The organism is Halobacteria archaeon AArc-dxtr1 (assembly GCA_025517425.1).
Classification (GTDB): domain Archaea; phylum Halobacteriota; class Halobacteria; order Halobacteriales; family Natrialbaceae; genus Halostagnicola.
In genome coordinates, this window is record JAOPJY010000001.1 from 448570 (window position 1) to 563912 (window position 115343).

The following is a 115343-nucleotide window of genomic DNA, read 5'->3' on the forward strand; positions in this document are numbered from 1 at the left end:
GGAAAAACAGCGAAGCGTGGCGCGGGTTCTTCGACACGAAGAACAAGTACCACGACAAGTCGGATACGTCGGTCACGGAACACCCTAAGCCCCCAGGATTCCGTGGCAACGAGGACGATGGGCGGCGACTCAAAGGCGTCATTCGCAACACGTCGTACACCGTCGAATGGGGCGACTGCTCTCGACTGGAGATCTTGGTCGGGAGCGAACTGAAAGACCGATACGACCACACCGGGCGGCTCCGCCTGGAGATCGCCGGAGAACCAAACTGGCCCGACTACGAGAAGCAGGGCCGGTTGGACCTGTGGTACGACGACACTGATAGCACCTTCCGAGCTTCGCAACCCGTGACTGTTTCTGATGATGCACGGGACACTCCACTGGCCTCAGAGAAGGCCGCTCTGGACCTTGGTGCGAACAATCTCGTTGCCTGTACCACCAAGACCGGCGAACAATACCTATACGAGGGCCGCGGGTTGTTTCAACGATTCCGTGAGACGACGCGAGAAATATCCCGGTTGCAGTCCAAACTACGGGAAGGCCGATACAGTAGCCAACGCATTCGGAGACTGTACCGGAAACGGACACGTCGCCGCGACCACGCACAAGAAGCACTGTGTCGTGACCTGCTCGAACGACTCTACGAGAACGGCGTGGACACGGTGTATGTCGGTGGCTTGACCGATGTACTCGAAACGCACTGGTCGGTCGAAACGAACGCCAAGACACACAACTTCTGGGCGTTCAAGCAGTTCATCGAGCGACTGGCGTGTACCGCTGAAGAATATGGTATCTCGGTCGAGGTGCGGTCGGAAGCGTGGACGAGCCAAGAGTGTCCGCAGTGCGGGTCGAAAGACCGGACTACACGGCACCAGGACACGCTTACCTGCCCGTGTGGATTCGAGGGGTACGCTGACCTCACGGCGTCAAAGACGTTCTTAGAGCGGCAGACAGAACAGGCAGTCAGGCCGATGGCACGGCCCGTGCGGTTCGAGTGGGACGACCACGACTGGTCGGAGTCACCACGCTCTCACCGTCCCAAAGAACAGCGCACAGACCCGAGTACCGTCCACCGTGACGGGAATGTTGCCTCCGGGGAATCGTAGACCGGCTGAGACTCCCACGTCGGAGAGGAAACCGCGCCGTTTACGGCGCGGAGGATGTCATTTGACGTCCGCGAGCTCGTCGACCTCCGTCTGGAGATTCGATACCTGCCGGGCGATCTCGTCGTTCGCGTCCGCGATCCGCTCGGCTTCCGCCGCCACGTCGTTTGCGAGTTTCGTCGCCTGCTCGGCCTGGGCGGCGATCTCTTCGGTGCTCGCGGCCTGTTCGTCGGTCGCGTCGGCGACCTCGCTAACGCCCGTCGAGGCGTCGGCGATCGCGTCGGCGACCTCCTCGAAGGCGTCGACGGCTTCCTCGACCAGCGTCGATCCGGTGTCGATGCGCTCGACCATCGCTGACAGGCGCTCGACGGACTCGTCGGTGTTCTCCTGGATATCGTCGACCAGCCCTTCGATCTCGTCGGCGTTCTCCTGAGTCTCTTCGGCCAGCTGCTTGACCTCGTCGGCGACGACGGCGAAGCCGCCGCCGGACTCGTTGGCGCGGGCGGCCTCGATCGAGGCGTTCAGTGCTAAGATGTTCGTCTGGTCGGCGATGTTGTTGATGACCTCGACGATGCCGTCGATCTCGTTGACCCGATCCTGGAGCTCGTAGACGTCGTCGGCGACGTCCTCGGCCGAGTCCGTCACCTCGACGATGACCTCCTTTGCGTCCTCGGCGGACACCTGCCCCTCCTCGGAGAGCGTCGCCGCCTGCGAGCTCGTCGTCTCGACCTCACTCGTGGTGGCGGCGATCTCCTCGATCGCCGAGTTCATGCTCGTCACACCGTCTAAGACGACCTCCATCGTCGAGGCCTGCTGGTTGGCTTGCTCGGTGACAGACCGCGACATCTCTGCGACCCCGCTTGTCGCGTCGTCGACGTCGCTGACCGTCTCGTTGACCTCCGAGGTAACGTTCTGGAGGTTTCTGTCCCGCTCTATCCGGCCGAACGCGGCTTCCATGTTCGACGCGAGTATCTTCGCGAGGTCGTCTTTGAACAGCACTCGGTCGAACGAGCCGATCTCGATCAACGCGTGTTCGCCGACGGGGATGATGATGTGAGAGGTAAGTGGACGGTCAACCGGCAGATCCGACGGGTCGATGTCCTCCTGGACTTTCGTCTCGATAGCAGACTGCTGGCTGACGAAGCGCTCCCACTGGACGTCGCCGGGCCCGGCGACGACGGCATCGAGCTGCCGGACGCTGCTGTTGTCCGCGACCGCACGCGACCAGTCGAACAACTCGAGTTGGTCGCCAGCATCGTTGGGCAGCCACACCGTACAGTACTCCTGCTCGATCACGTCCGCCGAGGTCCGGGTCGCAATCGTCGCGACTTCGTCGACGGACTCGACGCGCATGAGCTCCTGGATCGCCTGGTGGATGCCGACCAGCTTGTCGGTGTGCAAGCGGTTGGTGATGTCCTCGGCGATGCCGACGGTCGCGTCCTGTTCCGTAATCTCCGTCTCGAACGGACTCTTGACCGTTCGAAGAACACGTTCCTCGCCGTCCGGTCCGGTGATCCGTTCCTGTGGAATGACCTTCGGCTCGCCGGTGTCCATGACCTCGATGTCGTCGGCGCGAAACTGCTCTTCTTCGATGTCGGCTTGCTCGCCCGAGCCGCGGATGTCCTCCATGACTAACTCGTAGTCGGTCGTCCCGCGGATCTCATCCGGCGTCAGCTCGTAGGCCTCCCGGGACTGTTTCTCGTTCGAGAGGATGTACTCTCCGTCCCGGTTTTTGATCCAGACCCAGTGCTCGACGGCATCCAGAATCTGTTGGACCTCTTCGTAGCTGAAGGTGTACTCCCGTGGATGTGTCGTATGCGTCGATAGAACTGCAGAATCGGTCTCCGTGCTATCCTCTTTCGAGATCGGCTGTTCGTTGCTCATATGTTACTGGTACGTGTTCCTACCCACTCGTCTAACTCCCGTCCCATTGGTCGTCGTCTGTGGCAGCTTGTCATCACGTGACACTATGCGGACCTATCGCCTCTCCTCACTATAAAAGTACCTGTACTGTCGGTTTCGATCACATGTCTCTCACCGACGGCGACGTTATCGCTGTCCGACACCGGGGTCAGACGAGCGCTGTGGCTCGCTCGCTGCGTTCCTCTGGTCGAACTCGGCGAGAATCTCGTCGACGAGCTCGAGTTGTGTCTGGTTCTCGTTGATAATTCGGTCACCTTTTTCCGAGATCGTCTGCGCTTTCGCCATCGTGCTGTCGGTCATGCTCGCGACCTCCTCCGTGCTTACGGCCTGATCGTCGGTCGCCGTCGCGACCTCTGCGGTCCCCGAATTCGCCTCTCGGACCGACTCCTCGATTCGCTCTAGATTCTCGACAGTTTCCTCGACGAGTGCGGCACCGTCGGTGATCTCGTCGGTTGCGCGCTCTAGACTGTCGACAGTCTCTCTGGTATCTCGCTGGATCTGCTCGACGAGCTCTTCGATGTCCGAGGCGCGCTCCTGGGACTGCTCGGCGAGCGATTTTACCTCGTCGGCGACGACAGCAAAGCCGTCGCCGGCTTCGTCGGCGTGAGCCGCCTCGATGGAGGCGTTTATCGCGAGCAGGTTCGTCTGGTCGGCGATCTCGTTTATCACCTCGACGAACTCGTCGATTCGCTCGATTCGGTCACGAAGCCGGTCGACGTCAGCGGACACCTCGTCGGCTGCGTGCTCGACGCTGTCCATCTTCTCGATGGCGTTCTCTGCGGCGTCGACGGTGTCACTGGCGATCTCTTCGGCGTGGTTCGTCGTCGCGCTCACCTCCTCGGCGTTCGACGCGATCTCCTCGACCGTCGCAGAGAGATTCGACACCTCGCCGGTCACCTCGGACATCGACTCCGTCTGCTCGTCGGCGAGCGAGCCGATCTCTTCGGAGAGTTCGCTCGCCGTCTCGGAGGCGTCTCGGAGCTCGCCGGCCGTCTCTCGGACGTTCTCGGCGGTGCGCTCTTGTCGTTCGAGTTCGGTCTCGATTCCGGAGTACGAGTGGATGTACGTATCCATTGCGACCTGCTGGTCGATGTTCGTCAGCTTCAACACGGAGACCATCCGCTCCATCGCCTCGTCGACGGCTGCATTCGCTTCGGAGACGGGGACGTGCGCCTCCTCCGTCCCCGGCTGTGAGTCCGCGCTACCAGCCGTGTCCGGACCCGACGTCGAGGCGTCCTCGAGCCGTGTTTTCGCCGCCTCGCCGATCATCGAGGCGATCTGTTCGTAGTAGATTGCGTAGGCACCGAGGTAGAACTTCGGCCCCATGTCGAGCATGTCGTGGACTTTGCCGACCCGGGCCTGTCTATCGAAGTACTCCTGTCCGTACTCACCGCGCCCGAGGCTCGTCAGATACTGGCGCTGGGAGCGTTTGAGCGCTCTAATCGACTTCGAGGACGAATCGAGAATCGCCGCAGACTCCGGGTGTGATTCGAGGTGCTTGTAGAACTCGTCGACTGCGTCGTCGGCGATCGCTTCGAACTCGTCGTCGAGTGCCGTCAGGCGGGCGACGTCCTCGCGGCCCAGCCGCGTAAACGCCTTTCGCCACTCGATCTCGGCTCGGTCGATGCCGATCTCGTCTGAGAGTTCGCTTCCGTCTACCGTCTGCCGGCTCCGGTCTGTGATCTTGTACTCGCCCGAGGAAGTCATTAGCTGTGAATGACCGTTCTCGGTACATAAATTGTGCCGATACCATGGTCCTCACCACCGTCGGAGCCGACTCTCCGATGTTGTTCCGTGTTCACGCAGCCCCTACTTTGCGAAGAAATCGGCCGGATCCGCGCGTGTTTCGTTCGTCCGGTCCAGAGAGATTCCCTGGAGCGCCGCCTCGAGTTCCTCGCGGTGTGGGAGCGCAAGAAGCTGGCATTCGAGTACCTGGTCGCCGTCGGTTTCGATCGTCGAATCGAGCACGAACGCGTCGGTCTGAGTCCGCCCGAGATCCGCAATTAGCGGACTCACGATCGATGCGCCCATGTCGGCGACAAACGTCGGCGGTGAGTGGGAAATCGACGTCTCCAAGACGTTCGCCCAGCCGTCGATGAATCCGCTCGTAATGAGATTACACAGCTCTTCGAGCGCGCTTTGCTCTCTGTCGTCCCACGGCTCGCTTTCGACCGGGAGTAACGCGTCGACGCTCGTCCGGGCGGACGCTCGATCGAAGAGGATCGCGAGGTAGCCACTCGGCGTCCCGTGGAACGCGACGACGGAGCCAATCCGGTGTTCGTTGCCGACTGCGGCGGGAATATCTGTGACCGGCATGAACCGCAGCCGGTTTACCGCTACCGTCGTCTCGATACCGGTCATCGCGGTTACGTTCTCGGCGGCTCGCGATGCGCCGCGCTCGGTCATCTCGGTGAATCCCGACAGTCTCTCGAGTGGAACGCCCTCATCGGTCGGGCTCTCTAGCAGTTCGTCAACCGACTCGATTCGGGGGAACAACAGCATGCGAAACGTGACGTTCCGGCCGACGGCTTCGACGCGGCTCTCGAAGACGAGGCGATACGCATCTCCATCCGCAGCGTCCGTCGGGAGTACGTCCGTCCCCGTCCCCTCGATGTACTCCGGTGGCGACACCTCGACTTTCGTCTCGAGGTGATCCGCCCAGCCACCGATAAACCCGTTTAGCATGATGTTCCCGGTTTCGGTGATCGCGCTCTCGGCCATCGATGGGTCGTCGCCAGGGACGAGCTCGTTCGTAATCGTTTCTCGACTCTCAGCGTCGAACGCCAGGACGGTCTCTCCGGCCAGAAGCGGCCGTAGCGATGCACTGACCCCCGCAAGATCCTGATCGCCGTAGGCGTGGCGCAGATCCGACGGCGTCATCAACGCTACTGTCGTCACTTCGACCCGCGTCTCGATGTCGACGAGCGCCGCAAGCGCGTCCGCTGCGGACTCCGCCCCCTCGCGTGCGAGATCGTTGTAGGTCTTCAGCGAGTGTATATCTATTTCCATGTCCCTCGGTTTGGCGGTGTGTCCCTCACCATCTCCAGTATCGTCCCATCCACGCTCGTGTTCGTGTCGACAGTTCCCCTGTTAGGGTGATTCGCGTGTTCATCTCAGTCTCCATCCCCCAGCCCACGTCCGAGCCCGTCCCAGACGCTCGCGAGGTTCTGTCCGAGCCCCTCTCGATCGGTCGATTCGATCTGTAACTCATCGCCGTCGAACCGGATCGTCAGCTCTCGGACACTGCGCTGGTAACGCGTCCGTTCGCGGTTTGCATCGCCAATCTCCGTCTCTGCCTCTTCCAGTAACCCCGTCTCGTGTAGCGTCTGGACGCGGCGATAGCTCGTCGTCGTCGGTATCTCGAGCGTTTCGCTGAGCTCCTGGGTGGAGATCGGCTGTTGAGCTTTTCGAAGGATGTCGGGACTGTACTTCTCTCCCAGTCCTTCGAGGAGCTCCGTCGGATCCATACCTCCCGTTCAAAGTGAAATCACTAAACGATATTGTCTATAACTTGACTTTCAGGAACGGAAGTCTTTCTAGACCACTGAGTGGTTTCAGACAGCAGTTCAGCGACCGAGCAGTTCACCCACACTCACAGCGTTTCGACGTCTAAAATCATCACGGCATCACCCTCGCCGAGAATAACGGCACCACTGATGCCGTCGACCCGACTCAGTGAGCCCTGGAACGGCTTGATCACCACTTCTTCCTGGCGGTTGATGTTGTTACACCGTAACGCGATCTTCCGAATGTCGTCTTTGATACGGACGACCAGATCGTCCTCGCTTGGCTGTGTGTTCGGGACGTCGAGCGTCTCTCCTAAGTCGAGAACCGGATACGTCTGGTTCTCGTGGCTGAGGATCGTCGAGCCGTCGATCGACTGGATGTTGAGTTCCTCAAGCGCCGAAATCTCTTCGATGTTCTTGATCGGAATGCCGTACGTCTCCTGGCCGATCTCGACGAACAGCACCTTCACGATCGCGACGCTGACCGGGACTCTGACCTCGATCGCGGTCCCCTCGCCGGGTTCGCTTTCGACGGTGACGGAGCCATCGACGCTCTGGACGACCCGGTTGACGACGTCCATTCCGACCCCGCGGCCGCTGATGTCGGTGACCTCCTCGTTGGTCGAGAAGCCGGGGTGGAAGATCAGCTCGTAAATCTCCGATTGCTCCATCACCTGGAGCTCTTCGGGCGTTTTGATGTCCTTCTCGATCGCTTTCTGTCGAAGCGAGCGTTCGTCTAAGCCCTTCCCGTCGTCCTCGATCCTGAGGACGACCGTGTCTCGCTCGTGGGTCGCACGGAGCTCGATCTGTCCCTTTCTGGGCTTGCCCGCTTGCTCTCTGAGTTCCGGATCTTCGATCCCGTGGTCGATCGCGTTTCGCAGGAGATGGACCAGCGGATCACGCATCTCGTTTAGGATCGATCGATCCATCTCGATATCGACGCCGGACATCTCGAAGTTGATCTCTTTGCCCTGCTCCTGGGCGAGGTCTCGGACGAGCCGCGGAAAATGGCCAACGATCGTCCGCAGCGGAATGAGGCGCATCTCGAGGACCGAGTCCTGAATGCGGGAGGTGATCTTATCGTGATCGTCGAGTTTCTTTTCGACGTCCGAGGCGCCGAGCTCCTCGATGAGCTTCCGGAGTTTGATCCGACTCGTCACCATCTCCTCGACCTGGTTGTACAGCTCGTCGACGGTCGTGACGTCGACCCGGATCGACTCGATCTCGGTGTCGTGGCGGTCGATGATCGACGAGGTGTCGTCTTCGTCGGCTTCCCCCTCCGAACCGTCCCCGTCTTCCGACAGCCCCGCGTGAACGGACGCTGTAACGTCATCGACCGCGAGGGACTCGAGATATCGGTGATCGCCGAACGCAGCTTCGAGCGTGTCCACGTCCGTCCCGTTCTCGCCGCCGACGTACAGCTCGAACCCGGTGTCGAACGCTCCGGATTCGATATCGGAGATCGGCGGCGAGCCCGTGAAGATCTCACACTCGTCTTGAATGTCGCCGATGATGAACATCGCGTCGACGAGTTTCGAGTCGGCGTCGCCGATTTCGATGGCCAGCCGGTAGACGCCGGCTGCATCGGCAGCGCCGGTCCCCGCAAGTGTCTCGAGGGGGAGCTCCGAGAGGTCGACATCGGCCGACTCCGCTGCGTCGACGTTCGGGGTGACTCCCGCCCCGTCGTTCGTCTCGATCTCGTCTCGCAGCTTTGTGACGATGGGGCCCGGATCGGCGTCAATCTCGCCCTCGTCGGCGAGCTGTGTCACCATATCCTCGAGTTCGTCGACCGCTTCGAACAGTAGGTTCATCCGGTCGTTCGTGATCGCCATCGAGCCCTCCCGGACCTCGTCTAACAGATCCTCGAGTGCGTGGGCCAGGTTTGCCGGCTCCTCGTGGCCCATCGCACCGAAGTTCCCCTTCAAGTTGTGGCTGACCCGAAAGACAGCGTCGATCGCGTCCGCGTCGTCCGGGTTCTCTTCGAGTGCGAGCAAGGAGTTGTTTAACTCCAGTAGATCCTCCTGACTTTCGCGAATGAACGTATCAAAAACGGAACTCATGGCTGGAGTATGCGACGAACACCAGTTATATTTATTGGTCGGTTGATCGAGGGGTCTATGTAGAAGGCGTCTCCGTCGGCCGCTTCTCGGCCACCCAACACTGGCGTCGGTCGTCTCCTCAGTGCTCGTCTTTCCGATAAATTCGCAGCCGACTGTCGTGTTCTGCGAACATCGGTTTCAGCGCCGGCGGAATCGTCTCCGCTTTCCCGATCACGAGATAGCCGTCGGAGTCCATCGACCGGGCGATCGTCCGAAGCATCGACTCCTTGTACTCCTCGTCGATGTAAATGAACAGATTCCGACAGAATACGAGATCGAACCCCGACTTCGGACGGTCGTTGATCAGGTCGTGGCGCTCGAAGTCGACAGTTCGGCGCACGGCGTCGTCGATCTGAAACGAGTTGTCCTCGATCGAGACGTACTCCTCGTAGCCGTCTAAGAACGCGAGTTCGTCGCCGATGTTGCGCGTCTTCGAACTTTGGTACCGCCCTTCTCGTGCAGTTTCGAGCGCCGGTTCACTGATGTCGGTCCCGAGAATGCGAACCGAGGACTCGTCGATCTCGGGGTCGACGTGTGAGAGCAGCGCAGTCGAGTACGGTTCCCGGCCGTCCGCACAGGCCGCACTCCAGACGTTGACCCGGTACTGCTCGGTCGAGAGCGTCCGCAGAACCGAGCGCACTTCTTCCCAGACGTCCGGGTTTCTGAAGAATCCGGTGACGTTGATGCTCATCGAATCGAGCAGCGCTTCCTGCTCGCCGGGGTCCTCCTGTAACAACTGTAGATACGCGTCGTGCGTGTCCGCGTCCGTTCGACGCATTCGCGAGGAGACCCGCCGGTCGAGATACCTGTCGTTGTAGTGACTCGTCGCGAACGAGAGGTCGTCCTCGACGTACGTGAGGAGCGCGTCGAACGCGTCACCGGTCATACCCTCTGTATGAAGATTCGCTATTTAACGACTGTGATGACGACTTCTCGGTGGACGACCGGCTCTCGACGTGCCAGCCACGACACATTCTGTAGTACGACTATCATAAATTCGTGACTAATTGACCCGACGGGTGGTCGCGCTGCCTATCAGGTGCCGCCTACTGGCGCTGCTTCGATCGGAACCGGCTGGAAATCTGAAATTGATCAATCAGCGAGAACGTTACCACTTCGCTGTCGAAAATTGACGATAGGCACCCTAAGACGCCCATTTCCACTGTTGAAAACTCACGAATAAATTTAATACCAATCCATAACCACATCCACATACCCGATACGGGTAGCGTACACAATGTTTACAAACGATTCAGATGGCGAACGAGGCCAGGTGGGTATCGGTACCCTCATCGTGTTCATCGCGATGGTCCTGGTCGCCGCAATCGCCGCAGGCGTGCTGATCAACACGGCTGGCTTCCTGCAGACGCAGGCGGAAGCCACCGGTGAGGAGAGTACAGAGCAAGTGAGTGACCGGTTGAGCATCGTGAGTGCGTCAGGTGATGTATCAGACGATGATGCAGTCGAAACATTATATTTCACCGTTGCAACGGCACCGGGCTCCGATCCAATTGATTTGGAGCAAACTACCTTGCAACTCATCGGTACTGAGGGAGAGGAGACCTTCACTCTCGAGGATGATCAAATAGATGATGTCCAAGGAATGGAGGGTAACGTGCTTGTAACAACCAGTGATCGAGCTGAAGTAGAGCTTGATCTTGGTGATGAGGGTGATGATGTCTACCCTGCACTCGAGGAGGACGCTCGAGTGACGGCTATCTTCACCACTGATGCTGGTGCATCCACGGAATACGAAATCCGTGCCCCAAGTACGTTCATTGACGATACAGAGAGGTTCTAACAATGTTCACAAAAGAAACTGACGACGGCCGCGGTCAGGTGGGTATCGGTACCCTCATCGTGTTCATCGCGATGGTGCTGGTCGCCGCAATCGCTGCAGGTGTGCTGATCAACACCGCCGGCTTCCTCCAGTCACAGGCTGAAGCGACTGGTGAGGAGAGTACGGAACTCGTTTCCGAACGTATCGATGTTAGTGGTGCCGTCGGTATTGTCGGAGATACCGATAACGAACTAGATTCAATTAATGTCTCCGTTAGCGGTGCTCCTGGCTCTGATGATATCGACCTCAACGAGACGATTATTCAAGCCGTTGGGCCAGAAGGGCAGGATAATCTGAATCTAGCCGAGAGCGTCGATAGCGATCCTGGTGACAGTGAGGTGGAAGAGGGGGCGATTGCTACTGCTTCTGACCTTGGTGATGGGTATTTCGGAGTCATGAATGAAGACGGTGAATGGGTCGCTTCAGATAGCGCCGTTCTCGATTCGACCAACGGCGACTTCACGATAATCCTCAACCCCGCGGCGGATCCATTCGGTGATGGGGCTGGTGATGCGTTCGGTGAAGGTCAAGAGGCAACCCTCGACATTGTCTCACCTGCTTCCGCAACGACCCAGGTCGAACTGCGCGCGCCTGATCTCTTCGGTGACGAAGGCGAAGCAGTCCGTCTCTAACCAACCTAGCACCCACTAGGTCCTTTCCGTTATTTTTAGCCCCTAGCGACAGCTTCCGTTGAATCCTCGGTTGTAGCTACCAGCCCACCGAACCCAGCGCTTAGACCGATTAGCTGAACAATTCACCTCAACCGACAGTCAATATTATTTTACGTACCCAGTCGATTCGACCTGGTATGGACGCGAGTGACCTCCTTCGGGGGCTGGGAGAGACCTACAGCCCGCAGATCCTCCAGGAGGCAGACGAACCCGTGTCCGCACAGGAGTTGAGCGAGCGCCTCGACGTTCCGGTGACGACGACCTACCGGCGGGTGAGCACGCTGACGGAGATCGGTTTGTTAGAGGAGGTCGACGCCCAGGTCGGCGAGTCGAACTACGAGCGGACGATGTACCGGCGGACAGTCGACGAAATCGTCGTCCGGTTCGAGGGCACCGAAATGACGGTCGATCATACAGCACGCAGCGACGAACCGGAACCACTCGCACGGGTGTGGAGCGATCTCCGGCGTGGGTTCAGTGGCGACGACTGACCGTCCCGAGGCGGCGGTTGGCTACGCTGGTTACGGAAAATAGCTGGCTATGGAAATCGAGCTATAGTAATCGCAATCGTCGCACGCGCGGTGTGCTACGTTAGCTTTCGTCGTCCGCGACGTCGCCCGATTCCTCATCGATAGTGAGGTTGTCATCCAGAGCTTCGTCGCTGTCCTCGGGGTAGATTTTACTGTCGACTATCTCGTTCCAGACGTCGAGTTCGGACGCCTCGCCCGCGAGATCCTCCTCGGCCCACTGGCTGTTGATTCCCCACCCTTCGACCTGTCCGTCGTACCGGTCGAGAACCTCCGTATAGACGTGGTTGACCGGCGAACCACGGTCGACGAGGCCGTCGCGGAAGATCAGGTAGATCAGCGCGATTTCGTCGTCCGACTCCTCTCTGTCCTCGGCCTGGGACTCGTAGAAGAGGATGTAATCATCGTCGCCCGTATCGTGATAGAGTTCGTCGACGACGATGTCGTTGTCCTCTAACATGTAGTAGAACTCCTCCGGCGAGCCGTCGGGATCGTCGCCCGGTTCCTCTTTTTCGGTGATCTCGACGCGGTCGCCGCCGACGAACGGAATCGAACCCGCACAGCCGGCAAGCGACGCAAGCGAGAGACTGCCGGCCGCTGTGAGGGCCGTTCGTCGGTCGATCGTCACTGCCTCAGACGGGGAGCAAGTACGCTGAAGTGTATCGTCGTCGCCCATTCGTCTCAGGATCGCTGTTAGTCCAATAAAAGTCCACCGGCCGATCTGAACAGTACATGTTACCAGACAGTCAATACCATTTAGTCATCCCGCGATAGACGGCAGGTATGGGCTTCCCGCTGGCCGTGTAGCCCCCTGGTCTCACAACGCATGCAACTCATCGAACTCCTGTACGTCGTCTTTAGCGGAACGCTGATACTCTCGGGGCTGGCGATGGCTGGCCTCGCTATTCGGGCCTACGTCGAGACGAGACGCCAGTCGATGATCTTCCTCTCAGTTGGATTTTCCTTGATCGTCGCCGCTGCAGGTGCGACGACGATCAGTGCGTTTCTGACCGAATTCGAGGATCCGCGGCTGTTGCTTACGGTCAACTACTGTATCATGACCCTCGGATTCCTCTCCGTAATCGTCAGTCTCACACAGGACTGACCGACGAGGGCACGCGTGACAGAAGGCCAATGACAGGAGAACAGGTGACCGATCCGGGCCCGATCCCGGTCGGCGTTGCCGAGTACGCCGTTGCGGTTGGGGAGCGCCCGCTTCGGACGACCGGCGTCGGATCGTGTGGCGTCGTCGTCGTCCACGACGAGACGTCGCTGGTCAGCGGACTGCTCCACTTTATGCTCCCCGAAGCCGACGCACGGACCGACGACGACGCGAAGTTCGCAGATACCGGCATTGCGGCGCTGCTCTCTACGTTCGAAGCGAATGGCGGTGATCTCGCTACGGCCTGGGCGAAGCTTACCGGTGGAGCGACGATGGTCCAATTCGAGAGCTTCGATACACCAATTGGTGAGCAGAATATCGGTGCCGCAGAGGAGGTGCTTTCCGACCGCAATCTCCCGCTTCGTGGCGCCGACACTGGCGGTGACGCCGGTCGGAAGGTTACGTTCTATCCGTCTTCCGGCGAGCTCCGAATCAAGCGTGCAACCGGCACCGTCCGCCGGATCTGACCGGTTCCCGACCCAGGGACCTTTTTCCGTCGGAAAACCGACCAAAATAGATTAGTATCACGGGATTTGATATGCGGGTGTGATACTTCGCGACCCCCCGTCGCGAACCACGGAGTCTGCAATAGTCATGAACAACACGCGATACACCACCCACGAATCCACTGCCGCTCCTTCTGAGCACTGATCACGATGATCTCTCAGATCAAAAACATGCTCGGGAACGGTAGTGACGGAGATAATGGCGGAGCGGATGGCGGGTCGATGGACGACGACCCGCTCATGGGAGACGATCTCATGGATGACGGACTGATGAGCGACGAGCTCGGCGGTGGCGGCGACGAGCTCTCGTTCGGGGAGGAGGGCTCTGACGGGGGATCAGAGGGGGTTCCGGCCGAGCTGGAGGCTCGGGTGAGCGAGATCGAAAACGAGGTCGGATCACTCTCGTCGACGGTCAACACGGTCCAGAGTGAGAACGAGAACATCGCTGACTCGCTCGACGATATCGAGGAGAACATCAGGAAACTCCTGGAGGTGTACGAGATGGTCACCCAGGGAGTGAATCCGTTTATCGAGGACGATTCGCTGACGAATATGTTCGCCGAAGGGGAGGCTGCTCGACAGGCACCTGGAGAGGGTGAACACTTCGGTGGAGAATCGCTTTTCGACGGCGTCGACGATGACGCGGAGATGATGGACGACGACATCGCCGATGTGGAGGCAGACGAGTTCCTCGACGATAGCTTCGAAGACGACGACCCGCTCATGGGAGACGATCTTGCGGGCGATGACTTCGGGGATGACCTCGAAGACGACGGGTTTGGAGACGACCTCGAAGACGACGGGTTTGGAGACGACCTCGAAGACGACGGCTCGGATGAGAGTGGTGGCGACGAGGGACTCTCCTTTGACGATCTCAAAGAGGAGTACGACTCGGGCGATGCCTCCTGGGCCGGAGACGACGGTTCGGAACCCGGCGATTCGGAGCCCGGCAGTTCGGAGCTTGACGGCATAGAAAGCGATCCCGTGTCGGAACAGCCCGTTGTGGACGACGGCCTCGAAGCTGACGACACCTCCGAGGAGCCATCGGCCGTCGCGGACGATGACGATGCTACCAGCGAGGGCGAGGCAGTTGACGGCATCGATAGTCGCCCATACCTGGTATCGGTCCCCTCCGGATACGATGTGGAGTTCGTCGTGATGGAGTGGCTCGACTACCTGACCGACGAGGTCGGATTGAACGGTGCCGCACAGACCCTTCGGTTCTACGAGTCGATCGACTGGATCAGCGAGCCTGCCGAAGCCCATTTGCAAACGATGCTCAACGGGTTCAACGGCGGCCCGGATCTCGATAATCCACGTCCAAACTCTTCGCTTGGCGTCGAACACAGCCGGAGTCTCTGGTGGATTTCACAGATTACCGAGCCCGAACGGAAGTCAGGCGCGTTCGAGGAGTGGCTTCGCGAGGCAGATGTCGACCTTCCGTCGGTGGCTGGCCGCGATCTGTCGATCGATGTCGAGCCGGTCGAGGACACGACCGAGGCGGACGGAGACGACGCGCCGTCGGCGTCTGCCGGTGATGGTGATGAGTCTGAGCGGACGCTGAAGATCTACGGTGACGATTCTGAGGGTGACTCGAAGCGAGATGTGGGATCCGGCGACACACCCATGCAGCCGCCCACAGAGGCTGACCCTGGGACTGCGACCGGCAACGAGCGCATGAACTGGGTCGGTGACGATGTCGAGACCGTAACGGAAGCTGACGATACAGGTGGAACGACACTGTACTCGACCAAGTCGAGCAGACTCATGTCGCCGACGACCGAGACGTCCGGTCTCTCCCAGGGTGTGGTTACCGGCGGCGGTCGCGTCGTCTGGATCGGTCGGTACGAACCCGAAACCGGTGAGTGTGAGTTCGATCTCGATGAGGGAGCCAAACCGTCAGACGATACAGAGTACGTGTTCCACGTTGTCAACAAGAATTCGTCGACTCGCGTAGATCCACATGGTTCAGCTCAATAATATCAAGTCGATTGGGTTAGAGGGCCGTGACCGGTTGAACAAGGAACTCGGAGGTGGAATTCCGAAAGGAAGCATCATCCTGCTTGAAGGAGATTACGGGGCTGGGAAAAGTGCCATCTCTCAGCGGTTTGCGTACGGACTCTGTGAGACGGGTCAGTCCGTTACGTTCCTCTCGACCGAACTGGACGTGAAGGGATTTATCAGCCAGATGCACTCGTTGAATTACGGCGTCGAAGAGCACCTGCTGTTCGAGAATCTCCTGTTCATTTACGGCGATCTCGACAGCGGCGGCGTGCTCTCTGCACCCGACGAGGAGGAGTCGCGCAAGGATCTGCTAAATAAGTTGATGGACGAGGAGACGCTGTGGACCGCTGACGTCATTATTCTCGATACGTTCGACGCGATTTTACGAAACGATCCGAAGTTCGAGGCCCTGGTCAGACAGAACGACGAACGACAGGCTGCCCTCGAGATCATTTCGTTCCTCCGAGACATCATCTCGCAGGGAAAAATCGTTATCCTCACCGTCGACCCATCGACGGTCGGCTCCGAAGCGATCGGCCCCTTCCGGTCGATCGCAGACGTCTACGTCGAACTCGAGATGATCGAGGTCGGAAACGACATTCGTCGTCAGCTGTTTATCAAGCGGTTTGCAGGAATGGGCGAACAGGTCGGAGACCGAATCGGGTTCTCGGTTCGATCGGGAACGGGTATCGTGATCGAGAACCGGAGCGTGGCCTGATGGGTATATGACTGAACACGGGACGCGTGATCCCTCTCCGGAACTTCGCGAGATCGCAGCGCGGCGCCCCCACCTGCGGGAACACTTGAAGAGTTTCAAGCAGATCACCGGCGAGTTTCCGATGCTCGTCGACGAGCCGACGTCAGACCACGAGACGAACTATCCGAACGTCATCTACCCGGTCGGCGGGCCAATCTACAGTCACGTCTACGGCGACGTCGGATCGAAAATGCAGTACTTCGCGATCGAACCCACACTCTCGAGTGCAGAACGACAGGTGTTCGACAGGGTTCGGGACTCGATTTTACGACAGAGCACGTCGACGAAGGCGCCACAGCAAGAAGCCGAGTACGGCGACCGGATCGAAGAGTTGTTACAGACGTCGACCTCGATCAAAGGTCCCCAGGGTGGGACGCTCATAGAGCAGTTGCGCAGCCGCCTGGATCCGAACTCGGAGATGCCCCAGAACGGCGGCATTTTGCAGCAGCTCAAGAGCCGGTTTCATCCCGGGATCCACGAAGTGTCTCCCGAAACGTATCAGAACATCCGATACCGGCTGAACCGCGATATCGTCGGTCTGGGGCCACTGGAGTCGGTGATGCGTGATCCGGCGAACGAGGACATTCACGTCATCGGCCCCAACGAGTGTTACGTCGACCACAGCGTCTTTGGAATGGTCGAGACCAGCGTGTCGTTTGGCTCGCACGAGCAGTTCGAACGCTGGCTCAGTAACATCGGCGAACGGATCGGGAATCCGATGACCGACGCCGAACCGATCATCGACTCGACGCTTCCCGACGGCTCGCGTCTGAACGTCATCTACAGCGACGACGTCAGTATCAAGGGGCCGAGTCTGACCATTCGCCAGGGCGACGAGGTACCACTGTCGATCACCCAGATTACGAACTGGGGAACGCTGTCTCCCGAGCTCGCCGCCTACCTCTGGCTGTGCCTGGAGAACGAACAGACGGTGTTCGTCGTCGGCGAGACCGCGTCCGGGAAGACGACGACGCTGAACAGCATGATGACGTTCATCCCTCGCGACTCGAAGATCTACACGGCAGAGGACACCGCGGAGGTCCTTCCGCCACACGATACGTGGCAGCAGCTGCTTACCCGTGAGAGTCACAGCGAAGACAGCGCAGACGTCGACCTGTTTAATCTCGTCGAGGCGGCGCTGCGATCACGGCCAGAGTACATCGTCGTTGGTGAGGTTCGTGGTGAGGAGGGGCGGATGGCCTTCCAGGCCGCCCAGACGGGCCACCCCGTGTTGCTCACCTTCCACGCGAGTGATATCGTCTCGATGATTCAGCGATTTACCGGTGACCCCATCAACATTCCGGAGACGTTCATGGACAACGCTGACGTCGCGCTGTTCCAGAACCGGGTCAAACAGGGCGACGACGTGTTGCGACGCGTCACCAGCGTTCAAGAGATCGAGGGCTACTCCTCGGAGATGGACGGCGTCGTGACCCGACAGGTGTTCTACTGGGATCCCGTCGAAGACGAGATCGTCTTCCAGGGGCGAAACAACTCCTACGTCTTAGAAGAACAGATCGCGACGCTGCTCGGATACGCCGATACCCGTGACATCTACGACGATCTGGACTTCCGTGCCAAGATCATCCAGCGGATGATCCAGGAGAACTTACTCGAGTATCACGAGGTCAACGAGGCAATCGAGCGCTTCCAGCGCGACGGCGTCGAGGGGCTTCCGTTCCACGTCAGACGCGAGACAGATAGCCGCTTCAGTACGTCGGCAACGGTCTAACCGCTGAGAACCACTCCGGTGGCGTTCTCTACTCTCTGAGAAACACTCCGGTGGCGCTCGTTACTCGCTCGCCTGCGAGTGGATCAGCCGCTCGATTGCGGCGGGGATCTCCTCGACAGGGAGGACTTCCTCGACGGCACCTGTCTCGATTGCTGCCTTTGGCATGCCAAAGATTCTGGACGTAGCCTCGTCCTGAGCGATCGTCCGACCGCCAGCCTCAGCGATCGATTGGATGCCGATCGCACCGTCTTTCCCCATCCCGGTGAGGACGACGCCGATCAGCAGGTCGTCGATGCAGGCGGCGGCGCTTCGCATCGTCGCGTCGACGGCCGGCCGGACGTTGTTCAGTTTCGGCGCCGTAGAGAGATCGACCGTAATCCGCCCGTTCCGGTATCCGACCACCTCGAGGTGGTATCCGCCCTTTGCAAGGACGCCGTCGCCGGCGGTGATCGTCTGATTCGACGCGGCCTCACGAAACTGCAGGGGTGTCGCCGAGTCCAGCCGTCTGGCGAAGGATTCAGTCAGTGCGTCGGTCATATGCTGGACGACGATGACACGGACGTTGAGCGCCGGCGAGAGGTTCTTGAGCAGGGTCTGTACGGTGTCCGGACCGCCGGTCGAAGAGCCGATCACGACGGTCGCTGGTGCAGTTGACTCACGTTCGCCCGCTGGCTGTGTGCCAGGAGCGTCGGACGTGGGTCTCGATTCGTCGGCGTCACGATCGATACTCGCCGCCTGTCCGGGCTCTGACTGGGACGCGCCGGCGATTCGGTCGGCGATTTCGTCGGCGCGTTCCCACATCGAAACGGTCGTCTCTTTTCCGCCTGGTTTGCGGATGATATCGACGACGCCTCGCTCCATCAACTCGAGTGCCTCGGCTTCTTCTTCGTGGACGTGAGCGCTGATGACGACGATGGGAACTGGATGGTTGTCCATGATCTCGTCGATCGCCCACCGACCGCCCTGTCCGGGCATCGAGATATCCATCGTGAGCACGTCTACGTCGGTTTCGGTAACCAGCTCAATTGCCGACTCGCCGTCGCTCGCTTCGCCGACGACGGTGTGTCCTCGCTCCTCGAGTATCTTCGTCAAAATGCTCCGCATGAACGCGGAGTCGTCGACGATCCCGACGTTGACCGACTGGGTGCGAGATGCCATCCGTTAGGAGTACTCTTTCAGCGACTCGGTCAGGGAATCGAAATCGACCAACGGCACAGTCATCTCGTCGTCGGCACGGTAGCCGTGGACGATTCCTTCGAGATAATTCTCGTCGATGGTAAGCAGATCCATCTCCGAGATGTCGTGGATCGACGTGATATCCTCGTCGGTAACTGTCTCGACGTGACTGATATCGTCGACTCGAATTCCGAGGCGGTGCTCGTCCTCGCGCTCGTTTTGAACGATGATGTACTCGCCGCCTTCCCGCGGAGCGCTGGCGCCACTATCCGAGAGGTTGACGATCACCTTTGGGTTCAGTACTGCGATGATCTTTCCGCGCATGTCGGTTACGCCGTCGATCGGCTGCGGTGACCGTGGGTACCGCGTTAACCCGGGCAACTCCTCGACTGAACTGACGCTCTCGATCGATCCCGCAAACAGCTCGTCGTTTAGTTCGAAGTAGAGCAACTTCCGCTCCTCGACGTCGGCAGCGACGTCGTTGTCGCCGATTACAAAGCTGCTCTCGTTTTTGGTCACGGCCATTCGTTCGCCTCGCTCTGTGCTGGCACCTCCGGTGAACGCTCCCTCGACTGTGCCAGTCGCCTCCGAGGAGCCCCCCCTGTTGCCAGATTGGCTCGGCGTCGCTGTCATCGACTGAAATTCGTACTGTTTTTCTGCAGGACTGCCAGCGCCATCGGACTCGTCTGCTGGATTTCGCTCGGTCCCGGCTCCGGTCGATGGTGTTGACTGGTCTGTTTGGCCAGACGTCGACTCGCCGGTCTGGCCGGACATCGACTCGTCTGTTTGGCCTGATGTCGACTCAGCCGGTGGCATGGCCGACGTCGGTTCGGAGTTGACCGGTTGGTTGTCACTGTTCCCGGAGCCATCCGCACCATCTTCGGTAGTGCCGACATCTGAATGTGTTCCTCCGGACTGCTCTTCGGGGGACCGCTGTTGTCCATGTTCGGCCGATTGGTCGCCGTCGGGTTCGGGGTCCGCACTCTCGTCCGTTTGATCGTCGTCGGCCGATGCTGTCGGCGAAACGCCGAGCTTCTCGGCCTTCTTCCGATCACTCTCTGAGAGTTTCTCGCGTGCACGGCCACCCACGTCTGAGAGCTGGTCTTCGAACTCGTCGTCTGGGTCGGAATCGTTTGCAGTCATTGTGCTGACTCGTTACTCACTGTTTGCTCGCTGCTGGCGGATCGTTTCTACCGTCATTGCTGTCGGTGTCTCGATACCGGCGTCGAACGTCGGCGGCTCGGTTTGCTCGACGACCAGTTGGACGAATTCGTCGTACACGTCGAGCTGGTCGTTGGCGAGCGCGTCGTCGTATCCGTAGATCGACTGCTGATGTTTTTTCGCACGGGAGAACGCGGCGCGGTGGTCCGTTACGACCCCCTTCTCTCCGAAGGTGTCCTCGAACCAGTCGACGATCTGTCTGTTTTCCGTCGTCAACTTCGTCGAGTTGACCGTCATGAGGAAGGCGAGGTAGTCTATCTCCAGATCGTGTACCAGCTCGAGGACTTCGTACTGATCGAACAGGAGGTCGATGGAGTGGGGCATCTCCGTCTCGGGAATCATCGGGACGACCACGTTCTCGCCGGCCGTGATGGCGTTTTTCGTGTACGGCGAGAAATCCGGCGGGCAGTCACAGACGACGTAGTGGTACGCCCGGTCGAGGTTCTCGAGTACCTGTCCGAGCCTGATCGCACCGCCGTCGGCCGTATCGAGTGGCGTTCTGTTGCCGTTGTACGACTGGTTCGCAGGAATCAGATCGAACTCCGGGTGATCGGCCTCGATCAGCTCGTCGATCCGATCCCACTGTCGCGGGTCGAGTAACACCTCGTCGAGCGAGCGTGCGTCGAGATCGAAGTACTGCTCGCGCTTGCCCAGATTCGCCGTCAACGTCCCCTGAGGGTCCAAATCAACGAGCAAGACATCGAATCCCCTGGCTGCGAGTCCACCGGCCAGATTCATCGCCGTAAACGTCTTTCCGGTCCCACCCTTCTGTAATGAGACGGCGATCACTTCCGGAGTCGGTTTCACGGTTGACATGGTCTCATCCCTCGGTCGATTGGTACGTCACAGTGAAATACCATAATCCTTCGTCATTGCACACCGGTGTCGGACGCCATTTCGCCTGCCACCTCCTCCATCTCGGCACCGAGGTCGGGTGCCTGATCCGGCGTGGCGATCCACGCGATATACTGGAGACTTTGCTTGTGTTCGGCGACGGTAAGCGGCGACCGTCCGTCACCACTCACCTTGCCGACTCGCTGCTGGGCGGTTCCGAACCCGTCGAGCATGGAGTGGAGATACTCGGATGCCTCCTCGGAAATCCAGCCGACTGATTCGTAGTACGCGATCGTACGGGCAGCTCCCTGGACACCGCTTTTTTCGACGAGAAACTGCAGCCACTCGAGTGTCACCAGTTCCACGTCGTCACGAGCGCGGTGGGTCACGAGGTACGGCGGCTCGCCGAACTCCCCGTTGAGGGGGCCGTCGGACTCGGAGGGGCGTTCGTGACTGTCGACGCCCGGATCGTGCTCGGGTTCGTCGTCTTCGCTGGCCGCCGATTCGTCGAACGCCAGCTCGAACCCGTCGTCGGTTCCGGCCGAATCGTCATGATCATCGTCTTTGTCATCAGTTCCGGCCGAACCGTCGTGTTCGTCGTCGGCATCGGCGCTCCCGTCTCCGAGATCCGCTTCGAACTCCTCGGATAGCGCCTCGTCCGCCTCGAATTCGTCGTTCTCGGCATCTTCAGCCAGTGCGTCGCCGAACTCGTCATCGTCGTCTTCCTCGTCTTCGAACTCGTCGTCGAGGAACTCGTCTGCATCGGCGGCGGCAAGCTCGTCGTCAACGTCGGGTCCCTGTTGTGCGCCGAACGCCCCCTCCCCAGTATCGAAGGCGTTACCCAGCTCTTGGTCACCGACGAACGGATTGATCCCGCGGGTGACGATCTCGTAGAGGTCGACGAGCTTCTCGACGTTTTTGTCGACCGTTTCGACTCTGTTGCTGATCTGTTCGTTCTCTCCTCTGAAGATCTCGACGCGGTTCTGGAGCGTGTCTACCTCTTCTTCGACATCGTCCAACCGATACGAGAGCTCGGTTGCACCGGTGTTTCCACCACCGGTCAACATCTCGTCTTCACCCAACAGGTCGTCGTCTCCACCACCCAACAGGTCGTCATCCGATCCACCGTCGCTTAACAGCGGACCGCTGGTGTCAGACTCGCCGACCCCCTCGTCCCTCGAGTCGGTCCCAAGATCGCCGAACACGTCGGTGTCGCTACCGCTATCACCGAACAGGTCACCCTCTTCCTCCCCGTCGTCGTGTTTGTCGGCCTGTTCCTCGCGCTTGCCGAATACGTTTGGTAGGTCAACCATTATCTATCACTCGCTGACGTAGAAGTCGAGCACAGCCTCGTTTCCGTTAACGATGACGAGCACCTCGGTATCGTGTTGAATATCCAGTGAATCAGTAGCAGCGGTTACTTCGACGATTTCGTCGGGCCCCCAGACGTCGCTGTCGGTGTATACCGTTTCTACTTCCAGATCGTCGTTCGGGATGTACGTTCCATCGACAACGACGTCTACCTGCATTGGATCGCTAAGCAAGCTCGCTGACCCCGTGTTCTGGACGAGAACCGTCACGTTCGAACTCTCCTCGTCGTAAATGGCGTCACTCTGGCCCGGGTCGCTGATGATCGCAATATCGGTTTCGATCTCTTCTACGACACCGGATCCTCGCGTTTCGATCGCCTCGTTGACCTGGCCCACTTCGACGATGAGGATTCCCGCGACACTTCCTGCAACAACGATACTCGCAACGAACAACACGAGGTGAGATAGCGACTCCCCGGACATTATGACTCCTCCGTCTGGCCATCGACCGATGTTGCGTCGGTAATCGCCCCTTCCGTCGTGACTGCTACCCGTTCCGGAGCGGTGTCAAGTTCCGCTTCGAACTTGAGGGTCGTCCCAGGTGGCCAGATGTTCGTTACCGACTCGTTGCGAGTATCGTCACCATCGATAACCGTCCTCGTGGTTTGGTTTGTGTCTGTGGGTGTCCCATCAATGAGAAGATACGTTCGCGAGAGTTCCAGCGTTTCCGAGCCGGTATTGATGACCTCAATCGTCGTTGTCGAATTCTCACTGTCTACGGCAGTACTGTTGATCTCAATATCTGTATTTTTGTAGTCACGTATCTGCTCTGCCTGTGATGCGTACGCGTCACCCGCTGAGCTTCCGAGCGTAAACAACGTCGGGAGGGCAATACTGAGAACTATCAAAAATGCAACGAACAGCAGGGCGACCGAACTGCTCGTGCTAAATCCCATCGAAGCCACACTACTAACGGCTAGGATAAATAGTTCACTGGTACGGACTGTCAGCATAGTCCGAACGTATTTTACGTTCTACTGCGTCGTCTCCCCTACGTACTACAATATCCATGCACCGACGGTCGATTCTTATGGCTTCAGGAAGCGGTATCGCAATGGCAACTGCTGGCTGTCTCGGCATGTTCAGCGACGACGTCCTCGTTGATGAGACCATTGACGAGGGAATGATCTACGAGTTCGATCTGGAGTCGGACACGACTCTCATCATAGACGTGACGTACGAAGGGGACGAAGACGATGCTGAGGACGCGTTTATCGGCGTGGTTCTCCGGGATGCAGATCAGTCGATCGCCTTCTCCGATGGCACGCAAGAAGAGACGGCGGAGTTCGAGTACGACGTCACCGAGAGCGGGTCGTACAGCCTCCAGATCAACCCATCCGATGAGTTCGCGGTACACGCCTCTTACGAGGACGAGTAGTGTGTCAACACGAGGAGTTTCTCGTCCGTCCGGGCGACACAGAAGGATCCGTCAGGTGGTGTGTCGAACGTATGGCTCTCCTGTTCGGTAACGAAGAGCCGATCGAACGGACGATCACAGGACGGACAGCGTAGATCTGCCCGGTTTGCGAGGATGTGCGTTCCATCTGAGCCCTTGAGCAACTTGAGGTTCGCACGGTAGTCGTGGAAGCTAAATCCGTCGGAGAGGTCGAGTCGAGTCATATCATACTTTTTCACCTGTAGGACTTATGTTATTCGACGACCCGGAGGCCCACTGTTTCTAGCGACTATCCTATCATATCAGTAACTAATTCGCCCGCTAGTGATCAATTTTAAATAGGTTTGATAGCAACGTTCGCAGCAGAACTCCGACGACTCACGCTCTTTGACTGATCAAACGAGAGACGAGTTCGTGAACAATGGCAACGAAGGACAACGCGTCATCACTGGCGTCCGTCAGCCAATCCATCATCCGCTCGTACGATGAGATGGATTTCTCGACCAGTGTCTACCTTCTCGGGATCGTTCTCCCCGCGTTCGCATTTTTCCTCCTCACCGTCGTCGTCACGGTGCTGATCGACGCGTTCTTGCTGGTCAGGTTGCTCATTCCGGTACTCGGACTGCTCGCGCTCGGCGCAGCAGTCGCCTATCCGCGTATCGCACTCGACGCACGGCGCGTTCAGATGGAAAACCGGTACCATCTGTTCGTCATCCACATGACGGTTCTCGCGACGACCAACATCGATCGGATGGAGATTCTGCGCGAACTCGCGAAAGAGGAAGAGTACGGCGAACTGACGGTGGAGGTTCAGCGGATCGTCGATCTCGTCGACGTCTGGCACTTGAGTCTCGACGAGGCCTGTCGACGTCGCGCAAAGGAGGTGCCCAGTGAGTCCATCGCCGACCTCTTCGAGCGGATGGCCTACACGTTAGAGGCCGGACAACAGATCGACGACTTCCTCACCCAGGAACAGGACGTGTTGATCGATCAGTACTCCACCGTCTACCAGCAGTCACTGAGCAATCTCGACGTCCTCAAAGATCTCTATCTGTCGATCATCATCTCGATGACGTTCGCACTGGTGTTTGCGATCGTCTTACCGCTGCTGACCGGAAACGACCCGACGCTCACCGCCGGTATCGTGATCGTGCTGTTCGTGTTCGTCCAGCTCGGCTTTTTCTTCATCATCCGGGAGACGGTCCCGGACGACCCCATCTGGTATCTCGAAGACGGATACCGTACGACGACGAAAAAGCGTCTTCTCGGGGCGACCGTTCTCGGCGTCGGGCTGACCGTCGTTCTCACTGGCCTCCTCTCGCTTATGTTCCTCTCCGTCCTTCCTGGTGCAGAACTGTTCGGCCTCCACCAGATCCCGTATCTGCTCGTGCTGCCGATTGCGACGGCACCGCTTCTCATTACGGGCGTCGTATTCTGGTACGAAGAACGACGCGTCTTCGAACGAGATCGCTCGTTCCCGAGTTTCATTCGGGCACTCGGCACAAGCGAAAGCGTCAAACAGAGTACTACCACCGACGTCCTCTCGACGCTCCGGAGCAAGGACTTCGGCCACCTCTCGAAGAACATCGACGACCTCTACCGGCGGCTAAATATGCGAATCAGCACCGAAAAGTCCTGGCGGTACTTCACCGGGGACACCTGCTCGCACCTCATCCAGAAGTTCAGTGAGATGTACCTCGTCGGCCGAAAGATGGGTGGAAGCCCGAAACAGCTCGGCGAGCTCATCAGCCAGAACATGAGTGCGATTATCAACCTTCGCGAGGAACGAAAACAGAAGGTCACGACGCTCATTGGCGTCGTCTACGGGATTACGGTCGCGGCGACGTTCGCCTTTTTCATCGGTCTGGAGCTTGCGATCTTGTTGTCCGGATTCGACATCGACACCGGGGAGCAAACCGTCGCGGACTCGCTCATCTACACAGAACAGTACAATATCCCGCTACTCAGATATCTGCTCACGCTCGTCTTGGTGTTTAACGCGCTCATCTCCTCGCTGCTGATCCGCGCTATCGACGGCGGTCACCTCGGCAACTCGTACCTCCACTTCGTGTTGTTACTCTGGCTGGGCGCAATCACGGGCACCCTCACCGAGCGGCTGATAGATATGCTAATCACCGTCGACCTGTAAGCTGGCGAAAGATCCATTATTCCGGCCGTGAAAGTCACGTTGAATGAAAGCTGAACGTGCGATTGGGTCGGCCGAAAGCGGCATCCTCCTGTTTGGTGTCTCCATACTGCTCGCGTTCTTTATCGCTACCGTAGTGTTCCTCAACTGAGTGCAGGCGTCCACCCATCGGACCACGGTGGTGCCAGTAAACCATACATTCATTATCTCGCCATCGATTGGTGTTGGTAGCACTTCCGATTATGCCAGCACAAGAGTTCGATCGAGAGAGCGCTGACGGCGAAACGCCGGCAGGCGAACACGAAGCAGTGGAGGCACTCGAGTTCGAGTTAAATGAGCAGGTCTACTGCGTCGAGATCGGATACGTCGCAGAGATCGTCAACTGCGGCGAACTGACGACGATTCCGAACAGCCCGCCACATATCGAAGGCGTCGTCGCACTCCGAGACGAAGCGATCAAAGTCATCAATTTAAAAGAACTGTTCGAACTCGACGGCGAGTACGCCGATACGAAACTGATCGTGTTCAAACGCCGTGACGATGCGGACAGTCGACTTGGCTGGCTCGTCGATGGCGTCGTCGGCGTTACCACGTTCTCCCGATCGGAGGTCGAATCTGCCAGCGGTAAAGCGGGTCTCGAGGGTGTCGTCCAGCGAGACGAGCAGTTCCTTCTTTGGTTCGATCCTGCCGAAGTACGGATCTGATAGCCCAGAGAGAGGCGACGACTGCCGTCACTTTTCGTTCATCGACTCGCTCGCGATGTTTCGTCCTCGGGGCTTCAGGACGACTTCGCGTCTGATTCGAACCTCTTCTAGCACGTCGAGTTCGATCATCCGCTCGTACATCTCCTCGACTTTGTCGGGGTTTACGTCGACGAATTCTGGAACTTCGAACGGCGAAACCCCCGAGTACAGCGCCATCAGCACTTCCCGTTCTTTCCCCGAGAGATCGATCTGCGAGGCGTTCTTCTCTGCCCCGCGGTCGAGTACCGACTTCAGGATCGAACAGTTTTGCTGTCCACCCGTCACGTACGTCTGGACGCTCTTCCCGTCTTCCGTGTGTTCGGCTTCGATGACCGGTCGCTCCTTCGATTTTACCGTTCGGTTGTCCGTTTCGATGGTGCCGACGTCGTCGACCTCTATCTGGACGAACGAACCGTCTTCAACCGCGAAGTTTGCGACTCCGGTGTCGATTTTCATCCGCGCTTTCTTCCACTCCGTGTCTTGGACGACCCCACCTTCGACGGCGGGATGTTTCACGAGGACGATCTCGCCGTCCAGCATCGCCTTCTGCAGTTCGAGTTCGAACGTTTCGATGTCCTCTTCGCCCAGTGAGACGAGAAAGACGTTATCGCCGGTGTTGACGCTTACGTAGTTCGATACCTTCGCGATCGTCTGGTTGACGTCGTATCGCCCGCGGATCGATTTGATCGCCGAAAGCGGGATCGTCTCTTTTTGCTCGCTACTCGCGATCACCAGTCGCTTGTTCGAGAGCACGATCCGACCGTTCGACCAGTTCGTGTCCGATAGTCGGCGATTGTCTCGGACTACCTGCGTAAACTGTCCCGTCGCGTCAGCGAGTTTCGTCTCGGACTTACTCATGCGAATTTATCACCTGGTGCTCCGATCCCTCCGAGCTTCGAAAGTGCGGAAAATCCGTGCTTTCGAAGTCGTTCGTTCTCGGTTCGATCCGTAAACGCCGTCAGCTCCTGGCGAGCTGTCTTCCCCCCGATCTTCCCGAGGACGAACAGGGCCCTTGCCCGCGCCCCCTCATCGTTCGTGTCGTCAGTAACGAACTCCAGCAGTCGCTCCTCTAGGTCCTCGTCATCGAGGAGCGTGAGGCTCGTCGCGGCGAACTTCGAGGTCATCTCGTTGTCGTCGCTCAGCGTGTCGATCAGTGCCTCACGTGCCGGTGCCGTGTGAGTGTCGTCGGCTACCCGCCCCAGCAGCCAGGCAGCATTGCGCCGCTGTGCGGTTTCGGTACTCTCGTCGAGGATTTCGATCAGCGGATCGACCGACTCGCTGGCGTTTGCCCGTTCCAGTTCGCCGACCATCTTCTGTCTCACCGTGTGACTTGCCTCTGCCGGGGCCTCCGAGAGCAGTTGGACGAGCGAGAACATCGCAGTTCGTCGGACGGTGTCGGAGTCATCTTGCAACGCTCCGACGAGGATCTCGACTGCCTCGACGCTTCCCAGGCGACTCAGTGCGTCGACGACGATCCGTCGGAGTGATTCGTCCTCCGCGTCGACGACGCTACTGAGCTCTCGTAGAGCGTTGTCCGATCCGATGTTCGCGAGCGCGTAGGCGGCTTCGACCCGTACCTCGTGGTGATCTTGTCGGAGCAACGGAGAGAGATGGGGCACGCTCTCGACCGATTCGAGCCGCCCACACGCGCGTGCAGCCTGTTTTCTAACTCGTGGATCCGGATCCTCGAGCGTCTCTACGAGCGCAGGGACTGCGTTCGTCTCGCCGAGGCGGCCAAGTCCCGTTGCAGCAGCCATTCGCAACTCGGGAACGCTATCGTTGAGGCTCTCTGCCAGCATTTCCGCTTTTTTCCACGCTGCACCTCCGTCGAAGTCGTCATCCTGTAACTCGCCGATGAGCTCTTCGAGTGCTGGCTGTCCGTACTGGTCTATGGCGTCGACTGCGGCTGCTCGAACCGACTTATCTTCGTCGGTTATCGCGGCCTCGACCAGCGAGTCGATGATCTTCGATCGGGAGTACTGCGCTCCCCCTGCTTCCCCCTCCAGACTCCCAAGTATCTCGGCAGATCGTTTACGAACTGTCGGGTTCGAACTCCGCTCGAGGCGCGCGAGGAGCTCGTCGAACGCTGCGTTTCGTTCGAGTTCGAAGAGACTCACCCGTGAGTCACCCCCCGTATTGCGATCGAAATCGCCGGTGAGGATAGCGTGAGTGCGTTCTGCGCCTCGTTGCTCGTCGTCCACATCGTACTGTTGACAGCAAGGGTACTTAATTGTTGAATCAACGACCAAGCACCAGATAGCCCCGATTCCGTGGGAGGAACGTCGTCCCTGCTCTCCATGGATACGCTACTCGTCTAGTGCGTCAAATAGTTCCCCAATCGTGTCGTCTCGCTCGAGTCCGGTATCCTCAACGAGCCGCCTGACATGAGTCGGACCGAGCACCTGAGGAAAGTCCGATGCAGACAACAGCATTGCCAACGCACGCCGGGTCGGAGTACTCCCCGAGACGGAGGCTGCGTACCACCGGACCAGTTCGTCGAACGATCCGACGACGTCGTCCGACGCGATTCGTCGGGTGGCTGACTCTCCGTCGAGCCGCGAGATTACGTCGATCGCGTACCGATTTCCCGTCGCGTTGAGCTCTGTCGCCAGCGTCGCTCGTGCAGCCGACGGATCGACGGCCGAGCTGTCGTCGTCGAACCGAAGCGTCGTCGACTGTGTTGGCTCGTCGTCTGCGTCGTTTTCGGCTGGGTCGTCGTCTGCGCCGTCTTGGGCCGGCACGTCGGGTGGACGATCGTCCGTCGCGACGACGAACCGATTCTCGGAAAGTTCCTCGACGTACGGGCTTTCCGAAAAGTCGAGATCGTTCGGTGTGAAGGCACTCTTCTGGCTGGCTTTTGCCGGCTGTTCGCTCGGGAGCAGCGGCTTCGTATTGGCGTGCTCGTTCGAGTCCCCCTCACCATCACCCATACCCAGTTCCTATCGGACCTACTACGTCAAGTGTTATAAAAATCACGTGGGAGTGAAACTGATCGATGGCGACACTCATCATCACCCAAATCAGCCGCGTCCGGTATAGCCAGTTCGCACCGAACAGTTCACCTTCGTGAACATAGTCGATCCGGAGACCGTCGCCGGACCCGTACAGTTTTAGTTACCCGGTTCTCTACACTGAGATAGAATTGACAGCTGACCAACCTTGGCGGAACTTACAATAACACAGTATGGGTGAGGATGTCGTTTCGGATATTACCGGTCGCTTTCTCTTCGGAGGACGCCAGCAGAGCACGCCGGTTGAGGGTCGTATCATTGCAACCACCAAGCGGGTCGTCCTCGCGACGGCCGAGGACAAACGGACCATCCCGCTCTCGGCAGTCGTCGACGTCAACGTCGGCAAGGTCCCGTCTCACGCCAAGCAGTTCTTTCAGGATACGGTGACGATCGGATACACTACCGACGACGAACTGCAGACAGCTGTGATCGAAAGCGTCGGGCAGAACGTCGAGCAGTTTCTGACGGCGTTGTTTCGGACCCTGCTCGACGACCAGCGCGTCGACGTGAAACACCCGGCGCGAGTCGGCGGTCGGGTCAAGGATGCGGCCGTGGTCCCTGGAAAACTCACGATCTCGCCCGGAGAGATCGCCGTCAAGACTAACAGCGGAACGCTGCGGATTTCGATCGCGACGGTGATGGGACTCGACCGGACCCAGAAGATCGGCGACGATACGAACCGGGTCACACTCTCGGTGAAACACACAGACGAGTCGGGCCGGACGCAGACGACGCTAATCGCCCCGCGGACGAGCCGGCACGTCAATCTTCTCGCGAGATATCTCCGTCTCGAGTACGACGAGATCCGATCGGCGGTCGACGAGATTGACCTCACCGACGCAGAAAAGCAGGTTCTCGTCGGAATCCACGCCACCAACGGTGATCTCGACTTCGCGACCCTACTCGACGGTGACTCGACGTACGTCGCAGGTGTGCTCAACTCGGTTCGCGAGAAGAATCTGGTGCGTGAAACCGGAAACGAACTCGGACTCACTCCTCGAGGCCGAATCGTTGTCACCCACCGAATTGAAGACGTAAACGCGTAGCGGTCGGCGAGGATTACAGCACGTCGCTGGGATCTGCACTCATCTCCTGTGCGTCGCTGACGAGGATGTCGTCGAGCACTGATTCGAGTTCGTCGCGACGAGGCAGCGACAGCAATTTGCAGGTGAACACGCCTTCGGTGTCAGTCTCGATGTCCGAGTCGATGAGGAAGGCGTGGTCGTCGTTCTCTGCGAGTTCGGAGATGACGGGCTCCATGATCGACGAACCGACGTCGGCGACGAACTGTGGCGGGGAGTGTTTGATGTCGGTGTTGAGGACGTTCGCCCAGCCGTCGATGAACCCACTCGTCATGATATTGCCAAGTTCCTGGAGTGCAGCTCGCTCCATGTCACCCCACTCGCCGTCCGTTTCGGACGGAATCAGGGCGTCGACGACGGCCTGCCCGGACGGTTGGTCGAACAGGATGACGAGGTAGCCACTGAGTCGGCCACGGTAGCTCATCACGGTCCCAACGTACTGCGTCTCGCCGACCTCTCTGGGGATATCAGCCAGGGGAACAAGGCTCAGTCGGCTGATGTTCACCGTCGTCTCGATGCCCGTCATCGACGTGATGTTCGTCGCCGACTTCTTGGCACCCTCCTTGGTCATCGTGTTGAACATCTCTAACTTCTCGAAGGAGATGCTGCTCTCGTTTCGCGGTTCGAGGGCCTGCTGGAGGGACTCGCTGTCGGGAACGAGCAATAGCTGAAAGTCGACTGGCTGGCGGACGCCGTCCTGTTCGGTTTCGATGCGGCTGCGGAAGACGAACAGGTGGTGATCTGCCTGCGTAGCCGACTTCGGGAGGACCTCGGCACCGGTTCCCTCGACGTACCCAGGTGGCGAACTCTTGATCCGCATATTGAGGTGGTTCGCCCAGCCGTCGACGAAGCCACTGGTCATGATATTCCCCACCTCTTTGATGCTGCTTCGTTTCATCTCCGGATCGTCCGCAGGAACCAACGTCTCCGTGATCGCGGTCCGTGCACTCTCGTCGAACGCGAGGACGGTCTCACCTTCGATCCCGCCGTCTAATTCGATACTGACGCCGGCGTACTTGCCCCCACTGAGCTCGTACTGGAGGTCCTCGGGAGCCATCAGCGACACGTCGGTCACCTCGACGTTGGTCGGGATTCCCGTCAGCGTCGCGAACGAATCGACGGCCGACTGGGCCCCCTCGTGGGCTAACTCGTTGTAGGTTTCGAGCGCCTGAATATCGATCTCCATGATTAGGCGGTCAGGCTCTCGATCTCTTTTAAGACGCTCTCTTTCTGGAACGGCTTCGTGATGTATCCTTCCGCACCGACTTTGATCGAGTCTTTCATCTGCTCGGCCTGTTCGACGCTCGTACACATGATCACCGTCGCATCAGGGTCGTAGTCGGTGATCGCATCGGTAGCCTCAATGCCGTCTTTGATCGGCATGACGATGTCCATGAGGACGACGTCCGGCTCAGTTTCTTTGTACAGTTCGACCGCTTCGACGCCGTTTTCACCCTCCCCGACGACGGTGTGTTCCCCCTCGAGAATCTGTCGAAGAAGATCTCGCATGAAGTCCGAGTCGTCCGTGATCAGCACGTCCATAGATGCGTCGATACAGTGGGTTTACTTAATGATATTGATTGGGAGATTACAGATTCTAATCATATCCTGTGCAGACACGCCGTCAGCCCCACTCGTCTCGACAACTGACCTGAATCGGCACCCGTGTCGGATCTGGGACACTCGACCACAGGAACATCCTCACCTGACAACTGCGCACACAATCACGCCGACCGGGTCCCCGCGACGACGGTGACGAACGCGATGACGGCGACACCGAGCGTCAGCCCGATTACGACCGTGTAGCCGCCGGTGTAAGCGACGCTCGCAACACCAAGTGGTGGCATCAACAGCGCACCCATCCCGCCGGCGATGTTGAATACCCCGACGATGGCAGTATCTCGATTCGGATCGTACGCCTGCATGAGAAGCGGGATATACAGCGTCGCGGTCCCGCCGAGGCCGATTCCGATGAGGAAGACGGCGACGAGGAGAACCGCCACGGAGGGAGCAAAGAGCAGCGAAATGCCGACGCCGGCACAGCCAAGCGACGCCAGAAACGCCCGTCTCGCGCCGACGCGATCGGCAGCGTACCCACTTCCGATTCGGGAGATGATACTGATGCCGCCGATGAGTCCGAACATCGTCGAGGCAGCCGTTTCGGGAAGGCCTCGCGCCCCGAAGAGGTCGATCGCGTAGGCCGCCAGCAACTGGTACCAGGCAAACGCCAGCGCCATCCCGACGAACAGTAGCTGGAACGACCGGGTGCCAAGCAGCCGAGAGAGCCACGCGAGCAGTTCGCCTGACGTCGCCGTCGTCTGCTCGGCCCACGATGGGCGTCTGCAGAGCAAACCCGCCAGGAAGAATGCGACGGCGCTGACCGACATGATGAGCAAAAAGCCCGAGCGGACACCACGTGCCCCGATCGCCTGCTGCCAGATCGGCGGGAGTACGAACAGTCCGAGTCCGTTTCCCACGAAGATCAGCCCGGTCGCCGCCCCTCGGCGACGCTCGAACCAGCGAGGAACGATCGACGCCGTCAGCACGAAGACGGTCCCGAGTGCAAGTCCGAGAACGGCAAAAACGATCGCGAGTCCGAGGTACGACGAGACGACGTACAATGCAGGTGCGATCAGGCCCGTTGCCACCGCACAGAGCACGAGCACCAGTCGAGCCGGAATGCGGGCGGCGAAGATACCGATCAATCCGGAGCCGATAAAGAACGTAAACAGCATGATCGAGAAGATCCCCGAAAGTGCGACCGCAGAGATTCCGAAGGCGTCGCTGAACGGCTGCTGAAAGACGCCGTAGGAAAGTGGCGTCCCGAAGGTAAACACCATCGCGACCGAGCCGACGATCGCCACGAGCCAGCTACGGCGGCCGTCTGGTCGGTCGGCTGCACGAACGTTCACCTCGAGAGATCGTCGATCTTCGTGTGAAAACGTTGCGTTTGTCCACGGCGACGGCGCCCCGGTGGGGCCGCAGTCAGCTGGACAGCGGGGCAGTTCGAGGAGAGTTGGTGATAACCATCCACTCGGTCTCGGTCTTTTATTATACGAATGTATTTCACCGTTGGGTGGAAAGAGTGTACACTATCTGCTATGGAGGGGTCCGTTCGTCACCGTCCCGGGCTTCCCCTCTCCGTGGTTGGGTGTATCGCTCTCGGTCTCGTTCTCGCTCACTGGTATCGACTCGCGTTCCGTGACGGCACGACGATCGTTACGGTCCTGGTTCGAGATATTGGCCCGTTGCTCGCTTCAATTATGGCTCTCGCCGGGGTGTACTGGCTTGTTGCCCAAAAGCTCGACGTGGCCGCCCAGCGGAGGATCCTGCTGTGGGTTCTTGGTGGCATCGGGGCTGTCGGTGGTATTGGCTTTCTCACCAGTCTCGTTCAACAGCCCGGAGCGATCCTGTCGGTCCCGTCGTACGTGGTGGTCAACGTTGCGACTGGTGGGCTGGTGATCGGATTGCTGGTCGGCGTCTACGACGCCAGGAGTGAACAGCGCGATCGGGCGCTTCTGGCGCTTCACGAGACGGCACAGAACCTTCTCGAAGCACAGTCGAAGGTCCAGGCGTGTCGAATTTCGGTCGATGCAGCCAATTCGGTCGTTCACCTCCCGCTGACTGCCATCTGGCTCGTCGAGGAAGATCGACTGGAGCCGGTCGCGATGTCCGACGATGCAGCCGACGTCTTCGAGACACAGCCCGTATTAACGGCCGATGACAGCCTCGCCTGGTCCGTCTACGATCATCAGGAGCCGTCACTGTTCGACGACGTGAGCGGCCAGGACGATGTGCATAATCCACAGACAGCGGTCACATCCGAGTACATCGTCCCGCTCGGTGAACACGGCGTGATGATCAGTGGGCGATCTGCACCAGTTGGATTCTCCTCGTTGCAGCTCGAACTCGTCGAACTGATCGCCGCCTACACCGAACTCGTCCTCGACCGGATCGACAGAACACACCGATTACAGGCCAACGAACGGGAGCTCGAACAGCAGAACGAACGCCTCGAGCAGTTCGCGAGCGTCGTCTCTCATGACCTTCGTAATCACCTGAACGTCATCGACGGCTACCTCTCGCTGGCTCGCCAGACGCGTTCGGCCGCGGACTTCGACGAGACGAGCCGTGCGGTCGATCGGATGAACACGCTTGTCGACGATCTCCTCGCACTGGCACGCAGCGGTGAGCCCATCGACGACCCCGAACCCGTCTCCCTCCAGCGCGTCGTCGAGAACGCATCGGGTAGCGTCGACGTTGCCGGAATCGACGTGCTCACTGACGACGATCTCGGGGTCGTCCTCGCCGACGGGTCACGCCTCAAACAGCTGTTCGAGAATCTCTTTACGAACGTCGCCGAGCACGCCGAGGATGCAGAGACAATCCGCGTCGAATCGATCGACCAGGGGTTTGCCGTCGAAGACGACGGACCGGGTATCCCCGAACAGAAGCGAGAAACCGTCTTCGAGTACGGCTACACGAGTTCGCAGTCCGGGACCGGCCTCGGACTGTCGATCGTCCACGATATCGTTCAGGGCCACGGGTGGTCGATATCAGTCGGCACGGGGGCAGACGGTGGGGCGAGATTCGAAATCCGTGGCGTCGCGAGGGCTGAGTCCGCACCGTAGTCCCGGCCGCCGAACTGTCGCTGACCGAAACACAAATCCGTCATCTCCTCCTACCGTCGACCGAAAATGATCGGCGAGACCGTTCTCGGGGCGGTCGCTCGTCGGACCGCGCCTGTGTCGGCAGGTCGACACTCCCGAGCCGGCGATTGGACGACCGGGTGGGAGCCGTGAGTGACATTGTCATCGCTGACGCCGTCGACGCGTATCTCGCACGGAAGGCGACCGGCGACCCGGACGAGAACGACGCCGGTGTCTACGCCTCGAACGCGGGTTCAATCCTGCGACGCTGGGCGGCGTGGCTCGAATCGGAGCGCGACTGCACCGCGTTGTTCGCACTCGAGGACGGCCACCTCCGCTCGTACGCCGAGCGGTTGCGCGCTCTCGTCCGCGAGGGGTCGTACGCCGCGTCGACCGCGCAGACGTACTTCGCCGTCGTACGAGCGTTTCTCGCATGGTGTGTCCGTGGCGGCCTCCTCGAGACGAATCCAGCAGCCACGGCACACGCTCAAGAGCCCCTGCCGGCGGTAGACGGGGATAGCTCGGGTGACGCTGACGCGTTCGACGAACGCCGCCAGCGACTCGTGGGCTACGTCAGCGACCGCGCCGCCGAGGCAACCGATGCGGACCGTCGCGAGCGCCTGTCCAAGCGCCGCGATCACGCGCTCGTGTCGCTCCTTGCCCACTCGGACGTACGCGGCTCGGAGGTGTTTCGCGTTCCCACTGATGGTCGGCGCGACGGGGCGACCTGGGACGACGTCGACTTCTACGCCGGGACGATGCAGGTGCGTGCCAGCTCCAACTCACTCGAGCAGGTCGTCCTCCCCGCGGCTGCCCGGACGCCGCTTCGACGCTACCGCATCCTCCAGCAGCCGCCGACACCCGACTGGCCACTGTTCCCGACCCGCCACGCCCCATCTGTGGCGAGTCACGTCCGCTCGGTGTTGCGTGATCGGGGCCTCTCGACGGAGACGGTCGACGACGTGCTCGCGGAATCGACGGCGATCGACGTCGCTCGAGAACGGCGCGTTCCGCCGCCGGCGGTCACGACGGAAGGGGCGCGTTCGATCCTCAAACGTCTCTCCGCCGACGCAGGGATCGAGGGCGAGCACCTCACACCGCGACGGATGGGGGCAGCTGCTCCGGAGAGCGAACGCGAAGCCACAACCCCCTCGAAGACGACGCTTCGGTCGTTACCCTCCGAACGGTCGATCGTTCTCCTCGACGACCACCGGAACACAGCTCCGGATACCGACAGTCAGTAGCACTGCCGACCGACTGCGAAGGGCAATTCGAGACCAGGAGATCCTCGCGCTGACGCGTGAGGATGTGTTACGTGAGCAAGAAGAGGACGACCTGTTACGTGAGCAAGAAGAGGACGACCTGTTACGTGAGCAAGAAGAGGACGATCGTCAGTACCAGCGTGAGCACCAGCACCGTGAGCCCGATGGTCGCCCGGAGGTGGATCGTCGACGGCCGGCCGCCGTCGGTCGGCTGGGGCGGTTCGGTGTCGACGACCCAATCAGGGAGCTGTCCGGTGACTTGCGCGACCGCGAGAACGGGGTTCGCCCCGATCCAGTAGGTTCGCCGGACGAGTTCGACCGCGGCGGCGTCGACGATCCGGTAGAGCTCCGTGACTGCGAGCATCGACGTGCGCCCGAGGTGGTAGCCGGCGGGGTTGACGATCGTGGCCGGGTCGGGGTAATCGAGCGTCGAGAGCGGCTTCCGGATGAGCTTGAAGCCCACCGCGGAGACGACGATCAGGATCAGCGCGTCCTGCAGGTGACCGAGACTGTAGGGAGTAAGCCCCTGGTTCTCGCCGGCGATGTCGATCTCCGCGCCGTCGACCAGCGGGAGAAGGTCGGTGAACTGCCACCAGAGAAGCCCGAGGACGACGCAGGCCGCACCCACCGCGAGCATGGCGACCGACTGGCCCGGCTTTGCGTCTCTGACCGTGCGATCGCTCTCGCCGTGGAAGAAGACGTAGTAGCCGAGTTTGATGAACGAGAGGAAGGTGCCGATGGCGCCGATAAACAGCAGCCAGTACAGCGCCGTGTACTCGGTCGTTCCGTCGAAGTAGCCCGCGGCGGCGTCTAACACCATCCCCTTGCTGATGAAGCCGCTGAACCCGGGGACGGCGGTAATCGAGAGCGCGCCGATGAAGAAGGCGATGGCGGTGATCGGCATCTCCCGCCAGAGCCCGCCGAGCTTGTAGAGGTCGTTCTCGCGGGTGCGGTAGATGACGACCCCGACGGCCATGAACAGCAGGCTCTTGTAGAGGACGTTGTTGAACAGGTGTCCCATCGCGCCAGCGGCGCCGATAGTCGTCCCGATGCCGATTCCGGCGACCATGTAGCCGAGCTGGGCCTGGATGTGATAGGAGAGAAGCGCCCGCATATCGTGCTGGAGCAAGGCGAAGACGACGCCGTAGACGGCCATCAGCCCGCCCATATATGCAAGGTAGAGGTTCCCTTCGGGAACCGCCCGAAGCAGGACGTAGGCGCTGGTCTTCGTCGTGAACGCGGCGAGGAATACTGAGGCCGCGAAGTGCGGTCGCGGGTAGGTATCCGGCAACCAGGTGTGGAAGCCGACGAAGGCGACGTTGACGCCGATCCCGAGGATCGCGAGGATCATCGGGATCCCCTCCGCGATACCACCTGCGAGCAGGGCGTCGGTGTAGCCGACGCCCTCACCGTAGACGAACGTGCCGACCTGTGCGTAGTGGGCTGCGACGGCGAAGAGCACCAGACTGCCGCCGATCCCGTGGGCGAGCGCGTAGCGGTAGCCGGCCCGGACCGCGTCGCCACGGTACTGCCAGACCAACAGCGTGCTCGTCAGCGCCATGATCTCCCACATGAACACGAGGACGAGCCAGTCGCCGGCGTACACCGCGCCCAGCGCGCTGGCGACGTATGCAAGCGCAATGGCCCCCAGGTTTCGGGAGGCCTCGCTCGAGTAGGCGTAGACGACCGCGAACGTGCCGAGGAAGGCGAGTCCGAGCCCGACCATCCGGGTAAAGTCGTCGACCAGCATCGGCTGGACTTCGAAGCCGAGGAACGTCGCCTCGACGGCGCCCTCGGGAGCGAAGACGGCGACGGCCATCGCCGCGAGGAGGCTGAGTGTTCCGACGGCGTAGCCGAGGACCCGCGGCAAGACGAGTACGAGCAGCGCCGCTGCGAAGACGACGAGTGGCGGGTAGACCATCGAGAGTGCCTCGATCTCGATCCCCATCATCGGGCAATCACCCCCTCACCGGTGACCGACTCGACGATGACGTCGGCCAACTCGAGGAAGATCGCGTAGTCGGGGATCACGCCGAGCGTGACGGCGCCGACCGCGATCACGGTGATCGGCATCAACATGAGCCAGGTGCTCTCGGCGAAGCCGATCGATTTGCGTTCCCAACCGCCTGGCGGTGGTCCGCCATGGTGGTGGTCACCGTGGTCGTGGTGCTCGGTGGCGTGGTCGGCGTGGCCTTCGCCCTCGTGGGCCGGCTCCTGGCGCTCGGAGTCAGTCTCTCCGTACGGGACGTCGGCGTCGCTCGGATACTCGTCGACGGCGTGTCCCTCAGGCTCCGAGGGCGTACCTGTTCCCTTGGCTTCTGCGTCGGGATCGTCCCGGTCGGTGGGCTGGGGCTGGCCGCTTGGCGGTTTCTCGTCGTCGGCAGCTTCGACATCTTCCTCGTCGTTCGGCTCACCGCCGTCGGACCGGAGGCCCGACGCGGATCGCGACCCGTCGGCTCGCTCACCGCCGTCAGTCGCGACGTCGTCCGCGAGGTACGACTCTCGCGTGCCACCCGGCGGGAACTCGAGTAGTGGTTTGGCGTCGTGGCGGTCTTCGCTCTCGAAGAAAGCGGTGTAGACCACCGGCCAGAGGTAGGCGATGTTTAAGATTCCCGAGACGATCAGCGCGGCGGCGAACAGCCAGTAGCCGCCGCCGACGGTGCCCGAGCCGATCAGCATGTAGAACTTGCTGACGAAGCCGGCGATGAGGGGCATGCCGGCCATTCCGGCCGCGCCGATCGCGAACGCGCTCATCACGACCGGCATCCGCTTGCCGATGCCGGCCATCTCGCTGACGTAGTCCGTGTGGGTCTCGACGTGGACCGCGCCAGCACAGAAGAACAGCGTGAGCTTCCCGAACGCGTGGGCCGGGATGTGGAACAGGGCTCCGAGGATCGCCGCGGGGTGGAGAATCGAGAGCCCGAGTACGATGTACGACAGCTGGGCGGTCGTCGAGTACGCCAACCGCCGTTTCAAGTGATCCTTCCGGAGCGCGATGATGCTCGCCGCGGTGAGCGTAAACGCCGCCAGGATCGCGACCGGCACGTTCATCCCGACCTGAGTCGCGATCCCCGGCACTTCGAAGCTGAGACTGCCGGTGAGGTCGATGCCGTAGACGTCTAAGATGACCCGGGCGACGCCGAAGGCGCCGGACTTGACGACGGCCACCGCGTGGAGCAGTCCCGACACAGGCGTCGGCGCGACCATCGCGTCGGCGAGCCAGGAGTGAAGCGGCATCACGGCCGCCTTGACGCCGAAGCCGGCGATCAGCAGGTAGAAGGCGGCCATTGCGATGCCGGGATCGGCGTTCGCGGCGGTCGCCAGTGCCTCCATTCCGCCGGCTTCGAAGCTGACGGTCGCATTTCCGGCCTGGCTCGTCAGCCAGTAGACGAGTACGGTGCCGGCAAGCAGGAAGACGCCGCCACCGAAGAACGTGTACGTGAGGTACTTCCGGCCGGCGATACGGGCCTCGTCGTCCTCGTTGTGTGCGACCAGCGGGTAGGTCACGAGCGAGAGCAACTCGTAGAAGATGAAGATCGTCACGAGATTGCCGGAGAACGCGATCCCAACGGCGGTCGAGAGGCTGGCCGCGAACGCGGCGAAGAATCGAGTCTGGGCGTGCTCGTCGAGCCCGCGCATGTAGCCCGCCGCGTAGAACGACGTAAAGATCCAGAGGAAGCTTGCAAGCGTCGCAAACAGCATCCCCAGCGGATCGGCTCGCAGCACGAAGTCGATCCCGGCGACGAACTCGAAGCCGGTCGACTCGGCGAAGCTCCACTCGTAAACCGTGCCGTCGAGCACGCCAGGAAGCATACTCACGACGATGGCGAACTTCGCGAGGGCGGCCGCGACGGACCACCCCTCGCGGACGTTCGGGTAGCGATACGAGCCGACGATCAGGATCACGGCGATCGCCGACACCAACACGGCAGCCAGCGGTCGGACGGACGTAATGACTTCGGACATCAGTTAAACACCTCCGCGAGGAACGGTTCGAGCCACTCGAAGAACGCATCACCAGCGAAGCCGAGTGCGACAGCGAGGAGGGCAGCGCCGACGATCAGGACCAGCATGCCGACGGACACGGGACCGCGAACGCTCGCACCGGCGCTCGAGGTTCCTGTACCGCCGTCGGTAGCGACGGCCGGAATCGACTCCCTGTGGGGCGACTCGACCCGCGGCGTGAAGTACATCTTCTCTAATAGCCGTGCCGAGTACGCCAGCGTGAGCATCGTGCTCAGGAAGACGACGGCCGCGACCGACCACACCTGGGCCTCGACGGCGCCGACGGCGATGTACCACTTGCCGATGAAGCCGACCGAGGGTGGGATACCGATCAGCGCGATCAACAGGACCGCCATCGACGCCGCCGGAACTGGTCGGTGATGGGCCAATCCGGCGTACTCGTTGACGGTCCGGGCACCGTATGAAAGCGCGACGACGCCGGCGGCGGCGAACAGCCCGGCTTTCAGCAGGCCGTGGCCGACGAGGTGGATCACCGCACCGGCGAAGGCGATCTGCGTGACCAGTCCGTAGGCCGCGACGATCAGCCCGAACTGGGCGACCGAGGAGTACGCGAACATCCGCTTGACGTCGCGCTGGATGACCGCGAGGGTGCTCCCCGCGATCACGCTCACGGCACCCACTGCGAGGATGACCTCTTGGGCGTACGGTGTCGCCGTGAGGAACTCAGCACCGAACGCGGAGTACAGCACGCGACCGAGCGCGTACGCCGAGACCGTCGAGACGAGCGCCGCGATCAGCGGCGTCACGCCGTCGGGGGCGTGCTGGTAGGCGTCTGGCTGCCAGGTGTGAAGCGGCCATTGGGCGACCTTGATCGCGAAGCCGACGAAGATAAAGGCGAAGCCGGCTCGCAACAGCGTGAGGTCGCTGCCGCCCTCGGCGGCGATCTGGGGGACCGCCTCGCCGAGCACCTGGATGTTCAGGGCGCCGGTCGCCATAAAGAGGAAGCCGACGCCGATCAGGTACAGCGAGGCACCGACGGTACCGAGGATGAGATACTTGAGCGCCGCAACGGCCGACTCGGGACCGTCGCCGCTTGCGATCATCGCGTAGGTTCCCAGGCCGACGATCTCTAAGAAGACGAACATGTTGAAGACGTCGCCGGTCAGCGAGAGTCCGAGCAGGCCGCCGACGAGCAGCAGGTAGCCGGCGTAGAACGTGTTCCCGCGTGGCCCGCCCACGCGCGTGTACGCGAGAAGACTTGCAGAGGTGACCGTCACGAGGCAGATGATCAGCGTCGAGAACGGATCGGCAACGAGTTCGATGCCGATCCCCTGCGGTTCCTCCCACCCGCCGAGGACGTGAACGACGCGCTCTTGGGCGTATACTGCGTTCGCCAGGTATGCCGACGCGGCGACGAGCGCAGCTGTCGTCGCCGCAGTGACCGACCAGCCGGTCCGGTCGAACCACAGCCCGAGAGCGATGGGGACGGCCGCCATCAGAATCGGGACGGCGATCAACAGCGGGAGGATGAAATCGGCGCTACTCATCGGCACGCACCTCCCGGAGGGTGTCCTCACGGAGCGTTCCGTACTCCGCGTGGATCCGGATGATCAGCGCGAGGCCGACCGCCGTCAGCGCGATGCCGACGACAATGGCGGTCAGCACGATCACGTGCGGAAGCGGGCTCGCCATCAGCCCCGGATCGCCCTCGGTCGGAACGACCGGCGACGTTCCACCTTCGACGTAGGCGACCGCGACGAAAAAGAGGAAGATGGCAGTCTGGAAGAGGTTGACGCCGATCAGTTTCTTGACGAGGTTCTCGTTGGCGATCATCATGTACATCCCGATCCCCATCAGCACGAACATCAGCGCGTAGGCGTAGCGGGTCGCCAGCACGTCGAGTGCGCCCTCAATCATCGTCGCTCACCTCCGCGCGGGTGGCGTCGGCTTTGTGGTGTCCGTACTCGTCGTGGCTGGTCGGCGTAAACCCGGCTGCCATCGCAAAAAACAGCGTCATGATGACGCCGGCGACGATCAGCGCGACACCGCCAACCTCGATGGCTTCCATCCCCCAGTAGTGGGCGATGTCGAACGTGTCCTCGAATGCCCGGTACTCGAGGAAGTTGTAGCCAAGCGCCATCGTCGCGAGGCCGGTCGCGATGAAGATGGTGACGCCGCCGGCGACAAGTCCGACGACGAAGGAGTTACGCAGCCACTGGCGGGTCGACTCGATTCCGAAGGCGAAGGCAAGCATGAGGACGGTGACGCCGATGATGGCCCCGCCCTGGAAGCTCCCGCCGGGGGTGTCGGCCCCGTGTAGGGAGAGGAACATGCCGTAGGTCAGCGTAAACGGTGCGATGATCTTGACGGAGGTCAAGATTACCTGACTCTCCGTGTAGGTATCGCCGTAGGAGTCTGATTCGGACATTATGTGAACACCTCCCGTTTTAACACCAGCAGAACGGCGAGGCCGGCTGCGAAGACGACGACGGCCTCGCCGAACGTGTCGAAGCCACGGTAGGAGGCGAGCACCGCGGAGACCGCGTTCTGTGCGCCGGTGTCTGCGTACGTCTCCTGGACGTAGTACAGCGACGGGGTCTCCGAGAGCACGCCACCGCCCCAGATCGGGGCGTCTGCGTCGCCGACGGCGTACATCTCCGGCAACAGCGTCGCGAGGACGAGGACGAAGGCTCCGACGACGACGACCGCGGGGACGTTGATCCGCTCGAATCGACGCTCGGTCGACGGTCGGGTCGTCCGCGCGATCGTCAGTAATAAGAGAAGCGTCGTCACGCCGGCCCCGATCGCTGCTTCCGTCATCGCGACGTCTGGCGCGAGCAAGAACGTATAGAGGATCGCCATCCCCAGGCTGTAGGCACCGAAGACGACGATCGCCGAGAGAACGTCTCGGAAGAGCGCCGTGGTGACTGCTGCCAGCAGGATGAAGACAGCGAGCGTGTAGGCGACGGCGCTTTCGATCATCGCTGCTCACCCCCGTCGGCGGCGGCCGTCGACTCGGCCTCGTCGTCGTCGGCCGTCCACGGCTCGACGCCGACCTCCGAGGCCGAGCGCGCGATCGCGTGAGCAGCTGTCGGGTTCGTAATGAAGACGAAAAACAGCAGTAAGACGGTGTAAATCGTCGCGGACTGCCAGCCCAGTGCGAGCGCGACCGCAGCCAGCGCCATCCCGGCGCCGAGCGTGTCCGTCTGGGAGGCGGTGTGGGCCCGCGAGTAGATGTCGGGCAGGCGCAAGACGCCAACCGCAGAGACGAACGTAAAGAAGATCCCGAGGACGAGCAAGACGACGATCGCCCAAAAGCGGATCGTCTCGATCACAGGACCCCACCTCGGTCGACCGTGAACTTCGAGATGGCGACAGCCATCAGGAAGTTGAGCAGGGCGTAGATGAGTGCCACGTCTAAGAACCACGGCTGGTCGAGTCCGGCCGCCAGCAGCGCGAGGATGACGACCGTGTTCGTCCCGAGGACGTTAACGGCCAGCAGGCGGTCCTGGGTCGTCGGGCCATCGATGGCCCGGTAGAACATGGCGATAGCCAGCAGGACGAAGACGGCTGCGGCCACCAGAAACAGCTCTTCGATGGCGACGGGCGTCATCGGTGCTCACCCTCCAGAATCTCGGTGTCGCCGCGCTCTTCGGGCGTCGGAATTCCCGCCGCCGCTCGGCCGTGGAAGACGAAGCGGACAGCCCGCTCGAGCCCGCCGTCGAACAGGTCCTGGCGAGCTGACGGAATGAGCGTGTGAATCAGCAGCCGTTGGTCGTTCGCGCGGACTGTCAGTGTGCCGGGAGTCAGGGTGATGCTGTTGGCCAGTGCCAGCAGCGGAAGCCCGTCCCGAACGCGAGCGTTGACCCTGGTCATCTGCGGATCGATCGGCATCGAGGGCCGGAGGATGACGACCGAGATCGCCAGGTTTGCCCTGATAATCTCGACTAACAGGTAGGGAACGTAGAGCGCAAACCGGAGGTTGCGAAGCGGCGAGCGAACCAACGTCGGTGCGGTGGTAAACGTGATCGAAGAGAGCGCCACCGCGACGATGCCGGCGACCGCAGCACCCGTGACCAGATCGAACCAGTAGGTTGGATCGCCCAGAACGAGATAGAAGCCATACGAGATCAGGAACATCGTGACTACGCGCCCGACGCTTTCACTGCCGGTCAGGCGCTCGTGGCGCGCAGAGCGCTCGACAGGCGCCTCGTCGTATGACTGGCCGATCTCGTCGAGTTCGCGCTCTAGGGGCTGGAGGATCGGCGCAGTCACGCCCGGCTGATACTCGGGATCCAGAACGAGGCGCTCTATTCCCTGCTCGTCGGCGTACGCACGAAACGTCTCGGCGTACTCTCGGGGGCCAAACAGGTACTCCCCACGGCCCAATATCTCCGTTTCGACCGTCACGTCAGCGCCTTCGGCGTCCTCGCGGACCCATTCCGTCGCTCGTCTGAGCAGGCCGTCAGCGTTCTCGAATGCGGTACGCCCCTCTGGGACGCTGTCGTCGTAGGGAACGGCGACGACGAGATGACACTCTACAGACTCGGCATCGTTGAGCGCCGAACGGACCGCGTAGCCGACCGTCTGTCTGACGGTCACCGACTCCGAGAGCGGCACGAGAATGCGACTATCCGCCACGGTACCTCCCTCCTGGTGACCGCTGTGTGGTCCTCATAGCGTGGGCTGTTGGTAGTCGACCCAAGCGGTACCCGCAGGAAAACTATTTCGTTATCGGTCGTATCTCGCGGACAGCGCCGCGAACGAACCCAATTGTTCGGGATGGTTTCACCCACGTTTTAGATCGACCCTGGATCGAGCCCTGTTGGAATCAGTCGTCATCCCGGCGCTTCGAGGGGTTTACCTATTCGCCGTCCGGAGTACGCGCCGATGACGCTGTACGCTCGGGTCAGGCCGCTCGCGTTCGCGCTTCCGGCCGAGACGGCCCACGAGCTGGGGAAGAGTGCCCTTCGGGCTGCCCAGTCGACGCGGCCGACGCGAGCCGCGCTGGATCTGGCGTACCGGTACGAACATCCGGCACTCGCGGTCGAACGGTTCGGGCTGCGATTTCCGAATCCGGTCGGCGTCGCCGCCGGCTTCGACAAGAACGCCGAGGTCACCCACGCCCTCGCCGCGCTCGGGTTCGGGGCCGTGGAGATCGGTACAGTGACGCCCTATCCTCAGGCAGGAAACGATCGGCCGCGTCTCTTCCGGTTGCGCGAAGACGAGGGGATGGTCAACCGCATGGGATTCAACGGCGAGGGGATGGAGCGGGTCCGGGAACGCCTCGAGCGCGACGGCACCCCCGCGATCCCGATGGGCGTCAACGTCGGGAAGATGAACACCTCGAACGCCCCGGAGGCGATCGAAGACTACCGGCGGGTGTTCGACCGACTCTCACCGTTCGCCGATTACGTCGTGGTCAACGTCTCCTGTCCGAATACGCCCGACGCCTTCGACGAAGGCTCGCCCGAACATCTGCGGACGATATTCGAGACTCTCGCTGCAGAGAACGACGACGGGACGCCGATTCTCGTCAAGATCGGCCCCGATTCGTCGACGGAGTCGCTGCTCGAACTGGTCTCGATCGTCGAGGCGTTCGAACTGGATGGAATCGTCGCCACGAACACGACGACGACCCGTGAGGGAGTATCGGATCCGAACGGCCGGGAGACCGGCGGAATGAGCGGACAACCGCTCGAAACGCGGTCGACCGAGACCGTCCGGACGCTCGCCCAGAATACCGACCTCCCGATTATCGGGGTCGGCGGAGTCGATTCGGCCGAAAGCGCTTACGAGAAGATCAGGGCGGGGGCCTCGCTCGTCCAACTGTACACTGGCTTCGTCTACAACGGGCCGGCGACGGCCCGGCAGATCAATCGGGGACTGGTCGACCTCTTGGAGCGCGACGGCTTCGGCTCCGTCGACGACGCTGTCGGCGCGGATCTCGAGTGAGTCGACCGCCGGCAGAGGCGGCTGTGAGCCGAGACGATCGGTTGCTACCGACGACTATCCAGCCGCCGTGAGTAGTTGTCGCTTGCGACGGTCTACCCGATCCATAACTAATTGTCTCTGACCGGAACTCCCAGCCGATGAGGGGGGTTATCGAAGACGGTTGGGGAACCGATACCGAGTACGTCCGGCCTGCAATGCAGACGCCACGTTTGGATGGGGTGGGGGCGCTTGGAGGTGGGTGAGCGTGGCTGCAACACACGCCCGAGAGAGCGCAACAGCGCCCGCTGAGCGCGATCGGGGGCTCTCACAGGACAGCGCGTTCGAGCTGTTGAGTTGTCGACGGCGGCGACAGATCATCCACTGCCTCAAACAGCACGGCAGTCCCCTTGCGCTTCGGGACCTCGTCGAGCACGTCGCCGCCTGGGAGAACGACGTTCCGGTCGGGGCCGCGGACTACGACCAGCGCATGCGCGTTTACACTGCGCTTCGCCAATCGCACCTGCCCAAGCTCGACGACGGTGGTGTCGTCCGCTTCGACGCCGACCGCGGAATCGTCGAACTCACCGACGCCGCCTCCGAACTCGACGTCTACCTGGATGTCGTTCCACACGACGACATCCCCTGGAGCACGTACTACGTCGGATTAGGATTCGTCTGTTTCGGCTTCGTTACCGGGATATGGGCCGGCATCGTGCCATTCTCATTCGTTCCACCGACCGCCGGTGCGTTTCTCGTCACGGGACTGTTTACCGTTTCAGCCGTCGCGCACGTCCGGTACGATCGGCAGATGCGCCTCGGAACGAACGGGGCGTTACCAAACAATGACGGAGGCGCGTGAGTTATGCTCCCGAATCGAACTACCGCGGTGGCCGCCGTTGCGAGTTTCGTCGTCCTGATCAGTCTCGTCCTCGTCAGTATCGTTGCCGCCCCGGGGCTCGTCGGTGGCGACGACGCCTTCGTCGTCACCTCCGGGAGTATGAGCCCAGAGATCCAAAGTGGTGACGTCATCGTTACCCAAGACGTCCCAGCCGAGTCGATCGAGACCGGAGACGTCGTCACGGTCCGTGCCGAGGATGGGGCAGCCTCCGGATACGTTACCCACCGCGTCGTGGACATCGAGGTCGACGACGGAGACCGCTACTTCCAACTTCAGGGCGATGCGAATCCCGACCCTGATCCAGGGTACGCCGTCGCGGAGGATATCGTCGGGACGACTCACCTCCATATTCCGTATCTCGGATACATGCTCTTGTTTGCGAGCTCGGATATCGGGCTGTTCGCGCTCGTAATCGTTCCCGGTGTCCTCCTCGTTGCGTCGGGGAGCTGGCAGCTCCTTCGGGAGTTCGGTTATCTCCCGCTGGATGATGCGGTGGGTGCGGAGGGAGACGAATGATCCCAACCCGAACGCTCGCAGCCGTCGCCGCGCTCGCGCTCGTTCTCGCGGCAGTGTCGTTTGGGGCAGCCACCGCCATGCTCTCGACAGGCGTGACGTTCGAGGGCAACCACGTCGGAGCCGCCGACGAATGGGGAGCCGTCGACGTCGAGACGACAGCCACCGAGTCGGTGCTCGACGTGACGGTGACCAACGACGGCGAGACGACCGCCGTGGCTGACTACGAAATCGCCGTGGACGGAGAACTCCACGACGCCGGAACACTGAATCTCGGTCCCGACGACGAGTGGACCGCCCAGTACGCACCCGGAACTGTGGCTGCGAACGAGACGGACCGCGAGTGGACGGTTTCGGTCGGCGCCGTCACCGAAACCGAGACGGTGCCTTCCGAGGAGACGTAGCACTCATCCTCTTGCCGAACGGTTCAATCGCGGTGATCGAGGATCAACTCGAGTGCCTCGGCCGACTCGTTTCGTGCCAAGAGGCGCTCTGCCTGCCGTCTGACGTCCGGGGTCACGAGATCTCGCTCGAGAAAGTCTTCAACCACGCTTTCCATCCGATTTTCGAGCCAACGACTGGACTGACGTGGCGGACGATGTGACATACGATACGATCTTTTCGACTCGATAAAGATATATCTATTGGTGAATTCCAATGGTGTTCTATCGCTGGTATCGAACGAGGATAACGGAAATGCCGAACGACGGTAAGGGAAAGACCGTCCCGCAACCGAGCGTCGTCAGTGAGCGAACGGGTTCGTCGGATCGTCGTTGTGTCGGCACTGCTCGGTGTAGAACTTCAGGTCGAAGTCGATCGACTCTCCTTGCACCTCGTTGCCGACCTCCTTCGGAAGACACCACTTGAACCCGAGATACTGCGTCGTCGAGTTCGGGACGCAGACCGGATCGTCCGGCTCTTCGGTGCACTCCCAGAAGGTGATGTTGCTGATTGCGGCCTGGTTTCCAGCCGGGTTGAGCGGCGCGAGAACGTCCGTTCCCTCCGTGGCGCACTCGTCGTACTCGTACGTCCGCGTCTCACCGCCACCTCCAACGACGATCTTGCAGACGCCGCCGTTCTCGCTCTCCCAGTCGAAGCCGAACGCCTCGTCGCCATCTTTGATGTCGACGCGCGTCAGGGTGACTTCGAGATCGGAGTCGGGGAACGAGAGGACGTCATCCTCCCGCAAGTCCTGGGGATCATCTCTGGATGGGGAACTATTGTCACTGAGGTTGTCGTCATCGAGTGTTGTTAGCTGGGTACATTCCTCAGACGGCTCGACGGCGCCCTCGGTCGGCTCGCCGTCTAACAGGATTCCCTCGTTCAACGCATCGAGGACGTTTCGGAGCGAACCGCTGACGATGACCGGCTCGCCCTCGTCGAGTTCGTTGTTCCCGTCGAGGTCGTACCAGAGGGTCGCCTCGATCCGGTCTGCGAGGATCGAGTCGTACTCCTTGTTCTTCGCGCCCAGCCAGAGCCACCCTGGATTGTCACAGAGGTGGTAGCTGAAGGTGATCTCCCCGCAGTCCCCGGGCTTGATGTCTTTGAGGTCGATCAACGAATCCTGCTTCTTGCCGAAGTAGTAGTCGTCGCCGAGGTCCTTGCAGTAGTCGATCTCCTCGTCGCCGATGTTTCGGTCGTTGTCTGTGTAGCGGTACGTCTCGCCGTCGACTTCGATCGACTGTTCGCCGTCTTTGTCGTGGTCCGGGTGGGCGTTAACGAACGGTCGTCCTGCCTTCCCGTAGTCCTGCGGGCGCTCCGCGTCGGAGGCGCCGTAGTAGAACTGCTGCCAGTCGAGTTTGAGGTCGAGTTCGCCAGCGGTGAGATGGTTCCCCTCGAAGTGTTCTCTGTCGCTGAAGTAGGCACTGGTGCCTGCCCCCACAACCGCGCCACCGACGCCGACGGCGCCGAGGCCCGCGAGCACGTTTCGCCGTGAAATTGGACTGGTATCCTCTGTCATAGTGTATCTCTCCCCCCAACGGGGAGCGCCCGATACGAACACGACCGTCCGCAGCGGGTGCCAGAACCCACCCCGCGATGGGTGGTATATATACACCGGCGCAAAACCGCTAGACGGAGTCTTGGTGAGGACAGCCACCAGCTACCGACTGTAGCGGCGTGACGTCTCGACACCGATCGAGGGGCCGGGTGCCCCACTGGCGCCCACGTCCCCGTGCCTGGGAGTCAGCGTTCGATACGCTGGGCCGATAACGAGGAGTTTCTGCAGAGTACGACTGGTATACTAAACGTGGGTGGACTGGTTTGTCGAGCCGATGTACGAGCCGTCCATTCGCGACCGTACCGTCCTTGTTACCGGCGGCGCCGGCTTCGTCGGGAGCCACCTCGTCGACGCCCTCGCCCCGGAAAACGACGTGCGGGTACTCGATGATCTCTCGACCGGTCGATCAGGGTTGGTCCACGAGAAGGCGACGCTCGTCGAGGGCGACGTGTGCGAGCCGTCGACGCTCGAGCGGGCGATGGAGGGCGTCGACGTGGTCTTTCACCAGGCTGCGGTGGTCAGCGTCGAGCGCAGCGTCGAGCGTCCCGTAGCCACCAATCGCACCAATCTCGAGGCGACGCTGGCCTTGCTCGAACAGGCCAGACGCGCCGACGCGAGGGTCGTGTTGGCCTCGAGTGCCGCACTGTACGGTCACCCAGCCGAGCTCCCGGTTTCGGAGACGACGCCGGCCGAACCGACCTCTCCGTACGGAATTCAGAAGCTCGCGATCGATCACTACGCACGACGGTACGCCGAGCTGTACGATCTTCCAACCGTCGCGCTGCGATACTTCAATGTCTACGGTCCACGCCAGCGAGGTCCCTACAGCGGCGTCCTTTCGACGTTTCTCGAGCAGGCACGAGCAGACGAGCCGCTGACGATACAGGGCGACGGCGAGCAAACCCGCGACTTCGTCCACGTCTCGGATGTCGTCCGGGCGAACCTCGCGGCAGCGACGACCGACGAAACCGGCGAGGCCTACAACGTCGGCACCGGTGAGGCGACATCGATCCGAACGCTTGCGGAGACCGTCCGCCAAGCTGTTGGCTCGTCATCGTCCATCGTCCACGCTCCGCCCCGCGACGGCGACGTTCGCCACAGTCGGGCCGACGTCTCGAAGGCCAAGCGACACCTGGGGTTCGAGCCTCGTCTCTCGCTAGAAACGGGCGTTCGATCGCTAGTCGACGGAGCGAACACGTCTGGGGCACTGGGCGAGACCGCATCCCCATCAGAGGGGCAGGCGATGCAGTAACGTCCGACGACCGGCAGCTCAGTGTAAAAGACGACGATCGTTTCGAGAATACGACGACGTTGACGAGGACGTCGGGAGCCGAAATCCGTCCCCGGTGGCGCGCTCGGCCCCGGAATGGCCGAATTAGCCTGTCAACGGACCAGTTTCATACGCCGAGTGCTGTAGGTGGAAGATAACTAACGGTAGCGGTCTCTATTCGGAGGTGTATGTTACCCAGCCAGATCGTGATGCAAGTGGGCACAGCCGAAAGCCTCATTGTGTTCGTCGTGAGCCTCTTGATCGGTGCACTTGGGATCTACCTGGGTGCGAGGGTTATCGTCGACACGGAAGACTACACCTACGCCATCGTGACGGCGTTGCTCGGTGCAGTCGTCTGGGCCGTCGTCGGATTCTTCTTTGGGTGGATTCCGCTGCTTGGTCCGTTGCTCGTCCTCGTCGCGTACCTCGCAGTCGTCAACGCCCGGTACCCTGGCGGATGGGTCCAAGCCGCCGCCATCACGCTCGTCGCGTGGGTCTCGGTCCTTGTGGTCCTCTACGTGCTAGCGCTCGTCGGCGTCACGGGATTCGAAGCTGCCGGGGTCCCTGGAACGTAAGTCCGGAGCGGCTCGACCCACGGGCTGCTGTCCCATCCGAATTCTGAACTGAATCACCGACGAGTCACTCGCTGTGACTGGATAGACAATACGGTGTGAGTGATAGATAATCCAATAACAGTAGTAAGCTGTAAAAAGTACTTTGGTGACGCCCGTTGTCGGTTCCGATCGTAGCGGTTCAACAGCTATCTAAGCAGAGACATGCGTACAGTCCCAATCGCGTTCACGACCGTCGGCGGGCCCCGCGTGAGTACACCGTGGAGCGCCCTCGCCGCCATCGTCACTAGCCAGTTGGGTGTAGGGCCACACCTTGCAGCGACGGTTGCGATGGGTGTGGTGGCGCTTCTCGGTGGCGCACTCGTCGCGCGGAATCGATTGGATACCGAATCCACACACGCGCCACAGCAGTCCCACGACAGGGACCCTCCAGTAACCGATCGCGACCACGTCTGTGCGCTGGTGCGAAACAACGGCGGACGGATGAAGCAGTCGGAGATCGTCAATTCGGTCGACTGGTCGAAGGCAAAGGTCAGCCGATTGCTCGCGGATCTCGAGGATGACGGTCGGATCACGAAGCTCAGGATCGGCCGAGAGAACCTGATCTGTCTCCCGGGGAACGACCCGACGGCCTCACAGCCACCGGACGCAACAAACGCGGAGTGAGTTCCCGACGTCGCGCCACAGCGTCGCTCAATTCAGCAGCTGGTACGTGCTGCTCGCCGCGATGAACAAGAACAAGACGACGCTCACCAGCACCGGATCGAGCGCGTTTAGCGCCCCAGTATCGATCCCTCCCAGAGCGATGACCGCGAGTCCGAGCAGTCCGATGGCAAGGTGCCCAGCCAGCAGTGTCCGATGATCGTCACCCTCTCCGTCGACGTACTGCAAAACGTCCTCGAAATTCTCCCCGGATTCGATGGTCTTCGCGTCGGAGTCGTACTGAATCACCGCATCCTCTTCGAGCTGGGGGAGGTGTGTCTGCTGGAGTGAGACGTAGACGCTTTTGTACAGGTTGTTCGGGACCGTCGCCGAGTCGGACTCTCTGTCGGCGATCTCCGTCGCGACATCGGAGACGTCGACTCTGTCGCCGGCTTCAGCGAGGAGTTGGACGATGGCGCGTCGTCTATCGTTACCGAGAATGTGAAACACGTCGCTTTCTCCGAGCGGCTCGGATCGTTCCGTCTGGACAGACATCTGTTAGACCGGGCTCCAATTCGCAACACTCACGAACGCGCCACCATCGACGGTCATAGCTATCCTCGTATTCGGTTACGGATAACTTCAACCTGCCGCCTGATAACCAATGGATACGTAATACTGTCGCCAACGGGTAACACGGTGATACCCTGTGTTGGCTGACGGAACTCGGCCGTTCTCGACGGCGAATGCGACCCCGGACCGCATCACTCTCGTGGAAGATGCCCGCCTGACTGCATCTCCCGATAGGTCGTACACGACGGGCAGCCGTGGACGATATCGCCGTTATCGCCGAAAACGCGGGCGAATTGCTGTGTTACGTGGTCGCCGCAGTTACGACAGCGGGCGCCCGCCGTCGACGATTCCATCGGATTCCAATCGGTGTGTTGGGAGTTCATGGGTGATCGGGTTGTCCGTCAGTGGTCGGTCGCGGCCGAGCGCTCGACACGACGGTCGCCGCTGGCCAGCTACCGATCTCGGTGCACTCGGTCCCGCCGCGGATTCGTCCGACGACGGAATGTGACGGCATGACGGACCGAGCAACACTCTACCGAGGTCGGCAGTTGCGAATAAAGGACGACGACCGTTCACTGAGGAGGGGTAACCGAATACCGGTAAAAAGACCTTACAGCCTCTGTCGGCGCCGAACACGACGTGGTCCCCCCTTCACAGCTCTCTCATCGAATCCTGAGAATCGCTCCGAGTTTGCTCGCGTTCGGCCAGACGACGCCACTGTTCGGCTGGGTGCGCGGTCCGAAACCAGTCGTTTCCCGAGAGAAACAGTCAATTTCGGTGGAGAATGTTCATGTTTCTCACCCATAAGGGACATCGTTATAAAATACCACTATCGCTTACCGATTCGATAGCCAGAATGTGAGGATGACGGATCACGGCGACGATCACATCACTGGTATCGTCCCTCCCGCCCGCCCACACGGGTCAGGGGGTGAACCCACGAGACGACCAATCCACGTCGAACCGACGTAAGAGGTGACCGAGCGATGGCAACAAAAGCGAGTAACACGAGTGCGGAATCGGGATTCGAATCGACCGCCCAGCTGAACGTACTGGGCGATGAATGTGCGCGGACGATCCTCGCAGCGACCTGTGAGGAGCCACGCACAGCCAAGGAACTCACCAAACGAACGGAGAGTTCCTCTGCCACAGTGTATCGGCGAATAAACAACCTCCTCGAAAGTAATCTCGTCGCGGAGTGTATCCGCTTCGAAGAAGACGGCTCACACACGACGGCCTACGAGGCTACCGTCGAAACGCTCTTCGTCCAGATTGACGCCGACGGGATCGAGGTTTCCGTCGACGAGATGGCCGAGTAAGCAACTCCCCCGCTGGCGCGACGACGCGTTCCCGAACGGTCGGTTGCACGGCCGAACGCAGTACGGGACAGCTCTCAGCTGTTGTGAACGCGCGCTATTCGCGTACGAAACCAGATCGTTTCAGCGACAGAAATGATCCCGAAGACTGTCTTGAAACTGCTGTATGATACGGATAACAAATATCTACTCAACGGAACGGTCAACGCGATTGAGCAATGCACGACCTCACAGGCTTCCAGCGCGACCTCCTGTACGTGATCGCCGGTGCCGATCGACCGTCGGGACAGGACGTCAAAGACGAAGTCGAGACGTACTACAGCTCCGAGATCAATCACGGTCGGCTGTATCCGAACCTCGATACGCTCGTCAACAAGGAGCTCGTCGAGAAGGGACAGCTCGACCGGCGGACCAACTACTACGCGATCACCGACGCCGGCAGAGAACGGATCGACGACCGTCGCGAGTGGGAGTCCCAGTACGTCGAGCTCTAGCCAGCAAGATCGGCCGACGCCCGGTGCGAGCAGACACGCGGGGTGATAGCGATCCTTACGCCCAACGACCGATGCATACTGTAGCGTCTGCTACTGGCATAGGGTCTACTGCCGACGTGACGTCTACCGCCGACCTGACGTCCACTTCTGACGTGGCGTCTGCTGCCGACAGCATCCCGGCCGTACGCGAGCGGGAAGCCCGTAGCGCGGACATAACAAAGCCACACATAGACTACTTCTCGGATGATTCACGCATGGATGAGATGCCGTTCCGACGTTCGTCTCGACTGGTGATTCGCTACCCATGAGTCTCAGAGAACGAACGATTCCCCACGTTGGATTCGTGTTTCAGTATCCACTCGATCTGGCACTCGTTTCGCTGGCAACGCTGGCTCTCGCCGCCGCACTCGTCGTGACGACACTGCCGAGTTCGGTAGCGCTGCTGGTCACCTTGCCGTTTGTCTTCTTCTTGCCAGGCTACGCGCTCGTTTCCGTCCTCTTTCCCGCGCAAGCCCGCCGCGCCAGTCAGGTCACGGCGAACGACGCCGAGCGGCGGCCAGGGGGGATCGATACGGTAGAGCGCCTGGCGCTCTCGTTTGCCCTCTCGCTGACGGTCGTGATCGTGGCCGGAATAGCGCTCCCGGCGACCGAGTGGGGACTGGGGCTGGAACCGATCGTCGCTGCTCTCGGCGGGTTCACGATCGTCTTCGCGCAGCTGGGTGCCATTCGACGCCTTCGCGTCCCCGCCGCCCAGCGGTACCGCGTTGCCCCACAGGAAGCCGTTCGACGCGCACTCGATTCCCAAGAGGGAACGCTCCATATGGCGTCGTCGATCGTCCTCGTCGTGGCGATTCTGGCTGCGGCTGGCGCGTTGCTGTTCGCGTTTGCCGCCCCACTTTCGGGCAGCGAGTTCACCACTCTCGCGACGCTCTCGGAGGACAACGACGGCGAGCTTGTTGCGGGCGAGCTGCCGGACGAAGTCTTTCCGGGCCAGTCGGTGCCGTTCACCACGGTGATCGAAAACTACGAGGGTGAGACGACCGACTACGAAGTAGTCGTCCAACAGCAGTACTTCGAGGACGGCGAGATCACTGATCGAGCGGAGTTAACGACCGCCAGTGAAACCGTCGAAGACGGCGACGTCGCCGAGATCGATACCGAGATAACGCCGACCGCTGACGACGGCGAAACGGTCAGAGTCAGCGTGTTGCTCTACGAGGACGAGCCACCGGACGAACCCACGAACCAGAACGCGATGGAGGACACGTACTTCTGGCTCACCGTCTCGTCGACGCAGTCGGCGTAACGGAACCGATGTTCTTGGCGCTGTGGCGTTTTCGGCTTCACCGACTAGCGGTCGAGCCTATTTTGCCGTGGGAACTGTGCCGGGAGGGGCCGGCTGGCGTGAGCCGTCGGCAGTTGGAATCGGTGTGGCGCGAGAAGTTGCGGTGTCGAGTGGTGTGGTCGACCAGCGGTCGATACCGGTTCTGCGGCGATCGATTACTCGATGATCGACGAGCCAAACCGAAGTGATCGCGATCGCGATAGGTTCTGTACGACGGCGATCGCGAGAGTGAGCACGCAACAGGCGAACACGACCAGCGGGATCGCCCAGACGCCGAGTGGGCCAATCGAGAGCCACGAAAAGGCAAGGGCAAGCAACGTGGCTCCGGAGACGGTTGCGTAGAGATACTGCCACTCTCGGGACTCGCCGATGCTTCGGTCCAGGTACGGCTCGAACGTTTCCTCGTTCGGGAGCAGTTCGATCGCGTGTGTGTTGGGGTCCCAGTCGACAACCCCATGATCTTCGAGCATCGGCAGATGCGTCTGATACAGGGAGATGTAGACCCGCCTGCGCTGGGTCCGGGACACCGCATCCGGGTTGAGATCGTTCTCCCAGGCGGCGACGTGTTCGACCAGCGCTGAGAGGTCACACGACCCGCCGGTTTGTTTGAGGTACTCCACGGTTCGTCGTCGCCGGGCGTTGCTGAATACGTCGAACAGCTCGGCTTGTGTGAGTTCGCCGTCAGTCATCGGTATCACCGCTGTGTCGGAGGCGCTCCCGTCGGCACGACGGGCGTGGTCGAGTACGGCACATCGAGTAGTGCGTGTGCGTGACACTTGACTATCACACTGCTACCCCTGCTAAACCAGTTTGTACCCATCAGAGCCTGTGAGTGACGCACAATCCGACCGCTCCGTGCATTTCTGTATGTCAAGAGATGAATATTCAGTTCGTTGAACTGCACGATCTGCCCGTTGTAACCTCATCCCGGCCCGACTGTAGCAGACGGCTACGAGGGCGTCAAGGCGGGGATAACAAAGGCCCGATCCAGGCAGTATCCGGGTAACGGCCCACGATGGGCAGTGAGTACTGTGCAGGAGTATACCACACGTTTCAACGAGACGACTGGGCGAGGCCAGAGAGGGATAGCATGACCGCGACCTACCGCGGCGAGGAGTGTACGATCGACGAGACGGCTATCGTCGGTTACGGCGAGTTCGACGAGCCGACGCGGATCGGTGACGGTGCGACGATCCGGGCCGGGTCGATCGTCTACGGCGACGTGACGATCGGCGACGGGTTCGCCACCGGTCACGACGCGGTGATCAGAGAGGAGACGACGATCGGCGACGACGTCCTCGTCGGCACCAAGACGGTGATCGACGGCCAGACGTCGATCGGTTCGCACGTGAGCCTTCAGACCGGCGTCTACGTGCCGACCGATACGACGATCGGCGACAACGTCTTCGTCGGGCCTCGCGCCGTCCTGACGAACGACGCGTATCCGGTCCGCACGGACGCGGATCTGGTCGGTCCGACGATCGAGGACGGCGCGTCGATCGGTGCCAACGCGACCCTGCTGCCGGGCGTGACGATCGGCGAAAACGCCTTCGTGGCGGCGGGCGCCGTGGTCACCGACGACGTCCCCCCGAACACGCTCGCGGTGGGATCGCCTGCCCAGACCGAAGTGCTCCCCGGACCCCTGGAGGGGCCGAACCAACTCGCATGAGCGACGTCCCGATTGCGGATCCGGAGGTAGGAGAGGCTGCCGCCGACCGCGTTCACTCGGTGCTCGCGGACGGCCGTCTCGCCGACGGGCCGGAAGTCCGTGCCTTCGAGTCCGAGTTCGCCGCCTACTGCGACGCAGACCACGGCGTCGCCACGTCGAACGGAACCACCGCCTTGCAGACGGCCCTGGAAGCGCTTGGCGTCTCGCGGGGCGATGCCGTCATCACGTCGCCCTTTTCGTTCGTCGCGAGTGCGAACGCGATCCGCCACGCTGGCGCCATCCCCGTCTTCGCGGACATCGACCCGGAGACGTACACGATCGATCCCGAGGCTGTCGCCGAGATCGTCCGGCGTCGTGAGGACGTCGTCGGGCTTCTCCCGGTCCACCTCTACGGGCTGGCAGCCGACATGGACCGCCTCGGGGAGATCGCCGACGATCACGACCTCTTCGTCGTCGAGGACGCCTGCCAGGCCCACGGCGCGGCGATCGACGGCGAGCGCGTCGGAACGATCGGCGACGCCGCCTGCTTCTCGTTTTACCCGACCAAGAACATGACGACCGGCGAGGGCGGCATCATCACGACCGACGACGAGCGCCTCGCCGAGCGCGCAGCCGGCTACGTCAATCACGGCCGGATCGAGACCGACGGCGGACGGTACGACCACGTCGAGCTGGGGCATAACCACCGGATGACGAGCCTCGCGGCGGCGATCGGCCGCACCCAGTTAGAGCGACTCCCCGCGTTCAACGAGGCTCGACGCGAGAACGCCGCCGCCTACGACGAGGCCCTCGCCGAGCTCCCGGTCGAAACCCCGACGGTACCCGACGGGTACCGACACGTCTACCACCAGTACACGATCCGGACCGGTGAGCGCGACGGCCTCCAGGAGGCCCTCGCAGAGCGCGGGATCGGCGCGAGCGTCTACTACGAGACGCCGATCCACCGCCAGCCGGCCTACGAGACCGTAAGCACCGCCGCGACGAGCTGTCCCGAAGCCGATCGCGCTGCCGAGACGGTTCTCTCGCTGCCGGTCCACCCGAACGTCAGCGACGACGACCGGGACGCCGTCGTTCGGGCGATTTCGGACTACTTCGATCCCTCATGACAGACTACCGCCCACCACGTAACGACTCGACCCCCCTCCGAATCGGCGTCATCGGCGTCGGCTCGATGGGAGAGAACCACGCCCGCGTCTACGCCGAGCTCCGCGACGTCGAGCTCGCGGGTGTCACCGACCAGAATCGCGACCTCGCTCGGGAGGTTGCCCACCGGTATGGTACCGAGGCACGCTCATTCGAGGAGCTGCTCTCGGCCTGTGACGCCGTCACCGTCGCCGTCCCCACGCACGCCCACGAGGAGGTGGTCTCCGCCTGCCTCGATGCCGGCGTCCACGTTTTGGTCGAGAAACCGATCGCCGACTCGGTCGAGGCGGCCCGTCGGCTCGCCGAGCGCGCCCAGCAGGCCGGACTCGTCCTCCAGGTCGGCCACATCGAGCGGTTCAACCCTGCAGTCGGCGCTCTGGGGGACCTGCTCGACGACCACGAGATCATCGCGGTCGATGCCAATCGCCTCGGACCACCCGTCGACCGGGAGGGGACCGACGGCGTCGTCGCCGATCTGATGGTCCACGACGTCGACATCGTCGGCTCGATCTTCGGCGGGCGTCCGGACGAGATCACGGCCTCGGCTGCCGAGGACGGCCAGTACGCCACCGCGACGATGCGCTTCGACGACGTCGTGGCCTCGCTGACCGCGAGTCGGGTCACCCAGAAGAAGGTCCGCAAGCTCACGGTGACGACCACAGAGTGTCTCATCGAGGTCGACTACTTGGAGCAGTCGGTGTTGATTCACCGCGACTCCTACCCATCCTACGTCACCGACGACGGCACGAACCGGTACCGCCACGAGAGCGTGGTTGAACGTCCCCGAATCGACAACGGAGAACCGCTGCGCCACGAGCTCGAGTCGTTCGTCGAGGCGGTCAAAACCGGCTCGGAGCCCGTGGTGACCGCAGAAGACGGCATCCGCGCGCTCCAGACGATAACACGAATCGAGCGCCGGGTCGGCGCCGACGAGGTGGTCGTGCAATGACGGACGCGATCGAGGTGGCTCCCTACGATGCTGACGGCGATGACGACAGAATCAGCGAGGCGTTCGCCGCCGGAGAGATTCCGGTAGCGGTCTACGGACTCGGGAAGATGGGCCTTCCCCTTGCGGCCGTCTACGCCGAGACGGCGGGGAATGTGACCGGCGTCGACGTCGACCCCGACGTCGTCGGCACCGTCTCCCGCGGCGAGAGCCACGTCGACGGCGAACCCGGACTCGACGAGCTAGTTGCCGACCAGGTCGACGCCGGACGGCTGACGGCGACGACAGACGGCGCCGCGGCCGCCTCGCAGGCGCGAATCCACGTCATCATCGTCCCGACGCTACTCGACGAGAACCAGCAGCCGGACCTCTCGACGATTGAAGCGGTCGTCGACGACATCGCGACCGGTCTCCAGCCCGGCGATCTCGTCATCGCCGAGTCGACGCTCCCACCAGGAACCTGCCGGGACGTGATCCGCCCTCACCTCGCCGCCGAGAGCGGAATCTCTGCGGATGCGTTCGGCGTCGCGTTCTGCCCGGAGCGGACCTCCTCGGGGCGCGCGTTACAGGATATTCGGGGCGCCTACCCCAAGGTCGTCGGCGGCGTCGACGCCGAGAGCACCCGGGCCGCCGCGCTGGTGTACGACGAACTCTCAGCCAACGAGATACACGCCGTCTCCGACGCCACCACCGCAGAGGCGGTGAAGGTCTTCGAGGGGATCTACCGCGACGTCAACATCGGGCTGGCAAACGAGCTCGCCCGCGTCTGCGAGTCCTTTGGTGTCTCCGCGCGCGAGGCGTTCGCGACCGCCAACGACCTCCCGATGTGCCAGCTCCACGATCCCGGTCCGGGCGTCGGGGGCCACTGCATCCCCTTCTACCCCCACTTCGTGCTCTCGCAGGCCGACGAGATGCCGATCACCCGCGCGGCTCGCGAGGTCAACGACGGGATGCCGGGCGTGACCGTCGACCACCTCGAAGCCGAACTCGCGGCCGTCGGTACGCCGCTGTCTACCGCACGCGTTGCCGTCCTCGGGATCACCTACCGCCCCGAAATCGAAGAGACCCGCGCCTCGCCGGGCGTCGACGTGGTCACCGAACTCCGCGAGCGCGGCGCGACCGTCTTCGGCGCCGATCCGATGGTCGATCCGGCCGAATTTGGAGCCGAACCGGTCCGGATCGACGATCTCACAGAGCACGAGTTGGACGCTGCCGTGCTGGTGACGCCCCACGAGGCGTTCGCCGCGATCGACTGGCCGGCGCTCGACCCGATGGTCGTCGTCGACGGCCGCGACGCCCTCGAGTTAGGCGAGACGGACCACCGGGTGTTCACGCTCGGCGGCTCGGAGTCCGGGAGCGGTCCGGCCGCCGAGACTGGACGCGCCGACGGTCGAACGCAGCCGGCCGAGCACACGCCGGACAGACGCGTGCTTACGGCCGATTCGGCCGACGGGGGTGAGGACTGATGTACCGCGGTCGGAGCGTCGGCGTCGTCGTGACTGCCTACAACGAGGCGTCGTTCGTCGGCCGCGTCATCGAGACCGTCCCCGACTTCGTCGACCGCGTCTACGCCGTCGACGACGCTTCGCCCGACGACTCCTGGGACGTGATTCAGGACGTCGCCGAGCGACTGAACGGGGGCTCGCGATCCCATCCAGAGCCGGCGATCACTGACGGCGGCGACGACCGGTTCGTCGTCCCGATCCGCCACGACGAGAACCGCGGCTACGGCGGGGCCGTCAAAACCGGTTACGAGCGCGCCGCAGCCGACGGGATCGACGTCGTCGCGGTGCTGAACGGCGACGGGCAGATGGACCCTGCCATCTTGGATCGGATTATCGACCCGGTCGTCTCCGGCGAGGCCGACTACGCGAAGGGCAACCGGCTGCTCGATTCGGACGACCGTGGTGGGATGTCGACGTTCCGGTTCATCGGCAACGCAATGCTCTCTGGGCTCTCGAAGTTCGCGGCCGGCTACTGGTCGATTAGCGACCCACAGAACGGGTACACGGCGATCTCCCGGGAGGCGATCGAGAGCCTCGACCTTGACGCGATCACGGACAACTACGGCTTTCTCAATCACCTGCTTACCCACTTGAACGTCGAAGGGTTTCGAGTTGCTGACGTACCGATGACGGCCGTCTACGGCGACGAGGAGAGCAGTATTCGGTACGTTCCGTTCATCAGATTCGTCTCGTTGCTGTTGCTTCGCAGCTTCCTCTTCCGGCTCCGACAGCGGTACGTCGTCCAGCAGTTCCACCCCACCGTGGTCTTCTACGGCGCCGGGAGTGCCGGCCTGCTGGCTAGCGTCGGCGGCGCGGTTGCGGCAGGAAAGCGCGCTATGGGCGACAGCGACGGCGACGGCGTCCTTGCCTCGCTCATCTCGGTGCTTACCCTGCTCGTGGGTGCGGTGGCACTTGGCGCTGCCATCGCGATGGACGCCGCCGAAAACGCCTCCCTCGAGACGACGGTCGAACGCGAGCGTGCGGCCGGCCCAGAGCCGACTGGCGACGCGGTCGACTCGCCGCGGACGAGCGGTGCCGTCGGACCGACTGGCTCCGGCGGGACGGCAGCCGCCGACGGGGGAACCGAACGACCGGCCGCGGAGCGCTCGGAAGGTGCTGATTAACCAAGCCCCGCGACGGCACCTACTCTCCTGAATGCGTGTACTCACCCTGACCAACAGCGTCGACGCGCCGTTTCTGACCCAGCAGCTGTCGGCGCTCGAGCGCCGTGGCGTCTCCTTTACCGTCGAGGCCGTCGACGGCACGGTGACGTCGACGACCTCGCGGGGCCCGGTCGACTACCTGCGATATCTGCCGTCGGTGCTCCGAGAGTCCCTCGGGGAGTACGATCTGGTCCACGCCCACTACGGCCTCCTGGGACCCGTTGCGCTGGCTCAACTGCGCCGACCGGTCGTCCTCTCGTTGTGGGGATCGGATCTCTACGGTCCCGTCGAGCCGATCAGCCGGCTCTCGGCGCCGCTCTGCGACGAGGTGGTTGTCATGTCTGAGCAGATGCGGACGGATCTGGGACGGGAGTGCACCGTCATCCCCGACGGCGTCAACCTCTCCCAGTTCGAACCCGAGCCTCAGGACGAAGCGCGAGAGACCGTGGGATGGGACGCAGAGGCGGCAAACGTCCTCTTTCCCTACCCGCCGGATCGGGAAGTCAAAAACTATCCGCGCGCCGAGCGGGTCGTCCACGCAGTCGATGACTTGGTCGACCAGCCAGTCCGCTTGCAGACGATCTCCGGCGTCGACCACGACGACGTCTCGACCTACATGAGCGCGGCCGACGCGCTGATTCTAACCTCTCACAGCGAGGGGTCGCCGAACTCCGTCAAGGAAGCGATGGCCTGCAACCTCCCCGTGGTTGCCGCCGACGTCGGCGACGTGCGCGAGCGTCTCGACGGCGTGGATCCCTCCGCCGTCGGTAGTACGGACGCCGAACTGATTGACGGACTGCGGGAAGTCTTAGAGCGCGGCGAGCGCTCGAATGGTCGGGAAGCCGCCCGCGAGGTGAGCGTCGAGCACACTGCCGAGGCGATGCTCGACGTCTACGAGCGCGTGGCGTGAGACTGACGTCTATACTGGGTTTGAGATCTACGAGCTTCTCTTGGTTTGCCATGTGAGCGTGCAAACCGACCCTTTGCTCTGGCTCGAGCAAAAGCACTCCTCGCTCCCGTTGGTCGGTCGGCCCGCTCGCTTCGCCCGTGGTGAGTACAACGTGACCGCCTCTACTGATCAGGGTGACCTTCCCGAACCCAGTGAAAACAACAGCAGTGATCTGTTTACGATACGTTATTGATCAAAAGCACTGGAGGAGGTCTCCGTCTTCGACCGGATCGAGCGTCTCGTCGAAGGTGGATTCCCCATTCTCGTCTTCGTCAAATGTGTACTCTGCATCCGACCGGACGATTCCCGTCTCGTCGATTCCATACACCGACACTTCGCCAAGGTGATCGCTGGCGATTCCTCCTTCTCCGTCCTGATTCCTCGATTCGACACCAAAACCGAACTCGATTTTGATTGCGGTGATTTCGTCGTGGTCGAGTACCCGCGTATCGTTTTCGTGAATCCCGAATGAGATCATGACTGCCCTTCTCGGGGACTCGTATCTCGACACAGCCCAATTGTTCGAATAGGCTCGTTCGTACTCGTACACGTACTCGATCAGTGATTGCTCGTCGAAGGCTGTGGGTGGATCGGGATATGGTTCGATACCGGTACTATGGAACTCGTTTATTTCGCCATCTTCGCTTTCTAATTCCACCGTCGTACAGATCTCGCCGGTCGGCTCCGGACGTTCCGCGTTCGCACAGTCGCGGCGACCAGCGACCGAGTCTGGATCGGGATCTGCCGACCCGGTGGTGATGTCGTCGTTCCACTCCGATCGATGCGTACAGCCCGGGACGCCCTCGTCGCCGCTACTCCCGGAAAGCGACTCGAGGTCTGCGAGACAGCCGCTGACACCGAGCACAGCGCCTGCGCTGCTTGCGGCGAGGAGGGATCGGCGGTTCATGTCGGAGAATAAGAGAGATCCGTGTAAATAGCTACTCCAAGGTAAAAGCACGATTGTTCCTATCGCGATCGGTCGCTGTACAACATCTACTGAACGCCAGTGCGTTCAGGAGCGTGTGGGTCCTCTCCGACTTTCGAACGTTACTGCGACCGGTACCACGCCATTGCGTCGGGAACGTGGGCCTCGATCGGCTCGTAGGTGTAGCCGAGTTTGTCGTGGGCCTTCTCGGAGGTGTAGAAGAGCGGTTCGGTCGACAGCCGAGCCATCTCGCTGTCGAAGGGAAACACCCGGCGACCGGTGGCCGAGCCAACGACCTCGGCGACCGGCCCGGCCGCGTGGATTGCGGTTGCGGGCACCCGAATCCGAGCCGGCGAGCCGCCGGTCTGGTCGGCGATCCGGGAGACGGCCCGGTCGAAGCGCAGGTTCTCGCCGCCTAAGATGTAGTGCTCGCCGTTCTCGCCTTCCTCGTACGCTGCGAGAATGCCGTCGACGACGTCCGAGACGCCGACGATACTGACGCCGCCGGGAAGATGGATGGGCATCGTCGGCTCGGTCGCCATCGCGAGCAGCCCGCCCGTGAACGTCTCGTCGCCGGGGCCGAAGATCGAGGTGGGGTGGACCGTGACGGCCTCGCCCGCGGTCTCGGCGTACTCGTCGACGAGCACCTCCGCACGGGCCTTCGAGCGCTGGTAGGCGCCGACCGGCGGCGCCAGGTCGGTCTCGTCGGCGACGCCGCCCGACTCGCTCGGGCGTCGGGTCCCCGCGGTGCTGGTAAAGACCAGCCGTCCCGCGTCGGCGTCGGCACAGGCGCCGAGAACGCGTCTGGTCCCCTCGACGTTCACCTGCTCGACGGTTTCGTCGTCGGCGCTCCAGAGGCCGATTCCAGCCAGGTGGAAGACGGCGTCCGCGCCGTCGACGAGCTCGCGAATCGGCTCGGCGTCGCCCTCGGCGATGTCGCCGACGTGCCACTCGACCGCCTCTCCGAGCGGACTGCGGTCCGAACGCTCTCGGCAGAGGCCCCGAACCTCCCAGCCGTCTGCGAGCAACTGCTCGCAGAGGGTGGTCCCGAGGAAGCCGGTCGCTCCGGTGACTGCGGCGGTTCGGGTCACCGTGACACCTCCCGAGTGCACTGGGAGGGGTTCATGAAGATCCCTCCGACTCGGCCGTCGTCTCGTCCGCTGTGGTCGTCTCCTGTGCCAGCTGGGGCGGCACCGCGTCGCCGCTGACCGTCGCGTAGAGTCCGTAAGCGAGACTCACGGCAGGGTGGGTCTCGTCCGCGGGCGGGAGCTCGCCCGACGGGGCGTCGTCCGACAGCTCCGCGAGGGCACCGCCCTCAACTCGGACGGACACACCGTCCCCGGCGAACGCGGCCGAGAGGGCCCCGTCAGCGCCACTCGACCGGTCGAGCAGATCGGCGCCGACCGCGTCGACCCCCGCCGGCTCGCCGGCCAGGAGGGCGTCGCCGGCGAACGGTTCGCCGCCGAAGATCGTCGTCGCGTCCAGCAGGGCGAGCGCGGGAGCTGCCGCCTGCGTGGCCGCGTAGGCCGCCCGGCCGGATTCGGCCTCGCTCTCGACGTGTCGGCCGAGCGCCCGCATCGCGCCGGCGACCGGGCCGTCGCGGGTCGGGCGCAGCGTCGGGACGACGACGACAGTCGCTTCGAGCAGCGCCTCGGGAACCGTTATCGCGATCGCGTCCTCGCCGCCCTCCCCGTCCGGTATCGACACCTCGGCCCACGCGTCCGGTTCGGTCGAGAGGTCGCGCAGCTCTGCACTCCGTCGGTCGCAGACGCTCGTGTAGTCGACGTGTGCCGCCGTCCGGTCGAACGCGATCCGCTCGTCCGACGAGCCGGCGACCGACAGCGACGCAGCCGTCTCCCGGTCGAGGTGGCCGAGCACGGCGTCGACGACTGCGGGGTCGGTGATCATCCCCGAGGAGGGGTGGTAGGGGTAGTGTGCGTCGGGGACGACGACGATCTCCTCGGCCTCGCGAAGCTCGCCGAGTGCGGGTTCGAGCAACGTTTCGATGGCTGCCTCGAACGTGGCCGACCGAGCGTCGAGCGACGGCTGCCAGCCGCGGCGATCACCGCTTTTTCCGGTCGTCGGGCCGACGCGTTCGGCTCGAACGCGACCCGGGGTCTGGGAGCTCACGGCGACACCTCCATGGCGTCGCGTTCGGGTGCATCCGCCGCGAGCTCGTACACCTGTTCGGCCAGTTCGAGGGTTCGCAGGCCCTGTGAACCCGAGACAGGCGGCGTCTCGTCGGCTCGCACCGCGTCCACGAAGTCCTCGAGTGCCGCGTAGTGTGCCCGTAGGAAGAACGTCGGGCCGAACACCTCGGGATCGCGTCGGCGGAGCCGGCTGGCGACGTTCGAAAGCGCCGACCCGGCCGCACTCGCGTAGAAGTTTCCGGGGAGGTACGTCTCGTTCTCGATCGTCCCCGTGATCCCCTCGAGCTGGAGCCGGGTGTTTACCTCCGGCAGCTCCTCCCACTGGTAGGAGCCACAGTGCAGCGTGATCGTCGTCTCCGTCTCCGGAGCCCGCATGAGCGCGGTCGCCGCGTCCTCGACGTCCGTCTCGAGCGTCCGGTCGATCGTGGCGTCACGGACCTCGAGCGGGCCGAAGAGCCACTCCAAGACGTCGAAGCAGTGGACGCCGAGCTCGAGGACGCTGCCGCCGCCGGCAGCCTCCGAATCGAGCGCCCACTCCGCGGGCGGCTCCGTTGCGGGCGGGCGGCCGAGTGGACCGTCGTTGAGCCGTACCATCGAGGCGTAGGGAACGTGGCCGACGCGACGTTCCTCGAAGGCTTCCTTGACGCCGACCAGGTCCGGCTGGTACCGGAGCGTGTGGTCGACGCCGACGTGGATGCCGGCCTCGTCGGCGGTCGCGAGCATCGCTTCGGCCTCCTCGGTCGAGCGTGCGAGGGGTTTCTCGACGAAGACGTCGACACCCCACTCGGCAGCCTGCTCGACGGCGTCGCGGTGGAGAAACGGTGGGAGCGCGACCACCGCGGCGTCGATCTGCTCACCGTCCGCCTCGAACAGCGCCGTGTAGTCGTCGTAGATCGATTCGACGCCCAGATCGCTCGCCCGCGTGCGATTCTCGGGGACCGCATCGGCGACCGCGGCGACGGAGACGCCGTCCATCGCGAGCGCGGCTTTCAGGTGAACACGGCCGATGTTCCCGACGCCGAGGATCGCAAGCGAGAGGCTGTCAGAATTCTGCCATCGGTTCGAAAGTAACGCGTGCATCTGCACGAGAGCGAACCGGCTGCGGGCTTTGTTATCGGCGTCATACCCGCGAGCACTGGCTCATAGGGCATCCCTTCCACTGATCGCGGTGAAACGGGAACGTACAGCTGGCGGACGCTGATCGGACGACGGCTCGGCTACAAACACGCGAGCAGGTCGCCGTTCTCGATCGGGTCGAGTCGGTTCCCTCGCCCGATATCGCCGCGTTCCCCAACCGTGTGTTCGGGAGCAGCGGCCCGAACGATCCCCGTTTCGTCGACGCCATAGACCGCGATCGTCTCGACTGGATCCGTCGCACCGAGTCCGCCGCCGGTGACCTCGGTGTGGCCGACGCCGAATTCGAGGCCCACGACGGCGATGTCATCGTACCAGTCGAGGGGTTCGGTTTCGTCCTCCTCGAGCATCGCTCCACCCTCGACCACGCGGTCGCCGAATCTGAGAACCAGTTCGTTCTGACTGTACGCCCGTTCGTACTCCTCGACGAATGCTGCGACCACCTCGTCGTCGAACGAGGACGGTGGGTCCGGATACGACGCGACGCCCAGACTCTCGTAGGTCGTCGCTCCGTCTGCTGTCTGCACCTCGTGTTCGGCGCACACGTCGCCAGTTGGTTCTGGACGATTCGCGTCCGCGCAGTCCCAGCATCCGGCGATCGAGTCCGGGGCAGGATCACTGGGTCCTCCTGAACCGTCGTCCCACGACTCCACCTGGGAACAGTCTGAGACACCCTCATCGCCGTTATCGACCAGCGATTCGACGCCGTCGAGACAGCCACTCGCAGAGAGTACGGCGCCCGTAACGCCTGTGGTGAGAAGCGTCCGCCGTTTCATGACACACTGTGTGTCAGAGATCGATAAATAGCTACGCCAGACCCAAATGGATGTTTCACCCAGCGCATCTCGGTCCCCTTCCCGGCTTAACGCGTCTGTGCTGGCTTTGCGTTCCGTACTGAGCACGGACGAGCACCCTCGGCGATCGACCGCATCGTCTCGACGGTCACGCTTCCGTCCCGTCGACGCTGGTTGAGGTACTCGAGGATCGTCCGCATGCGGTGATCGTCGCGCTCGGTTACGAGGTTGTTCGGGTGCAGCCACATGTGGAAGACGGCGTCGTCGTCCGCCTCGGCCGCCTCGTCGATTCCCCGGCGAGCGAGCGCGACCATCGGGTCGTCCCAGACCGACTCGGCCACCGAGCGTACCGGCCCCTCACAGCCGAACAGGAACATCGAGGCCGGCACGTTTACCAGTCCGTACTCGTCTACGGTCGGCTCGACGAGCAGTGAGCCACCGCGCAAGGCGCGGACAATTCCGCGTGCCCCGTCCGGTGTCGGAGAGCGCCCGCGGTAGGCGCTCACACCGTGCTCGGCCAGCACGTCGCGGTGACCGACGTCGTTTCTGGGGTAGATAAACGAGTCGATCCGCTGCCCCCAGTCGTCGGCGGCGGCGACGCTGCGTTCGAGTTCGGTGTCGGCAATCTCCCGCGTGGTCGCCGGATTGCCGAACAGCACGTGGGAAAACGAGTGGCTCGCAAACTCGTGGTCGACCGGCGACTCGAGCAGCTCGGCGACGAGATCGGTGCCAAAGCGGAGGTCGGGACGGTCCTTCCACGCGCCGCGCTCGCGTTCGAACCAGCCCTCCGGCGTCGGGTGGGCGTCGTGTCGACCATCACAGGCGTCGAGCAGCAGGTGACCGACGACGGCCCACGTGGCCGGAATTCGAGTCTCCTCTAAGAGGTCGAGCATCGTTCGCCAGCCCCGACGGCCGGCTTCGACCCGTGCGGGCGGTGGCGATGCCAGGTCGTGAAACCCCCACCCGAGCTCGGCGTCGAGCGAGAGCACTACCCGTCCCATTCCACCCACCGTTTCAGTCTCATGCCTGCTCGATGTCCTGCGAAGACCCATTGTTATGCTCGCCTTGCGGGCACCGTCGGTGTCTCGGACGCGGTTGTGGTGGCCGGCTGCAAACGCCAAAACCGGGTGGCTGCGTCCGAACGAGCGCAATCAGCCCGGTCACTGCTTCGTGACGGTCACGGGCGGCCGACCCTCCCGTGTTCGGATGGATTTCTGCCCGCAATACGCGTATAACAAAACCGGTTCCCGCCGACTCTCCGGCGACGAACGAGAATGCGTCTTCCTACAAACACATGAGCAGAGCTACACACGCGTCCGAACGAGCGTTCGTTCTTGGCCTCGACGGGGTACCGTGGCGACTCATCGAACGATGGACTGACGCGGGCGAACTGCCAAACTTCCAGCGACTTCGGTCCGAGGGTGCGGCGGGCCCCTTAGAAAGTACGACGCCGCCGACGACACCGCTGGCCTGGCCCTCTATTGCGACCGGCGTCTGGCCGGACAAACACGGGATATACGGCTTCCAGAACCTCTCGTCGGAGTACTCACACGAGATGTACACGAGCCGGGATCTGAGCCAGCCCCCGCTGTGGGAGTTGCTCTCACCAGCCCACGTCGGCAACGTCCCGATGACGTATCCGGCCAGTGAGATCGACGGGACGATGGTCGCGGGCATGATGACGCCCTCGACCGATCGCGAGTTTACTCATCCACCAGATCTGAGTGATGAGATTGCAGAGCGGATTCCCGACTACGAAATCGGGCTTGAGTATCCGGAGTACGCCGACCGGCTCGACGACTTCCAGGTCGCCGTGGGCGACATCTTGGCGAAGCGTCGTGAGCTGATGCGCCTGCAGATGGAGCAAGCGGGTGATGACTGGTCGCTGTTTTTCTTCGTCTACACCGCGCCGGACCGCTTCCAGCACCTCGTCTGGGACGAAGACCGCCTGTTAGAGCACTACCGCGAACTCGACGAGATGCTCGGTGAGGTGATCGAGTACACCGACGAGCACGCGGCCGACCTCTACGTCGTCTCTGACCACGGGTTCGGGCCGATCGACCGGCTGATCTACGTCAACCAGATCTTGGAGGAAAACGGCTTGCTGCACCGTCGCGAGGACGACGGCGCCCGCAGCGCCTTCTCGAGTCTCGGCATCTCTCGGGGCGTCGTGAGGCGCGCGCTGAACCGGGTTGGAATCTCCGAGGAGCTACTCGTGACAACGCTGCCGCGGCGCTTGCTGGACTCGGTCGCCGAGCAGATTCCGGGCGATCACGCCCTCTACGACGTCGACTACGAGCGCACGACCGCGTTCGTCCACGACGCCGGGAACTGCTACGTCAACGACACCAAGCGCTTCGAGAACGGGATCGTCGAACCGCGAGACGTGCCAGACGTCAAGGCCGAACTCACCGACCTCTTCGAGTCCGTCACCGACGACTCCGGACAGTCCGTCCTCAACGTCTTCGACGGCGACGAGCTGTTCCCGAACGATCCCGACTCGCCGGATCTCGTCGTCAACGGAATCGACGGCTATGAGTCCCGGAACGCGATTACCGACGAACCCTTCGGCGACACCGGTTCGACGACGGCCAGCCACCGCAGTTCGGGGATCATGCTCTGTCGCGGTCCCTCGATCGACGCCGGGGCGAGCCTCCGGGGCGCGCGCGTCGTCGACGTCGCGCCGACGCTGCTCCACGGCATCGGCCAAGCCGTCCCCGCAAACGCCGACGGGCGCGTCCTCTTCGATGCGTTCCGGACGGACGCACCGCCATCCGGAACGAAAGTCGAGCGCCGCGACGTTAGCCGCCTCGAAGGAGCCGACGACGTCGACGAAGACTTCTCCGACGTCGAGGACCGGTTGAAGGGACTCGGCTATATGGAGTAACGGTAGCTCGGCACGAGTTCTTCATCCGCGGCTGAGAATGTCACATCGGGCAAGCGACACGGGCGTATTCACCGCTTGGATCCGTCTCAGTCAGGGTCTTCGAAGAGGCAGCTGATTGACCTCCTCTCCATCCCGATGCGCTGGTTTTGATCTCTCCCGCATATTTATCCATCTTGTATGCGAACATGTCCCAAACGATGGCACGAATGTACTCCTCAGATGAATCGATCACTGTTCTCCACGTCGATGATGAGGCGGAATTCGCAGAGCTGGCTGCCACCTTTCTCGAACGAGAAGCCGACCAGCTGACCGTCGACACGGCGATGAGTGCAACTGAGGGGCTCGAACAGCTTTCTGAGGGCGATTTCGACTGCGTAGTCTCTGATCACGATATGCCTGGCCAGAGCGGCATCGAGTTCCTCAAAGCCGTCCGCAATACGCATCCTGAGCTTCCGTTTATTCTGTTCACCGGGAAGGGGAGTGAGGAGGTCGCCAGCGACGCGATCTCCGCTGGCGTGACTGATTACCTCCAAAAGAAAGGGGGGACGAGCCAGTACGCGGTGCTTGCAAACCGTATCAAAAACGCGGTTGAACGCTACCGGTCACAGCGGGCGGTCCAAGCGGTCGAACAGAAACTCACACAACTTGCAGAGCGAACTGATCACGTCCTCTTTATGTTCTCCGCTGACTGGAGCGAACTGATCTTCGTCAACTCGGCGTACGAGGATATCTGGGGACAGTCCGTCGCCGATCTCCGCGAGGATCCGAAGCGATTCTTGACGCAGATCGTTCCGGCGGATCGAGAGACGGTGGCTCGTTCGATGGAGGAGATCTCTAACGGCGAATCTGACACCGTCGAGTACCGCGTTGAGCGAGCTGACGGCGATCGTCGATGGGTGCGAGCGGAGGCTAAACCGATCTTCGGAGAGGGAGGAACTGTCGTCCGCATCACCGGCATTGTCCGAGATATCACCGATCGAGTCGAGTACAGACAGCAACTGGAGACGATGCTCGATAACCTCCCTGGGTACGTCTATCGCCACTGGAACGAACCCGGGTGGCCCTTGGAGTTCGTCAAGGGCTCAGCCGAGGCCGTGACTGGGTACACAGCCGAGGAACTCACACAGGAGGTTGGCCTCGCCGAGAAGGTCATCCATCCAGACGACCGAGAGGATGTGCACTCGAGAGTTGAGCACGGGCTCGAGGAGGACGGAAGCTACGAACTCACCTATCGAATCATCACGAAGACCGACGAAGAGCGGTGGGTCTGGGAACGCGGGCAGCTCATCGAGGAGCCTCTCAGCGGAGAACTGAAGCTGGAGGGATTTATCACCGATGTCACCGACCAGAAAGAGCGGGAGCGAACGCTGCGGCGACAGACGCAACGGTTAGACGAGTTCGCCAGCGTCGTCTCTCACGACCTTCGGAATCCGTTGAACGTCGCCACGGGCCATCTGGAACTTGTCGAAGAGGACTGCGACAGCGAGCATATCGAACCGGTTGACCAAGCTCTCACACGAATGGATGCTCTCGTCGATGATCTCTTAACACTCGCTCGTGAAGGAGATCCGGCACGCGAGCCTGAGCTGATCGATCTCGAGGACGTGTCCAACCAGTGCTGGCGGAACGTTGAGGACGATGACGCGACGATTCGCGTTCGAACTGATCGAACGATCAAGGCTGACCGCAACCATCTCAGACAACTCTTGGAGAACCTCTATCGGAACGCCGTGGAACACGGCGGGACGGATGTAACGGTAACAGTTGGTGAACTGGATGATGGGTTCTATGTCGAAGATGACGGCGTTGGCATCCCTGAACACGAACGCGACAACGTACTAGAAACGGGATACTCAACAGCCGAGACTGGGACTGGCTTTGGACTGACAATCGCCAAGCAGATGGTCAACGCACACGACTGGGACATCGGGATAACCGAGGGAGAAAACGGCGGTGTTCGGGTCGAAATTACCGATGTCGATTCGGCTGGATAACGACGGTACTCTCAGTTGGCGACCGCCTCGCAGCCACCCGATCTCATCCTGGCGGCTGTTGTACATCCTGACCTATTCTCTGTCTCGTAGAGGCGTCTCCTACCCTCGAACCCGTCCCGCACCTGCCTTCGCACCGCGCCAGACCGGATACAGCGCGTTGTAAACAGCCGTCGGCGTGTGTCTCGCACCCGCGCGCAAGAGGCGGTGGTGCAGCGGGGAGCCGGACTCAGAGACCAGTTCGTCCAGGTCGACCTGATCGAGCCAGGCGAAGAACGCGGCTTCATCCGGGCCGTCGGGCTCCGTCTCTCGGATACGGTTGCGAATGTCTTCCCACATATACCGCTCGTCGTCGCCGAGTTCCCATGCGCTCCGTTCGAACGCGCTCCGGATGTGTTCGTAGTCGTCCGTCTCGAAGGGGTAGCCGTGACGGTTCGGGTCGAGCCCCGCGAGCCGGAGACCGACGGCCGTCCGGTAGCACTTCTCGCAGGTGCCGCAGTTGCCGTCCAGGCGCGCGTTGCAGGTCTGTAACTCGAGTTCGTCGCCGGTCTCCTCGACGTAGTCGGCGATCAGGTCGATGCGCTCCTGGCGGGTCAGGTCGTAGCAGTCGTGGTGACACCGGGTGCCGGCCCAGCGAACCGACTCGTCGATGTCCGGGCGCGAGCCCCACTCTAAGTCGATTCCCTCCCAGTGGGTCGCCGCCACGTAGAGGTCGTCCATTCCACGGGCGTAGGCCATCGGCGCACAGAGTCCCAGCAGGCCGAGCCCGTGGCCGACGGAGCTGTACCAGGCGCCGTCGACGTAGCGCTTGTAGTGGGCGAGCAACATGGGGTGGGCCAGAAACGAGAGCATGTTCGACTCGACGAACGCGGTGTCGAGATCGTGTTTGTCCGCGAACCGCTCGGCACGTCCGCGCAGTTGATCCCACTTCTCGTCGTCGGCCGCATCGGGAGAGACGGTCCAGCCGCGGATGCTGATGAGCGTCGGCGCTTCCTCGCGCCGGCGGACGTACGAGGAGGTCGAGTCGACGCCGCCGGTAAAGAGCAGGCCGCTCTCACCGGATTCGACCGACGCGTCGCCGCCGTCGGACAACGGCTCCGGATCAATCGTCTCGCGCGCGTAGAGGGTTCCGCCCTCGAGGAAGTCGTGCATCGAACAGAGCACTTCGTTGACGTCTTCGAGTGCCGCTGCGAACGTCGCGTCGACCTCCTCGACGTAGACGTCGGCGCCGCAGGCCCAGGCGACCGGACAGACGTGTGCGAGCACCGGGATGACGAGGACGCCGTCGGGAACGTCCTCGATCGAGACGTCGTAGTTGACGCGAAATGGCTCGTCGGTGATGAACCGCTCGAGATCGCCCGACGCTTGGACCGTACACTCGAGGGTAGACGCTTCGGCCGTGATTTCGTCGACGATGAGTCGTGACATGCGAAAGGTAGCGGGCCGGTCGGCCCACGGGGTGTGCGCCAGCACCACGAGTCCGTACAAAAATGGTTCGAACCGTTGACTCTCTGCGCAAACCGAACACGACGCGTAGCATCCCTCTGCAGTCCGACAGGCGGATGCTACCTGATACGAGTCCGTTCGATAGACCAGTTTGGCCGCGTTTCGTCACCGTCGCTTCGAGGGGACAGTGGTGGACTGTCTGCTCGTTCTTCGAGTGGGGAGACTCTCTCTTCCCTTTTCGAGTGGGACTGCTCTCTCTTCCCTTCCGCAGTTGACGCTGCCTAACCGGACGAACTATCTGTGAGAATACGACACACTGGTCGACGACACCACTGACAGGCGCTGCGTACCTCCACGGCCGTCAGCATCGGTTCGGAGGTATGATCTCTATAACAAACCGGGTATCGGAGGACTCACCCTCAAGATGGGTATCGAGACTGGAGGATGCATCGACGTCGTCACCGGCGGGGTTCGATGAAACGCGTCGCTCGTAACCTAGTGTTGGCGGCTGGCTATCTCGCCGTCGCCATGGCAATTCTCGTCGCCAGGGCGAATCCGGCCTCGAACTACGAGATTTCGATGTACGCGTCGACGCCGACGTTGACGTGGCTCGGAATCGGACTGGCGTTTGCGATCGCCGTCAGCGCCGCATTGCTCTGCCGCGGGCGGGTGCAGGCGGCCGCAATCGGGCTCGGTGGACTCGCAGTTACGACGATCGTGAGCATGTCGCTCATCAGAAATTACCGGTTCGCCGGGCTGGGTGACGCACTCACTCACCTGGGATGGACCCGAGACCTGCTCGATGGTTCGATGGTTCCCCAGGACCTCTTCTACCCCGGCCTTCACACGGCGGCGAGCGTCGTTCACCTCCTCTCTGGGATTCCGGTCGAGCGGGCGATCCTGTTGCTGGTGGTGGTTCTGTTCGTCCCGTTCTTGCTGTTCGTCCCGCTTACGGTTCGAGACCTTTCGGGAAGCGGGTTGGCGGTCGGGATCGCAGCGATCGTCTCCTGGTTTCTCCTACCGATCAACAACGTCGGCACACATATGGGGGCACACACGAACTCGAACGCCCTCTTTCTGGTTCCCGTCGTGCTCTTCGCGGTCGTCGCCTACCTGCACCGCGGCGCCGGGGACGACCGGCTTCCGTTTGGTCTCTCGCCGTTTACTGCCCTGATCCTCGTCAGCGGGCTGGCGCTGTTGCTCGTCCACCCACAGCAGATGATCAGTCTGGTCGTTCTGCTCGGCGCCATCGCGGCCGTTCAGTACCTGGCGAGCTGGCGCTTTACAGAGCACCCGATTCTCGAACACCCGACGATGTACGCGCACACGCTCGTCCTCGGTGCTGCCGTCGGGGTCTGGTCGCTTTCCAACGAGCGATTCCGGGGCGCGATCGAGGGGCTGCTCACCGGTCTGGTCACGGAGGACGTCGGCGGGGGCGCGACCGTCGAGCAGCGTGGCACCTCCCTCACTGAGATCGGCGGGAGCTTAGGCGAGTTGTTCGTGTTGATGTTCTTGGAGGCCGCGATCATCGGGGCGATCGTCGCGCTGTTTATTCTCGCCGTCTGGCTCGGATTCGCCCGGCCGGATCGGCAGCTTCGAGCGTTCACTACCTACTTCGGAATCGCGCTGTTCCCACTCGGGGTGATGTTCGTCGTCTACTTCGCCGGGACGCCGACGATGGCGTTCAGACAGGTGGGGTTCATCTACGTCCTGCTGACGATCCTCGCAGGGGTCGCGATCGCCCACGCTGCCGGCGGACTGTCGAGGCTGACGACGCCCTCGATTTCTTCCGCGTTGGTCGCGACGCTGCTTGCGGCGTGTCTCGTCCTCGGCGCGATCACCATCTATGCGTCGCCCATCATCTATCAGCCCAGCCAGCACGTCTCCGACCAGCAGATGGATGGCTACCAGGCCGGATACGCCTACTCCGACGAGGAGCGCCCACACCTCGGCCTTGGGTTCGATCCCTACCGGTTCGACCACGGCATCAACGGCGTCGAAGAAGAGAGTCTGACGACCACCCCGTTCGCCACCGGGACAGTCGATCCAGAGACCTTCGAGGAGGGTAACTACAGCGGCAGCTACGAGGGCCACAGCTACTACCTCTTCCTCTCCGAGTTCGATACGAGCCGGGAGCTAGACGTCTACCAGGAACTGCACTTCTCGTCTGAGTCGGTCGAGAACGTCGAGCGAGACCCAGCTGTGAACAAAGCGGTCTCGAACGACGAGTTCCGAATGTACGCGGTGACGGGAAGTGACGTCTGATTGTGCGGGTTCGGACAGGCGCCTGACTCTCACGTCAAGTCGGTCGGGATCCTCCTGAATATATTGACCGTCAATCTGAACCACAACGTCGCCGCTGGCGGTCGCTGGATACTCGACGCACTCTCGGTACTCAGTGGTTATTCGTTTACAGCGTATGATTGAATCATCGTTTTGGGCACTCAATATCCCCTTTTCTACCAGCAGCAGCCGTCTATAGTGCGATTTCGAGCACTCACTCGAACTGTACTGTCGTTACTTCGGAACGGGACTGTCTCGTACAGATATTACTCAGTTAATTTAACTCGCTACGACAAGGAAAAGTTTATGGCTGTAAGCCCGGGTTTCCCATATGCATGGCGCAGAACCCCCGTCCTACCGAGGAGGATGCTCCTACCGAAATCGCACGTAATACCGGATTACCCCGCCGCTCGTACCTCCGCTCGCTCGCGGCGGTCGCGACGGCGACGCTCTCACTGGGCGCAGCCGGCTCGGCCGCGGCCGACGACGACTACGAGGTCATCGAGGCCGACGGTCAGAACATCGTGATCGACGACGGCGAGACCTGGGAGCACAAGCTCATCGATATGACGAGCGGCGGCGACATCACCGTCACCGCCGAAGGAACCGACTGGACGATCCGAAACGTCGGTTTCTACGGCGAGAACACCTCCGGGACGGGCTCTGCGACCCTGGCCGTCGCGGACACTGGTGGCGCGACCAGTACGATCGAGAACGTCTATCTCGGCGACGGCTCTGACGACCGAAACGGAAGCAGTACCGGGCACGGTCAGACCGCAATCTGGGTCAATCCCGACCATTCGGGGCACCTGGACATCTCGAACGTAAACATCCAGAACTTCGCGGACAACGCGATCTACGGTTCGGCCCCCGGCGGTTCCGGCGGCGGCACGGTTCACATCGACAGCTCCTTCGCCGCGAACTGCTACGTCTCGCACTTCCGCGTCGCGACTGAGGGGAGCGCGATCACGAACTCGAGCGTCTACGTCGACGACGAGGGCTACGCCGGACGTGGGATCTGGGCCTGGGCGCCCGGCACGATCGAGGTAGACGGCTGCCAGATCGAGATGAACGGAAACCACACCGCGATCGACGCGGGTGCAAACGGCCAGGGAACGACGGTGCAGGTGACAGATACGGACTACGACGAACAGGGTGGGATTACTGAGGAGGGCGGCTCGACGGTCGAACTCGCCGACGATGTCGGCACCGACCCCGAAGCTATCCGCCCCGATGGTGTGCCCACGTCCGCAGAGGACGCAGCGGCCGGAAACTGACACAGTCTCGACGACAAAACCAGCGGTCTGCAGCGCCGTCGGTCCCCGCTGGCGGCTTTTCGTTCGGATAGCGGCCCTCCCCACGCCGTTTTTTGCGGCTGTCGCTTGCTGATCGAGAAATCACTTCCGACAGCGCAATCGCGATGCGTTAGCTATGGCTGTCTATCACGTCTGACCGGCTCGGTACCCTCCGACAGTTTGCTTGCAGGTTGACTTCGCCCCACGCGTGCGTCCAAACCGATCCCGAGTAATTCGTTCTTACGGCGGTAATACAGTATTACCACCGCTGAGTCGGTGGTATTCAGCAGCCGCCACGAAATATATGACTTCCTGAATAGTCTGGGATATTTTTGACCAATTATGTTCTGTAAATCCATACTATCTGTAAATTTTAGCTATGGGGGAGGAGAAAGGTTTATACAGATATCGTCTGATTACCTGATTGCATGGCACGCGAACCTTCGGTACTGAACAACGACGAATCGGGCGACATCGGCCACGAGAGAGCCAATACGAGCGGTAATGGTGGATTACTCCACCGGCGATCGTATCTGAAACTCGCGGGAACCGCGACGGCCGCCGCCGCGGTCGCGAGTGCGGCCGGCTCCGCGGACGAAGACGAGTACGAGGTCTGGGAGGCAGACAACTCCCGGTACTTCATGGACGAAGGCGAGACGTTAGAGAACGTCATCATCGACTTCTCGAACGGTAACTGGTTCCAGATCCAGGCGACTGGCGTCTCGAATTTCACGATCCGGAACGTCGCGTTCGTCGGTACGCACCGCCACGACGAGCACGCGATCATCTTCTCGTGTTCGGACGAGGGACTCATCGAGAACGTCTACATGGGCGACGGCTGCGTTCGGCCAAGCTCGTACTCCTCGCACGGACAGTGTGGGATCTTCGGCCACAACTCCCACTCCGGACACGTGACGATTCGCAACGTCAACGTCCAGGGCTGGCCCAACAACGGGATGTACACCTCGTCGGTCGCACGCTCGGGCGGCACCGTCTCCATCGAAGAGTGTTACGGCGCGAACAACTACGTCTCGACGTATCGGATCGCCGACGGCAGTGAGGTCCGCGACTCCGTCGCGTACAACGACGGAGGGCGGTACTCCGGGCGCTGTCTCTGGGCATACGATCCCGGCACCTCGACCTGTGACGGTTGTAACTTCGACTCCGGGCCGTACAACACCGCGGTCATCGTCCGCGGAAACGCCACGCTCAACCTCTCGAACACGACCTACGACAGCGCGAGCGGCAACATCAACGGCAACGGCGGGAACAACGCGAACGGCGGCGCCGATCTGACGCCGCCCGAGGGCGTCCCGATGACCGCCGAGGAAGCCGTCAGCGCCGAGGGCGGCAGCGGCGGTATCACGTCCCCTCGATCGTTCGAAGACGGAGAGGGAGGCGAACCCGAAGACGATTGGGATCACGTCTACACGATCTACGCCGACGAGGACGTCGACTACTACTTCGAAGCCCAGGGCGACGTCGAATTCCGAACCGGCGGCGGCAACGGCGTCATCTGGGACGAGGGGCCGTCGAACACGCTCGCGGGAACCATTCCCGCCGGCGAGTTCCACGCAATTCACCACAACGAACTGGTCGCAGACGTCGACCTCTTCGGCGAGGCTCACGCCTTTACCGACACGTACAGCTCGGATCTCTCGATTTACCCGCGCGACTTCGCGTCCGATGGGACGTGGAAAGCCGACGTCGACATCCACGACCACTACGGCGACGAATCCGACCTGGAGAACGTCATCCTCTTCGACGGCGAGGAGTCGGGCGCCACCCGATACGAGTTCGTCGTCGACGGCGACGTCGAGAAGTCGACCTACGAGGGCGCCTCGATCGACGACGAGGACGTCATCGAGGACGACCTGGTCCACGGTGTCGTCGCCGACTGGCGCGATGCGTTCCGATTCAGCGGCGATCTCGAGCAGCTGACCGTCGACGGCCCGGGGACGGTAACGGTAAACGGCGAGGAAGTCGATCCATCGGAATACGGCGAAGATCTCCCACACGTCCTCACGATCGAGGGGCGTGGCGTCCCAACCAGCTACGAAATCACCGTCGACGGCAGCATCGAGCTCGTCGACGTGGAGAACCCTGAAGACGACGCGACGACGGTCTCGGGATCGACCGCCCAGAGCTCGATCACCGACGGCACCCAGGAGTTCCACTTCTCTGGTGCAGTTACCGACGTGACTTTCAGCGACGGCAAAGCCGCCGTCTTCGTCGACGACGAGGAGGTAGATACCTCAGAGTACGGCGACCACAAGCTGTTGCCCCACGCGATCGTCGTCGACGGCACCGAGGCCGAGGGCGCCAGCGCGTACTCCTTTAGCACCAGCGGCAAGGTGATCAAGTCCGATCACCTCGATGCGTCGATCGACGACGAGGACATCATCGACGGGCGAGCCGTCCGCGGTGTCGTCTCCGGCTGGCTCGACGCCTACTGGTTCGACGGCGACGTCGAGGACCTGCTCGTCCTGGGCGACGCATCCGCACACGTCCTGTACAACGCTCGAGATCAGTAACTCGGTTTAGATTGGAGCCCTCGAACGGGATCCCGTCGGGGTTCAGAACTCGCGCATATTTGTTTCGTCTTTTGACCTACCCTCCTCACTCGAACAGCGCCGCGTTTCGCTGATTGTAGAGGAACTCGGCGACGTGTGCTCTGTTAGCCATTCGTCCCGAGTAGGTACTGGTCGCGTCACAGCGCCAGTCTAGACGCAGTCGGTGGAGGTAGACCGCAGGAAGGGAGACGGCGACCGTTCGCAACGGGATGTCGACCGCATCGCAGTAGTGTTCGAGACAGTCCCGTGCTCGGTCGGCGTGTTCGGTTTCCGCGTGGAGTACCTGCCGAACCCCCGCGTAGAAATCGTCACCGGCTCGCGCGGCCGTATCGAGTAAGAGAAAGCCTGCGTCGACGACCGGCGACGCCGAGAGCGCGCCGTACTCCCAGTCGATCACGCTTGTCACGGAGTCTCCCTCGACGTAGATATTCTGCGCGAGAAAGTCGCCGTGGACGGGGGTCTCGAACGTCTCGACCGGCTCGGAGATAGTCGGCGGTTCGAGTCCGGCGGGTGCAAACCGCAGCGATTCCTCGACCTGTTCGGGAGATCGGGTGATCCGTTCGCCACCGCACGCGTGCTGGAACTCGATGAGCCAGTCGAACCCGATCCGTAACACGCGTTCGAACGCGTCCGGATCGCCCCCCATTTGGCCGCCAAGCGATCGCCCAGAGACCGGCTCTTCCCGTCTGCAGGCGCCGAACGACGAGGTGATTTCGACGCCACTGGGGAGTGTGTCCGCGAACGGCTCGTCCCTCGAGCGCAACTCCTCTAGCACCGCGTTCTCCCGTCGGGAGAGGGGCTCGTGGGCCCGTCGGTTTGGGACTTTCCAGACGGCCGTCGGACCGTCGTCACCGAGTTCGAGGACCACAGATCGCGACCGGCCACTGATCAACATCGGCCGGGTAAACGTCGGCGACGGCTCTCGTCCCACCGAGTGGGTCGAAGACGCCGGACTGCGTTGCTCGCGCCCGTCCAGCGCGGCGACATCGTGGGAGTGGGGGTCTTCTCTCCTGTCGTCACCATCCCGCTCGTAGACGACCAGATAGCTCGGCAGGCTCCGTTTCAGGAGCCCGCACCGATCCGCCAGCGAGAGGAGCAAGCGACCGGCCGATCCGGTCTGTGACCGGTCGTCGAACACGAACTCCGAAAGTGTCCGGACGGCGTCGGCGTTGTCGACCGCAAACGCGTACAGCGGTCGGGACGCCGACGGAACGAGCGCGTACGTGGTCGTACGCTCGAAGTCGAATCGCTCGCCGAGCGTCTCGAACCCACTTGGTGTCGTCGGCCGGAGTCCAGTCACCGAGGGCGACGGAGACGTTCCGCCGTCGATCCCAGCGAGTCGCGGCAGTCCCAGCGTGCGGGGCCAGCCGTCGACCGTCGTCAGGATGGTCCCCCCCTCGGCCAGGTACGGTTCCAGCGCCGAGAGCAAGCCACGAAGTCCGCGGTCCGTGGCCGTCGCGTCCGCGACGATAGTATCGAACGCGCCGCCGGAGAAGGGGAGTTCGTCGACGGTCGTGTGTACGGGCACGACGTCGCCTGCGCTCTCGAAGTCGTCACGGGCGGCAGTCACGCGCAGCTTCGAGAGGTTGGGATCGACGGCGTAGACCGTGTCCGCGAGTTCGGCAAGCAGCATCGATCGCCGCCCGAACCCGGCAGAGACGTCGAGACAGCGGCCGGTTACCTGCTCGGTGACGAGCATCCGCCAGGCATCACGGCCGGCATCGAACAGCGCCGACCGCACGCTTTGTGTGTCAGATCGCCCGTCGTGCCACTCCTCGGCCGCCGCTCGTATGCCGTGTTGTTCGGTGAGCAGCGCGAGCTCTTCGAGTCCGTCCGTACGGGCGTCTTTCTCCGCCGAGACCGGGACGAACGAGACGATCTCGTCGTGTTGTTGGCCGGACCGCCCGCACCGGGGGCAGCTCAGCGACTGGGGCGTAAGCGCCACGGAGCAACTCGGACAGGCAAGCAACTCGACGCCGTCTGACAGCGATTCCTGGTAGTCGCGTTTCAGTGTTTGAATGGACATCGTGTAGACTACAGCGGCCGGGAAACTGCCGCTCAGTTCGGCTCACCAGCGTACAGCCGGCGAACGTGACGGTCCTAACAGCTAACGTATCCACTCCCGTGGTCCGTTTCTCGGCGTATCGTTATTATACGCCTACCAGTCCAGGAATCGTGTGGCGGGCAGGCGACGATCGGCGCACGACTCGCCCGATCGGCTCAGAGACGCGTCGCTCCGAACTGTCAGAGTGGCTCCCGTCGCTGGAACAATTGCTGGCACGCGAACTGCTCCGGTACTGATGACGAGTCGGGAGCCGGTCGACAGTACGTGACCGGTCCGTAAAAGTGCTTCTCGAGTGCACGTGCTGGGGACTCTCGGACACTGATGCTCGGATCGGCAGAGAGATCTCTGTCGGCAGGCTATGTCAGGGGAATGAACGTCACCTCGACGCGTCGATTACTCGATCCGGGACAGCAGTCCGTCGATGGACTGCTGTGCGCGGTGATTGAACAGGACATGAGCGAGCGAGAGAGCACAGAACGCGACCACGATTGACGCCGCAATCGCGACTGTTGGGGCGATCGAGAACGGCGGGATGCCGAGGAATGCACCGCTTAGAAGGCCGAGACCGATGACGCTGAGCCCGACGTAGAATCGGTCCCACCGATCCTGTCGCTGGTTGTCGGTATCGAGATACATCATCAGCAGGTCGGCGTTATCTGAGAGTTCGATCAACCCTCGGTCCTGATCGTACTCGACGATCCCTGCGTCGTCCATCTTGGGTAAGTGCGTCTGGTACAGGGCGACGTAGACGCGCTTTCGTTGATCCGAACTCAACGCGTTGACCTCGGTATCGTTCTCCCAGGCGGCGATCTGTTCGGCCAGCTCGCCGAGGGTTACCGTTCCCTCTGCCTCGAGCAAGTAGACGAGCACTTCCCGACGGCGCCGATTCTTCAGGAGCTCGAAAATGACGTCCTTCGAGAGCCGTTTTTCGCGATCGGAGTCGGTAACAGTCGCGATCTCCTCGGGGAGAGACGCGTCTGCTGAGGCCATTATTGGCCGCCTCCACTGGAAGATCGACGAGGGCAGTTGTTCGACCCGACGTTACTCGCATCGATCGGCAACCCGTCCTGGATCGATGACCGGGAGATCGCAGTCACAGTTGACTCACCAGTTTGTAGGCCAACGGTGATTCTCTTAAATACGGCCACGTTTCGCAACCGCTGCAACGGGCGTACGGAGCCGCTTCCACACGGCAGTTCGTCGCCACGGCTGACGGTCGGTCGAGCCGACGTGTGGGGCGATTCGAACATCGACATGCAGGCCGTCCGGCAGTTTTCTGACCGCCTGCCCGAGATGGGAATAACGGAATAATCTGTGGGGAAGAGGGGCTGAAGCGCCGGAAGTGGTGAGTTCTGCAACACGGCAATCTGCCGGACGTTCGATGGCGCGAGTATAAACCACCCCGACGGTTCGGCGTCGAAAGGTGTGTTTATGCGTGGAAGACTGGATTTACTCCAGCCAAATCGTAACATTCAGCAACCATTTTCTCACCACGAACTGTGTGGGCTGAGCGGTGACAACCGTGGTCGATTGACTGTGGCGAGCCAGCGTTGTGAGGAGACTACTACTGAAACGCGCTTCCGGTGAAAACGGTTCGCTCACCGCCCCAGTATCGCCCCGAGAACGTGGCTTGTGGGATCTGTCTCAGTAAGTCGCGGTTTCCGCCGAAACCATGTGACCCCCTTACAGTGGCGGGATGGCTCTCTCACATACCGATGAGCCGGTCCAGTATCGAATACGCCAGACGAGAGCCAGCGGAGACAGACGCCGATTCACGGGAGGAGCGGTGCCCGGATTGCGAGACGGCGACGATTATCCAGGACCCCGATCGCGGTGAGCGCGTCTGCCGGGACTGCGGGCTCGTGTTGAGTACCGATCCGATCGATTACGGTCCAGAGTGGCGGGCGTTCACCGCCAAAGAGCACGACGACCTCTCTCGCGTGGGCGCGCCCCTCACGCAGTCGATGCACGACAGGGGCCTGACGACCACCATCGACTGGAGGAATCGGGACGCGAACGGCCACACGATGTCTGCGAAGAAACACGGACAGCTCCACCGACTGCGGATCTGGCAGGAGCGAATCCGGACCAAAAACGCCGGCGAGCGCAATCTGAAGTACGCGCTGTCCGAGATCGACCGCATGGCGAGTGCGCTCGGCGTTCCGAAGCCGGTCAAAGAGACCGCGAGTGTCATCTATCGTCGAGCGCTCGACTGTGACCTCATTCGGGGGCGCTCCATCGAGGGGGTCGCCACCAGCGCTCTCTACACCGCTTGCCGGAAGGAGGGCATTCCGCGAAGCTTAGAGGAGGTAACCGGCGTCGCCCGCGTCGATCAACGCGAGATCGGCCGTACCTACCGCTACATCGCCGACGAACTCGACATCAACCTAGAGCCGACGAACCCACGGCAGTTCGTCCCTCGATTTTGCTCCGAACTCGACGTTGGCGCTGACGTAGAGGGGCGAGCGATCGAGATCATCGACGAGACCACAGCCGAGGGGCTTCACTCCGGAAAGTCGCCAACGGGCTTTGCTGCTGCGGCGATCTACGCTGCCGGATTACTCTGTAACGAAACGATTCCCCAACGCGAAGTCGCAGAGACAGCCCAGACGACCGTCGTCACTGTCAGAAATAGATACCGAGAACAGCTCGAAGCGATCGGTGAGTCACCGGCCGCCTGAGCTGGGATCTGGGTGTGCCTGCCGAACCGATCTGGTTACATGATCGAGCGCTCGTCCTCGCCGTATACCTCCTCGTTGACCAGCGCGTGGAGATTTCCGTACGGGACGAACGCGATGAACGCGTCCGACTCGTCGTAAAGTTCGAGCCCCTCCTCGCTCCGCTCGTAGCGCTCGCAGATGATCTGTCCTTCGGGAAGAATAGCACGGAACATGCGACTTACCTACGCGCTCCGAGCCTAAATAGACTGGACTCCGTCACTGATGTCGTGTCAGTTCGTGACTGTGAACTGATCTAGCTGCCCGGTAAGCTCGGTCGCCGTCTGGGAGAGTGACTGGGCTGCATTCGAGATCTCAGCCACCGTCGCCGCCTGCTCCTGGGCGGCTGCGGCAACGTTGCTCGTTTCCTGAAGCGTCTGTTCGCTTTGTTCGGTCGCCTCGTCGACCATCGAGACGACTTCCTGACTGGTTCGGGCCTGTTCGTCGGTCGCGTCGTTGATCGACTGGACGCCGTCGTTTGCCTCCTGAACGCGCTCTGCAATCTCTTTGAGCACCGAGAGACTCTCTTCTATCGTCTCGGCACCGTCGGCGACGTCGGCTTGCATCTGACGAATCTCGTCGACAGTTTCTGTCGCAGACGCCTGCACGTCACGAACGATCTCGTCGACTTCCTTGGTCGACTTGCTCGTCTCCTCAGAGAGCGCTTTGACCTCGTTTGCGACGACGGTAAAGCCACTTCCGTCGACGCCGGCGCGGGCGGCCTCGATCGAGGCGTTGACCGCGAGCAGGTTCGTTTCCTCGGCGATCTCGTCGATCACGTCGACGATCTCGCTGACCTCGTCCAGTTCGCGCTCGAGGGTCTCGATTCGCCCGACGAGTGACGCTGACTGCTGCTCGATGCGCTCGAGTTCGGCGACGGCGTCGCTTGCTGTTTCGCGGCCGTTTCGCGCTCGCTCTGAGGCCCGCTGTGAGACCTCCGCGACACCGTCGGCGGTCGCGGCGATCTCTTCGATCGTCGCCGAGAGGTCGCTCATCTCGCCAAACACCTCCTCGAACCGATCGTTCTGCCGATCGGTGACAGCCGAGATTTGCTCGGCAGACTGGCTGACTTCCGCGCTTGCGTGTTCCATCTCGGTAACGCTGGTTGAGACCTCGGCGCCGACCTCGTCGACCTCCTCGGCGAGCGTCTGCACCTCACGAAGCGTCGCTTCGACGTCGTCGAGCATGGTGTTTACCCCGTCGGCGATTTCGCACATCGCCTCGTGGTCGCTTTCGATCTCGACGCGGTCGGTGAAGTTGCCGTCGGCACATTGGCGGAGCACGGCTCGGACCCGCTCGGCATCCGCCTCGAGGGCGGCGTTTCGCTGTTCGACAGCTTCGCGCTGGCTGTCGATCCGCTGGCGGCTCGTTTCGAGGTCGTCGATTCGCTCCTGTAGTCGGGTCTGCATCCCTGCGAGCGACTCGCCGAACTCACCGGGCACCGGTTCGTCAAGCACCGATGCCTCGAACTCTTCGCGTGCGAGCGCGTCGGCCTGCCTCGAGACGGTGGTCAGATACTCGTACATCGTGACGAACGAGCGCTCGAGATCGCCGGTTTCGTCGACCTGGTCGCTTGCATCTGGCCGAGATTCGAGCTGACCGTTCGCGATCATCTCTGCGGTCTCCCGGAGTCCGTCGAGTGGTTCGATGATGTCCCGTCTCGCGATCAGAATCGTACTTCCGAACGCGATCACCGCGAGAACGAACACGACACCAGTGAGGACGATCTGTGCCGTCGGAAAGACCGAAAACGCTTCCCTGGGTCCGAGGAAGGCAAGCGGCAACGCAAACACGGCGAGCGTCGCCAGAAACTGGAGCAACACCGCCATCGTCATCTTCCGCTCGACGCTTTCACTGACGCCGAGCAGATCCATCGCTCGCCAGAGCGCAGACTCGTACCGACCGCGGATCGATCGCCAACCGACAGTGCCTGACTCGACCTGTCCGGTTGTGTGTGTAGCCATACAGAATACGGGTTCCGTCGATCGCTTAAATACGACGGCAGTTCCCACCCGACAAAAGCCACGGGTAGCGATCGTCGCTGTCGTCATCGCAGGACGGTTCCAGCGGCGATGGACGAGCGTAATCGGTTTACCCGAACCGCCGTTAGCCCCTGTCAGTGACCGACGACCGCCCTTCGTCCCCCGTCGAAAAGACACCATCCAACCCCGACGAACCCACGCCCGACGAATCGGCCCAGGAGGAGCCGCCAGCTGACGCGTTCACCGTCGCCGACTTCCACGACGCGAGCGAGCACGCGGGACGCCCGGTTCTCACGGCGAGCACCGTCGCCCAGGCCCTCGAGATTCCCCACGAGGCGGCGAGCGACCATCTCGACCGGTTGACACAGCACGGTGAGCTACAGCGACTCTCGGTCTCGACCGATCCCGTCGTCTGGTACCCGAGCGAACTCGAGGACCTCACCGAGCGCGAGCGGGTCGTCGTCTTTCCGAAGCGCCGCGAGATCGTTGTCGACCGGCCCGCCCAGTTTACCCGAGCGCAGCTCTCGCAGTTCGCTCACCTCGAAGAGACCAACGGCGAGGACGGGTACCGGTACGTCGTCCGTCCTGAGGACGTCTGGCAAGCGCCCCACGACGACTTCGAGAGTCTCCTGCGGACGGTTCGACAGGCACTTGGCCAGCGATCGGACGAACTCGAGGAGTGGATCGAGAGCCAGTGGGACCGGGCTCGCCAGTTCCGGCTGCTGACCCACTCCGACGGCTACACCGTCCTCGAGGCTCGTAGCCCCGAGATCATGGGCAACGTCGCACAGGAAAAACTCGACGAGGAGCACCTCCACGCGCCGATCTCCGAGACCGAAGCCTGGGTCCGCGAGGGGGCAGAAGCCGCGATCAAGCGCGTGCTCTACGAGGCGGGGTACCCAGTTCGAGACGATCGCGAACTCGAGGGTGGCGAGGAACTGTCGGTCTCTCTGGAAGTCTCCCTGCGGGACTACCAGCGAACGTGGGTCGACCGCTTCGCCGAGGCCGGCGAGGGCGTCTTCGTCGGCCCGCCGGGCAGCGGGAAGACGATCGCCGCGATGGGGGCGATCGCCCACGTCGGCGGCGAAACGCTGATTCTGGTCCCGAGCCGCGATCTGGCCAGACAGTGGAACGAGGAGTTACTCGCCCGAACCAGCCTCGAACCCGAACAGATCGGCCAGTACCACGGCGGCCGCAAGGAGGTCCGCCCGGTCACGATCGCGACCTACCAGATTGCCGGGATGGACCGCCACCGCAGTCTCTTCGACGACCGCGAGTGGGGGCTGGTCGTCTTCGACGAGTGCCAACACGTTCCAAGCGACGTCTACCGACGCAGCACGCACCTCCAGTCCCGGCACCGACTGGGGCTGTCAGCGAGTCCCATCCGCGAGGATGACCGCGAAGCCGAGATCTTCACGCTCGTCGGCCCGCCGATCGGCACCGACTGGGAGGCGCTGTTCGAGGCCGGCTTCGTCGCCGAACCCGAACTCGAGATCCGGTACGTGCCGTGGGGTGACGAGGACGAACAGAACGCCTACGGCTCCGCGGAGGGTCGAGAAAAGTACCGAATCGCTGCCCAGAACCGGGGGAAAATCGACGACGTTCGGTACCTGTTGTCCGCCCACCCCGACTCGCGGGCGCTCGTCTTCGTCGACTACCTCGATCAGGGCCGAGAGATCGCTGCGGCCCTCGACGCCCCCTTCCTCTCCGGTGAGACGCCCCACCACGAGCGTCGGCGACTGCTCGAGCGGTTCAGACAGGGCGAACTGGATCAGCTCGTCGTCTCTCGCGTCGGCGACGAGGGGATCGACCTACCCACTGCCGACCTGGCGATCGTCGCCTCCGGCCTGGGCGGCTCACGTCGGCAGGGCACCCAGCGGGCGGGCCGGACGATGCGGCCGGCCGGCGGCGCGCTCGTCTACGTGCTCGCGACGCGGGGGACGCGCGAGGAGGAGTTCGCCCGTCGCCAGCTCCAACACCTCGGCAGGCAGGGGATCTCAGTGACCGAGCGGACCCTCGACGATCGCGAGGGGTAGCCGGGTCGCTGCTAGGGGATGCTGCCGGGCTCGTCGCGTCGTCTACTCGCTCACCGCCTCACCTCGACATCCAGCTGGAGGCGAATATTCAAGAGGGCGGATTGTCAGTACTGACACAATGAACGAGCGCACGGGAGCGGAGGGGCGTCGATGAGCGACGATCGCGAGATCGTCGTCGGGGAGGCGGCCGACGGCGACGACGTGACCCTTCCGGTCGTCGAACTGCTCACCGGGCGGGGGTTCGTCACGGGCAAGTCGGGGTCGGGAAAGTCAAACACTGCCTCGGTACTCGCCGAAGAACTGCTGGAGGCGGGCTTTCCCCTCCTGATCGTCGACACCGACGGCGAGTACTACGGCCTGAAAGAGGAGTACGAGATGCTCCACGCGGGCGCAGACGAGGAGTGTGACATCCAGATCGGCCCGGAGCACGCAGAACAGATGGCGACGCTCGCCCTCGAGGAGAACGTCCCGATCATCCTCGACGTCTCCGGCTATCTCGACGAGGACGTCGCCGACGAGTTGCTCCGGAAGACGGCCCGACAGCTGTTCGTCAAGGAGAAGAAGCTAAAGAAGCCGTTCTTACTGGTCGTCGAGGAGGTCCACGAGTACATTCCCGAGGGCGGCGGCGTCGGTGAGACGGGCAAGCTACTGATCAAGATCGGCAAGCGCGGGCGCAAGCACGGATTGGGCATTCTAGGCATCAGCCAGCGCCCTGCAGACGTCAAGAAAGACTTCATCACGCAGGCGAACTGGCTGGTTTGGCACCGGCTCACCTGGGATAACGACACGAAGGTGGTCGGCCGGATCATCGACACCGAGTACACCGAACGCGTCTCCGAGCTCGACGACGGTCAGGCGTTCGTCCAGACCGACTGGACCGAGACCGACGTCCGGAAGGTTCAGTTCCGACGCAAGCGCACCTTCGACGCGGGTGCAACGCCCGGCTTGGACGACTTCGAGCGCCCCGAGCTCAAATCCGTCTCCGATGCCCTTGTCGGCGAACTGCAGGAAATCTCGGAACGAAAGCAATCCGAACAGAGCCGAATCGAGGAGCTCGAATCGGAACTCGAGAAACGCGAGCAGCGCATCGCGACCCTAGAGGACAAACTCGCCGCCGCCCGGGACGTCTCGAACGCCGCCGAACAGATGGCCCAGGCGCTGCGCCAGCCCGACACGGTCCAGACCCAGCTTCCCGACGTCGACGAGGAACTTCGCCGACTCCACGACGAGGTCGTCGAACTCGAACGCGAGCGCGACGAGCTCCGCGAGGAGCTGGCCGCGCGTGACGAAGAGATCGAGTCTTTAGAGGAGTCCTTGGAGGAACGAACCAAGATCTTCGAAGAGGAAAACGCCTCCCTGCGCGTGCACGTCGCCGAGCGCGCCGACATCGAGCGCGAACTCGAAGCGCAGATCGCGGAGCTCGAGGGCAAAATCGAGACGCTCACCGAAGAAAGCGAGTGGATGGCACAAGCAAGCGCTCACCTCTCCGAGCGACTCGGCCGTCGGCGAGAACGGATCGCAGAACTCGAGTCGGCCCTCGAGACACAACGCGAGGAGTTCGACGAGGAGCGACGCGAACTCGAGGAGCGAATCGACGCGCTCGAAACGGAGATCGTCACCGATGAGAGCGACGAGCGCCGCGACGGCGAACCCGACGACAACTCCGAGGACGACTCGATCATCGTCAGCGGTGGCGACGAGGTGGCGTTTGGCTACTCACAGATCGACACCGACGCCGACGACGATATTCTCGTTCCGACCGACGACGTCGGCAGCGAGGCGGACCGGTCCAGCGGCGGATCGGAGTCCGGGCCGGCATCCGGTCCGACGGTGAGCACGGAGCATGCCGACGCCGCCGCCGACCGAGACCAAGACGACGAGTCCGGTGGTGACGGGACCGCTGACCGTCCCGCCGAAATCGCGGCTGCGGACGACGAGAGTGTCGAGAAGGCGGTTGTGGACGACGGGAGGGCTGTGAAGTCGGCTTCGGATGACGAGAGTGTCGAGAAAGCGACCGTGGACGACGGGAGGGCCGAAAAAGTGGCTACAGATGAGGAACCTTCCGACGGAGCAATCGGCCCGGGCTCAGTAGACGGTTCGGTGTCGACTGGCGGCTCCGAATCGATCGTCAACTCCGGGAGACCCACTGGTGCTACCGCCTGGGCGGACGCGATCCTCTCGGACGCAACGGACCGTGGTGAGTTCGAGGACAACGGGGCTGTCGACTCCGAGGCCGCACCTGATGGGACCCAAGACGGCGAGGACGACTCTGAGGAGACGCCAGTCTCTGACCCGCCTTCCGGCAGCCCGACGCCCTCGGCGCTGGACGACCGGATAACCGTTGCGGCCGATGGCTCTCGCTGTGATGTCGACACCGCCTACCAGATCGTCGAAACGCTGCACGAAGATGGCGGGGCATCGGCGGAAGCGCTCGCCGGCGACGTCAGCCGCTCACCGATCGCGGTCCAGAGTCTGCTTTCGGAGCTTCGGGTGCGCGGCGTCCTCGACCGGACGGCGTCTGGAACGTACAGCTTAGAAGCCGACGTCCGGGCGTCACTCTCCTCACTACAGGACGACTAACCGCAGAGACGATCGCAGACGGCCTCGATTTCGTCAGGATCGACGTGTTGGTGGACAGGAAGCACCACGACCTCCTCGGAGAGTGAATTGGCGACCTCGTACGTCGGATTTCCGTCAACGCGGTTTGAGAGACGTGGCCAGGTGTGTGCGCCGTCGACGCCACGTCGCTCGAGTTCGGCGAGTAACGTGGTCACGTCGCGTGCGTAGATCGGAAACACCTGTGGACAGATCCCATCAGGAAGCGACTCGACGACCGGTTCGACATCGTCTCTCGACGCGGCGAGGCGCTGCCAGCTCTGGAAGTTCCGTCGCCGTCGGTCGCGAATCGAGCGACGATCGGCATCGGCGAGCACCCGGCGAGTGAGTACCGACATCTGTCGCTTTCCCCCCTCGTACCGGCTGGTGGGCGACGCTGGAACCTCGCCGAGGCCGCTGTCTGCGACGAGCGCGTCGACTGATCGGCGAACCGACGGGTTGCGCTCGAGGGTGTCCTGGACGACGGATTTGAGGAGGAACCGATAATCGTGAAGTCCGAGGCGGTCGCTGACGCCAGCAACCGTCGACGGAGTGAACTGAGCTGCAATCTCGGGGTCGTTTATGTACAGCAGTGCTCCGTTTGGAACCGGCAAGAGCTTCCAGAGACTGGTGATCCCGAGATGGCCGTGGGTACCGAGTAGCTGTCCCTCGTGGACACTGATCGGAGCGTGGGCGTTGTCGTCGACGTGGTAGCAGTCGGCGTCGCTGGCGATTTCGGCAATCGCGTCCAGTTCGGGTTGTGGGAAGCCAAAGTAGTTCACTGAGAGGATGGCACCCGTCTGATCGTCGATCCGGCTCTCTACGTCTGCGAGGTTTGCCCCGAAATCGCGGCGGACGGCGTAGTATCGCGGTTCGAGCCCGAGTTCGCGGATCGGCTCGGCAACGGCGTCGGGGATGTACGACGGCAACAACACGTTCTCGCCACGAGTGGTGACGGTATCGAGCCCATCGCGAAGCGCCACCTTTCCCGAGCCGTAGTAGGTCTTCTCCTCGACGTGGTGGTCGAAAAACGACTCGAAACCGGTCGGTTCCGACGCGGCGAGCGACCAGACCGAAAGTGGTGGCGTGTTGGTGATCATCGGAGGTGACGACGAGGCGGGTACGACGATCCGTTCGTCGTGATCGGACGCCATCGCCACGGATCGTCGATTCGAACCGTTGTTAGGTGGATGGTCCCTTAGTGATGTAGTCGGTACGATCGGTCGAGACTGATAAGGTCGTGCCTACCGGCTTGACGCCGACCCTGCGATTACGTCGCCTGGCCGAGAAGCCACCCCCTATCGTTGCGAAAGCGGTCGCATAACAAAGCCTCGAACGGGCATGTCACCGCCCATGGACAGGACCTCCGATTGTCATCTCCTCCTTGTGGGTATCGATGCGGGGTGTCTCCCGGTTCTCGAGCCGCTGTTCGAGTCCGGCGAGATTCCGACGCTGCAGCGGCTCGTCGAGGACGGGGCAAGTGGCCCCCTCGAATCCCAGATCCCTCCCTGGACGGCCAGCGCGTGGCCATCGATGTACACCGGGAAAAATCCCGGCAAGCACGGCGTGTTCGACTTTCTCTCGTTCGACGGCTACGAGTCGGACGTGGTTAACGCGACTCACGTTCGAGAACGTCCAGTCTGGGAGTTACTCTCCGAGTACGGAATTACGAGTGTCGTGGTAAACGTCCCCGTAACGCACCCTGCACAGTCGTTCGACGGTGCCCTGATTCCCGGGATGACGGCTCCAGAAGACCCCGACTGCCACCCCGATGGACTGCTCGACGACGTTCGCGACGCCTGTGGGGAGTACCGCGTCTACCCGCAGTCCGGACCCGAACCCGAAGCCTCCATCGAGGGCTACGAGCGCACGATCGAACTTCGGGGGTCGGCGTTCCGGTACCTCTGTGATCGCTTTGATCCCGGCTTCGCGTTCGTCCAGTTCCAGCAGACGGACTCGGTCTTTCACGAGCGTCCGGGCGACAAGGAAGCGATCGAGGCGGTCTACCGAGAAGTCGATCGCCAACTCGAGGAAACGCTCGAGACCGTCGACCCCGAGAACGTGATGCTGGTCAGCGACCACGGGATCGGCCCGGTCTCCGGCCACGAGTTCCGGGTCAACGAGTTCTTCCGCGAACGCGGCTACGTAACCGGGCGCAGCGACGGAAACGGCATGCCAGACTGGTCTCAGGCCTGGCGCAACGATCTTCTCGAAGGTGAGGAGGCAAGCGACCAAGAGACAGGGACACTCGAGCACGCGATGAACGTCGCCGCTCGCTTCGGAATCACGACCCAGCGCGTCGCGACCGTCTTAGATCGCGTCGGGCTCAAGGAACCGATCGGACGGCGCGTTCCGGACAGCATGGTCCGGGCTGCAAGCGAACAGGTCGACTTCCCCGAGTCATCGGTGTACGTCCGCTCGAAGAGCGAACTCGGCGTCCGGATCAACCTCGAGGGACGAGAGCCGAACGGACAGGTGCCAGCCGACGAGTACGAGTCGTTCCGCGAAACCGTCATCGAGGAGCTCCGATCCGTCGAGACACCTGACGGCGAGCCCATGTTCGAGGCCGTCGAGCCCCGCGAGACGTACTTCGATGGTCCACACCTCGACAACGGCCCCGACATCCTCACCGTGCCGCGGGCGTTCGATAACGCGATCGTCGCCGATCTCGACGACGCCACGTTCGCCGAGCCGATGGAGCCCTGGAACCACAAGCGAACCGGGATCGTCGCCGCGAGCGGTCCCGCGGTAGACGAGGCCGCCCCGCTCCAGGAGGCGACGATCTTCGATATCGCTCCGACGATCTGCTCACTGTTCGACGTCCCCATCGACGCCGAGATGGACGGCGACGTCCTCCCCGTAGCCGACGCCGGCGAGCGGATGCAGTACCCCGCCTACGCACCGGAGCCGGTGACTGCGACGGACTCGCGTACCGTCGAAGACCGACTCTCTGATCTCGGGTACCTCTAACGATGAGCATCGAAATCGAGACGCTGGATCCGATCGCCGACGCCGACAGGTGGAACCGGTACGTCGAGCGCTCGCCCGCGACGAACCCGTTCTTTCGCGCCGAGGCGCTCTCGCTGCAGGCGGAGGACTCGGGGACGACCCCACACCTTCTCGCCGGCTTCAAAGGCCAGGAGGTCGTGGGGCTGTTCCCGCTGTTCGAGTACTCACGTGGGCCGGTTACCGGCGTCTTCTCGCCGGCGCCGTTCTCGTGGTCGTGTTATCTCGGGCCCGCAATGGCGAACATCGAGAAGCTGAAGCAGCGAAAAGCCGACCGGCGGACCAAGCGCTTTCTGGAGGGCTGTCACGAGTGGATCGAGACGGAGCTCTCGCCGATCTACAGCAAGTTCGTCGCCGCCGAGTTCACCGACGTCAGACCGTTTCGCTGGAACGGGTACAACATCGATCCGGGCTACACGTACATCGTCGACTTAGCGCCCGACGCCGACGACGTCCTAGACCGATTCAGCGGCGACGCCCGGAACAACATCCGGAACGCACCCGAAGACCGCTACGTCGTCGAGGAGGGAACGCTCGCCGACGTCGACCGGATTGTCGATCAGGTCAGAGCGCGCTATGAAAGCCAGGGGCGTTCCTACCAGATGAGCAATTACTTCGCCCGATCGATGTACGAGACCCTTCCCGAGGGGGCGCTCCGGCCGTACGTCTGCCGGATCGACGGCGAGTTCGCCGGTGGCATCCTCGTCGTCGAGTCCGAGACGACCCGCTACCGGTGGCAAGGCGGCGTCAAACCCGACGCAGACGTCGACGTTCCGGTCAACGACGTGTTAGACTGGCAGGTGATGGCCGACGGTATCGAGGACGGGATCGAACGCTACGACCTGGTCGGCGCCGGCGTCCCGAACATCAACCGCTACAAGGCCAAGTTCAACCCGCATCTCGAACATAACTACACGATCACCTCGGGGGAGTTCGGGCTGAACCTGATGATCGACCGGTACCGCAAGATGCGGTAGCGAGGGTGCGGTTTCGTAACAATAATTGCCGAGAGGAGTGTTCTCACCCACCTCGCTGTGGTGCGTACGCAGTAGACGATCTACCACGAGCCGCGCAACCCGAGACTATACTCGAGCGCGGTATCGACCTTCTCCATCCGATCATCGGAGATGGATCCAATGACGGTTTCGATCCGGTGTTCGATCGACACGGTTCGGAGTTGGCTGCACATCGCGACGGAGTCCTCGTGAAGATGACTCTCGTTGGCCGGAACGAGTACTTCGAACGGGTACAATTCGTCGTCGAACGACGTCGTAAACGGGACGACGATCGTCGTGGGTGCGTGTTCGTTCCCGACGTTGTTTTGGACGACGAGACACGGTCGGGTCCCTCGCTGCTCCGATCCCTTCGTTGGGTCGAGTTCGACGATCACGATGTCTCCCCGACGTACCGTCATCTAGTCCCACTCCGGGGCGTCGCCGAGAGACTCGTCGGCCTCCCGTGAAACGCCGTCCATCTCCTCAGAGAGGGCCCGAAGCTGATCGGCCCGCGCGCGGTACCCGTCCGCGAGATCGTCTCGCGTGATCGGTTTCTCGATGACGATCTTCCCCGATTCTTCGCGGATTTCCACCTCGTCGCCGCCGCCGATGTCGAACGCTTCGCGCAGTTCCTTTGGGAGCGTGACCTGTCCGCGATCGCCGACACGTCGTTTCGTTACGTCGACCATACATATTCATACCATATTCATACTTAAAAGCGTATTGGGCGAGCGGGTCCTCGTCCGGCTCAGCCCCCTCACTCCTCGAGCCGGTACACCGACTGGCGTGCATCTCCCATGTGGACCCGGCTCGTCACCAGATCGACGTCCGCTAACTTTCCCAGGGCGTACCGGACGGTCCGCGGGCAGAGTCGAGACGCGGCGACGAGTTCCGCTTGAGTCATCTCGCCTTCCTGCTCTAAAACCTTGTAGACCAGCTTTGGGCTGGGGGAGAGATCGTACACGCGATCCGCCACGGCGTCAGTTGGTTGGGCCATCTCTGAGCTCATGGGTGGGTCTGTCGGCGCTCCACACGTCGGAGCCGCCGATTGCTACTGAATTCCATCCAGAGCCGGCGGTAAGTACGGCCGTGTTCGTTCTCACGTACAGGTTGCGCCTACGGTCTACCCACGCAGGGAGTACGGCTCACGGCCCTCCGTGTTGCTGGTCAGTAATCCGAACATAGTTACCCCCGTCGGCCGAGAGGATCGGATATGTTCGGTACCAGCGGTATTCGCGGACCCGTCGGGACGGAGGTGACGGCGTCGCTCGCGCTCTCGGTCGGCCGAGCGCTGGGCTCGGAGGGGTACGACCGCGTCGTCGTCGGTCGTGACGTCAGAGACAGCGGCGAGATGCTCCTCGACGCGCTCGCGGCTGGCCTCCGGGAGACCGGTGTGGACGTCGTAGACTCCGGTGTGGAGACGACGCCGACGATCGCCCGGGCAGTCGGCTCGGCCGGGGCGGACGCTGGCGTCGTCGTCACGGCCTCGCACAACCCACCGACCGACAACGGAATCAAGCTCTGGCTGCCTTCAGGGAAGGCGTTCGGCCCCGAGGAACGAACGGCGATCGCCTCCCGAATCGAAGCCGAGGAGTACGAGCTCGCCGACTGGGATGGGACCGGCGACCGGTCGCCGCTTCCCGGCGTCCGGGACGATCACGCAGCGGAACTGTCTGGGGCGGTCAGTCTCGACGAGCCACTCGAAGTCGTCGTCGACCTGGGCAACGGGACGGGCCGGATCACCGCGACGACGCTCGCCGACCTCGGCTGTACCGTCCGGACGTTAAACGGGCACCGCGACGGGAGCTTCCCGGGACGGCCAAGCGAGCCGAGCGCCGAGACGCTGGGTACACTCGAGACCGTCGTCGCAGAGACCGGTGCGGATCTCGGCATCGCTCACGACGGCGACGCGGATCGGATGATGGCCGTCGACGAAACCGGCACCTTCGTTCCGAAAGACGTGCTCCTCGCACTGTTTGCCCGACATGCAGCCGGCGAGGGCGATCAGGTCGCAGCACCGGTCGACACCAGCCTCGCCGTCGCCGACGCCCTCGACGCGGTCGGTGCCTCGCTTGTCCGGACGAAGGTGGGCGACGTCTACGTCGCAGAGCGAGCGACCGAGCCGGCAGTCGTCTTCGGCGGCGAACCCAGCGGTGCCTGGATCTGGCCCGAGGAGACGCTCTGTCCGGACGGACCACTCGCAGCGTGTAAGCTCGTCGAACTTGTCGCCGCGTCGGGACCGCTATCGGATCTCGTCGACGGCGTCGAGACGTACCCGATCCGACGCGACGCACTCGAGGTTGCGGACAAAACCGCCGCCCTCGCCGCGGTCGAGGAGACGGTTCGAGCCAAGTACGAGTCGATCGACGCCCGCGACGGTGTCCGCGTCGAAACCGACGACGGGTGGTTCCTGATCCGGGCCAGCGGAACACAGCCACTGGTTCGGCTGACCGCGGAGGCCCGCGACGACACCCGCGCGGACGCGCTACTGGCAGACGCGCGGTCGATCGTTGCCGCTGCTCTCGAGTAAGGAACTCGTCGATTTCGAGTAACCAACGACGCTAATTGAGAGAACTGGCCCGCTACCGACAGTCTTCAGGAATGTAGTCAGAGGTCTTCATCTCTCGGTACGTCGAGCACTCGGGACAGGCGTGGACGACGTTTCGGTTGTCGCCGAAGACGCGGGCGAACTGCTTGGTGACTTGATTGTCGCAGGTGATACAACGGGGGGAAGCGGTCTGTCGGCGAGACGAAATCGGCGTCCACTTCTGGTCGGATGATTCGGTCGACATTACACCCCGAATTGCCACAGTGGACTATTTACTATAGGCTGCATAATCGTCCGTACTGACTCGTTTCGTGACGGTCGTCAGCGCGTCTGCAGTTCTCGAAACTCTCTCGAAATCGAAGGCGTCAGTTCTGCTAGTCGTCGAAATATCATATTTCGTGACCGTAATCGATCGTTTCGACCCTATTCGACGGTCACGCTCTTGGCGAGATTTCGCGGCTTGTCGATCGACCGGCCGAGGAGGTCCGCCGCGTAGTAGGAGACGAGCTGGAGCTGGACGTTTGCGAGCAACCCGGCGACCGTCGGCTCCGTCTCGGGGATCTCGAGGTGGGCATCGGCGACCGCCGTCGCCTCGTGGCCAGGCGGACAGACCGCGATCACGGGAGCACCCCGCGTCTGCGCTTCCTCGGCGTTTTTCAGCGTCTTCTCGTCTTCGACGCCGGTAAAGACCGCAAACACCGGCGTCTCTGGCGTGACCAGCGCCAGCGGTCCGTGTTTGAGCTCACCCGACGCGAAGCCCTCGGCGTGCTCGTAGGTGATCTCTTTGAACTTCAGCGCCCCCTCGAGCGCGACGGGGTAGCCCAGTCCACGACCGATAAAGAAGTACGAACGGCTGTCGTGGTACTGTCGGGCGATCGACTCCGCCTCCGATCGGTCGAGCAGCGCCGAGAGCTGGTCGGGCATCGCAGCGAGCGCTGCGAGCGTCGCCTCGCGCTCGGCGCTTGGCTCGCCCGTCACGTCCGTCTGGATGCGTTCGGCGAGCAGCGAGAGCGCGACCGCCTGCGAGGAGAACGTCTTGGTGGCGGCGACGCCGATCTCCGGCCCGGCTCGGATGAGCAACTGCGCGTCGGCTTTGCGCGTGGCACTCGAGCCAACCACGTTGGTGACGGTCAGCGTCGACGCGCCGGCGTCGTTGGCGCTACGTAGCGCCGAGAGGGTGTCTGCGGTCTCGCCGCTCTGGGTAACAGCGATCACCAGCGTCCCGTCGTCGACGGGCGGAGCGGCGACGGAGTACTCGTTTGCCAGCAGCGCCGTCGCCTTCACGCCGGCCCGGTTGAGCGCGACCGCACCGTAGTAGGCCGCGTGATACGAGGTTCCGCAGGCGACGAGCTGAACGTCCGTGACGTCGGCGAACGCACCTGGCTCGAACCCCTCGAGGGAGATGCCGCCGGTCTCTGGGTTGATTCGGCCTTCGATCGCCTGTGCGATCGACGTCGGCTGTTCTTCGATCTCCTTTCGCATGAAGTGGTCGTAGGCACCCTTCCCGGCCTGTTCGGGGTCCCACTCGACGGTCTCACGCTCTCGGGAGATCTGATTCCCCCCGAGGTCGGTGAACTCGACGCCGTCGGGTTCGACGATGGCGACGTCGCCGTCCTCCAGGTAGACGACGGTGTCCGTGTACTCGAGAAACGCCGGCACGTCGCTGGCCAGGAAGTACTCGCCGTTCTCGATGCCGACGACCAGCGGCGAGCCCTGCCGGGCAGCGTACAGCGTGTGCTCGCCCGAGCGCATCGCCGCGACCGCGTAGTTTCCGTCGAGCTCGTCGACCGCCTTACGGAAGGCCGACTCGGTGTCGAGGCCGGCGTCGACGTAGTGCTGGATGAGGTGGGGGATGACTTCGGTGTCGGTATCGCTCGTGAACTCGTGGCCGACCTCGCGGAGGCGGGATTTGAGGGCGGCGTAGTTCTCGACGATGCCGTTGTGAACCACCGCGATGTCCTCGGTGTGGTCGGTGTGTGGGTGGGCGTTCTCGTCTGTCGGCGGCCCGTGCGTGCTCCAGCGGGTGTGGCCGATGCCGACGGTGCCGTCGAACGGGCTCGTATCGAGCGCTTGCCGGAGCTCCGAGACTTGCCCCGAGCGCTTCTCGACGTCGATTCCGGAGCCGTTCTGGATCGCGACGCCGGCCGAGTCGTAGCCGCGGTACTCGAGGTTTTCGAGGCCGGTCAAAAGCGGCTCGAGTGCGCTTCCGTCACCGACGCGGCCGATAATCCCACACATCAGCTGCTCACCTCGCCGAAGGCAGAGTCGTTCGCGACCGCGTTCGAGCGGTCGCGCCAGCGGAACGAAGGGCCGAGTGAGCCGTACTCGATCATGCACCCATCGAGTCCGGCACAGCCTATTACTATAGATCCGTTACTGGACCGTGTAGCACTTGGCTACTGACCAGTCGACTACCGGCACGAACAACACCCGCCGACGTCGCGTCCGTAGGTCCGCTTTCGGAATGGACGGGCTACAGCTGATCTCCACTCGTCAACAGTAGGCCCCGAGTTCGTCCGCAGGGAACAACGGCGGTCGATGGCGTTGACCGACATCCGACGACTTATTACGACGCCGTTCATCGTTCCAAGCGAGACCGTCCGTTTCCACAACACGACACATGTGTCGATCGATTTCCGGACGATCGCGATACTAAACGGCCGCCGCAGTACCACCAATTAATGACGACTGTAGACCTGACATACTCGATCGTCTCCGCCCTCTCATCCGACGGGTTTCGACAACTGCTCGAAGAGCCCGTCCTCGTCTTTACGATCGCGATGGCCGTCTTTCTCGTCGGGCCGTTGCTGGTCAAGCGCCTCGGTCAGCCCGGCATCGTCGGCCCGGTCATCCTCGGGGCTATCATCGGCCCCGGCGCGCTCGGCATCATCGAACACTCCGAGGCGATTATCCTGCTTGGCGAGGTCGGCCTGATCTACCTCCTGTTTACCGTCGGTCTCGACCTCGATTTACAGGGCTTTCTCGAGGCGCCCGAAAACGCCGCCCTGTTCGGGTTGGTCAGCTTCTTTCTCCCGTTTATCGTCGGGACGATCACGCTGATTACGATTCTCGGACTCGAGCCACTCGCAGCACTGTTACTCTCGTCGGTGTTTGCCTCGCATACGCTGCTTGCCTACCCAGTCGTCAATCGGCTGAGCGTCACGAAGAATCGAGCCGTAACCGCCGTCTTCGGCGGCATTCTCTTTACCGACACGCTCGCGTTGGTCGTACTCGCAGTCGTCACCGGCGCGATCGAAGACGGACTCTCGCTGTGGCTGTTCGGGAGTATCGTCGCCTCCCTGGTGATCCTGTTCGGCCTAGCCTGGTTCGTGATCCCGCCGATTTCGCGGTGGTTCTTCCAGAACTTCAGCCAGGAGAGCTACTTCGAGTTCCTGTTCGTGATGGTCGCGATCTTCGCGGCTGCGAGCCTCGCCGAACTGCTCGATATCTCGCCGATTCTCGGCGCCTTCGTCGCCGGAATCGCCCTGAATCGCCAGATCCCGGCGGGTGGAACCCTGATGAATCGGATCGAGTTCGTCGGCAACGCGCTGTTTATCCCCTTCTTCCTGTTGCACGTCGGGATGCAGGTCGATCTCGGCGTCGTCTTCGATGGGGTCCGGACGATCGAGGTTGCTGTCGTCATCATCGCCGTGATGATCCTGACCAAAGGAGCCGCAGCCTGGATCGTCTCCCGGATTCAGGGATACGACGACAACGAGCGTGGCGTCATCTTCGGGCTCTCGACCGGCCAGGCGGCGGCCGCGCTCGCAATCACGCTCATCGGTTTCGACCTCGGGCTGTTCGGCGAGGCGATCCTCAACGCCGTCGTGCTGATGGTGCTGGTGACCGCGCTAGTCAGCTCCTGGCTCACCGAGCGGGCTGCAACCCAACTCGCTTTAGAGCGCGATCCGGGCGACGACGACGGCGGCATTACGGATCCGAGCATTCTGCTACCGCTGTCACACAACGCCGAACTTCAGCGTCGGCTCCTCGAGATGGCGTTCGTGATCAAAGGCGACCGTGGAACCGAGCCGGTCCACGTCCTGACCGTCGTCCAGCCAGACTCGAGTACGCCGACCGAAGAACAGGTCGCATCGGTTCGAGCCGAACTCGACGACGCCGCCGAGACGGGCGACGCCGCCGAGATTCCGGTAGAGACCGAGACCCGCGTCAATCACAACGTCGCCTCCGGTATCGTTCAGGGCTCGATCGAGGTTCAGGCCGACCAAATCATCATGGGCTGGGACGCGACCCAGACGTTCCGCCACCGGATCTTCGGGAGCATCATCGATCAGGTTCTAGAGCGGACGGCGCTGCCCGTGCTCGTCTCTCGGCTCGGCCACCCGATCAACACCACCGAGCGGATCCACGTGGTCGTCCCGATGGGTGCCGACCACCACGAGGGCTTTTACGAATCCGTCCACTTGGTCAAGCGCCTCGCAACCAACATCGGAATTCCGATCACTGTCCACGTCGTCGAGGGCGAGACTCACCAGTTCGAGCGTCTCTTCGGGCTGGTCGAGGAGGACGTCTCGGCCGAGTTCACCCGCGTCGACAACTGGGGAAGCCTGCTGCCAACCCTCGAACAGCGCGCCGACGAGAACGATCTCATCGTCACGATTTCGCCGCGTCGCGGCGACGTGGGCTGGAACGCTGCTCTGGAGGATCTTCCGAGCCGACTCGTCGAACTCCCGCCGGCGTCGTTCATCACGATTCACCCGCGACAGGGCGAACCGGAGTACGACCGGCAGTATCTCCGGATCAAGTAAGCGATGGACTCGTCTCAGGGGGACGAGCCGTCGTCTGTCGTCACGAGCGACGACGAGCAAAGCTGCCCCAACGCGCGCCGAAGTCGCTGGGAGACGGCCGACTTCGAGACGTCGAGTCGGGCCGCCAGTTCGTCCTGGGAGATTCCTCGGGGGACCTCGAAGTATCCCTCCTCGTACGCGATCGAAAGCAACTCCTCTTGTTTTTGGGTCAGTGCAAGGACACCCTCTTCACCGTCGTCAGAAAGGCGGAGATACGACACTGAGACGGAGATATCACGCTCGGAGCAGCGCTCGTTGAACGCTGCGAGGGCGTCCCGGTCGGGGAGGTGCAACTGGAAGAGCCAGCCGCTACGAGAGCACGAGCGGTCGAGGACGCGTGCATCGACGGCGGCGGTCAGCGGGAGAAGCTGGGTCGTTTCGGTGGTCACGACGACACGGTACACACGGCGGTCTGCGTACCGGTCGACCAGTTCGGGCTCGGCAACGGTCGGATCCACTTCCAGCGCCGTCTCGAACGCTTCGAACCCAGACCCGTAGGCGGTGACGTAGGCGACAGGTCGCCCGCCGGGAGTTAACGTCGTATACTCCGGGCTCACGCTCACGTCGGGTGCGCGGCGAAGGGAGGGTGTGAGCAGCAACGAGTCGTGATCGAGTTCGAGTTCGGCGACGAGACCGCCCTCAGCGCGACGTACCAGACCGCGTCGTTCGACCTCTGCGACGTCCGTGCTCACGAGCCGATCACCTGGCAGACCCGGGTGTAATCGATACTTACCGATGGCGTTGGCATCGATTCGACCATGTGACCGGGCCCGCATCAACGGAGACGCTATTCCTATGTTGCCACCGACTCGGAAGCCGAATACCTATTCATCTTCGTTCATTCCGAACGGTATCCTCGCCGAGGAAACACTGCCTTACTGCGACAACGTTCGGTCTAGTTTTGCCAGCGGCAGGGACGGCCCGCCGAATGCGTTAGTAATTCACACTGGAAACTCGGCTTGGATCAGTCGAAACGATTGTCTTCACGCCCCCCGAATAGCTCGGCAAAGAGGTTGCGTTCGGCCGCCCGAAAGTGTCTATTAAACGTCGGTTGGGAGACGCCAAGCAGGGAGGCGACTTCCTCGCCTGTCCGCTCGCGGGGCCACTCGAAGTAGCCTGCGTGGTACGCCGCTGCCAGCGTCTGTCGCTGGCTCTCTGTGAGGGTGTTCTCGGGAGTCGCCTGCCCGCTTTGCGGTGGCATCTCACCGAGTTCGCGTCGGCGGCGAACGCGTGGGTCGAACGTGCCGAAGGTGGGTTCGAGTCCCGATAGAACCGCGCGAATGTTACCGTCTCGTGGGAGGTCGAACGTGAGTCGGACCCCGCCAGCGCCCGGGCTGACGTGTCGGAGCCGCCCCCCGTGGTCGGTAAGTGCGTCGGCGATCGTCCGCTCCCCCGTGGTTACCACGATCTGCCCGGTCGTTCCACCTCCGCGCGCTTCGATCGACTCGACGCCGCCGACGATGTCGGATGCACCCGTGATCGCATCGTCGAGTGCGTCCGCGCCGATTCCCTCGACCACACAGAAGATCGTCGCGCCGCCGTCTCGACGAGGAGCGGTCGCCTCGATTCGGACGGCAGCGTCGAGTTCGACCGCGACGGCCGTGAGAGGATCCGCGTCGTTGGCAACCAGGGCTTCGATCTCCGTGGCGACGTCGGCAGCGAGCGCGTCCCGCACGTCGAGCGTTGCCAGTGCGTACGCGCCGACAGCTGCGAGAAGTTCACACGCGCGCTTGTCCGCGGTATCGAACGCGTTCGTCTCTCCCGCATACGCCGTGACCGTCCCGTAGAGGACCGATTCGTGGAGCAGCGGAACGCTCAGTGCTGATCGAAGGCCGTGTTCTCGCGCAACGCTCGACCAGGTTCCAGCTGCTCCCTCGGCGCCGAGGTCCGGAATCGTCACCGTCGCCTCCTCGCGCACCGCTTGACCGGTCGGTTCCGCAGCGTCGACCGTAATCGACGTCGACTCCAGATACGCCTCGTCGCCGACGACCGAGCGAGGAGTAATCGTCCCCGTCGACAGATCGATTGAGCCGGTCCAGGCCAGAGTAACGCCCGTCAGCGCACCCAGCGATGCTGCCAGCTCTGCCTCGACTTCCGCCTGCGTACTCGCGGCGAGTAGGCCGTCGACGCCCTGACCAACCACTGCGAGCCGGGCTGTCGCCGCGTCGTGACGGGCGAGCGCCCGGTCGCGATCGCGTTCGGCAGCCCGGCGGTCGGACCGGGCTGTAACGGCGTCGAACGCGAGATCGACGTGTACCGCGAACGCCGCCATCGCCGCGAGCGAGCTGGCAGTTACCGCTTCGTCGCCACGCTCGCCGAGCGTCGCCGCGACGAGCCCTCGATCGCCTACCGGCACCACGACCGAGACGCCCGTCTCGAGGGTCGTCTCCGCGACGCCACCGGGGTCGAGGACGGTCGGCGTTCCCGACTCGAGCACCTCGTGTAGCCGAGACGCGTCGTGCGCCGTCGCGGCGTCATCGATCCGAGCCGCGCCCTCGAACGACGGTTCGTGGTCGTTGCGCTCCGTGGCGACCTCCACGGACCGAAAGCCGTCATCGGTGGGAGACAGCCAGCGAGCCGTCCCGAAGTCGAAGGCCGTGACGAACGCGGTCACCGTGGTCTCACGGAGCGTTGTGATCGATCCCGCAGTGTCGAGCTGTCCGACAGCACGGTCGAGGGCGTCGAACTGCGCCGACGGCGAGCGCTTTTCGGGACGGAAGAGACAGACGGTCCGGTGCGAGGAAAGCGGCGTGACGAACACGTCGAACCGACGCGAACGCGGCTCGTCGTCGTGAACGTACGCGAGTGGGTCCAGCCACCGCAGGGGCGGCGTCGCCCGTTTACGGACCGCTGTCGCGAGCGCGTCGTCAGTCACGTCCGCGAGTGCCCGTCCGTCGAGCGTCTCTACTGAGAGGTGGGCCAACAGCGCCGCGTTCGCGTACGTGATCTGACCGTCCTCCAGCACACAGAGCCCGTCCTCTAAGGACTCGAGAACTGGCTCGAGGTCTGGATCCCTCTCCACGCCCGCCGCGTCCGCGCTCTCTCGATCCGAGACGTCGATCATGACCACGACCCCGTCTACCGTCGGGGTAGCGATCAGTCCGAGGTCGCGGTCCAGCGCGTCGACGGGAACGGTGAACTCGACGGGCGAGTCGGTCCGCCGCGCCTCGCGAAGCCGTTCGGAGACGGTACTTACCGTCGCGTCCGGGAGGATATCCCAGAGCACGCTCCCGGTCTCGGGCGGCCGCGCGAAGAGCGGTCTCGTGGAGTCACTGGCGTACCGAAGCTCCCACTGGTCTCCGACCGCGAACAGCGCCAGCCCGGCTGCCTCGATCGCGCTCGCGAGGTCGTCGACGCCGGCTGTACGGCTGTCGCCGTGTTCGACCGTTAGCACGAGGCCACCGACGGCAGGATCGTCGAGCCGGTTCGTGACCGTTATTCGGTGACTGTACCGGATGCCGTCGCCGTGGCGAAATCGGATCGACGCGTGCTCGCTGGCGCCGAGGCCGGCGTCGGCGACCGAGCGGCGAAGCTCGGCCAGTTCGGTTCTGTCGCTGGGATGGGTGAACTGTGAGAGGGCCCGTCCCTCGAGTTCATCGGCAGTGTAGTCGAGGACGGCCTCTGCAGCCGGTGAGGCGGCCGTCACCGTCCCGTCGGGACTGACGACCGCCACGAGGGAAGCGGCCCCGTCGAGCATGCCACGTGGCCCGGGATCGTCAGCCGCAGTCTCCAGCCGGTACCGATGGGCGGCGTTCGACACCCGTCTGGCGATGGCTGCGTCCGGGTCGTCGGGGCGAATACAGCCGTCTGCACCGGCCTCGAGCGCGGTCTCAGTTTCCGCTGGCTCGCCGACGATGAACATCGGGAGGCGCTCGTCGAAGCCACGCTCTGCGTCGGCGAGCACCCCTCCGAGCGCGTGTTCAGGAAGACAGACGACGCCGTGAATCCGTTCGGACGCAACCCGGTCCAGCGCCGCCGTGACCGTCTGATAGCGCGAGACGGCGACGGATCCGTCCTCGCGGATCGCGTCTACGGCCCGGTCGAGCGCGGGAGATTCGCCGATTGCCGCCACTCGAACGACGGCGTGTCTCGCAGTCGAACTCGACGGCTCTCCGGACATGGTGGTGGGTCGGTGTCCACGGCAGCGGAGTCTGGAGGTGAGTTCGTGCCGGACGGACCCGACGTGCTACGGCCAGGTTCCTCCTCGAGGGGGTTAATTATCAACGTCGTACCGCCGGTAATCCAGTGTTGGAACGCACACAACGCGGTCGCCTCTGTCGCTACCTGGTCTCAGGCCGCCGTGGTCACGAACAGTGCGAGGTATAGTTGGCCAACGCCCGCGACGATCATCACTGCGCCGGCCAGTCGCTCGATCGTCCCGCTGTGGGCGGCCAGACGGCCGCCGCCGGCAACCAATCCCATCCCCGTTGCGACCGTCACGGAGACCATGAGTACGGTGACAGTGCCGATGTAGGTTCCGAGCACTACCAGTCCGGATACTGCAGGGAGCGAGACTGCGAGGGAGACCACTGCGAGGACGACGGCAAAGACACAGCCCGCGGCCGCAAGCGCGTAGCCGGCCCCGAAGATCCAAAATCCCAGCACGCCCGACCGGCGCTTGGGAAGCGCGACCGAGAGCGAGGGTGCCCGCCCGACGACGACGAGCACGCCGAAGACGATCAGGACGATCCCGACGATCGGCTCGAGGACGGTAACGTGAGCGAGCGTCTCCTGTCCTACCGTGAAGGCGACGCCGAACAGCGCGACGAAGACGGTGAGTACGCCAGCGCCAGCGACGAGGCCGCGAGCGAGCGCACCGCCGAGGCTGGGATCGCGGCTTTCGGTCTGGCTCACGTAGAAGCCGACGTAGCCCGGCAATAGGGGGTACGCACAGGGTGAGAAGAACGTCGCCAGGCCGGCCAGGAGTGCGAATCCGAGAGTCGGCGCCAGCGCGGCGTCGAACATGGCTACAGGAACCCGTCGTCCTGGACGCGTTCGATCTGTTCGACGACCTCGTCTGCAGTCTTCGCACCGCCTTCCTCCCAGTGGACGCGTCCCGCTTCGTCGAAGACGATTCCCCGCGGTGTTCCGGCGCCGTAGTGGACGACGACGTCCGAGGTCGGATCGCGGGCGACCGTCCAGGCCCCGCCGTGGTCGTCCCACCACTCGGCGACGCGGTCGTCGTCGGCCACGTTTTCGCTCTCGTTGGTAATCGAGACGAAGGCGACGTCGTCGTCGACGCGTTCGCTCGCCTCGCGGAGGTCCGACATCTGTCCCTCACAAATCGTACAGGTCGTCGCGAAGAGATCGACGAACGTCACCTGCCCCTCGACGGGGACGGTCACCTCGCCGGCTTCGCTGCCGGGGGCGTCGATCGTCGAGAGTGTCACCGGATCGTGACGGTGCTCGCCGTCGTCAGAGAGCCACGGCACGCCGAACGCCGCGGCTGCACCGGCGGTCCCGAGTACACCCAGACTCGCCGCACCAGCGAGCGCCTCGCGACGTCGCATCCGTTACTCCACCACCGTCCGAACGTCTTCGATGAGGTCCATGCTCGGCATGTCGAGGACGATATGTGAGGGGTACGATCGCTCGACCACGCCGTCTTGGTTGACCAGGAAGATGATGTAGTAGTGAAACGTCCCTGACTCGCCATCGTCGTCTCCGTGGTCGTGACCGTCTCCGTGAGCTCCGTGGTCGTGACCGTCTCCGTGAGCTCCGTGGTCGTGACCGTCTCCGTGAGCTCCGTGGTCGTGTTCTGATGGCGACTGAACGTCGGCCGGCGATCCGAACGTGTCGTTGACCAGCGAGAGCGCCTCGTCTTCCGTTTCAGGGCGGAGGAAGTGCCAGTTCCCCGCGTCGAGATCGACGTCGTACTGGTCGCCGTACTCTCGGAGCGTGTCTTCGTCGTCCGTCTCCGGGTCGAACGTCATCGCCAGCAGAGCGATGTCGTCTGCATACCCCTCTTCGGCGGCGTCGCGCTGGACCTGCCGCAAGTGCTGGACCAACGTGCCACACTCGTCGGTACAGGAGGTGAAAATGAACGTCATGAGGAAGGCGCGGTCGCCGACGATGTCCGCGGATGCGACGTCCGTTTCGGCGAGTGGATCCGGGATCGTAAACGACGGGAAGTCGTCGCCGTAGGTCGGGTGGGTCGGATCACCACGGGTCTGGGACGGCGGCCCGAGGACCGCACCTTCTGCTGGCTCCATCCCGTCGTCGGAGAAGAAATCGAGACAGCCGGCCGCGCCGACCAGTCCTGCACCCGCGAGCGAACCGAGATAGGTACGTCGCTGCATACTCGATCGGTAGGAGCGCGTGATCAAATGTTCGTTGGTTCGGTTCGCGAAAGCGACGGGTGAGAAAGCCAGTATTACGACAGATTTGGTGCAATCGCAGCCACCGTACGGTTCGAATAACTATTGGTGGGTATCGACTCCGACCAACTATGTCGAGTTCGAATGCGAACCGAGTGAGCGTCGGATGTCCCACCTGTGATGCGACGGTCGGCGCTGCTGTTCCACGACAGACAGAGGAGCGTTCGCAGCCGGTCGTCGAGTCGGAGCCGCTGCGCGGTGTCGAGCGAACCTGCCGGAGCTGCGGTCACGAGCTCGGGTTTTACTACTACTGATGGAGGGTGTGCGACCCGCCGTCGATACGTTCGATCTGCCAGCCACCGAACCCGTCAGCGACGGTGGGGGTTAGCCATCACCAGTAAATACCCATGCACATGCAGGGCGGTATCCAACGTGGCGTGGAAGATTGGTCATCAGCGAATGCGAAATCGCGAAAGACACCGATCTGTGAGTGAGTTACGCGGCAACTACCAGGATCGGTCGACGGGCGAGTCACGCGATCGAGATGCGACCGCCGACCAGCGCGCCGGGCCGGGCACCGACCCTGAATCACTGCTCGTCGTTTCCAACCGACAGCCGTACCGTCACAAGTACGCTGGGGCGGACGGGACGGACCGGTCGGACAACATTACGGTCGATGAACCGACTGGCGGCCTGACTGCGGGGCTCGATCCGGTGCTCCAGCGGACCAACGGGACCTGGATCGCGTGGGGCGACGGCGAGGCAGACCGGGAGGTCACCGACCAAAACGACTGCGTCACGGTTCCACCTGATGACGATGCGTACACGCTGCGCCGGCTCTGGCTCTCCGAGGCCGCGGTCGAGGGTTACTACTACGGTTTTAGCAACCGCGTCCTCTGGCCCCTGTGTCACGGACTGACCGATCTGGTCGAGTCCAACTCGTCGTACATGGGCTGGTACCGCCGGATCAACGAGCGCTTTGCGGATGCCGTCGTTGAGCACGCCGACGCCGATACGGCGGTCTGGATTCAGGACTACCACTTCGGGCTCGCGCCATCGCTGATCCGCGACCAGCTCCCGGAGTCGGTTCCGATTGCCCAGTTCTGGCACATCCCCTGGCCGCGTGCGGACATCTTCGAGGCGTGTCCCGGCGGCGACCACCTCCTGGCCGGGTTACTCGGCAACGATCTGCTCACGTTTCACGTCGATCGGTACGTCTCGCGGTTCATGGATTGCGTCGAGCGGTTCCTTCCCGACGCAGCCGTCGATCGGACCCAGGGGACAGTAACCTACGAGGGGACGACGACGCAACTCTGTGCGGCGGCGATGGGCGTCGACGCCGAGGCCTACGAGCGCCGTGCGCAATCGATCGATGAGTCTGATATTGCGGCGCTGCGTGAGACGCACGACATTCCCGCCGATGGCGTCGTCGCCCTCGGCGTCGATCGACTCGACTACACGAAGGGCATCCCCCATCGGCTCGCGGCAGTCGAACGATTCTTGGACCGAAACCCGCGCTGGCACGGAGAGTTTACCTTCGTCCAGAAGGCGACCCCCTCCAGAACAGAGATTCCGGCATACCAACGGCTCGGAGAGCGTGTCAGAGATCAGGTCGAACGGATCAATCGCCGCTTTGGGACCGACAGCTGGCAACCGATCGTCTACACCGAGGCCTATCTCTCCGAATCGGAGCTCGCCGCGCTGTATCGGGAGGCAGACCTGATGCTCGTCAGCTCGCTCGCTGATGGGATGAATCTCGTTGCCCAGGAGTATCTCGCCGCGAGCGTCGACGAGACCGGCGCGCTGTTGTTGAGCGACCGCACGGGCGCCCACGATCGCCTCGGCTCGCACGCTCACTCGATCGATCCTACCTCGATCGAGGACATCACCACCACAATCGCCGACGCGCTCGCAGAGCCCATCGCCGACCGGCGACGACGGATGCAGACGTTACGCGAGCGCGTCCTCGAAGGTGATCTCGAGTGGTGGATGCAGACGCAGTTCGACCGAATTCACCAGCTTCAAAGCGGGGAAGAGCAGATCGATGAACGACACGAGGAGCAATCGTTCCCGGTGTAATCGATGGTCCAGTTCGCTTCACTCACCCAGTCCGATCGACGGGAACAGGCTGCCGAACACGAACCGACGCGGCCACTGGCGTCCCACCGAGACCGGCTCGCACAGGCGATCTCGGCCGCCGAATCGGTCGTGCTCTGTCTCGATTTCGACGGGACGCTCGCACCGATCGTCGAGGAGCCGGACGCGGCCGAGCCAATAGACGGTGCGGTCGACGCAGTTCAGACGCTCGAGGCGTTGCCGGACGTGACCACCGCGATCGTCAGCGGACGCGCTCTCGATGACGTTCGAGATCGGATCGACGGTCCGTCGATTTACGCCGGGAATCACGGCCTCGAGATCGAGCGTGATGGCCGGGTTGCAATCCATCCAGTTGCCGCCGATCGTGCCGAAACCGTCGACGAGGTCTGTGCCAGGCTCGACGATCAGTTCGACTCGGTATCCGGCTGCCGGATCGAGAACAAGCGCCTGACCGGAACTGTCCATTTCCGCTCGGTGCCGGAGACAGACCGGGAGACGATCGTCGAACGCACTACGCGAACGGTCGAGCGCGTCGGCGGTGACGAACTCTCGTGGTCTCGTGGACGACGGATCATCGAGTTCACGCCGGACGTCTCGTGGGGGAAAGGCGGTGCCGTCGAAGTGATCGCGTCCGGGGTGGTCGGCGAGTGGCCGCCGGACGACGCCGCCGTCCTCTACGTCGGCGACGATACCACCGACGAATCGGCCTTCGACACCGTCGAACCGCACGGAATCGGTGTTCGCGTCGGCTCGACGACCGCTTCGAACGCCTCCTGTCACGTCGAATCGCCGACGGCGGTCGTCTCGCTCCTCGAGTGGCTCGCGCAAGCGAGATCGTAGTGACGGCTGCCGAATAACCAGTGGAAATCGCGTGGAATAAGGCGAAAGTGTTAATTACCACTGGATATGATCTAGCTACATAGAGTGATCTCGACGTGAAACTCCGACAACCCACCGATTTCCTCATCCTCGAATCGCTCGAGGACAAGGGTCGAAATGTTGCGACCAACCTCTCTGCACACACCGGAAAGAGCCGGAAAAACATCAACACGCGACTCCCGGTCCTCGAAGACTACGGTCTCGTCTCGAAGATCGGCCCTGCGGAGCGATCCGGCCTCTACGAGATTACCTCACTCGGAAAGGCGGCGCTCGTCTACCAGGATCAGTACGACGAGGTCGACGACTTCGAATCACTGATCGAGGGGCCAAACGCGGGGCCAGCAGGCCAGGAGCCGACCCCCGAAGCGAGCTTCGCCCGGGGCGAGGACGAAGACGACACCGAGGAGTAGTCGCTCCGAGTCAGCGCTCGCCGTCGTAACGAGTGCGAGGATGTCCATTCGGTAGCTACAGCCGACCGCTACGGAGTAACTCCACCCCGATAGAGCCGCAGGCGTGACCGAGCACACTCCGAGAACGTCATCTGAAGGCGCCGCAAACTCGCGTGTGGCGTCGTCTCCGGATAGACCGCACCACAGCGACAGCGATCCTGTTCGTACGTGTCGTCGAAGGCGTAGGTGCTGATCATCGGCGTCACGACGACCGCACCGTTGCGTTTGTAGGCCAGGCCGTGATCGTGACCCAGTCCCAGCGCGTGTCCGACCTCGTGGATGAGGACCTGCACCACCCGGTTCGGGGTCGTGTACGCGTACACCGGCTGGTCGGGGTCGACGGGATCGGCCTCGGCGATCAGTCCGGCCCCGCCAACCGACGCAATGTGGGGCATTCCGTATCCCGTCGGCGTCGTGTGCATCTGTCCGTCGGTGACGAGAAGGTTGACATCGCTTGCGACGTCGAGATCGCGTCGGCCGACCGCTCCCGACGCCAGCGCCAGTGGCCACTCGCCACTGCGCGTTACCGCTGCGCCATCTTCGGTGGTGACCGAAACCGTCCCGCCGTACTGGACGTCGAGATCCCAGTCGCCGAACTCGAGTGCGGCCACGAGATACCGCCGAACGCGTTGGGGAACGCGGTCGTAGGACGCGGCGCGTTCTGACAGCCAGAACCGGACCTCGAGGCTGTCGACGGGCTCGCGGCTCGCATACGAGAGCGCGCCGAGTGAGGTCACAGACCCCAGCGTGCCGAGGAATAGACGCCGGTTCACGGTGGCGACTCGGGCTGGCGGTAATATCGTTTTACCGCTTTACATAATGTGCTATTACTTGTGTGGAACGGCCCGACGAGTGTCGACAGCGCGAGCGAGTCCGCACTCGATGCGAACTTCGAACCACGGGGGAAGTACAGCGCGGTCGACCGGAGCCAGTCCGAGCAGCGACCGGTCGGCCCTTTCAACCAGCAGGCGATCTGCATCTCGATCTCGCAGGCAGAACTGCCACCTGCCGGTACGGCAGTGGCGGCGCACCTCCGATAGGGTGTAAAAGCCGCCGTCTGACCCTGCAAAGAGACGACAGGATGTCCCCGTACTCATTTTCTGCTCCACCCGTCGGCTGCCGTGACAGCGCAGATCGTCGTCATTCGTGTTTCGAATCAAACGCAGAGCGAACGATCGTCCTTCGGGTTCACATGCGTGACTGTTAATATACAACGACGGTCAGTTAGTGTGAACGGTTTTCACAGTTACGTGAGATGGATCGATGGTGCACTCTCCTGTCTTGGGTGCTCTCGACCGTCTAGCAACTCTCGGCTCTCCTGTGTCTCGAAGCGCCGGCTGGAGGGCAACACCTGAGAGGGGCGGTCACTCTTTGGTCCCAGTGTTCTCGTCGAAGAACTCAGTGAGAATCTCGTAGAGGGCTTTTCGCAGGTGCTGGTGCATCGTTGGCGGCGAAATCCCCATCACCTCGGCGATCTCTTCGCCGGTGCTGTCTCGCGGCCAGTTGAAGTAGCCGCCATAGTAGGCCAAGCGAAGGGCCGTCAGCTGCCGATCCGTGACGCGATCTAGAATCCGGTTTCTCCGCTCGGCGGCCGTCTGGACCGGTCTGTCGACGTCCCGGCGGGCGACGAGTTCGCTTCGCTCGTACACCTGGCTGAACTGATCGAGAATCTCTCGAATGTCGGTGTCCTGTGCGACCTCGACCAGACAGCGTCCGACGCCGTCTTCGATCGTGACGTCCCGGATCGTCACCCC

Annotated in this window: 104 protein-coding genes and 1 pseudogene (2 of these 105 only partly in view); 47 read left to right on the plus strand and 58 right to left on the minus strand. The window is 62.5% G+C overall.

The genetic code is table 11. The features are described from left to right. Positions 1-1106: the 3' portion of a transposase gene (locus tag OB905_02370; GenBank protein MCU4924829.1), read on the plus strand. The gene continues 232 nt to the left of window position 1, outside the view; only the last 1106 of its 1338 coding nucleotides appear in the window; its start codon lies off the left edge, out of view; its stop codon occupies positions 1104-1106. 57 nt (positions 1107-1163) lie between these two features. On the opposite strand, the gene OB905_02375 is transcribed toward OB905_02370, so the two are convergent. The 6 genes from OB905_02375 to OB905_02400 form a co-directional block, all read right to left on the minus strand. Beyond that, positions 1164-2987 carry a methyl-accepting chemotaxis protein gene (locus OB905_02375; GenBank protein MCU4924830.1) on the minus strand — a complete coding sequence of 608 codons (1824 nt, stop codon included), beginning with the start codon at positions 2985-2987 and terminating at the stop codon, positions 1164-1166. A gap of 165 nt (positions 2988-3152) precedes the next feature. Then, complete coding sequence (locus OB905_02380) at positions 3153-4733, minus strand: globin-coupled sensor protein (protein ID MCU4924831.1); 1581 nt, start codon at positions 4731-4733, stop codon at positions 3153-3155. Positions 4734-4835: 102 nt separating this feature from the next. Further along, a complete protein-coding gene (locus OB905_02385) occupies positions 4836-6035 on the minus strand; it encodes a chemotaxis protein CheC (GenBank protein MCU4924832.1) in 1200 nt (399 codons plus the stop codon). Between the two features lie 104 nt (positions 6036-6139). Beyond that, positions 6140-6493 carry a helix-turn-helix domain-containing protein gene (locus tag OB905_02390; protein ID MCU4924833.1) on the minus strand — a complete coding sequence of 118 codons (354 nt, stop codon included), beginning with the start codon at positions 6491-6493 and terminating at the stop codon, positions 6140-6142. Positions 6494-6618: 125 nt separating this feature from the next. After that, positions 6619-8592 (minus strand): chemotaxis protein CheA, encoded by a 1974-nt coding sequence (locus tag OB905_02395; GenBank protein ID MCU4924834.1) that lies wholly within the window; start codon positions 8590-8592, stop codon positions 6619-6621. Between the two features lie 118 nt (positions 8593-8710). After that, positions 8711-9517, minus strand: coding sequence for a protein-glutamate O-methyltransferase CheR (locus tag OB905_02400; GenBank protein MCU4924835.1), 807 nt, complete (start codon positions 9515-9517; stop codon positions 8711-8713). A 351-nt stretch (positions 9518-9868) separates the two neighbouring features. On the opposite strand from OB905_02400, the gene OB905_02405 reads away from it, so the two are divergent. From OB905_02405 to OB905_02415, 3 genes are all read left to right on the plus strand, one after another. Further along, the gene (locus OB905_02405; protein MCU4924836.1) at positions 9869-10432 is read left to right on the plus strand and encodes a flagellin; all 564 of its coding nucleotides are present in this window, start codon (positions 9869-9871) and stop codon (positions 10430-10432) included. 2 nt (positions 10433-10434) lie between these two features. Continuing rightward, positions 10435-11103, plus strand: coding sequence for a flagellin (locus OB905_02410; GenBank protein MCU4924837.1), 669 nt, complete (start codon positions 10435-10437; stop codon positions 11101-11103). 176 nt (positions 11104-11279) lie between these two features. Further along, positions 11280-11633 (plus strand): helix-turn-helix domain-containing protein, encoded by a 354-nt coding sequence (locus OB905_02415; GenBank protein MCU4924838.1) that lies wholly within the window; start codon positions 11280-11282, stop codon positions 11631-11633. Positions 11634-11733: 100 nt separating this feature from the next. On the opposite strand, the gene OB905_02420 is transcribed toward OB905_02415, so the two are convergent. Next, positions 11734-12345 (minus strand): hypothetical protein, encoded by a 612-nt coding sequence (locus OB905_02420; protein ID MCU4924839.1) that lies wholly within the window; start codon positions 12343-12345, stop codon positions 11734-11736. Positions 12346-12495: 150 nt separating this feature from the next. Between OB905_02420 and OB905_02425 the strand changes: the two genes are divergently transcribed. From OB905_02425 to OB905_02445, 5 genes are all read left to right on the plus strand, one after another. Continuing rightward, positions 12496-12774 (plus strand): hypothetical protein, encoded by a 279-nt coding sequence (locus OB905_02425; GenBank protein MCU4924840.1) that lies wholly within the window; start codon positions 12496-12498, stop codon positions 12772-12774. A gap of 29 nt (positions 12775-12803) precedes the next feature. Further along, positions 12804-13298 (plus strand): chemotaxis protein CheD, encoded by a 495-nt coding sequence (locus OB905_02430; protein MCU4924841.1) that lies wholly within the window; start codon positions 12804-12806, stop codon positions 13296-13298. Between the two features lie 210 nt (positions 13299-13508). Next, entirely contained in the window at positions 13509-15317 is a 1809-nt protein-coding gene (locus OB905_02435; protein ID MCU4924842.1) for a hypothetical protein, read from the plus strand. Beyond that, complete coding sequence (locus tag OB905_02440; protein ID MCU4924843.1) at positions 15301-16059, plus strand: ATPase; 759 nt, start codon at positions 15301-15303, stop codon at positions 16057-16059. Before OB905_02435 ends, OB905_02440 begins: the two co-directional genes overlap by 17 nt. A 7-nt stretch (positions 16060-16066) precedes the next feature. Next, positions 16067-17830, plus strand: a complete 1764-nt coding sequence (locus OB905_02445; GenBank protein ID MCU4924844.1) for a type II/IV secretion system ATPase subunit — start codon at positions 16067-16069, stop codon at positions 17828-17830. A gap of 60 nt (positions 17831-17890) precedes the next feature. On the opposite strand, the gene cheB is transcribed toward OB905_02445, so the two are convergent. The 6 genes from cheB to OB905_02475 are packed head-to-tail and all read right to left on the minus strand — an operon-like array spanning position 17891 to position 23327. Beyond that, a complete protein-coding gene (cheB, locus tag OB905_02450) occupies positions 17891-18988 on the minus strand; it encodes a chemotaxis-specific protein-glutamate methyltransferase CheB (GenBank protein MCU4924845.1) in 1098 nt (365 codons plus the stop codon). 3 nt (positions 18989-18991) lie between these two features. After that, entirely contained in the window at positions 18992-20149 is a 1158-nt protein-coding gene (locus OB905_02455) for a chemotaxis protein CheW (GenBank protein ID MCU4924846.1), read from the minus strand. 12 nt (positions 20150-20161) lie between these two features. Next, the gene (locus tag OB905_02460; protein MCU4924847.1) at positions 20162-21043 is read right to left on the minus strand and encodes a ParA family protein; all 882 of its coding nucleotides are present in this window, start codon (positions 21041-21043) and stop codon (positions 20162-20164) included. Between the two features lie 53 nt (positions 21044-21096). Further along, entirely contained in the window at positions 21097-22374 is a 1278-nt protein-coding gene (locus OB905_02465) for a flagella protein (GenBank protein ID MCU4924848.1), read from the minus strand. A gap of 6 nt (positions 22375-22380) precedes the next feature. After that, on the minus strand, positions 22381-22854 hold the full coding sequence (locus OB905_02470; protein ID MCU4924849.1) for a flagellin: 474 nt from the start codon (positions 22852-22854) through the stop codon (positions 22381-22383). After that, entirely contained in the window at positions 22854-23327 is a 474-nt protein-coding gene (locus OB905_02475; protein ID MCU4924850.1) for a hypothetical protein, read from the minus strand. Before OB905_02475 ends, OB905_02470 begins: the two co-directional genes overlap by 1 nt. A gap of 158 nt (positions 23328-23485) precedes the next feature. Here OB905_02475 and OB905_02480 point away from each other — a divergent pair, with 158 nt between their 5' ends. Then, on the plus strand, positions 23486-23809 hold the full coding sequence (locus OB905_02480) for a hypothetical protein (GenBank protein MCU4924851.1): 324 nt from the start codon (positions 23486-23488) through the stop codon (positions 23807-23809). On the opposite strand, the gene OB905_02485 is transcribed toward OB905_02480, so the two are convergent. Beyond that, positions 23794-24051 (minus strand): flagella cluster protein, encoded by a 258-nt coding sequence (locus OB905_02485; protein ID MCU4924852.1) that lies wholly within the window; start codon positions 24049-24051, stop codon positions 23794-23796. The genes OB905_02480 and OB905_02485 overlap by 16 nt on opposite strands. 197 nt (positions 24052-24248) lie before the next feature. Here OB905_02485 and flaJ point away from each other — a divergent pair, with 197 nt between their 5' ends. Beyond that, a complete protein-coding gene (gene flaJ / locus OB905_02490) occupies positions 24249-25976 on the plus strand; it encodes an archaellar assembly protein FlaJ (GenBank protein ID MCU4924853.1) in 1728 nt (575 codons plus the stop codon). Between the two features lie 239 nt (positions 25977-26215). Next, positions 26216-26677, plus strand: coding sequence for a chemotaxis protein CheW (locus OB905_02495; protein ID MCU4924854.1), 462 nt, complete (start codon positions 26216-26218; stop codon positions 26675-26677). A gap of 27 nt (positions 26678-26704) precedes the next feature. Here the strand turns inward: OB905_02495 and OB905_02500 are convergent, their stop codons facing one another. The 3 genes from OB905_02500 to OB905_02510 all read right to left on the minus strand — a co-directional run bounded on the left by OB905_02500 (position 26705) and on the right by OB905_02510 (position 29646). Then, a complete protein-coding gene (locus OB905_02500) occupies positions 26705-27574 on the minus strand; it encodes a CheF family chemotaxis protein (GenBank protein ID MCU4924855.1) in 870 nt (289 codons plus the stop codon). Continuing rightward, the gene (locus OB905_02505) at positions 27571-28833 is read right to left on the minus strand and encodes a HEAT repeat domain-containing protein (GenBank protein ID MCU4924856.1); all 1263 of its coding nucleotides are present in this window, start codon (positions 28831-28833) and stop codon (positions 27571-27573) included. The genes OB905_02500 and OB905_02505 overlap by 4 nt, the downstream gene beginning before the upstream one ends. Before the next feature lie 189 nt (positions 28834-29022). Beyond that, complete coding sequence (locus OB905_02510; GenBank protein ID MCU4924857.1) at positions 29023-29646, minus strand: hypothetical protein; 624 nt, start codon at positions 29644-29646, stop codon at positions 29023-29025. A gap of 254 nt (positions 29647-29900) precedes the next feature. Here OB905_02510 and OB905_02515 point away from each other — a divergent pair, with 254 nt between their 5' ends. After that, positions 29901-30773, plus strand: coding sequence for a CheF family chemotaxis protein (locus OB905_02515; GenBank protein MCU4924858.1), 873 nt, complete (start codon positions 29901-29903; stop codon positions 30771-30773). 13 nt (positions 30774-30786) lie between these two features. On the opposite strand, the gene OB905_02520 is transcribed toward OB905_02515, so the two are convergent. From OB905_02520 to OB905_02530, 3 genes are all read right to left on the minus strand, one after another. Next, a complete protein-coding gene (locus tag OB905_02520; protein MCU4924859.1) occupies positions 30787-31995 on the minus strand; it encodes a chemotaxis protein CheC in 1209 nt (402 codons plus the stop codon). 2 nt (positions 31996-31997) lie between these two features. Continuing rightward, positions 31998-32351 (minus strand): response regulator, encoded by a 354-nt coding sequence (locus OB905_02525; protein ID MCU4924860.1) that lies wholly within the window; start codon positions 32349-32351, stop codon positions 31998-32000. Positions 32352-32533: 182 nt separating this feature from the next. Beyond that, positions 32534-33721: an MFS transporter gene (locus tag OB905_02530; protein MCU4924861.1), complete on the minus strand. Its 1188-nt coding sequence runs from the start codon at positions 33719-33721 to the stop codon at positions 32534-32536. A 189-nt stretch (positions 33722-33910) separates the two neighbouring features. Between OB905_02530 and OB905_02535 the strand changes: the two genes are divergently transcribed. Together OB905_02535 and OB905_02540 are read left to right on the plus strand one after the other, a co-directional pair. Next, a complete protein-coding gene (locus OB905_02535; protein MCU4924862.1) occupies positions 33911-35440 on the plus strand; it encodes an ATP-binding protein in 1530 nt (509 codons plus the stop codon). 167 nt (positions 35441-35607) lie between these two features. After that, positions 35608-36702, plus strand: coding sequence for a recombinase XerD (locus OB905_02540; GenBank protein MCU4924863.1), 1095 nt, complete (start codon positions 35608-35610; stop codon positions 36700-36702). Positions 36703-36823: 121 nt separating this feature from the next. Here the strand turns inward: OB905_02540 and OB905_02545 are convergent, their stop codons facing one another. The 9 genes from OB905_02545 to OB905_02585 are packed head-to-tail and all read right to left on the minus strand — an operon-like array spanning position 36824 to position 45327. After that, positions 36824-38671 carry a Na(+)/H(+) antiporter subunit D gene (locus tag OB905_02545; protein MCU4924864.1) on the minus strand — a complete coding sequence of 616 codons (1848 nt, stop codon included), beginning with the start codon at positions 38669-38671 and terminating at the stop codon, positions 36824-36826. Continuing rightward, a complete protein-coding gene (locus tag OB905_02550) occupies positions 38668-40686 on the minus strand; it encodes a proton-conducting transporter membrane subunit (GenBank protein MCU4924865.1) in 2019 nt (672 codons plus the stop codon). Before OB905_02550 ends, OB905_02545 begins: the two co-directional genes overlap by 4 nt. After that, positions 40686-42233 carry a proton-conducting transporter membrane subunit gene (locus tag OB905_02555; GenBank protein ID MCU4924866.1) on the minus strand — a complete coding sequence of 516 codons (1548 nt, stop codon included), beginning with the start codon at positions 42231-42233 and terminating at the stop codon, positions 40686-40688. Before OB905_02555 ends, OB905_02550 begins: the two co-directional genes overlap by 1 nt. Further along, positions 42226-42603: a cation:proton antiporter subunit C gene (locus OB905_02560; GenBank protein MCU4924867.1), complete on the minus strand. Its 378-nt coding sequence runs from the start codon at positions 42601-42603 to the stop codon at positions 42226-42228. Before OB905_02560 ends, OB905_02555 begins: the two co-directional genes overlap by 8 nt. Next, complete coding sequence (locus OB905_02565) at positions 42596-43114, minus strand: cation:proton antiporter (GenBank protein MCU4924868.1); 519 nt, start codon at positions 43112-43114, stop codon at positions 42596-42598. The genes OB905_02560 and OB905_02565 overlap by 8 nt, the downstream gene beginning before the upstream one ends. Then, entirely contained in the window at positions 43114-43668 is a 555-nt protein-coding gene (locus OB905_02570) for a DUF4040 domain-containing protein (protein ID MCU4924869.1), read from the minus strand. Before OB905_02570 ends, OB905_02565 begins: the two co-directional genes overlap by 1 nt. After that, a complete protein-coding gene (gene mnhG, locus OB905_02575) occupies positions 43665-44021 on the minus strand; it encodes a monovalent cation/H(+) antiporter subunit G (protein MCU4924870.1) in 357 nt (118 codons plus the stop codon). Before mnhG ends, OB905_02570 begins: the two co-directional genes overlap by 4 nt. Further along, positions 44018-44299 (minus strand): cation:proton antiporter, encoded by a 282-nt coding sequence (locus OB905_02580; GenBank protein MCU4924871.1) that lies wholly within the window; start codon positions 44297-44299, stop codon positions 44018-44020. Before OB905_02580 ends, mnhG begins: the two co-directional genes overlap by 4 nt. Next, complete coding sequence (locus OB905_02585) at positions 44296-45327, minus strand: monovalent cation/H+ antiporter subunit E (GenBank protein ID MCU4924872.1); 1032 nt, start codon at positions 45325-45327, stop codon at positions 44296-44298. Before OB905_02585 ends, OB905_02580 begins: the two co-directional genes overlap by 4 nt. 249 nt (positions 45328-45576) lie before the next feature. Between OB905_02585 and OB905_02590 the strand changes: the two genes are divergently transcribed. The 4 genes from OB905_02590 (at position 45577) to OB905_02605 (ending at position 48435) form a co-directional block, all read left to right on the plus strand. Then, positions 45577-46641 (plus strand): quinone-dependent dihydroorotate dehydrogenase, encoded by a 1065-nt coding sequence (locus tag OB905_02590; protein ID MCU4924873.1) that lies wholly within the window; start codon positions 45577-45579, stop codon positions 46639-46641. 244 nt (positions 46642-46885) lie between these two features. After that, positions 46886-47479: a hypothetical protein gene (locus tag OB905_02595; GenBank protein ID MCU4924874.1), complete on the plus strand. Its 594-nt coding sequence runs from the start codon at positions 46886-46888 to the stop codon at positions 47477-47479. A 3-nt stretch (positions 47480-47482) separates the two neighbouring features. Then, positions 47483-48034 carry a signal peptidase I gene (locus tag OB905_02600; GenBank protein MCU4924875.1) on the plus strand — a complete coding sequence of 184 codons (552 nt, stop codon included), beginning with the start codon at positions 47483-47485 and terminating at the stop codon, positions 48032-48034. After that, positions 48031-48435 carry a hypothetical protein gene (locus OB905_02605; GenBank protein ID MCU4924876.1) on the plus strand — a complete coding sequence of 135 codons (405 nt, stop codon included), beginning with the start codon at positions 48031-48033 and terminating at the stop codon, positions 48433-48435. Before OB905_02600 ends, OB905_02605 begins: the two co-directional genes overlap by 4 nt. A 23-nt stretch (positions 48436-48458) precedes the next feature. Here OB905_02605 and OB905_02610 read toward each other — a convergent pair whose 3' ends face one another. Continuing rightward, a complete protein-coding gene (locus OB905_02610; protein ID MCU4924877.1) occupies positions 48459-48638 on the minus strand; it encodes a hypothetical protein in 180 nt (59 codons plus the stop codon). Between the two features lie 1212 nt (positions 48639-49850). Continuing rightward, a pseudogene (locus OB905_02615) lies at positions 49851-49991 on the minus strand (SipW-dependent-type signal peptide-containing protein). 313 nt (positions 49992-50304) lie between these two features. Here OB905_02615 and OB905_02620 point away from each other — a divergent pair. From OB905_02620 to OB905_02630, 3 genes are all read left to right on the plus strand, one after another. After that, positions 50305-51282 (plus strand): NAD-dependent epimerase/dehydratase family protein, encoded by a 978-nt coding sequence (locus OB905_02620; GenBank protein MCU4924878.1) that lies wholly within the window; start codon positions 50305-50307, stop codon positions 51280-51282. Positions 51283-51509: 227 nt separating this feature from the next. Continuing rightward, positions 51510-51875, plus strand: coding sequence for a hypothetical protein (locus OB905_02625; protein ID MCU4924879.1), 366 nt, complete (start codon positions 51510-51512; stop codon positions 51873-51875). A 201-nt stretch (positions 51876-52076) separates the two neighbouring features. After that, positions 52077-52538 (plus strand): hypothetical protein, encoded by a 462-nt coding sequence (locus tag OB905_02630; GenBank protein MCU4924880.1) that lies wholly within the window; start codon positions 52077-52079, stop codon positions 52536-52538. Positions 52539-52565: 27 nt separating this feature from the next. Here OB905_02630 and OB905_02635 read toward each other — a convergent pair whose 3' ends face one another. Together OB905_02635 and OB905_02640 are read right to left on the minus strand one after the other, a co-directional pair. Then, positions 52566-53069 carry an ArsR family transcriptional regulator gene (locus OB905_02635; protein MCU4924881.1) on the minus strand — a complete coding sequence of 168 codons (504 nt, stop codon included), beginning with the start codon at positions 53067-53069 and terminating at the stop codon, positions 52566-52568. A gap of 209 nt (positions 53070-53278) precedes the next feature. Continuing rightward, positions 53279-53470 carry a hypothetical protein gene (locus tag OB905_02640; GenBank protein MCU4924882.1) on the minus strand — a complete coding sequence of 64 codons (192 nt, stop codon included), beginning with the start codon at positions 53468-53470 and terminating at the stop codon, positions 53279-53281. A 603-nt stretch (positions 53471-54073) separates the two neighbouring features. Between OB905_02640 and OB905_02645 the strand changes: the two genes are divergently transcribed. The 3 genes from OB905_02645 (at position 54074) to OB905_02655 (ending at position 56203) form a co-directional block, all read left to right on the plus strand. Beyond that, positions 54074-54406, plus strand: a complete 333-nt coding sequence (locus tag OB905_02645) for a winged helix-turn-helix domain-containing protein (protein ID MCU4924883.1) — start codon at positions 54074-54076, stop codon at positions 54404-54406. Between the two features lie 215 nt (positions 54407-54621). Continuing rightward, on the plus strand, positions 54622-54897 hold the full coding sequence (locus tag OB905_02650) for a PadR family transcriptional regulator (protein ID MCU4924884.1): 276 nt from the start codon (positions 54622-54624) through the stop codon (positions 54895-54897). A 304-nt stretch (positions 54898-55201) separates the two neighbouring features. Beyond that, positions 55202-56203 carry a DUF1616 domain-containing protein gene (locus OB905_02655; GenBank protein ID MCU4924885.1) on the plus strand — a complete coding sequence of 334 codons (1002 nt, stop codon included), beginning with the start codon at positions 55202-55204 and terminating at the stop codon, positions 56201-56203. Positions 56204-56397: 194 nt separating this feature from the next. On the opposite strand, the gene OB905_02660 is transcribed toward OB905_02655, so the two are convergent. Continuing rightward, positions 56398-56931, minus strand: a complete 534-nt coding sequence (locus OB905_02660; GenBank protein ID MCU4924886.1) for a hypothetical protein — start codon at positions 56929-56931, stop codon at positions 56398-56400. 401 nt (positions 56932-57332) lie between these two features. Between OB905_02660 and OB905_02665 the strand changes: the two genes are divergently transcribed. Genes OB905_02665 through OB905_02690 form a run of 6 tightly spaced genes read left to right on the plus strand, consistent with a single transcriptional unit; the run spans position 57333 to position 63578 of the window. Continuing rightward, complete coding sequence (locus tag OB905_02665; GenBank protein MCU4924887.1) at positions 57333-57911, plus strand: N-acetyltransferase; 579 nt, start codon at positions 57333-57335, stop codon at positions 57909-57911. Continuing rightward, on the plus strand, positions 57908-59017 hold the full coding sequence (locus OB905_02670; protein MCU4924888.1) for a DegT/DnrJ/EryC1/StrS family aminotransferase: 1110 nt from the start codon (positions 57908-57910) through the stop codon (positions 59015-59017). Before OB905_02665 ends, OB905_02670 begins: the two co-directional genes overlap by 4 nt. After that, the gene (locus OB905_02675) at positions 59014-60003 is read left to right on the plus strand and encodes a Gfo/Idh/MocA family oxidoreductase (protein ID MCU4924889.1); all 990 of its coding nucleotides are present in this window, start codon (positions 59014-59016) and stop codon (positions 60001-60003) included. Before OB905_02670 ends, OB905_02675 begins: the two co-directional genes overlap by 4 nt. After that, the gene (locus OB905_02680) at positions 60000-61466 is read left to right on the plus strand and encodes a nucleotide sugar dehydrogenase (protein ID MCU4924890.1); all 1467 of its coding nucleotides are present in this window, start codon (positions 60000-60002) and stop codon (positions 61464-61466) included. Before OB905_02675 ends, OB905_02680 begins: the two co-directional genes overlap by 4 nt. After that, entirely contained in the window at positions 61466-62629 is a 1164-nt protein-coding gene (locus OB905_02685; GenBank protein ID MCU4924891.1) for a glycosyltransferase, read from the plus strand. The genes OB905_02680 and OB905_02685 overlap by 1 nt, the downstream gene beginning before the upstream one ends. A 31-nt stretch (positions 62630-62660) precedes the next feature. Continuing rightward, entirely contained in the window at positions 62661-63578 is a 918-nt protein-coding gene (locus OB905_02690) for a glycosyltransferase (GenBank protein MCU4924892.1), read from the plus strand. A 232-nt stretch (positions 63579-63810) separates the two neighbouring features. Here OB905_02690 and OB905_02695 read toward each other — a convergent pair whose 3' ends face one another. The 6 genes from OB905_02695 to OB905_02720 form a co-directional block, all read right to left on the minus strand. Next, positions 63811-64524: a hypothetical protein gene (locus OB905_02695; GenBank protein MCU4924893.1), complete on the minus strand. Its 714-nt coding sequence runs from the start codon at positions 64522-64524 to the stop codon at positions 63811-63813. Between the two features lie 140 nt (positions 64525-64664). Then, positions 64665-65654, minus strand: coding sequence for an NAD-dependent epimerase/dehydratase family protein (locus tag OB905_02700; protein ID MCU4924894.1), 990 nt, complete (start codon positions 65652-65654; stop codon positions 64665-64667). A 10-nt stretch (positions 65655-65664) separates the two neighbouring features. Beyond that, positions 65665-66672: a DUF362 domain-containing protein gene (locus tag OB905_02705; protein MCU4924895.1), complete on the minus strand. Its 1008-nt coding sequence runs from the start codon at positions 66670-66672 to the stop codon at positions 65665-65667. Further along, positions 66669-67772 (minus strand): Gfo/Idh/MocA family oxidoreductase, encoded by a 1104-nt coding sequence (locus tag OB905_02710; GenBank protein MCU4924896.1) that lies wholly within the window; start codon positions 67770-67772, stop codon positions 66669-66671. Before OB905_02710 ends, OB905_02705 begins: the two co-directional genes overlap by 4 nt. A 137-nt stretch (positions 67773-67909) precedes the next feature. Next, entirely contained in the window at positions 67910-68602 is a 693-nt protein-coding gene (locus OB905_02715; protein MCU4924897.1) for a hypothetical protein, read from the minus strand. Between the two features lie 86 nt (positions 68603-68688). Beyond that, positions 68689-69621 carry a polysaccharide deacetylase family protein gene (locus tag OB905_02720; GenBank protein MCU4924898.1) on the minus strand — a complete coding sequence of 311 codons (933 nt, stop codon included), beginning with the start codon at positions 69619-69621 and terminating at the stop codon, positions 68689-68691. A gap of 293 nt (positions 69622-69914) precedes the next feature. Between OB905_02720 and OB905_02725 the strand changes: the two genes are divergently transcribed. Together OB905_02725 and OB905_02730 are read left to right on the plus strand one after the other, a co-directional pair. After that, complete coding sequence (locus OB905_02725) at positions 69915-71507, plus strand: alkaline phosphatase family protein (protein MCU4924899.1); 1593 nt, start codon at positions 69915-69917, stop codon at positions 71505-71507. A 197-nt stretch (positions 71508-71704) separates the two neighbouring features. Then, positions 71705-73501: a PAS domain-containing protein gene (locus OB905_02730; GenBank protein MCU4924900.1), complete on the plus strand. Its 1797-nt coding sequence runs from the start codon at positions 71705-71707 to the stop codon at positions 73499-73501. Between the two features lie 99 nt (positions 73502-73600). Here the strand turns inward: OB905_02730 and OB905_02735 are convergent, their stop codons facing one another. After that, positions 73601-74926 carry a hypothetical protein gene (locus OB905_02735; protein MCU4924901.1) on the minus strand — a complete coding sequence of 442 codons (1326 nt, stop codon included), beginning with the start codon at positions 74924-74926 and terminating at the stop codon, positions 73601-73603. 492 nt (positions 74927-75418) lie between these two features. Between OB905_02735 and OB905_02740 the strand changes: the two genes are divergently transcribed. The 3 genes from OB905_02740 to OB905_02750 all read left to right on the plus strand — a co-directional run bounded on the left by OB905_02740 (position 75419) and on the right by OB905_02750 (position 81056). Beyond that, positions 75419-77209: a hypothetical protein gene (locus OB905_02740; protein ID MCU4924902.1), complete on the plus strand. Its 1791-nt coding sequence runs from the start codon at positions 75419-75421 to the stop codon at positions 77207-77209. A gap of 353 nt (positions 77210-77562) precedes the next feature. Further along, complete coding sequence (locus OB905_02745) at positions 77563-78504, plus strand: hypothetical protein (protein ID MCU4924903.1); 942 nt, start codon at positions 77563-77565, stop codon at positions 78502-78504. Positions 78505-78950: 446 nt separating this feature from the next. Continuing rightward, positions 78951-81056 carry a right-handed parallel beta-helix repeat-containing protein gene (locus OB905_02750; protein ID MCU4924904.1) on the plus strand — a complete coding sequence of 702 codons (2106 nt, stop codon included), beginning with the start codon at positions 78951-78953 and terminating at the stop codon, positions 81054-81056. Between the two features lie 85 nt (positions 81057-81141). Here the strand turns inward: OB905_02750 and OB905_02755 are convergent, their stop codons facing one another. Continuing rightward, a complete protein-coding gene (locus OB905_02755; protein MCU4924905.1) occupies positions 81142-83121 on the minus strand; it encodes a methyltransferase type 11 in 1980 nt (659 codons plus the stop codon). A gap of 432 nt (positions 83122-83553) precedes the next feature. Next, positions 83554-84150, minus strand: a complete 597-nt coding sequence (locus OB905_02760; GenBank protein MCU4924906.1) for an ArsR family transcriptional regulator — start codon at positions 84148-84150, stop codon at positions 83554-83556. Positions 84151-84875: 725 nt separating this feature from the next. On the opposite strand from OB905_02760, the gene OB905_02765 reads away from it, so the two are divergent. Continuing rightward, entirely contained in the window at positions 84876-85841 is a 966-nt protein-coding gene (locus tag OB905_02765) for a transcription initiation factor IIB (protein ID MCU4924907.1), read from the plus strand. Positions 85842-85876: 35 nt separating this feature from the next. On the opposite strand, the gene OB905_02770 is transcribed toward OB905_02765, so the two are convergent. Beyond that, positions 85877-86053: a hypothetical protein gene (locus OB905_02770; GenBank protein MCU4924908.1), complete on the minus strand. Its 177-nt coding sequence runs from the start codon at positions 86051-86053 to the stop codon at positions 85877-85879. Positions 86054-86110: 57 nt separating this feature from the next. Beyond that, positions 86111-87841: a methyl-accepting chemotaxis protein gene (locus tag OB905_02775; GenBank protein MCU4924909.1), complete on the minus strand. Its 1731-nt coding sequence runs from the start codon at positions 87839-87841 to the stop codon at positions 86111-86113. Positions 87842-87996: 155 nt separating this feature from the next. Between OB905_02775 and OB905_02780 the strand changes: the two genes are divergently transcribed. Further along, on the plus strand, positions 87997-89895 hold the full coding sequence (locus OB905_02780) for a helicase-related protein (protein MCU4924910.1): 1899 nt from the start codon (positions 87997-87999) through the stop codon (positions 89893-89895). Between the two features lie 150 nt (positions 89896-90045). Beyond that, positions 90046-92475 (plus strand): DUF87 domain-containing protein, encoded by a 2430-nt coding sequence (locus OB905_02785; GenBank protein ID MCU4924911.1) that lies wholly within the window; start codon positions 90046-90048, stop codon positions 92473-92475. Here OB905_02785 and OB905_02790 read toward each other — a convergent pair. Then, complete coding sequence (locus OB905_02790; protein ID MCU4924912.1) at positions 92472-93590, minus strand: DegT/DnrJ/EryC1/StrS family aminotransferase; 1119 nt, start codon at positions 93588-93590, stop codon at positions 92472-92474. The two genes, OB905_02785 and OB905_02790, sit on opposite strands and share 4 nt — an antisense overlap. A gap of 253 nt (positions 93591-93843) precedes the next feature. Between OB905_02790 and OB905_02795 the strand changes: the two genes are divergently transcribed. Continuing rightward, positions 93844-95460, plus strand: a complete 1617-nt coding sequence (locus OB905_02795) for an alkaline phosphatase family protein (GenBank protein ID MCU4924913.1) — start codon at positions 93844-93846, stop codon at positions 95458-95460. Positions 95461-95462: 2 nt separating this feature from the next. After that, positions 95463-96473 (plus strand): GNAT family N-acetyltransferase, encoded by a 1011-nt coding sequence (locus OB905_02800; GenBank protein ID MCU4924914.1) that lies wholly within the window; start codon positions 95463-95465, stop codon positions 96471-96473. An 80-nt stretch (positions 96474-96553) separates the two neighbouring features. Here OB905_02800 and OB905_02805 read toward each other — a convergent pair whose 3' ends face one another. From OB905_02805 to OB905_02815, 3 genes are all read right to left on the minus strand, one after another. Beyond that, positions 96554-96910: a type II toxin-antitoxin system PemK/MazF family toxin gene (locus tag OB905_02805; protein MCU4924915.1), complete on the minus strand. Its 357-nt coding sequence runs from the start codon at positions 96908-96910 to the stop codon at positions 96554-96556. Further along, positions 96911-97180, minus strand: a complete 270-nt coding sequence (locus tag OB905_02810; protein MCU4924916.1) for an AbrB/MazE/SpoVT family DNA-binding domain-containing protein — start codon at positions 97178-97180, stop codon at positions 96911-96913. A gap of 68 nt (positions 97181-97248) precedes the next feature. Continuing rightward, positions 97249-97500: a MarR family winged helix-turn-helix transcriptional regulator gene (locus OB905_02815; protein MCU4924917.1), complete on the minus strand. Its 252-nt coding sequence runs from the start codon at positions 97498-97500 to the stop codon at positions 97249-97251. A 204-nt stretch (positions 97501-97704) separates the two neighbouring features. On the opposite strand from OB905_02815, the gene glmM reads away from it, so the two are divergent. Next, positions 97705-99021, plus strand: coding sequence for a phosphoglucosamine mutase (glmM, locus tag OB905_02820; GenBank protein ID MCU4924918.1), 1317 nt, complete (start codon positions 97705-97707; stop codon positions 99019-99021). A gap of 52 nt (positions 99022-99073) precedes the next feature. On the opposite strand, the gene OB905_02825 is transcribed toward glmM, so the two are convergent. Together OB905_02825 and glmS are read right to left on the minus strand one after the other, a co-directional pair. Next, positions 99074-99283, minus strand: a complete 210-nt coding sequence (locus OB905_02825; GenBank protein MCU4924919.1) for a hypothetical protein — start codon at positions 99281-99283, stop codon at positions 99074-99076. Between the two features lie 179 nt (positions 99284-99462). Next, positions 99463-101277 (minus strand): glutamine--fructose-6-phosphate transaminase (isomerizing), encoded by a 1815-nt coding sequence (gene glmS / locus OB905_02830; protein MCU4924920.1) that lies wholly within the window; start codon positions 101275-101277, stop codon positions 99463-99465. Between the two features lie 443 nt (positions 101278-101720). On the opposite strand from glmS, the gene OB905_02835 reads away from it, so the two are divergent. Beyond that, the gene (locus OB905_02835) at positions 101721-103808 is read left to right on the plus strand and encodes a cation:proton antiporter (protein MCU4924921.1); all 2088 of its coding nucleotides are present in this window, start codon (positions 101721-101723) and stop codon (positions 103806-103808) included. 14 nt (positions 103809-103822) lie between these two features. On the opposite strand, the gene OB905_02840 is transcribed toward OB905_02835, so the two are convergent. From OB905_02840 to OB905_02860, 5 genes are all read right to left on the minus strand, one after another. After that, positions 103823-104539: a helix-turn-helix domain-containing protein gene (locus tag OB905_02840; GenBank protein ID MCU4924922.1), complete on the minus strand. Its 717-nt coding sequence runs from the start codon at positions 104537-104539 to the stop codon at positions 103823-103825. Between the two features lie 272 nt (positions 104540-104811). Next, positions 104812-107967, minus strand: coding sequence for a helix-turn-helix domain-containing protein (locus OB905_02845; protein ID MCU4924923.1), 3156 nt, complete (start codon positions 107965-107967; stop codon positions 104812-104814). 170 nt (positions 107968-108137) lie between these two features. Further along, entirely contained in the window at positions 108138-108812 is a 675-nt protein-coding gene (locus tag OB905_02850; GenBank protein ID MCU4924924.1) for a cytochrome C biogenesis protein, read from the minus strand. A 2-nt stretch (positions 108813-108814) separates the two neighbouring features. After that, the gene (locus tag OB905_02855; GenBank protein MCU4924925.1) at positions 108815-109357 is read right to left on the minus strand and encodes a TlpA family protein disulfide reductase; all 543 of its coding nucleotides are present in this window, start codon (positions 109355-109357) and stop codon (positions 108815-108817) included. Between the two features lie 3 nt (positions 109358-109360). Then, positions 109361-110146, minus strand: a complete 786-nt coding sequence (locus tag OB905_02860; protein ID MCU4924926.1) for an SCO family protein — start codon at positions 110144-110146, stop codon at positions 109361-109363. A gap of 504 nt (positions 110147-110650) precedes the next feature. On the opposite strand from OB905_02860, the gene OB905_02865 reads away from it, so the two are divergent. From OB905_02865 to OB905_02875, 3 genes are all read left to right on the plus strand, one after another. Next, positions 110651-112243: a trehalose-6-phosphate synthase gene (locus tag OB905_02865; protein ID MCU4924927.1), complete on the plus strand. Its 1593-nt coding sequence runs from the start codon at positions 110651-110653 to the stop codon at positions 112241-112243. Positions 112244-112246: 3 nt separating this feature from the next. After that, positions 112247-113101: a trehalose-phosphatase gene (gene otsB, locus OB905_02870; protein ID MCU4924928.1), complete on the plus strand. Its 855-nt coding sequence runs from the start codon at positions 112247-112249 to the stop codon at positions 113099-113101. A gap of 95 nt (positions 113102-113196) precedes the next feature. Further along, a complete protein-coding gene (locus tag OB905_02875) occupies positions 113197-113550 on the plus strand; it encodes a winged helix-turn-helix domain-containing protein (GenBank protein MCU4924929.1) in 354 nt (117 codons plus the stop codon). 68 nt (positions 113551-113618) lie between these two features. Here OB905_02875 and OB905_02880 read toward each other — a convergent pair whose 3' ends face one another. Further along, positions 113619-114326 (minus strand): peptidase M10A and M12B matrixin and adamalysin, encoded by a 708-nt coding sequence (locus tag OB905_02880; protein ID MCU4924930.1) that lies wholly within the window; start codon positions 114324-114326, stop codon positions 113619-113621. A 96-nt stretch (positions 114327-114422) separates the two neighbouring features. Between OB905_02880 and OB905_02885 the strand changes: the two genes are divergently transcribed. Continuing rightward, positions 114423-114629, plus strand: a complete 207-nt coding sequence (locus OB905_02885; protein MCU4924931.1) for a hypothetical protein — start codon at positions 114423-114425, stop codon at positions 114627-114629. 324 nt (positions 114630-114953) lie between these two features. Here the strand turns inward: OB905_02885 and OB905_02890 are convergent, their stop codons facing one another. Then, positions 114954-115343 carry the end of a helix-turn-helix domain-containing protein gene (locus OB905_02890; protein MCU4924932.1) on the minus strand. 1596 nt of this gene lie beyond the right edge of the window, so the window shows 390 of its 1986 coding nt (coding positions 1597-1986); its start codon lies beyond the right edge, outside the window; it ends in the stop codon at positions 114954-114956.

Bases quoted from the DNA above. Each gene is read 5' to 3' on its own strand.
- OB905_02460 (MCU4924847.1), bottom strand. From the start codon at position 21,043: ATGTCAACCGTGAAACCGACTCCGGAAGTGATCGCCGTCTCATTACAG.
- OB905_02660 (MCU4924886.1), bottom strand. From the start codon at position 56,931: ATGACTGACGGCGAACTCACACAAGCCGAGCTGTTCGACGTATTCAGC.
- OB905_02605 (MCU4924876.1), top strand. From the start codon at position 48,031: ATGATCCCAACCCGAACGCTCGCAGCCGTCGCCGCGCTCGCGCTCGTT.
- OB905_02475 (MCU4924850.1), bottom strand. From the start codon at position 23,327: ATGGGATTTAGCACGAGCAGTTCGGTCGCCCTGCTGTTCGTTGCATTT.
- OB905_02430 (MCU4924841.1), top strand. From the start codon at position 12,804: ATGACAGGAGAACAGGTGACCGATCCGGGCCCGATCCCGGTCGGCGTT.
- OB905_02735 (MCU4924901.1), bottom strand. From the start codon at position 74,926: ATGTCACGACTCATCGTCGACGAAATCACGGCCGAAGCGTCTACCCTC.
- OB905_02860 (MCU4924926.1), bottom strand. From the start codon at position 110,146: ATGCAGCGACGTACCTATCTCGGTTCGCTCGCGGGTGCAGGACTGGTC.
- OB905_02510 (MCU4924857.1), bottom strand. From the start codon at position 29,646: ATGGGTGATGGTGAGGGGGACTCGAACGAGCACGCCAATACGAAGCCG.
- OB905_02580 (MCU4924871.1), bottom strand. From the start codon at position 44,299: ATGACGCCCGTCGCCATCGAAGAGCTGTTTCTGGTGGCCGCAGCCGTC.
- OB905_02650 (MCU4924884.1), top strand. From the start codon at position 54,622: ATGCACGACCTCACAGGCTTCCAGCGCGACCTCCTGTACGTGATCGCC.
- OB905_02570 (MCU4924869.1), bottom strand. From the start codon at position 43,668: ATGATCGAAAGCGCCGTCGCCTACACGCTCGCTGTCTTCATCCTGCTG.
- OB905_02555 (MCU4924866.1), bottom strand. From the start codon at position 42,233: ATGAGTAGCGCCGATTTCATCCTCCCGCTGTTGATCGCCGTCCCGATT.
- OB905_02405 (MCU4924836.1), top strand. From the start codon at position 9,869: ATGTTTACAAACGATTCAGATGGCGAACGAGGCCAGGTGGGTATCGGT.
- OB905_02835 (MCU4924921.1), top strand. From the start codon at position 101,721: ATGACGACTGTAGACCTGACATACTCGATCGTCTCCGCCCTCTCATCC.
- OB905_02695 (MCU4924893.1), bottom strand. From the start codon at position 64,524: ATGAACCGCCGATCCCTCCTCGCCGCAAGCAGCGCAGGCGCTGTGCTC.
- OB905_02565 (MCU4924868.1), bottom strand. From the start codon at position 43,114: ATGTCCGAATCAGACTCCTACGGCGATACCTACACGGAGAGTCAGGTA.
- OB905_02610 (MCU4924877.1), bottom strand. From the start codon at position 48,638: ATGTCACATCGTCCGCCACGTCAGTCCAGTCGTTGGCTCGAAAATCGG.
- OB905_02515 (MCU4924858.1), top strand. From the start codon at position 29,901: ATGGGTGAGGATGTCGTTTCGGATATTACCGGTCGCTTTCTCTTCGGA.
- glmS (MCU4924920.1), bottom strand. From the start codon at position 101,277: ATGTGTGGGATTATCGGCCGCGTCGGTGACGGAAGCGCACTCGAGCCG.
- OB905_02725 (MCU4924899.1), top strand. From the start codon at position 69,915: ATGAGCAGAGCTACACACGCGTCCGAACGAGCGTTCGTTCTTGGCCTC.
- OB905_02655 (MCU4924885.1), top strand. From the start codon at position 55,202: ATGAGTCTCAGAGAACGAACGATTCCCCACGTTGGATTCGTGTTTCAG.
- OB905_02525 (MCU4924860.1), bottom strand. From the start codon at position 32,351: ATGGACGTGCTGATCACGGACGACTCGGACTTCATGCGAGATCTTCTT.
- OB905_02680 (MCU4924890.1), top strand. From the start codon at position 60,000: ATGACGGACGCGATCGAGGTGGCTCCCTACGATGCTGACGGCGATGAC.
- OB905_02550 (MCU4924865.1), bottom strand. From the start codon at position 40,686: ATGTCCGAAGTCATTACGTCCGTCCGACCGCTGGCTGCCGTGTTGGTG.
- OB905_02415 (MCU4924838.1), top strand. From the start codon at position 11,280: ATGGACGCGAGTGACCTCCTTCGGGGGCTGGGAGAGACCTACAGCCCG.
- OB905_02385 (MCU4924832.1), bottom strand. From the start codon at position 6,035: ATGGAAATAGATATACACTCGCTGAAGACCTACAACGATCTCGCACGC.
- OB905_02685 (MCU4924891.1), top strand. From the start codon at position 61,466: ATGTACCGCGGTCGGAGCGTCGGCGTCGTCGTGACTGCCTACAACGAG.
- OB905_02845 (MCU4924923.1), bottom strand. From the start codon at position 107,967: ATGTCCGGAGAGCCGTCGAGTTCGACTGCGAGACACGCCGTCGTTCGA.
- OB905_02425 (MCU4924840.1), top strand. From the start codon at position 12,496: ATGCAACTCATCGAACTCCTGTACGTCGTCTTTAGCGGAACGCTGATA.
- OB905_02635 (MCU4924881.1), bottom strand. From the start codon at position 53,069: ATGTCTGTCCAGACGGAACGATCCGAGCCGCTCGGAGAAAGCGACGTG.
- OB905_02400 (MCU4924835.1), bottom strand. From the start codon at position 9,517: ATGACCGGTGACGCGTTCGACGCGCTCCTCACGTACGTCGAGGACGAC.
- OB905_02790 (MCU4924912.1), bottom strand. From the start codon at position 93,590: ATGATCACCAACACGCCACCACTTTCGGTCTGGTCGCTCGCCGCGTCG.
- OB905_02560 (MCU4924867.1), bottom strand. From the start codon at position 42,603: ATGATTGAGGGCGCACTCGACGTGCTGGCGACCCGCTACGCCTACGCG.
- OB905_02445 (MCU4924844.1), top strand. From the start codon at position 16,067: ATGACTGAACACGGGACGCGTGATCCCTCTCCGGAACTTCGCGAGATC.
- OB905_02535 (MCU4924862.1), top strand. From the start codon at position 33,911: ATGGAGGGGTCCGTTCGTCACCGTCCCGGGCTTCCCCTCTCCGTGGTT.
- OB905_02825 (MCU4924919.1), bottom strand. From the start codon at position 99,283: ATGTCGACCGAATCATCCGACCAGAAGTGGACGCCGATTTCGTCTCGC.
- OB905_02720 (MCU4924898.1), bottom strand. From the start codon at position 69,621: ATGGGACGGGTAGTGCTCTCGCTCGACGCCGAGCTCGGGTGGGGGTTT.
- OB905_02465 (MCU4924848.1), bottom strand. From the start codon at position 22,374: ATGGTTGACCTACCAAACGTATTCGGCAAGCGCGAGGAACAGGCCGAC.
- OB905_02730 (MCU4924900.1), top strand. From the start codon at position 71,705: ATGGCACGAATGTACTCCTCAGATGAATCGATCACTGTTCTCCACGTC.
- OB905_02775 (MCU4924909.1), bottom strand. From the start codon at position 87,841: ATGGCTACACACACAACCGGACAGGTCGAGTCAGGCACTGTCGGTTGG.
- OB905_02770 (MCU4924908.1), bottom strand. From the start codon at position 86,053: ATGTTCCGTGCTATTCTTCCCGAAGGACAGATCATCTGCGAGCGCTAC.
- OB905_02785 (MCU4924911.1), top strand. From the start codon at position 90,046: ATGAGCGACGATCGCGAGATCGTCGTCGGGGAGGCGGCCGACGGCGAC.
- OB905_02750 (MCU4924904.1), top strand. From the start codon at position 78,951: ATGGCACGCGAACCTTCGGTACTGAACAACGACGAATCGGGCGACATC.
- OB905_02440 (MCU4924843.1), top strand. From the start codon at position 15,301: ATGGTTCAGCTCAATAATATCAAGTCGATTGGGTTAGAGGGCCGTGAC.
- OB905_02850 (MCU4924924.1), bottom strand. From the start codon at position 108,812: ATGTTCGACGCCGCGCTGGCGCCGACTCTCGGATTCGCACTCCTGGCC.
- OB905_02855 (MCU4924925.1), bottom strand. From the start codon at position 109,357: ATGCGACGTCGCGAGGCGCTCGCTGGTGCGGCGAGTCTGGGTGTACTC.
- glmM (MCU4924918.1), top strand. From the start codon at position 97,705: ATGTTCGGTACCAGCGGTATTCGCGGACCCGTCGGGACGGAGGTGACG.
- OB905_02495 (MCU4924854.1), top strand. From the start codon at position 26,216: ATGCCAGCACAAGAGTTCGATCGAGAGAGCGCTGACGGCGAAACGCCG.
- OB905_02395 (MCU4924834.1), bottom strand. From the start codon at position 8,592: ATGAGTTCCGTTTTTGATACGTTCATTCGCGAAAGTCAGGAGGATCTA.
- OB905_02470 (MCU4924849.1), bottom strand. From the start codon at position 22,854: ATGTCCGGGGAGTCGCTATCTCACCTCGTGTTGTTCGTTGCGAGTATC.
- OB905_02765 (MCU4924907.1), top strand. From the start codon at position 84,876: ATGAGCCGGTCCAGTATCGAATACGCCAGACGAGAGCCAGCGGAGACA.
- OB905_02390 (MCU4924833.1), bottom strand. From the start codon at position 6,493: ATGGATCCGACGGAGCTCCTCGAAGGACTGGGAGAGAAGTACAGTCCC.
- OB905_02710 (MCU4924896.1), bottom strand. From the start codon at position 67,772: ATGCACGCGTTACTTTCGAACCGATGGCAGAATTCTGACAGCCTCTCG.
- OB905_02620 (MCU4924878.1), top strand. From the start codon at position 50,305: ATGTACGAGCCGTCCATTCGCGACCGTACCGTCCTTGTTACCGGCGGC.
- OB905_02380 (MCU4924831.1), bottom strand. From the start codon at position 4,733: ATGACTTCCTCGGGCGAGTACAAGATCACAGACCGGAGCCGGCAGACG.
- OB905_02690 (MCU4924892.1), top strand. From the start codon at position 62,661: ATGCGTGTACTCACCCTGACCAACAGCGTCGACGCGCCGTTTCTGACC.
- flaJ (MCU4924853.1), top strand. From the start codon at position 24,249: ATGGCAACGAAGGACAACGCGTCATCACTGGCGTCCGTCAGCCAATCC.
- OB905_02815 (MCU4924917.1), bottom strand. From the start codon at position 97,500: ATGAGCTCAGAGATGGCCCAACCAACTGACGCCGTGGCGGATCGCGTG.
- OB905_02810 (MCU4924916.1), bottom strand. From the start codon at position 97,180: ATGGTCGACGTAACGAAACGACGTGTCGGCGATCGCGGACAGGTCACG.
- OB905_02640 (MCU4924882.1), bottom strand. From the start codon at position 53,470: ATGAACTCCCAACACACCGATTGGAATCCGATGGAATCGTCGACGGCG.
- OB905_02740 (MCU4924902.1), top strand. From the start codon at position 75,419: ATGAAACGCGTCGCTCGTAACCTAGTGTTGGCGGCTGGCTATCTCGCC.
- OB905_02760 (MCU4924906.1), bottom strand. From the start codon at position 84,150: ATGGCCTCAGCAGACGCGTCTCTCCCCGAGGAGATCGCGACTGTTACC.
- OB905_02480 (MCU4924851.1), top strand. From the start codon at position 23,486: ATGGCAACTGCTGGCTGTCTCGGCATGTTCAGCGACGACGTCCTCGTT.
- OB905_02590 (MCU4924873.1), top strand. From the start codon at position 45,577: ATGACGCTGTACGCTCGGGTCAGGCCGCTCGCGTTCGCGCTTCCGGCC.
- OB905_02600 (MCU4924875.1), top strand. From the start codon at position 47,483: ATGCTCCCGAATCGAACTACCGCGGTGGCCGCCGTTGCGAGTTTCGTC.
- OB905_02755 (MCU4924905.1), bottom strand. From the start codon at position 83,121: ATGTCCATTCAAACACTGAAACGCGACTACCAGGAATCGCTGTCAGAC.
- OB905_02420 (MCU4924839.1), bottom strand. From the start codon at position 12,345: ATGGGCGACGACGATACACTTCAGCGTACTTGCTCCCCGTCTGAGGCA.
- OB905_02375 (MCU4924830.1), bottom strand. From the start codon at position 2,987: ATGAGCAACGAACAGCCGATCTCGAAAGAGGATAGCACGGAGACCGAT.
- OB905_02665 (MCU4924887.1), top strand. From the start codon at position 57,333: ATGACCGCGACCTACCGCGGCGAGGAGTGTACGATCGACGAGACGGCT.
- OB905_02410 (MCU4924837.1), top strand. From the start codon at position 10,435: ATGTTCACAAAAGAAACTGACGACGGCCGCGGTCAGGTGGGTATCGGT.
- OB905_02545 (MCU4924864.1), bottom strand. From the start codon at position 38,671: ATGATGGGGATCGAGATCGAGGCACTCTCGATGGTCTACCCGCCACTC.
- OB905_02745 (MCU4924903.1), top strand. From the start codon at position 77,563: ATGGCGCAGAACCCCCGTCCTACCGAGGAGGATGCTCCTACCGAAATC.
- OB905_02435 (MCU4924842.1), top strand. From the start codon at position 13,509: ATGCTCGGGAACGGTAGTGACGGAGATAATGGCGGAGCGGATGGCGGG.
- OB905_02625 (MCU4924879.1), top strand. From the start codon at position 51,510: ATGCAAGTGGGCACAGCCGAAAGCCTCATTGTGTTCGTCGTGAGCCTC.
- OB905_02670 (MCU4924888.1), top strand. From the start codon at position 57,908: ATGAGCGACGTCCCGATTGCGGATCCGGAGGTAGGAGAGGCTGCCGCC.
- OB905_02455 (MCU4924846.1), bottom strand. From the start codon at position 20,149: ATGACTGCAAACGATTCCGACCCAGACGACGAGTTCGAAGACCAGCTC.
- OB905_02805 (MCU4924915.1), bottom strand. From the start codon at position 96,910: ATGACGGTACGTCGGGGAGACATCGTGATCGTCGAACTCGACCCAACG.
- OB905_02485 (MCU4924852.1), bottom strand. From the start codon at position 24,051: ATGACTCGACTCGACCTCTCCGACGGATTTAGCTTCCACGACTACCGT.
- cheB (MCU4924845.1), bottom strand. From the start codon at position 18,988: ATGGCATCTCGCACCCAGTCGGTCAACGTCGGGATCGTCGACGACTCC.
- otsB (MCU4924928.1), top strand. From the start codon at position 112,247: ATGGTCCAGTTCGCTTCACTCACCCAGTCCGATCGACGGGAACAGGCT.
- OB905_02520 (MCU4924859.1), bottom strand. From the start codon at position 31,995: ATGGAGATCGATATTCAGGCGCTCGAAACCTACAACGAGTTAGCCCAC.
- OB905_02795 (MCU4924913.1), top strand. From the start codon at position 93,844: ATGGACAGGACCTCCGATTGTCATCTCCTCCTTGTGGGTATCGATGCG.
- OB905_02630 (MCU4924880.1), top strand. From the start codon at position 52,077: ATGCGTACAGTCCCAATCGCGTTCACGACCGTCGGCGGGCCCCGCGTG.
- OB905_02800 (MCU4924914.1), top strand. From the start codon at position 95,463: ATGAGCATCGAAATCGAGACGCTGGATCCGATCGCCGACGCCGACAGG.
- OB905_02645 (MCU4924883.1), top strand. From the start codon at position 54,074: ATGGCAACAAAAGCGAGTAACACGAGTGCGGAATCGGGATTCGAATCG.
- OB905_02500 (MCU4924855.1), bottom strand. From the start codon at position 27,574: ATGAGTAAGTCCGAGACGAAACTCGCTGACGCGACGGGACAGTTTACG.
- OB905_02715 (MCU4924897.1), bottom strand. From the start codon at position 68,602: ATGAAACGGCGGACGCTTCTCACCACAGGCGTTACGGGCGCCGTACTC.
- OB905_02675 (MCU4924889.1), top strand. From the start codon at position 59,014: ATGACAGACTACCGCCCACCACGTAACGACTCGACCCCCCTCCGAATC.